This is a genomic window from Ralstonia sp. 1138, from assembly GCF_040544795.1.
Classification (GTDB): Bacteria; Pseudomonadota; Gammaproteobacteria; order Burkholderiales; family Burkholderiaceae; genus Ralstonia; species Ralstonia flatus.
Map to the genome: position 1 here is coordinate 1 of NZ_JBEPKQ010000001.1, position 113,284 is coordinate 113,284.

Genomic DNA, 113,284 nt, shown 5'->3' on the forward strand with positions numbered 1-113,284 from the left:
GAACAGGACCGTGAAACGACTCCGCGCCGATGATAGTGCGGATTCCCGTGTGAAAGTAGGTCATCGCCAGGCTCTCCATCTAAACACCCCAGCTCTCCCCAAGAGCTGGGGTGTTTGCCTTTGCGCGCTCCGATTCGATACTCAGCTCCTCCTGGCGCATCCTAGGCCCCCGGAGTCAGAGCCCAAACCTCCCTGCCAAATCCCATTTAAAAGTGATCTTTACGCCAATTTTATTGGCAAGGGAAAGACCATCACTTTTCGCGATGTTCGTTTCGAATCACCTCGATGCCAATGCTTGAGGGGGGCTATCGCTGGCTCGCGACACATTCGCAAAACTAGGCTGCGTTGAAGAAAAGTTGTGATACTGTATATTTATACAGTATTCATCGGCTTGCCTTGGCGTTTCCATGTTTGCGTTGTCCCCGTCTCTTTCCATCGCCGAAGGTGTGGCGGAATATCCCGTCGCCGCTGGGCACACGGCGCCTGCCTCTCGTCCGGCTGCACGGAAAGCTCCGGCGGTGTTATTGCCAGAAACGCTGCATCCGGCGTTGTGGAATGCAGGCCATCTGGCGCGAGGCGACGGACGTGTTCTGGCCACTGGATATGACGCGTTGGATGCTGAGCTACCTGGCGGTGGTTGGCCTCTCGGTGGATTGACCGAGCTGCTGTGCCCGCAATCCGGTATTGGTGAATGTCGATTGCTGCGCCCGGCGCTGTCTACGCTCAGCATGAACGGCCGCCGCATTGCGCTGGTCGCGCCGCCGCATCTGCCGAATGCAGTGAGGCTGGTGGGCTGGGATTTTTCTCCTGAACAAATCGTCTGGGTGCGTGCTGGCGAGTCGGCTGATCTTCTATGGGCCGCCGAGCAGCTTCTACGCAGCAAGGCTTTCGATGGCGTGCTGATCTGGTTGAGCCGGGCACGTCCAGGGGCGTTGCGCAGGCTGCAAGTGTTGGCACAGGCCGGCGAGAGCGCCATCTGGGTGTTTCGGCCGGCTCATGCGCAACGAGAGTCGTCGCCGGCGGTGCTGCGGCTGGGGCTGGAGCCGGCTGGCGCCGATGCTCTGTCCATCCTTTTTCATAAGCGGCGCGGGCCGTTGCGTGAATCTCCGTTGCTGTTGCCATTGGCGGATCCGCTCCGGGCCGGTCGCGCCTCCGTGCGTCCGTTGCCTGTTCCGCCCGTCGAACCATTCATCATGGATCCGGCCACGGCGAAATTGCTGGCCGCGCTTTCGTCTCCTTCGTCTTCTGTGGCGTTCGACGCTTTGTCGGACGTTTCCGATCCAAACACTCCCGATCATGCCGTTCTGGATCGCGGTGCATCTGCCCCGTCTCCCTCTCGACGCGCTTCGACCCCGGTGGTCTGATCTGGCCGCGCTGCCGTTGCCGGTGGTGGTGCTGGAGCAGGAGCGCGTGGTATCGGCCAACCGTTTGGCGATGCGCGAGGGCGTACACGCGGGCCTGCGTCGGGCGGGTGCCCAGGCGCTGGTGCCGCACGCTATACAGCTTGATCGTGACGTAGCGGCCGAGACGCGGTTGCTGCAATCGCTGGCGCTGGCGCTGCTGGCATTCACGCCGCATGTCACGTTGGACGTGGCGGATGAGGCGACCGTGTTGTTGGAGGTGGAAGCCAGCTTGCGCCTGTTCGGTGGACATCGCGCGCTGTGTCGGGCGGTGAAGTATTGCGCGGTTCGGTTGGGCGCCATGCCGCAGCTTGGTACCGGGCCGACGGCACGCGGCGCGGCATGGCTTGCCAGTGCGCGGCCGGCGCCGATGCGTGGCCGTCGTCGCACGGCAGGGCGTCACGGGCGCGCGAGGAGGGCGGTTCGGCAGGAGCGGCTGTCGGCGTTGCTTGATCAATTGCCGATCGATGCGGTGGCGAGACTCACGCGGCCCGATTGGCTTGAAGGCCTCGGCTGCCGCACGCTGGCCGATTTGCGGGAGTTACCACGTAGTGGCCTGCGGCGGCGCTGCGGGCCGTTGCTCGTAGATACGCTCGACGCGGCATATGGCAACGGGCACGAAAGCTTTACCTGGTTTACCGCGCCGTTGCGCTTTGATGTGCCGTTGGAATTGTCTGGCCGCATCGATAACGCGGAAGGTGTGCTGGCCGCCGCGGAGCAGTTGTTGTTGCAGCTGGTCGGTTGGCTGTCGGCGCTTCAACTGGGCGCCAAGACGTACCGACTCACGCTGGAGCACGAACGCCGGCGCGGCCGGAGCGGTGAAGATGCCGCCTCCTGCACGCCGGTGGAGATCGCGCTGGCGCAGCCGGTTCGCACGCTGGCGCACTTGTCGCGGGTGCTGCACGAGCGCGTGCATCGGCTCACGCTGATCGCTCCGGTGGTCGAACTGCGTTTGACGGTGACCGACGCTATGCCGCTCGCGCCGCCTACGGAATCGCTGTTTCCCGAGCCCGGTGGTCGCGCTGAAGACGCTGCACGCTTGATCGACACGCTGATCGCACGGCTGGGTGCCGAGAACGTACTTCATCCGCAGCCGTGTGCCGACCATCGCCCCGAGCGCGCCAACCACTGGGTCGAGGTGAATGCCGCGACCACCGCGCAGAGCCGTGCCGCCGCGCGTCAGGCATTGGCGCAATGGCATGCGCAGCAGCCGGAGCGGCCGCTGTGGCTGCTGGAGAAGCCGATCCCGCTGCTGACACGCCAGCATTATCCGTATTACCGAGGGCGGTTGCGGCTGGTGTCGATGCCTGAGCGTATTGAATCCGGCTGGTGGGACGACGATCTCATCAAGCGCGATTACTTCATCGCCGAAGGAGGAAAAGGCGAGCGTTACTGGGTGTATCGCGAGCGCGTTTCCGCAGGCGCGGCCAGCGCGGGAGATGAGGACGCCCGCTGGTATCTGCATGGTTTGTTCGGCTAAGCAGTCATGACTTCGGCCACGCCATTTCCCACGCTGCCTGCCTATGCCGAGCTGCATTGCATCAGCAATTTCACGTTCCTGACCGGCGCGTCGCATCCGCACGAACTGGTGGAGCGCGCCAAGCTTTACGGTTATGAAGCGCTGGCCCTGACCGACGAATGCTCTGTAGCCGGCACCGCGCGAGCGCTTGTTGCCTCCAAGGAGTATGAGCTGAAGCTCATCATCGGCAGCCGCTTTACGGTGCGCAATGCCGATGGCGAACCCTGGCTGCGGCTGGTGCTGCTGGCGCAGAACATCGAGGGTTACGGCAACCTGAGCGAGATCATCACGCATGCGCGGCTGGCTGCCCCCAAGGGCGAATACCGCTTGCTGGCCGACGATTTGGCCGCGCCTAAAGGGGACCTTGCCCACCTGCGCGGCGCGCCCGATTGCCTGGCGATTCTGTTGCCCGATTACGATCCTGATCCGCAGCAATTGCTGGCGCAGGCGTGGTGGTGCCAGCGCGTGTTCGGTGATCGACTATCGATTGCGCTGGAGTTGCCGCTGCGGCACGCGGATGACCGCCATCGTGGCACGGTCGCGGCGGTGTCGGAACAAATCGATGTGCCCATGGTGGCGACCGGCGGCGTGCAGATGCACACGCGTCAACGCAAGCCGCTGCACGACGTGCTGACCGCCATCCGGTTGTCCAAACCGCTTTCCGAGTGCGGTTTGGAACTTGCGCCCAGCGCTGAACAGGCGATGCGCACGCGCGTGCAACTCTCGTTTCTCTATCAAGGCGAGCGTGGGAAGAAGATTCTGCGTCGGACGGTGGAGTTGGCGGCGTTGTGCAATTTCTCTCTCGACGAGATCGAATACGAATATCCAAGCGAAGTCGTGCCGGAGGGCATGACACCGGCCGAATACCTGCATGCCGAAACGCTCGCTGGTGCCGCACGACGCTATCCAAATGGTGTGTCGGAGAGGGTGCGCGAGCAGATTCAGGAGGAACTCGGACTGATTGCCGAACTGGGTTACGAGCCGTTTTTCCTGACCGTCTATGACGTGGTGAAGTTTGCGCGCAACGAGGGGATTCTTTGCCAGGGGCGCGGCTCGGCGGCCAACTCGGCGGTGTGTTATTGCCTGGGGATTACCGAGGTGAATCCGGACAGCGGCAACACGCTGTTCGCACGCTTTCTTTCGCGGGCGCGCAATGAGCCACCCGACATCGACGTCGATTTCGAGCATCAGCGTCGCGAAGAGGTCATCCAGTACATCTACAAAAAATACGGTGTGACACGCACCGCGCTGGCAGCTGCGCTCATCACCTATCGCACGCGTAGCGCATTGCGTGACGTTGGCCGCGCGCTCGGCATCGACCTGGGCATCATCGAGCAGGTGGCCAAGGGGCAGGCGTGGTGGGACAGCCGCAAGGAATTTACGCAGCGCGCAGGCCAGCAGGGGCTGGATCCGGAATCGCCGCTGGTGCTGCGCTGGGCTCAGTTGGTGGACCAGTTGCGTGGTTTTCCGCGCCATCTGTCGCAGCACGTGGGCGGGTTCGTGATTGCGCAGGGCAAGCTTTCGCGCCTGGTGCCGATCGAGAACGCCGCGATGGAAAACCGCCGCGTCATCCAGTGGGATAAAGACGATCTCGAATCGCTGCGCCTGCTGAAGGTGGACGTGCTGGCGCTGGGCATGCTGACGGCCATTCGCCGCACGCTCGATATGGTGGATGCGTTGCCCGGACGGCGCGAGCACTACGGCGCGACGACCAAGCTCGCCATGCAGAACCTGCACGATGGCGATACCGAAACCTACGACATGATTTGCCGCGCCGAGACCATCGGCGTGTTCCAGATCGAATCGCGCGCGCAGCAATCGATGCTGCCGCGTCTGCGCCCGCGCGAGTATTACGACCTGGTGATCCAGGTGGCGATCGTGCGGCCCGGGCCGATCCAGGGCGGCATGGTGCATCCGTATCTGCAGCGGCGAGAGGCAAAGCGCAATGGCAACACCGATTGCGTGACTTACCCCGGTCCCGAGGTGAAAGCCGTGCTCGAACGCACGTTGGGTGTGCCGATCTTCCAGGAGCAGGTGATGGAGATCGCCATGAAGGCCGGAGATTTCACTCCAGATGACGCAGACCGCCTGCGCCGCGACATGGCCGCCTGGAAGCGCAAGGGCAATCTCACGCAGCATCAGGAGCGTCTGGTGCATGCGATGGTCGAGAAGAGGGGCTACGACCCTGCCTTTGTCGACGCGCTGTGCAAACAGATGGAAGGTTTTGCCGAATACGGTTTCCCCGAAAGCCACGCGGCAGGCTTTGCCAAGCTGGCTTACGTCAGCAGTTTCCTGAAATGCCACGAGCCGGCGGCGTTTTTTGCGGCGTTGCTCAACAGTCAGCCGATGGGGTTCTATTCACCCTCGCAACTGGTGCAGGAGGCGCGGCGCAGCCATGTGCGCGTGCTGCCGGCGGACGTGACGGCCAGCGTTTGGGACAGCACGCTGCATCTCCGCGCCGATGGCGAGGTCGGTGAGAATGGCCTGGTGCAGCCCGATATCCGCCTCGGGTTGAATCGCATTCGAGGCATGCGCAAGCCGGCTGCCGAGCGCATCGAAGCGGCTCGCGCCCAGGCGCCATTTACCAGTGTGGAGGATCTCGCCCATCGTGCCGCGCTCGACCGTCACGACCTGAACGTGCTGGCCGCAGCCAATGCGCTGAAGTCGCTGGCCGGCCACCGTCGTCAGGCGCTCTGGCAAACGCTCGCCCTGCAGGAGCCCGGCCACGATCACGCGCTGCTGCGGCAGGCCCGTCCGGTGGAGGCGCCGCTCGAGCTACCCGCGCCGCCCATTGGTGAAGAGGTGATGGCTGATTACGGCAGCCTTGGTTTGTCACTGCAGAGCCATCCGCTAAAGCTGCTGCGCGCACGGCTCGAACGTATGCGTTTTGCTACTGCGGCCACGCTGGCCGGTTATCGCAACGGACAATTGGCGCGCGCTTGCGGCATTGTCACGGTGCGGCAGCGACCGGGCACAGCCAACGGCACGATCTTCGTTTCCATTGAAGACGAAACAGGCGCCATCAACGTCATCCTCTGGCCCCACTTGATCGAGCGTCAGCGGCGCGAAGTGTTGAACGCCCAACTGCTGGGCGTCTACGGCAAGTGGCAATGTGAGCGCGAAACCCGTCACCTTGTCGCCCAGCATCTGGTGGATCTGACCCCACTTTTGGGACGGCTCGCCACTTCTAGCCGCGATTTCCATTAATCCGGCCCCCTCCCACAACTGCCCGTCGCATCACCTCCGGCACGGCAATTGCGTGATGAGAGGCACGCGCCGTCGCCTGACCGTGACGCAGGAGGCTCAAGCGGTTCTCTCCCGCCGAGCCCCCTCCGATTGGTGGATAGGGCAAGCGCGGATCGACGAAACGTGGTGCGGGTGCAAGGATTTGCGCTTGAGGGATCACAAAAATGGTCTGCCAAGCGAAGAAAGCGGCATCTACGAGGGAACTGACCCTCAAGCCGCCTTGTCACCATAAACATGGTGGATGAGATGCGCTTTCATCACGCGTCGATATTGGGTGCAGTCGAAATTACGTCTACTCTGTAGAAAACACATCACGGAGGCCACCCCCAAAAACGTGTGCAACGGCGTGCATAGATCAGACGCATGCCGTCGTCGCGCTGTGTATGACGGCGGATGAAGGTGCAGTTCAACCCAATCCGCATATTTTCAGCCCATCGTTCGGGTCCAGACCCGGCGGTGTTTCCCATCTCAGGTGCAGGAGCGAACAGATGGAACAGCCTTTCAAGCAGTTACACAGTCTGCGCAAGTCGCGCAAGCTCAAACAGGAAGATGTCGCCAAGATGGCCGGTATCTCTCGCGAAGCGTATCTGCGCGCGGAATCCGGTCGTGCCGATCCCCGCCTGTCGACGCTGATGGCCGTGGCCGGCGCGCTGGGGCTGGAGGTCGTTCTGGCTCCGCGCGAAGCCGTCGCCGAAATCGAGCGCGTGATCGCCAATCACCCGGCTCAGCCGACGCAAGGTGGCGGCGGGGCGGATGCCGGCCACGAGCGATCGGAGCACGGCTCGGTGGGCGGCACGGGCGGCGGTCATGGCCTGGCTGGCCAATATCGCGGGCCGGAGCGCCATCCGCAGTCGGCGTATCATCCGGGCGCCTCGCATAGCCAGGCTGGCCAGCAAGGTGCACCGCATGCCGGCGGCAGCGCAGAGGACCGCTCTCGCATGACGTCCTCGGACCGGCCAGGTGCAGGCGGTTCGTCGGGTGGCTCAGACCGTCCGGGCGGTTCGGGTTCGCGCGAATCGTAAGCGAAGTCCTTTGGTAAGCGGCCGGGCACGTGTTAGCGCGCCCGGCTCGCAATTGAGCGCAAGAGGCAGCCGCTCTACAATCGGCCTGCAAACTGCGCTCCGCTGGTTTGTGCGCGCCCGCGCCAACGTTTCCTTTTTTTTCCTCGTATGCACGGCGATCCGCCACGCAAGCACATGGCGCAAGCCGTGCCCCAACACCCGCCGTTCTGGCACAACCTCAAGCAAGACGTTTTCTTTTGGGCGCTGCTCGTCCTCTGCGGCGCGCTGACCCTCGTAGCGCCCAAGCGCATCGTTGAATATCCGTCGCTGATTGACTGGCACACCATTGCGGCCTTGGCCGGCTTGCTCATCCTGACCAAAGCGGTTGAGGCCAGCGGCATGCTGCAGTTGCTCGGCCGCCGGCTCGTCGAAGTGGTCAGCAGCCAGCGTGTGTTGGCCCTGAGCCTGGTAGCGGCTTCGGCAGCGCTGTCGACCGTGTTGACCAACGATGTGGCGTTGTTCGTGATCGTGCCGCTCACCGTGGGTTTGCGGCAGGTCGCCAGTCTGCCGGTGGCGCGGCTGGTGATATTCGAGGCGCTGGCGGTCAACGCGGGCTCGGCGCTCACGCCGATCGGCAACCCGCAGAACCTCTTCCTGTGGCATCAATCGGGGCTGTCGTTTGGTGCGTTCGTCTGGCAGATGACGCCAATGGTCGTACTGCTGATGGCCTTGCTGCTGGTTGTGACGTGGCTGGCCTTTGCCTCGCACGAAATCCACCTGCATGCCGAAACCGCTGACGTGGAATTGCACAAGCGCCTGCTGGTGCCCGCGCTCTTGCTGTACGTGCCGTTTCTGGTGCTGACCGATCTGGGTCACCCGTTGGTGGCGGCAGCCGGGTTGATCGTCCTATACCTCATCGGCGCGCGCTATGTGCTGGCGCGGGTGGACTGGGGCCTGCTGCTCGTGTTCATGCTGATGTTCATCGACCTGCGGCTGGTGGCGCAGCTTGGCATCGTGCGGCAGGCGCTGGATGCACTGGCGTTGAGCAATCCGATGCATCTGTACTGGGCGGGTATTGGCGTGTCGCAGATCATCAGCAACGTGCCGGCGGCGATCCTGCTGGCCGAGTATTCGCATGACTGGCCGATGATTGCCTTTGCGGTCAGCGTGGGCGGATTCGGCACGCTTATCGGGTCGTTGGCCAACCTCATTGCGTTGCGCATGCTGGGCGATCGCCGGGCGTGGTGGGTGTTTCACGCGTACTCGATGCCGTTTCTACTGGCTGCGGCGGGCATCGTGTACGCGTGGCTGATCTGGCTGCGTTAGGCCGGCACGGCATCCCAATCCGGCGCAAAGGCCGGTTGGACGTAACGCAGCGTCTTTGGCAAGGCGGCAATGGCGGCACGATCGGCGTCGTCCAGGCGCAGCCGCAGTGCGTCGAGGTTTGCCTGCTGGCTTTCACGCCGCTCGGCCTTGGGGATGGCGATCACATCGGGCTGGTCCAGCAACCATGCAATAGCCGCCTGTGATGCCGACGCGCCATGCTTGCGGCCAATCGCCTGCAGCGTGGCATCTTCGGCCGCGCGCCCCTGGGCCAGCGGCGCGTAGGCGGTCAGCGGAATGCCCTTGCCGCGCAGGTAGCCCAGTAGCGCCGATTGGTCCAAAAACGGGTGGTATTCCACCTGCACGCACGCCAGGGGCGCACCAATTGTGTCGATGGCGGTTTTGAGCATCGGCAGGTTGAAATTACACACGCCAATGGCCCGCACGCGGCCGCTTTCACGCAGCGCCATCATCGCTTCCATCGTTGCCGCCATGTCCATGCCGGGCGCGGGCCAGTGGACGAGATACAAGTCGACGTAATCGAGTTTCAGCTTGGCAAGGCTCTGCTCCAACGCCAGGGGAACGGCGCGCGGCGCAAGCTGGTCATGCCAGACCTTGGTGGTGACGAACACCTCTTCGCGCGGCAGGCCCGAGGCGGCCATGGCCGCGCCGACAGCGTCTTCGTTGGCATACATCGCGGCGGTGTCGATGTGTCGATAACCGAGCGCCAGCGCGCTCTCGACGGCGGGTTGGCACACGTTGCTGGCCATGCGGAATGTGCCAAGCCCCAGCCGGGGAATGGAAACACCTTGCGTCTTCAATGCATGTTGCATGCGCGGCTCCTTCGGTTGTCATGAACGATGGACGGCCATGGTGCCGATTGCCGATCTTTGAATAAAGTGTGTACCATGCAAATCATTCGTGAAAAAACTCCCGTAATAGCTACGGAAGGAAAGGAATTGCATGACGTTCGATGGGCAATTGTTCTCCGGCATTACGCTGCTGGCGGCCGTCGTGGAAAGTGGCAGCTTCGTGCGCGCGGCCGATGCGCTCGGGTTGTCCCCGTCCGGAGTGAGCCGCGCCGTCAGCCGGTTGGAAGCGCGCATCGGCGTGCGGCTGATTGAGCGGACGACGCGTTCGCTCACGCTCACCGACGAAGGCCGCCGCCTCTACGAACAGGTCAGCCCACACCTGACGGGCATCGCCGACGCTGCGGCAATGGCCTCCGGTGCGGTGGGCGCGGTGCAGGGGCGCTTGCGGGTGAATGTCGATCCGTTTTTTTCGCGGATGGCCCTCGCGACGCCGGTGGCCGGTTTTCTGGAGCGCCATCCGGACTTGTCGCTGGAACTCATCATGCGGGACGACGTCGGCGATCTGGTTGCCGACGGGTTCGATCTGGCGATTCGCTTCGGGCCGCCGCCCGTGGGTTCGTTCGTGGCGCGCAAGCTGGTCGAGACGCGCATCGTGACGGTGGCATCGCCGGATTACATCGCACGGCGCGGCAAGCCGGCGCACCCGCGCGATGTGCCCTCACACGAGCGCATCCTGTTCTACAACCCGGTGACGGGGCGCCCGTACGAATGGGAGTTCTGGCGCCAGAATGAACGCATCGAGATCCGGCCCGCCGGGCGGTTGATGGTGTCCGACGTGCGTACGATGCACGCGGCATGCGTTGCCGGCGCCGGCATCGCCCAGGTGATGGCGCTCGGTACGGAAGCGTTGCGGCGCAGCGGTCAGCTGGTCGACCTGTTCCCTGATTGGCCGGACGAGCGCTTTGCGCTGTACGCGCTGTATCCGTCGCGCCGTTACCTGCCGGCGAAGGTGCATGCGTTTATCGATTTCTGCGTAGAAAACCTGCCTGCGGGCTAACGCACAAAGCACTGCGGCCGCGCTAGGCGGCCGCAGCGGATCAAGCAAAAAAACGTCAGACCTTCTTGGCTGCCATCACGGCTTCCGACACGTTGCGCGGTGCTTCAGCGTAGTGCTTGAACTCCATCGTGTACGTCGCGCGGCCCTGGCTGAGCGACCGCAGGTTGGTGGAGTAGCCGAACATCTCCGCCAGCGGCACCTCGGCGTGCACGACCTTGCCGCCGCCGCCCGGAATGTCTTCGGTGCCTTGCACCATGCCGCGCCGCGATGACAGATCGCCGATCACGTTGCCCATGTAGTCTTCCGGCGTTTCCACTTCCACGGCCATCATCGGTTCAAGCAGGATGGGACCGGCCTTGCGCATGGCCTCTTTGAACGCCATCGAGCCAGCCATGCGGAACGCGTTTTCGTTCGAATCCACATCGTGGTACGAGCCGAAAGTCAGGCGCACCTTCACGTCCACCACCGGATAGCCCGCCAGCACGCCCGTGTTGAGCGTGTCACGAATGCCTTTGTCCACCGCCGGAATGAACTCGCGCGGGATCACGCCGCCCTTGATCTCGTCGACGAACTCGTAGCCCTTGCCCTCGTTCGGCTCCAGCGTGATGACCGCGTGGCCGTACTGGCCCCGTCCGCCCGATTGCTTGACGAATTTGCCTTCGACGTCTTCCGCGGCCTTCTTGATGGTTTCGCGGTAGGCCACCTGCGGCTTGCCGACGGTCGCTTCCACGCCAAACTCGCGCTTCATGCGGTCGACCAGGATTTCCAGGTGCAGCTCGCCCATGCCCGAAATGATGGTCTGGCCGGATTCCTCGTCCGTCTTCACGCGGAACGACGGGTCTTCCTGCGCCAGTCGGTTCAGGGCGATGCCCATCTTTTCCTGGTCGGCCTTGGTCTTGGGCTCCACAGCCTGGCTGATGACGGGCTCAGGAAATTCCATGCGCTCCAGCACGATGACGTGTTCCGGATCGCACAGCGTTTCGCCGGTCGTCACGTCCTTCAGGCCGACTGCAGCCGCGATGTCGCCGGCCAGCACTTCCTTGATCTCTTCGCGCTGGTTGGCGTGCATCTGCAGGATCCGGCCCAGGCGCTCGCGCTTGCCTTTGACCGAGTTGTAGACCGTGTCGCCCGAGTTGATCTTGCCCGAGTACACGCGGAAGAACGCGAGCTGCCCGACGAACGGGTCGGTCATGATCTTGAAGGCGAGGGCGGCGAAGGGTTCGGTGTCGCTGGCATGGCGCTCGAGGGGTTCGTCCTTCTCGCCGTGGCCCTGGATGGACGGAATGTCCACCGGAGACGGCAGGTAGTCAACCACCGCATCCAGCATCGCCTGCACGCCCTTGTTCTTGAACGCGGAGCCACAGAGCATCGGCACGATCTCGCCGGCAATGGTGCGCTGGCGCAGGGCGCGCTTGATCTCGGCCTCGGAGAGCGTCTCGCCGCCAAGATATTTGTCGAGCAGCGCTTCATCGGCCTCGGCAGCGGCTTCGACCATCTTGTCGTGCCATTCCTGCGCGGTGGCCTTCAGCTCCTCGGGAATGTCGGTGTATTCGAACTTGACGCCCTGGCTGGCGTCATCCCACACGATGGCCTTCATCTTGACGAGGTCGACCACGCCGCGGAAACCGTCTTCCGCGCCAACGGGAATCTGGATCGGTACCGGGTTGCCCTTCAGGCGATCGCGCATCTGGCGCTCGACGCGGAAGAAGTCCGCACCGATGCGGTCCATCTTGTTGACGAACGCGATGCGCGGCACCTTGTACTTGTTGGCCTGGCGCCAGACGGTCTCCGACTGCGGCTGCACGCCGCCCACGGAGTCGTAGACCATGCATGCGCCGTCGAGCACGCGCATGGAACGCTCCACCTCGATGGTGAAATCGACGTGGCCCGGGGTGTCGATGATGTTGATGCGGTATTCCGGGCGGTCCCCCGCCATGCCGCGCCACATGCAGTGCGTCGCGGCGGACGTGATGGTGATGCCGCGCTCCTGCTCCTGCTCCATCCAGTCCATCGTGGCCGCGCCGTCATGCACCTCGCCTATCTTGTGATTGACCCCGGTGTAGAACAGGATGCGCTCGGTCGTGGTGGTTTTGCCGGCGTCGATGTGCGCCGAGATGCCGATGTTGCGATAGCGCTCGATGGGGGTCTGGCGGGGCATGATGTTTCTCTTCCGTTGAAGGACACTCGCATCGCCGACTCCGCACCATGCGAAGGGCGAATGTGCGAGTGGGAACACATTATAGGATCGGTCCTAACCCATCGCATGTAGGGGTATTGGATGAAATTTCACCCCCTGCCCATCTCATATCCGAGCTGGTGGAGGCGCGCAAAGTCCAGCAGTTCGATTTCTCCGTAGGCCAGCCTGAGGATGCCGCGCGCTTCGAAATCCTTCAAAACCTGGTTCACGGTCTGACGGGACAGGGACAGCAACTGCGCAAGCTGCTCCTGTGGCACGTGCAGCACACGCCGCGTGCCGAGGCGCAGGTCGCCGTAGCCGTCGGCCATCAGTAGCAGGCGCCGCGCCACCCGCACGGGGGCGGGGAGGAGGGCGGTTTCTTCCAGCACGATGAAGGTCAGGCGCAGCTTGTGAGTCAGCAGCAGGGCAAACGCATGCAGCAGCGCCGGCGAGCCCTCCAGCAGGGCGATCAGCGCCGCCTGCGGCATATGCAGCAATATCGTAGGGCCGTCAGCGCGGGCGTCATGCGTGCGGGGCTGGCGGTCGAACACGCCGATCTCGCCAAACCAGTTGACCGGCTCCAGCACGGCGAGCAAGGCTTCGCGCCCGTCTGCGCTGGTGGCGCCGATGCGGATCGTGCCTTCGACCACGCAGTACAGACCGTCAGGCGCGTCGCCACGCTGGAAGAGAATCTCCCCGACCCCCAGGCGCCGCACGGCGGCAATGTCGATCAATGCGTCCTGCAAGGTGGCGTCGAGCGTGCCAAACCAACTGCTGGCGTGCAGGCGTTCGCGGTAGGAACGGGCGTCCAGCGTGCCGGATGGGGCGAGGGGGTGGTCCATGGGGGCGGCTGAAGGGCGCTTCGGAAACGTCGAATGTGTCGGCTACGCGACAGAGCGGCGTGCCGTTCACTGACTAGGATGAAACGATCATAACGAGCGTGCGGCTGGAGCGTCCATGCTGCAAACGCACAAAATCGGAGGCCCCCATGCGCAGCCTGTCTGACCATCTTTCCAACTACGCCGCTTACCATCAGGACGGCCGCAACATTGCCACGCACTTTGTCGGCATCCCGGCGATCGTGCTGGCGGTTGCGGTGTTGCTGTCGCGGCCTGTGCTGGCAGATCTGTCAGGCGTACCCTTGACGCCCGCGCTGATCGTGCTGGCGCTGACGACGCTGTTCTATCTGCGCTTGGACGCGATGTTCGGCGTGGTGATGTTCGCGTTGATCGCCGCGTGCGTTTGGGTAGGCAACCATGTCGCAGCGCATTCGACGGCGGCCTGGTTGTCAGTGGGCATCGGCCTGTTCGTGATCGGCTGGATCATCCAGTTCGTCGGCCACTATTACGAGGGGCGCAAGCCGGCGTTTGTCGATGATCTCGCAGGTCTGGTGATCGGCCCGCTCTTCCTCGTGGCCGAGACGGCGTTTGCCTTGGGTTTGCGCGCCAAGCTGCGTGACGAGGTGGTCAGCCGCTCGCACGCCATGCGCGCCGCGATGGGCGTCAAGCACGCCACCGCCTGAGCTGCCAGCGTCAGGCTATTTCTCATTTCTATTCAGACTTCGCGGCCGGCTGAAAAACCGGTGCGCGATTCTGCATGCCGGCCAGCACCGCCTCGCGCTGATTGGCCGTGCCGATCAGCCGGTCCTGCTCGACCGACTCGGCCAGCAGAATGGCAGCGGTGTCGCCGTCTTCCGCAATGCGCATCAAGCGCTTGCCCGCACGGATGGCGTCGGGACTCTTCTGGGCAATGTCGCGCGCCGCCGCCAGCGCCGCCGCGCGCGGATCGTCCACCACGTGCGTCGCCAAGCCCAGGGCGCACGCTTCTTCGCCGTTGACGATGCGGCCGCTGTAGATCAGCTCGCGCAGCCGATCCGGACGGACCAGCCCCCGCATCAGCGCGATGCCGCCCATGTCAGGCACCAGGCCCCATTTGATTTCCATGATCGAGAGGCGCGTGTCGGCGGTCACGTACCGCACATCCGCGCCCAGCGCGATCTGCAAGCCGCCGCCGTACGCGACACCATGCACCGCAGCCAACACCGGCACCGGCAGATCACGCCACACCGTGCAGGCGTACTGCGGCAGATTGGCCACGCCATGCGTGCGCTTGGCAAGACGGCCAGCGCTGATGTCGGAACCTGCATCGCTGCTGCCCAGGCTCGCCATGCTGCCCATGTCCAACCCCGCGCAGAAGGCACGACCCTCGCCTGACAACACCACGGCACGCACATCCGGCTCGCTCATCAGGCGTTCCCCCACGGTGACGAGCGCTTCGAACATGGCCGGGTCGATGGCGTTCATTTTCTCAGGGCGGTTGAGCCGGACTTCAGCCACGCCGGCGTCGATGCTGAGCAGGATGCGGTCAGTCATGGAGAGGTGTTCTGTGTGAGGTCAACGTCGAATCAATCGGGAGCGATGACCAATGCGTCGCGCTTGTCCTTCACCAGCGCCCAGTGCGCATGATCGGGCAGCGGCGGTTGCACCTTGGTCAGTCGGGGCCAGTCGGCGCGGCGCGAGAGCTGTGCGTTCAGCGCGATGAAGTCCTGCTGATCCGCCGGCACCTCGGCTGCGGGATAGATTGCGCCCACCGGGCATTCGGGCACGCAGATGGAGCAATCGATGCATTCATCCGGGTCGATTACCAGGAAATTGGGACCGGCGTGGAAGCAGTCCATGGGGCAGACGGCGACGCAGTCGGTGTATTTGCATCGGATGCAGGATTCGGTGACGACATATGGCATAACTACGCGGGGTGTTCAAAACCTGTTCAAAATTCATTCAAAATTATGCAGCATCGATCTGAACTCCGACAGGGCTCAGGCCCCGCGAGTTTTTTGCATAGACGGCGGTCATTTCGTCGTTGGTAGGGCCTAGGAGGGTTATCGACCAGACCCTGCTTGAGATACGTCCGCTTGCAGGGTGATCGGATACCGTGGAATGAAGGTGCATTGTCCGCCCCGATTCTTCGCGGCCCTCCTGCCACCCTCGTCATCCGCATCAAGCCAGCTGACATGCGGGCCACCGCCAAGGCGCAGCGCAATGCCAGCTACACCGGCACCACGCTGCCCGCCGAGAAAATCCTGCGCCTGGAAGGCTTCAAAGCCCAAGCCGATGGCGACTACCTGGCCGAAACCGTCACGCACATCTACGCCAACAAAAGCTGGCTGGTGAACGTGAGCCTGAACGGCGGCAACAGCGGCAAGGCCAAGGCGGGGCAGGGCAAGGCCAAGAAGGCGGCCAAGGTGACGAACCTGGTCATTCCGGCGCCGCCCAAGCAATAAGACACACGCGTTCGCAGTTTCGAGCGCATCCAAACAGCCCGGCACCCGGCGGGCTTTTTCATTTCCAAGCCATGAACAAACACACTTTCAGCAAGGCCGCAGCCTTGCCGCCGGCGCTCGCCGATCGCTGGTGGCCGCACATCGAAGCCACGTGCAAGCGCTTCGGCATCTCCACGCCCGCGCAACAGGCGGCCTTTATCGCGCAGATCGGCCATGAGTCCGGCGGCTTCACGCGCGTTACGGAATCCTTCAACTACGCCGTGGCGGCGTTGCCCGCCATGTTCTCGCGCGTCACGCCCGCATTGGCCGCCACGCTGGGCCGCCAGCCGGGCGAACGGGCAGTGCCGCTCGAGCGGCAGCAGCGCATTGCCAACATCGCCTACGCCAACCGCTACGGCAATGGCGATGCCGCCAGCGGCGACGGCTGGCGCTACCGGGGCCGCGGCCTCAAGCAAATCACCTTCCTGGCCAACTACCGCGAATGCGGCCATGCGCTGGATCTCGACCTCGTTGCGCGGCCCGAGCTGCTGGAGCGCGATGAATACGCCGCGCTCTCCGCCGGCTGGTACTGGTGGGCCTTTGGGCTCGGCAAGCTGGCCGACGCCGGCAAGTTTGACGAGATCACGCGCCGCATCAACGGCCCGGCCATGGAAGGCGCGGAGCCGCGCCGCGCCCGCTGGGCAGTCGCCAAACAAGCATTGGGAGCATAGATGGCACAGCCAACAGGTTGGGGCGCGCTGCTGCGCGTGTTGGACACGATTTTGCCGAGCGCAGCCGGTGCGCTGGTGTCGTTGCGCTTCATTCCGGGCACGCCCGTGCAACGCGTGGCTTCGCTGCTGCTGGGCGTGGTGTGCGCGCATTACCTCGGCAACGGCGTGATTGGCTTGTGGCAGGTGCCGGCGGGGCTGGTGTCGGATGCCGTCAAGTTCATCGCCGGCGTGTTCGGGCTGACCATCGTCGGCTACGCATACGGCGAGCTTCCGGCGCTGCGGCGCCTGGTGCACGACTGGCTGCAGCAGGCAGCCCAACGCTGGACAGGAGGCCGCAAGGAATGACGCTCACCCAAAACGACGTGCTGACCGCCATCGACATCGTGGCGCTCGTGGCCATCTGCGCGGGCGCCGCGTGGTCGGCCCTCACGCAGGCCATTCCGCACGGGCTGCGCGGCGCGCTGCTGCTGTGCGCCGTCGCCCTGTGCGCGCTCGGCAGCGCCGCCGCCTCGCTCCACGCCCATCGCGACATCGCCACCGTGCAACTGCATTGCGTGCTGGCGGTGGCGGGGCTGTGGGTTACGTACATCATCCGACAAGGGAAAGCCCATGAACTTCGCAATCGTCCGGCCCCTGGCAGTGGCAGCAGTGGCTGCAGCAGCTGCGTGGGGCTGGCAGGCCAACCGCTACGAAACGGCCATCGCGCAGATGCAACGCGACCACGCCATCGAGCGCCAGACCGCCGTCGATACCGTCGTGACGGCGCTGCAGGCTGCCATCGACAAACACCGGCAGCTTACCGACCAGCTCGACGCGCTCGACCGTACCCATTTCTCGGAGATGCAACGTGCCACCACTGAAAACACGCGCCTGCAGCGCGCTCTTGCTGCTGGCACTGTACGGATGTCAGTGCGCGCCCGTTGCCAGTCCGACGCCGGTGCCGGCGCAAGTGAAGATCAGCCCGGCCCCGGCCTGGGCGATGGAGCCGCCGGCCGATGTGAGCTATCTGGAGAGGATGCGGCGGATCTTGTCGATCTCTTCGCCGGGGCAGAGCGGGATGCGGAGAAATTGAGGTATTTGCAGGGGAGGGAGCGGACACTGCAAGGGGCCGGGCCTTGTATCGCTGCCGACGTGGACTCATGCGCGAGTGCAGAGGGTACATTCGGAAGCGTGGCGCCCGCTGCATCTCAGAGCCAGGCTGTTTCGATTCAGTGAGCAGGTGGCTTGACGTCGTATGCAATGCGTCCTGCCGGCAGGAAGAACAGTGCAATCACCGCGCCCCCTTTGGCTTCGGGGAAATGATGGCTTCCCGGCGCGGGGGCGGTCCAGCCTCCATAGCACCATCCGTTCGGCCCGGCGAGCGCGGCTCCTGGGTTCAGAGGCACAACGAGATTGAATTCACCATATGGGTGCGAATGGTAGTCGCCGCGGAAGGCGCCTTCAGGGTTGCCTTGCGTGTTGTCGGTACTGTCCATGAGCACGGCGGTGATGCTGAAGAAGAAAGTTTCCGCACATGGCGGAACAAGCCGCGCGCGGCGATACTTGGGGCCAGCGATTTCGACGTCGGCGGCCCACCCTTCTTCGACGCCAAGCGCGATAAGGCGTGCAAGATCTTTGTACAGATCGCTCTCGATGCCGTATTTGGCATTAAGCCATTGCTCTGCTTCTGTGCCCGCCGTCATGTCTTTTACTTCTTCGAGAAACGGGAGACAGCGCGCGATCAGCCGATCTTTGGCGGATGCAGAAGGTGACTGGGACATTTGCTTTTCCTTTGCTTGGCGGTTTGGCGCGTCGCTGGTTCAACTGTGCTTGTGTGCCGCGTCGTTACACATGCAAGCGTAGTGCGAGTCGTTCCACGGATTGCCCAGGATGATGCTGCAGAAGTTCAAGCGGCGAAATCCGGGGTCCTTCAGTGCAAGGACGTCGTCGTTTACCGTGCCAAAGGTCGAATCCGGTCGATGCTTCATGCCATCGTTGAAGGCATCGATGATCTGCTCTTTGAAGTTCTCGCCGCGAGGGTGAGCAGACACCACGAGCGTGCGCTGCTCTTCGGTGAACTCATCGTATGCGAGGCCGAGAACGTCCATTTCTACACCGGCGGTCACCAGTTGAACCACTGGCTTTTTGAATTGCGGAATGCCCGGAGTGGTATGCAGGGCGATCGCATCCCATACCAAGTCGATATCCTCCTCCGGAATGCGATGTTCTTGCAGGAAACGCCGAGCCGCATTTGCACCGTCAACCTCGAACCGGTTCTGGGACGTGCGGAACTGTGCGGTCAGGCCGATGTCATGGAACATCGCTCCGATGTAGAGAAGTTCGGGGTCGAACTTCAACCCCTTTCGCTCTCCCGTCAAAGCGCCAAAAAGAAAGACGCGGGTCGAGTGATGGAAAAGTAGGTCTGACTCTGTGTCGCGAATCAGGTCGGTGGCCGCACGTGCCATCACGCTGTCGGGAATCTTGATGCCGGCAATGGTCGTCATGTCGATCGCTCCTCAAGCAGCTTATTGCTGCTCAACAACAGCTTGTGGGGTGTTGCGGAAGCTGATTGCCATGCGGTTGTACAAGTTCATCAGACCCACGGCGATTGTCAGGTCAACCAGTTCGCGTTCAGTGAATACCGCGCGGGCTGCTTCGAAAGCTGAATCCGGCACACCCGTTTGAGCCACCAGCGTGACCGATTCGGCCCATGCGAGCGCGGCCCGCTCGCGGTCGTCAAACAGATGGCCCGCTTCTCTCCATGCCTGCACGAGCGCCAGCTTTTCGACCTTCACGCCTTTTTGCAGCAGGTCTCGCGTATGCATGTCCAGGCAGTAGGCGCAGTTATTGATCTGCGAGACGCGAAGGTAGGCCAGGTCGACAAGAATTGGCGAAAGGTCGGTCTGCATGACGTAGCCATAGACTCCGCCGAGAGCCTTGACGCCCGCGGGCGCGATCTGGATATAGTCAAGACGTTTGCTCATGGTATGACTCCTTGCCGTGATGCCTTATTTGAGGGGGGTGGTCAGAGGCTTGTCGCCGCTGTCTGCGACAAACACGGCGAGCAACTTTGCAGGCTGTGTGTCGCTGGCGTTGCGGCTTGTCCGGTGGACGGCGCCGGGCTCCTCAAAGAAGCTCTCGCCTGCGTGATAGACGCGCTTCGGGCCGTCATCCACCTGGGATTCGATGTCACCCGACACGACGTATGCATAGATGAAAGCCGACGCCGCATGCTTGTGTGCGACGGACGCTGCGCCGGGTGCGTAATCGACGACGACCGCGATCAACGATTTTCCGGGGATGTTCGGAATGACGTGCTGAAAGTTCGGCGTGACCGTTTCAGCCGTGCCATGTGCCGCAGCGGGCGTTGCGATGCCCAACGCCACTGCTGCGCAGGCAACTGCGAAGACTGATTGAATGTTCATGGTGGCTTGCTCCTGTGTGCCTATGCATTGTCGTGTCACCGGCGTGCACGAAAAAAGCACCAGGAATGAACATTCTTGATGTACCAAGCTGGAGGGCTCGGCAAGAATTGCTGAGCGGCTAGTGGCGCCCGCGAGCGATTTCCTCCAGGCGAGAACAGTTGGCCGCCAGCGTTCTCTCATTCACATTCGTCACGCCGAGGAGAAGCCCCTGCAGAGCAGGCTTGCGCGTGTACCACGGAGACAGAGGAACGGGGGCCAGCCCGAAGCTGCGAGCTCGGGCAGCGATATCGATGTCTGATACGGAGTGGGGAAGTGCGGCAACGACGGTCATGCCGGCCGCGGCGTGCACTCTGATGGAATCCGATGCCAGTTCATTCAAACGACGCACCAGCGCGTCCTGCCGAGCGCCATAAAGACGTTTCATGCGGCGGAGGTGCCGAAGAAAGTGACCGTCGTGCATAAACTCCGTCACCGCGTGCTGCACTGTTGCAGAGGGGGCGGGTGCGAGGCACGCCGCGATATCGCCGAACGTGGATGCCATCTCGGGCGGAACCACTAGAAATCCCAAGCGCAGTGCGGGGCTGATGGTCTTGCTGAACGTACCGATATGCAGCACGCGCCCGTGCTGATCGAGCGAGGCCAGCGCGGGTGCAGCCCGTCCTTTTAACTGCAGTTCACCAAGATAATCGTCTTCGATGATCCAGGCGCCTTGTTGTTGTGCCCAGTCAAGCAGCGCTAACCGTCGGGCAAGCGACATGGTCATCCCGAACGGAGCATGCTGGCCTGGGGTGACCACAGCCAGGGCAGCTTTGCGAGCGATCCGTTTCCCCGCGTCGATATCCAGGCCTTCTTCGTCCACTGGCACACCCGCCACCGTCATGCCCGCGAATTCCAGTGCCGTGCGCGCGAGGGGAAAGCCGGGATCCTCCATCCACGCTTGTTTGCCCTCAACCCGCACGCCGCGAATCGCGAGATTGAGCGCTCCCGAGAATCCGGCTGTGACGAACACCTGGGAAGGGCTGCATCGTATCCCGCGTGAGACACCTAGATAAGCGGCAATCTCCTGCCGCAGATCGGGCTCTCCCCTCGGATCGGGGTATCCGACAGGAGCGGCCGCAGCCCGCCGTGCAGCTCGCACCTGAATGCGTGACCAGAGCTTGAACGGAAAAGCATCTTGCGCGGGAACGCCCATCTGAAACACCAGGGGTGCTGTGCTGAAGTCGCTAAACAGATGTGGAAGCGGGGGCGCCTCGGGCGACCATCTTGTCGGCACCGCCACGGGGCGCGCGGCTACACGGGTTCCGGCTGCACCCAGCCCGATCGCGAACTGTTCGTCGACCAGGCGTTCATAAGCCGCCCGCACGGTGCCTCGTGACACGCCAAGCTGAGTGGCCAAGTCCGACCAGGAGGGGAGCCGGGCTCCTGCCGTGAGCTGGCCCGACTCGATCGCTTCTCGAATCGAGCTATAGATTTGCATCGACAGCGAGACGCGCGTCGTGCGATCAAGGCCAATAGAAAAGGGCTTCGCCATGGTCGGGATAGTACATCGAGATTTAGCAATCTTGGGCCTGTTCGATGCTCCATGGGAGGCGTAATTTCCTGGTGTATCGCTGCTGGTTGAACCTTTTGCTGAATGCATCTTTCAGGTCGGCCCGCCAGCAATAACGTACCGCAGGTAGCACTTGCTCTTCCCAGATGGAGTGGCCCCATGAAGCACGACAAAGCAGTGCCGACAAGACAGATTGCCCAGGTAGCAATTCCTGACAGCCAATTGGCGCGCGAGGCCGCTCAGCTGATTCGTGACACTGAAAGCGAGCTGCTGTTTAACCACTCAACTCGCGTCTTTCTATGGGGTGCAATGTTGGGCAAGCAGAGGCGCGTCGCCTTTGACCCAGAGCTGCTCTATGTTGCGGCCATGTTCCACGACATTGGCCTCACGCCGGCTTATCAAAAAAGCGAACTGAGGTTCGAAGTCGACGGCGCAAACGCAGCTCGCGATTTTCTGCGCAGTCGTCATGTGGACGAGGCGGACGTAGCCAAGGTGTGGGCTGCCGTGGCCCTCCATACAACTCCGGGCATTCCAGAGCACATGGACGGTGAAATTGCGTTGGTGCAGGCCGGGGCCGGGATGGATGTGGCAGGACGGGATTTCGATGCGCTGACGCCAGCGCAGCGCGCAGCCGTGGTCGCGGCCTATCCGCGCGGGGGCGATTTCGCCGCCCAGATGATCGATGCCTTCTATGAGGGGATGAAGCATCGACCCGGCACCACGTTTGGCACGTTCAATGACGATTTTTTGGCGCATAAAGATCCGAGCTTTCAGCGTACGAACCTCTGCACCATCATCCTGAATTCCAAGTGGGGCTGATCTCTCCGGCAGACCTCACAAGCTAAACCCCTAGATCTGTAGGATTTTCGCAATGCAAAAACGCACTTTTTTGGTCACCGGTGCCAGCAAAGGCATCGGCCGGGCGCTTTCCCATCGGCTCGCTGCCGATGGTCATCAGGTCGTTGGTCTTGCGCGCCAGGCTGACGATCCGAGCTTTCCCGGCACACTGGTTTCGGTGGATTTGACCGATCGCGATGCGACGGCGCAAACGCTCGATAAGCTGGTAGACCAGTACACCTTCGATGGCGTCGTCAACAATGTCGGATTCGTCCGGCTGGCGGCCTTGGAGGCTGTCGATCTGGACGACCTCGAAACATCGTTCAAACACAATCTCATCTCGGCCGTGCAAACAGTGAAGGCTTTGGTGCCCGGCATGCGTGAGCGAGGGTGGGGCCGGATTGTGAACCTCTCAAGTTTGGTGGTCCTCGGGGTTGCAAACCGGACGGCCTACGCTGCATCAAAAGCGGCAATGATGAGCTTTACACGCACGTGGGCGCTGGAACTCGCTCGGACTGGTATCACCGTGAATTCGGTCGCGCCCGGGCCGACCGAAACTGAACTGTTCCGGCAGAATACGCCCGTGGGTAGTGAGGCAGAAGAGCGCTTCCTGTCCTTGGTGCCAATGAAGCGGTTTGGCAAGCCTGACGAGTTGGCAGCAGCCGTGGCGTTCCTCTTGTCCGAAGACGCAGGATTCATCACCGGGCAAACCTTGTTTGTTGACGGTGGCGCGTCGATTGGTAAAGCGGCATTCTGATCGCTTGCCGTTTTCACCCAGAGCCAGCGGTGTGCGACATGGCTCTTGAGAGTCATGTCGCAGCCGCTCTGGCGCGATAAATGTCGCCAGAAAGAAAGAGGCGATCAAGCCCGCTGCGGCCGGAACGCCCGGCCCGCGATGCGAGCCCATCCCACCCCCTACACCCCCGCCTCAATCAAATCCGAAATCTGCACCGACGCGCGCGCAAAGTCAGTCAGCGCGCGGGCGCGCTTGTGCCGATAGCTGCCGGCGGAGATGACGACGGGTTCTTTGGCTTCGTCGTGCTGCAGGACGATGAGCATGCCGGTGTAGCGGTCTGCCTGGTAGATGTGTTTGTTGAGCAGTTGCAGCGCGCGCTCGACGTCGGCGGGGTAGAGGCTGGCGAGGTCGGCGGGTGTGCGGGCAGTGGCGGGCGCGTCGTCGATGCGCGGTTGTGCCGTGAACTGGCCGGTCTTGCGGATGGCCGGCAAGACGATGGACGTGACCCACTTGCGGAAGCGGTGCGGGACGGTGCCGGGTTTCACGGCGTCTCGGCAGCGCAGGACTAGGGTGTACATGCCGGATTCGCTGATGACGTTGGCCCGATCGTTTCCTCGGGACAAGCCCTGAATTGAAGTTAGGGCTTTCTCGTCAGCATCAAGAGAAAGAAGCGCCTTTGTCGGGTTGGTAAGTTGCAAGGCGCGGCACACGTCGGCCGCAACGAACCACGGCTCGTCGTCGCGCATGACAACGCGAAGGGCGTGCGATTCGAAATTGAAGGTGTTCGGGGTAGGGGCGAGCGCGGACGCGCTGCTGAGATTTCCAGTCATAGCAGATTCCTGTGGTGCGGTTGATACCGCCGCACCCCGACGCCAATCGAGGTGGTGGCGACCGAACGGGATTGGCGTACCGGACCACAGGAACCGGCGCCCCGTGAGGGGCTCCCGCCCGGCGCCACCATAGGAGATGCCAGACGTGCGCAAACAAAAAGCCGCGCGTAAAGATGCTAGGCGCGGCTATGTGCGCCTGTGGTATTCCGGGACGCCAATCCCGTGTGCCGGTGTTTCCGGCGACCGGCCGAGTATACGGTTGGTTGGGGTTGCGTGCAAACCGGCGGCTTACCGACCAGCTCGCGGCGCTCGACCGTACCCAATTCTCGGAGATCCAACGTGCCATCTGGAAACGATGGGGCGGATCTTCTAGGTCTGTTCGCCGGCGCAGAGCGGAACGCTTAGAAACGGAGGTATTTGCAGCGGAAGAAGAGGGCGCTGGAGGCAGCGGACGCTTGCATGCAGCTCTCTACAAAAGAGGCAGTATTGCCGTAACAATGCGCCTCGCTATAATCGGCTAGCGCTTTGGTGTGTCGTTGGGCGCCCCATTCAACTCGAACGAAGAAGCCGATGTCCAACCTTGAAAATCGTGCCAATGCGCTTGGAGATGTCCGGGCGGAGAATGACCATGCAATGCTCGACACCGCGTTCTTCGAGGGGCAAGACTACAAAATTCTCTTCGAATCCGACGACAGGTTCGTCGTAGTGGGGCGGCGCGGCACGGGGAAGAGTGCGCTGACGTATCGGCTCCAGAGGGAATGGAGAGAGAAGAAGTATTTTGTCGTCGTGGTCGCTCCCGATGAAGAAGACGTGTTCGGCTTGCGGGCCGTGGCGTCGAAGTTCGGAACGACGGTAACGCGAGTGCGCGCTGCCATAAAAACAGTTTGGCGATACGCAATGGCAATGGAGATTGCTCTCCAGCTCAATAACTACTATAAAACTAAAAAATCGGTTGGCGAGTCCGACATCTTGCTCCCTCTTTTGAGATGGGAAAAAAGTGGCTCCAATGTTATATCTCGGATCAAAGTCTCTCTAAAAAACAGCTTTCATGCCGAAGATTCGCCAGATGAGGCAATCTCCGAGTTGGCGAATAGACTCGATGTTAACCATGTAGTCGCCGAGGTTGACAAAATTCTCGCCAAGCTTGGCAGGAAGGCGATGGTTATTGTTGATCGTCTTGATGAGGGTTACGAGCCCGATGATATTGGTATAGGGATCGTTGATGGGATAATTTACGGTGCCGACGAACTTAGAAATAAGGCGAACAATATAAAGTCCGTTTTGTTTCTTCGGGATAATATTTTTAGAGCGATTCAGGCCTCTGATCAAGATTTCACGCGCAATGTTGAAGGGAGCGTCCTGCGGCTGCATTGGGATACCCAGGAACTTTTCTATCTCGTATGTCGGCGCTTACGCGCGGCTTTTGGTATCGACATTGAGAGCGATATCAAGCTGTGGAACAGCGTCACATCAAATGAACTGCACGGGCGTGAGGGGTTTCGAGCGTGCCTAAAGCTCACGCTGTATCGTCCGCGCGACTTAATTTCGTTGCTGAATACTGCTTTCCACAATGCAAAAAAACAAGAGCGTAAAACGCTGATTCCTGCTGACCTTCAGGCGTCTGCAACTCATATCTCTTCAATACGATATGACGATCTGCGTAAAGAATATTCGTCCGTATTTCCAGGGATTGGCGAGGTCACAAAAGCTGTTGCGCAATGCGGCCCGAAATTTTCCGTGGATCAAGGGTTACGCATACTTGACGACCTTCTGGAGCAACCCGGTCTGGCTGTGGAGACTGCCCTTCATATCAAGATCATCGGTGGGTCAATGGAGGTCTTGAAGACGCTTTACGGCATCGGGTTTGTTGGTGTCGAGGATGATGGGACCGGAAATTACATCTTCAGCCATGATGGCAAGAAGGCCGACCGGCTTTTCGACTCGAAATCGAACTTTCTTATCCATCCTTGCTATTGGAATGCGCTGGGCATCCGAGGCGAGGTTTCGGATAGTGCCAATGCCGAGGAAATTTTTGACGAGTACGAAATAACGATATCTTCCCTCGTCAAAGAACAACGGGATCAAGGTATTGGTCGAATGATTAGTGAGCTCAATCAGATTGAACTCGGCTTAGATCATGCGGCACAGTTCGAAGACTGGTGCAAGCGCGCAATAGAGCTAATCGCTGCACGTAGGCTGACCAACATACAGTTAAAGCCTAACGGGAATGCTTCGTCGCGGCGAGACATTGTCGCCACCAATAACGCCACGGAAGGATTCTGGCGGAGGGTTCGCGAGGACTATGGCTCCCGCCAAATTGTCTTCGAGGTTAAGAATTACGAGCATCTGGGGATTGACGAATATAGGCAAGCAAACTCATACCTCGTCAATGAGTACGGGCGCTTCGCCTTCATAATATGCCGCGACAAGCAGAAGGAACTTTCAAAAGGTGCGGATCTGGATGCGTTCCGGGAGTTTTACCAGCTCCACAGGTCAATGATTGTCAAGATTACTGCGAGCTTCGTGGTTGCAATGCTATCGAAGCTTCGCAGCCCGCAGAAATACGATACGGCTGACGAGCAACTGGAAAAACACCTAGACGCACACATCCGTTTGTACGCATCGGGTCAGTCCGATGTTGCCTCGCATAGGAGGCGCTCGAGGAAATCGTAGACGTAGCCTAGCGTACGCGGTCACGTTTTGGCGTCGACGCGCAAATGGCGCCGAGCAGACCGTCGGAAAAAGACAAAAAAAGGGCGACCAATCGGCCGCCCGTACTACCCATGCGCCATCAGCTCCATGGCCGCGCGAGCCAGAAGCCCGCTGCGTGTTTCATGCCGTTTCTCGGCAAACCGATCCAGCTTTCTGAGCACGAAGCGGGGGAGTGACACGTTGATGCGCTCCGGGGTGCGATCAAGCTCCTCGTCGTCGATTTCAACGATCGCCCAGATGGCACCCGCGTACTCGTCTTGCTTGGTCAGGTCTTCAATTTTCGAGCAGGTTACGTCTACGTCTTCGCCGAGCTCTGCCAGTGTCTGCAGATGACCCGCGATGGCCTCGCGCGTGTTGCGGATGGCTTCATCGACGGTATCGCCCCACGAGTGCACGCCGGGAATATCCGGCACCGTGACGCCATAGACGCTCCCCTCGTCTTTGTGAATCGCGATGGGGAATTGCATGGCTTTTCTTCCTAAGTTGTTACGCGACCGGTTTTGCACCTCTGCGAAAAACCGCCGGCCTCACTTCAGGCCGGCGGCTTTCTGGATGCTTCGAACTGTTCCGATTGGCAGATCCTTCTTCGGGTGTGGCACCGTCACAAGGCCCCGCTTTTCCGGATGTTTGTAGTGATGATGGCTGCCAGTGATGCGCACCAACTGCCAGCCGTCATCGAGGAGCATCCGGATTAACTGCCCAGACTGCATGGGGGTCTCCGGTTGTTCTGTGTGTAATTCTACACACAGACGCGATCAGGGCAAGGGGAAAATGTGTAGTTATGTGTGTCGGGGCTGCTCGGGGCACGAGGTGCGGTGGCGGTACGCTGGCGAGAGGCGCGAATGACCCTCAGTTGAACTGAGGGTCATCGTTACCATGCACCCATTGAGCGAAAATCATCGCTTTGCGACGTCTGAATTGCCTGCGATGGAAAATATGAACGACGTTCTTGGGGCATTGGCGCAGTCAGAACTGCTGAGGATCGCCGCGGCAGACGTTGTGGCGGACTACGGTAGTGACGTGCCCCCCACAGTTTTGTATGGGGGACTGGGACGACATCTTGCGCAACAGTTCAAGACAATGTCGGCGCAGGAGAAAACTCAGGCCTGTGACGCCATCGAGAAGGAAATGACTAGCGCCGATTCGAGGCGGGTGGAATTGGTTGCTACCGGCCTGCTTGAAGCGCTATTCAACGCTTCGCGCGCTCAATCTGTCTGGGAAGAAGTGGAGCAGTGGCTTGGGCCACGATCGCGACAGTACCTTTCGGACTGGGCTGAGTGGGCGTCGAGATGACAATCAAGTCACCGCATATTGAGCGCGCTGTGCGCATCGCAGTTGGGGCGGGAAACTCAGTGCGAGAGATTACGGAGGGGTGGACTAAGGTCCACCAAGTCGTACATATGCGCGATGTCTTGGTGCCGACGCTGCGCGATGACATACAGCGCGAGGTGCCCTCGTTGCGCTACTGGTCAACAGGAGGAACTCCGCACAATGCTGCCGAAGAGGGCTTTTTGTGCGACAAGTATGGAGTGGGGCTGGTGTTTCCCCGCGAACTAGACAGCGGCTGCCAATCAGGTTGTACGCAAGCGAAATCTCGCGACAAGCTTACGTGATTATGAATCCAAGAACAGTCCACGAACTGATACGCAAGCATTTCCCCACCACGGGTGAGGCGACGTTGGCCTGGGTAAATGTCGCGGACCGAAGCGGCTTACGTGAGAAAGACCTCTTGAGGTTGCTCGACGAGTACATCCCTTCGGAGCAGCTGCTTGTTGAGGCCAAACGGAACGTCGCAGCGTTTCTTCCAAAGGCGGATGTCATCCGGTTCGTCTGTGAACACCTCGGCGAGGCGAATATTCGCATTTGCGATAGGGAGTTCCGTGGCTTTGTTGCTGTGGCTATGAATGGTGTCGCGGCGGGGTGGTCGCCAAACGACAGCGAAAAGGAGTGACGCGTCATGGGGCAGAAAGCTGCCGCCCTCGAGCTAGAGCTATACAGAAGAGTAGATGAGGTTCTGCACTATGTTTGGGACCCAATTGGAGTCTCATGGTGCCCCGCCGCCCGCGACGAATACCAGAGGTATCTGCCAAAGGTGTTTGCCCTGTTGCAGGAGGACGTAGGGGCGCCGTCCGTCGCTGCGTACCTGGACGAGGTAGCGACGACGAGAATGGGGCTGGAAGCGAGGCCAGAGCATTCCCTGCGTATCGCCCAATTGCTGCTCGAATGGAAGAGTGGGATCTACTGCGGGCAGTAGTAATGCCGTGGCGGACCGCTCGTGCAGCCAGCGCCAGGCCATCGGTTATCCGCCGGTGCTTTGCGGGGTTCGAGATGGAGGCGGTGGATATCAATTACACCGTGGGCGGCGGGCAGGGGGTGGCGCGGCGGGAGGTGATTATCTACAGCTGGGATCGGGCGGCGGAGCCGGTGGGGTTGTTCTAGCGCGAGCATGCGAACGGCCTTGGGCTGTTCGTATGCCGGCCGCGCGCCGCTCAGCCGCTCAGCGTGGGTTCCAATTGACCGTGCCCAGCGCTCGTCGCGAATGCCCTTACATAATCATCGACGGTGGCCAGGGCGGCGAAGTCGACTTCCTTTCCCTGACGCGCTGCTCGTTGCGCTGCCAACTCGCCCAGCGTGTCTAATTCTTCGCTCGTGATCGACCAGACACCGATGTCGGTTCCGAACTTGTCAGTCGGACGCAACTTGTCAGCGGGCACCCGCAGCGTCTCTGCAATTTCGTTCCAGGCGGAACGAACTGCGGACTCGTCGAGATTGCGGCCAGCGTAGAACTGGCTGTAGATCTCCGCATCGGTGAGCGAGATCCGCTGCGACAAAGCGTGCAGGCCGGTGTTGCTTCGCTTCCGACGGAGCAACACTGCTCCGCCGCCAAGTGCAACGGCGAAAGCAGCGATCAGGTATAGGTTCATGAAGGCGTCCGTCGGAAGGGCAGGCGTCTGTGAAGCGGCGGTTCGCTACCGATCGTAATCTACGCAGAACAAGCCGAGCTCAGTCTCCAGCCGATTTGCCAAGTCTTTCGCCTGTCCGCGCGATGCAACTACAACGTCTTCTAAGCCGTAGAGCAGAGCGCCGGAATCGTCCGCCGGAACCACGGAGATGACCTTCAGTTTTCCGGTGAAGTTACCGAGGGGCTCCACATGCTTGCCATTAGCACGCAGGTCGACGACGTCTCCGACGCTGGGCGGCGAGGGGGCGTCAACGGTCCCGGTCACGTTGCCGTACGCGGTGGCCGGACTGTCGAAGATGCTGAAGTCGATATCAATCTGCATGGTTAGAGAACCGCTCGACGACTCGACAAAGCCACGACACCATGCTTACAAGCCCGCATCAGGCGCCGCCGAGTCGCCACCAAAATAACTATCGAAAATCTTCCCGTTCAAAACAAAGTTGACCATCCAAGAATCCTCTCCGTGTCTCTTGGGAACTATGTCATCCACTAGTTTTGCGATCCTCTTTCTGTCCAAGGGGGAGACGTCACTAACCCCATCCGTCGCCACAGAAAAAAGAACAAAGTTGAAGTCATCTTGTATTTCGTAGGAGATGGCGTCTCTTACGAACGGAGAGTTCTTCGTTATTTCCGAAATGCAGATCTCTGCGATCCCATCATCCACCAATTTGTTCTTCTCCATAAATTTCACCTTGCAGGTCTCTGGGGATTTGGCGAGGCAATCTGTCGCAACACCTCGGGCGGCACTTGGCATCCCATGACCTTGGCTTCCATGACCTTTCTCGCAAGTCCGGTCTTCAGCCCAGTAATTTGCGCATCATGCCCCAGCCACGTCCCCTTGCCGGCGATCGCGCCGCCGGGGTTCTCGGAGTAGGCGTTCTCGAAGAAATTCCATTTGTCAGCCAGTTGTTGCCTGATTTTTGTTTCAAGCTTCCCCGAGATGTCTCGGATCTGGCGCTGAAGTTCTTCGCACGGATCGCCAGTCTTGCAGGCATCTGCAATCTTGGATATTACAGAGCCGATCGTTCTCTTAGCACTATTGGCGCTCGGATCAATTTCGTCTTCAGGGTAAGGTGACGGCTTATTTGCTTGAGGCCCCACGGGCACAGGTACGGGGGGCCGATAAGTCGTCATCCCTCCGACCACAACTTCAGCATGAGCGGAAGAGATGATGCTGCTCAACTGCCGTTTGAACCATCCAACGACCCTGTTCCAAGCGTGGGCGACCATATTGCGCACGGCTTGCAAGGTCGTGGGCTGGGAAATTGCCCGTTCGCTTTGCGTGACACTGAACGGGCTGATCTGGCTGTTCTGTGTCGAGGCTTCGGGAAGCGTGACGTTGTCTAACACTTCGATGAGGCGGTGCGCAGCATCGTAGACATACCGCGTCACAAAGCTCTGCGGCCCGAGCACGGCGGTAGCCCGGCCGAAGGCGTCATATTCATACTGAATATGTTGGTCATCAAACTCGTAGTCGGTCAGCAAGCCTCGGGCGTTGTACCGAAACTTGAGGTGAACTCCATGAACGTCGGTGGCCTCAAGTACACGGCCGGCTGCATCATATTGAAGAACGCTGCCGGTCTTGCCTTCCGGGTTCGTGACAGATTGGAGGTCGCCCTGTGCGTTGTATGCGAATGTCCATGTGCCAGTGATCTCATTGTCGGTACGCTCCGTGGCCGTTAAGACGCGGCCGCCGCCGTCGTATGTCCACTCTGTACGCTCCACGGCGCCAGAAGCTGGAGCTCCGAAACCTTGGCTACCATTGGCATCGCTCGTCGGCGTAACGGTGTACGAGAGCAAATTGCCGTTCGCATCGTAGGAAAACGCCTCAATCTTGTTCGGTGCCGCGATACGGGCTGCCAAACCATGTTGGGGATCCCATTCCGTTGTAGTTGTTTTCGCGTCTGGAGTTCCCGCACCCTCGATGCGCTGGGTTTCTCGGCCGAGCCGGTCATAAGCGTATGACGTTGTTGAGCCGTCGTACCCTGTCTTGCTCGTCGGATTGTTATTGGCGTCGTAGCTCGTGCTCTGCGCGGTGCTGCCGCAAGTCGGGCAGGGGGCTGAGACGCCCGTGGGCAGCAGCACGCCGTTTTGCTGCAGGAAGGTGTATGTGCTGGTTGTACCCGACGGAAGCGTGACGATCGTCTGTCCGTTCGACGGATACTGGAACTGGTAGCGATCTGAGGAGGGTGTCACCTCGCTGCTGATGGCTCGCCCGCGGTCATCGTAGGCATACGTTGTGTAACGAACGCCGGCCTCGTCTATCACGCCGGTCAAGGCGGTCGGGAACCGCGTGTTCTCGTAAACGTATTGACGGTTGTTGTTGTCCGGCCAAGTGACAGTCGTCAGCATGCCGGAGGCGTTATAGGCGTACTTTGTGACCGCGCCATCTGGAGCGGTGACAGTTGCGACACGTCCGCTGGCGTCGTATGCGAATGTCAAAGCACGGCCACTCGGCGCTGTTACCGTCGTCAGGCGCTTGGACGTGTCATACGCCAACTGAGTAGTACGCCCGTTACGCTCCCGTACGGATTGCAAGCGACCGTCGGCATCGTATGTCTCTACAACGCCGGTTTGGCCAACCTTGTAGAGCCATCCGGTCGTGGCCCCATTTCCATCAATGACTGCCTGTAGGGTGTCACTGCTGCTGGCAGTTGACCAAACAGCGCCGTTCTTTTGGAAGTAGAGAATAGAGCCGTTATCGCGCCACGCGGAAACCTGGGGCGTCGCGAACCGGGCGATATTCGTATCCAGCGCGCGTTGCCAGTTGAAGAGCCACTTTCCCGTGCCGGCGTTAATTCCAAAGGTCACGTATGAGCGATAGGCTCGCGTCAGAGGAAGCTCCGCGCTGGCACTGTCATTCTCGACGAGGATTTTTGTTCCTGTACCGGGGATAACTGGATACGCAACGGTGCAAGCCTGGACAGGTTGGCGAGGCGTGCAAATGTTATCCGGGGTGAGCGAGCCGTCTGGGCAGGCAAGCTGGGTATACACCGGCCAGCCTCGAGTCAGAGTGCGTGGAGAACTCCACTCACTGGGCACCCTTACAACGAGGCTCAGTTCGCAACTGTTTGGGCCGGACACCTTGCTGCCAACAACGTCGTACTCGCCCCATCCGGTCGACATTGTTTTCGGTGAGTGCGCGGAACACAGATACCTTCTACCGTCTGGGACAGATAGCCGTCGTCGCCGATGAACATCGTAATGGCGTTGTCAGCTTGTGCGGGCAGTGAAGCCGCCCCCATCGCGACAGCCATGGCCAGTCGGACTGCATAGAAAATCCGGTGCAATACGCTTGTCATCAGCCTGTGATTCCCCACCATTCTCGGCTCTCATTGGTATTTTTGGTGTCGGGACTTTAAGGCATAGCGTTCGCAGATCGATTTCGACTAATTACTATCTGATCTAACGAAAACCGAACCCGTCTGACGCGTCTCTGTCACGTCGCCGTGCGATGCGCGTAATACGGCCGCAGCTTGTCCTCAAGAATCGCATCTGATGCATCGAGGTCGCGCGCTTCCGGGTTCAGCCACGCATCGATGTTCTCTGGCTTGATCGGAATCAGCACGCGGTCGTGCCCCGTCGCCGCAATCTCCGGCGGCGGATCCTCGGTGATGATGGCGAACGACAGCAGATCCTTTTCGCCCGGCTTGGTGGCGCGCCAGTGTGACCACACGCAGGCGACGAGCAGCGTCTGCGGCGGGTCGGGGCGGAATTCGAGCACGACGTTTGTGCCGTCCGGCTGCTTCACTTATTCATAGAACGCGTCGACCAGAATCAGGCCGTGCGTGTGGCCGTATTGGCCTTTCGAGAAGCCGCGCAGGTTGTCGCGGCGGGCGCAGTAGATGCCGGGATATTTCTGGACGTAGAACGCGGGCTTGCCGCCATAGCGGTCGCCAATGGCCTTCAGTTGCTCGGTGCTGAGCGCGAGGTATTCGATGCTACGGGTCAACGTAGACAATGCAGACGTGGACGGAGGCGCACCTGGGAGGCGCTGGAGCGCCTTCCGCGCGGGCACTGTCGCCGCCTCATCATCCCCATCTTTCTACGCCAGTTCGTAGATCCGCTGGGTCGGCGGTGGTCGTATTTTGCGAAGTCTACCGGCTAATTTTGGGAGGCTTGGTGAAGACCTTCCTGCTACTTGCGATCTCGGTGCGCGTGCGGACCTGAAACCAGGCGACCTTATACCGGTTGGCCACCAGATCGAGAGTCGTCCGCCTTTCAAGAATTAGCCATTGGCGAAAAATGGTCCTCTACAAATGACAACGGGATTACGTTATGGAGAACGTGGAAAACGTTGGTACGAGCTATGTCGGTCAGGTCCGGTCCTTTTTTGAACTTCTCTGCAAGAAGGATATCGACGCATGGATACAACTGTGGCATCCCGATGCGAAGATTTTGGTGTTTTATCCGCCTGAAGGATTCGGATCAAGCATTCAAGGTGCGTCAGCGATCTCCTCAGCGTTCCGCTCTCTGTTTAACAATTTCCAGAGTTTTGACGCTGTTATCTCCGACATCTATCCTGCCGCCGATTCGGACGCGGTCGTCGTCGAATACAGAAATCGAGCGATACTGCGAAACGGGTCCGAATACACGAACTCGAACATCGCAGTGTTCCGGTTCAGGCACGGTCTGATCAGCGCGTATCACGACTACTTCGACCCTCGCAGATTTCAGCAGGTAGTCGACGCTCTGCCTTGACAGACAAGGCAAGGAGAGGGGCAGGTTGCCCGCGTACCAGGCATTTTTTTTCGAGCGAGTTTGTGGCTCCGTTCATCGGCCAGGAGCACTCGACGGATGTCGTCGGAGGCGAACTTCCGGCTCTCGACATCGTGTCGGCCTAAGTGACTGGGTGCGCGAAAGGTGAGGTCACGCCGATGAAGGGGCGCACCTAGTTGCGCGTAACCTCGAATTTCGGAAGCGCTTCTGCAAAGTGCGCAGTGGGGGGCCGGTTGGATCCTTCCTCGGCATGCTCGATCTGGGCGTTGGGCGCCAGTGCGTGAATGCGAGCGAGCATCTCAAGCAGTGCATTGATAGTGTGCTCGGTCCACTCCGGCCCTTTGCGGTAGTCAAACGACACGCACTCGATGCTTTCAACGCTGATCGTCAGGTAGGGCAATTCGACGCCGGCGATTGACAGGCCAACAAGCCCATGGCGGAACAATTCGATTTCGCCATCGATGAATGCCCGTGCAGGCGCTGGGAGGGCGGAGATCGGGACATCCCTATTGTCTTTAATGTGCCAGGCTGTTGAGTTCTCGGAAGGCTGGGAGTGCGACATGACCCACTCGTACACGGCGACCGCTTGGTCTCGGGTCAGGTCTCTCACAAACAAGTCTGGCAGCGATCCGTCGTCCTTTTTGAAAAGATCATGGATACGTTGCCAACGTGCAGTCAGTTGCTGCGCGGCTGGGTCCGCGGGCTTCTAGATGTTCATACCCGGGCGCGAGAAGATGCCACCAACGTGCCTGCGCCATCGAATTCAGCGAAGTGGGATGCTGCAGGCAGGATGCGTCCGGCTTCCAACGTTGCCCCAAATACGTACCGCTTTCCTGGGGCGCCCCAGAATGCCTCATCGATATTCGCCATGCCGAACTCGACATCGCACGCGATGCAGGGCTGGTTGTCGGCGTAGAAGAAGACGAGGTGCGAATGGCCGCCCATAACAGTGCTGCGGAGCCAATCGTCCAGTTTCTCTTCTGTCAGCGTTGATAGATCGAGGCGGTTCCCGGCCAGCTGATTCCAGTCGAGACCGCCACCGCCTGGAAACCATGGCAGGCGGTTCAAATGGTCGCCGAGTTGGGCTGCGACTTCTACGGGGAGTGTCTTCGCCTTACCCGTATGGAGCCATTGCTGAACGTGCGTGCTTGTGATGTACATGTCTGGGTCTGCGCCGTGGCGGGGGCAGGAAATCAGCGTCACCGGCACGACCGCAAATTGAGCGTTAGAACGCGTTCAAGACCCTCCGCCAAGTCATTGATTCTATTGCCCCGAATGCCCGGCAATTTCATTGGGTTTCTGTGCCGAAAATCCGATCTAAGGCGTTGATTCCTATTGCAAAACAGCGCTTCGCTGGCGCCCCGCATCGGACGCAGGATTCGGTAACTACATATGGCATTGCGGGGTTGTATTCAGGAGCCGTTCGGAAATCGTCCGAAATTATGCTCCATCGCGGCGGGCAGGGGATGGCGCGGCGCGAGGTGGTGATTTACAGCTGGGATCGGGCGGCGGAGCCGGTGGGGTTGTTTTAGACGTAGCTTGACCTCCTGAATCCGCAGGCCGCCGTCGACGGCGCGCGCTACGTGACATTCAAATGCGTAATTCGCTCGTGCGCGTCGGTGAGATGGAATCCATGTTGCTCGATATCGTCCAGGCACGAGTTCACATCGACGCCACGATGCGGCTCATCCGGGTGCATGTCGAGCACCTTGAACGGGGTCCACGGGCCGTGCCGCTCGGGCAGATTGGTGCCGCGGTCATCCAACGTGAACCCGAATATGCGGCCTTGCCCTCGGAATATGTGTACTTGCATGGTGTTCTTCAGTTGGGCCATTCTCAAAAGGAGAATGCCACTTTACACTGTGTAAACTAAGCCGGAGTTTACACAGTGTCAAGTTCAGAGCCAACGACGCGCGCGCGCATCCTGCAAGCCACATTGGCGCTCATCGAGGGCGGTGCAACCGGCATCACGATGAGCCAAATTGCCAAGCAGGCGGGCCTGTCGCGCCAAGCGCTCTATCTGATTTTTGAGAGCAAGGCGGATCTGTTCGTTGCGCTGCTTCGATATGTCGACGGCAAGCGGGGAATTGTTCAGGAGCAGGCGCGCATCAGGGCGGCCGAGAACGGGGTTGCTGCACTGCTTGCCCTTGTGGACCGGCAGGCTCGGCTGTGCCCCGCGTATAAGCCGCTGGCAGATGCCTTTGAGCTTTTGCGGCGGCAGGATCCCGATGCGGAGCAGGCATGGCAAGACAGGCAAAGCGATCGCCTGGAAGGCTGCCGCGTTGTGGCGGGGCGTCTTAAGGCGGACGGCATGCTGCGCGATGGGATCACAGTTTCCGCGGCGGCAGATCTCATCTGGTCGGCCACCTCATCTGGGACTTGGGACGATCTGGTGGTCAAGCGCGGATGGAGTACTGCAGCGTATCGGCGCCACATTGGCGAAGTCTTGCGGCTGTCGCTTGTGAAATGAAGGGGCGGGGCTGCCTTTTGGCATAGGTTCGGAGTGGCGGAGTCTGCCAATCGGCTTTGCGGCAAAGCCCCTCAAAAAAAGGGGACCATCCGGCCGCCCATCCTACCCATGCGCCATCAGCTCCATGGCCGCCCGAGCCAGAAGCCCGCTGCGTGTCTCATGCCGTTTCTCGGCAAACCGTGCGCACCACTGCCGCTCAATGCGTGTTGCAGTGCGTTGTATTGGATACAACAGCAGTTTGCACGGTACAACGGGTTAACGCTACTGGCATGGCGCCGCCTTACCGGGATAGAGTTGTTTCGTTAGATACACCATTGGTGTACAGAGTAAAACTAACGAAAAAGGACCAAGCCATGCAAGCCGACACAAATCAACCGATCATCCGCGACATCGACCGCGTACCGCCGCATCTCGTTGAAGCGGCTGCGAAGTTTCAGGCCGCCATCCTCGCGGATGTGGCAGGCAGACGCGGTACCGTGCACGGCCGCGTGAAGCCGCTGTCGTCGAAGATGAAGGTGGCGGGGCCGGCGGTTACGGTCGAGGTCCGTCCGGGTGACAACCTGGCGATTCATGCCGCGTTGGCCATCGCCAAGCCGGGCGACGTCATCGTCGTGGACGGCAAGGGCGACATGACCTGCGCGCTGCTAGGCGAGATCATGGCGACGCAAGCGAAGGTCAGCGGTATCGCAGGCATCGTGATCGACGCCGCCGTGCGCGATTCGCATGAACTCGCCAACGGCGACTATCCGATTTTCTCGGCCGGTCTGAACCCGTGCGGCCCCACGAAAAGCGTGGCCGGTCGCGTCAACCATCCGATTTCCGCCGGCGGCGCAGCGGTCAATCCCGGCGATCTCGTGGTCGGCGATGCTGATGGCGTCGTCGTGATTCCGCGTGCGGATGTCCCGCGCATCGTCGAACTTGCGCAGAAGAAGCTCGACGCCGAAACGGCGCGCATTGCGGAGATCCATCAAGGCGGTCTGCGACGGGGCGGCCTCGACAAGGACCTGCGCGCGGTGGGCATGCTGGCTGAAGGGGAGGCGCTGTAACGGGCGAGTGCTTGAAAGCGTGTTTTGACGCAGCGTCGGCAAACTGCGGCGAAACCCTAAAAAAGAGCGACCAACCGTTCGCCCGTCCACGAAGCGGGAGAGTGACACGTGGATCAGCGAGTATCCCGACGGCGTAGAGCAAAGCAAAAGGCAATCAGATACTCAGATCTTCCAACAGAGCTTTCAAACGCGGTCCGACAAAATCAAGAAATGCGCGCAGCTTCAATGGCAGGATTCCCTGCCCAAGGTAGACAAGGCTGACGGGCCACGGTGCAGGTTCGAACGCCTCGAGCGCGGTCGTGACCGCACCGGCACGCACCGCCTCCGCCACTTGGTAGGAGAGCACGCGAGTCAGGCCCACGCCGGCCACCGCCGCGTCGATTGCGGCTTCGGCGGTGCTCACGACCAGCCGCGAGCGGATGGGTATCTCGACCTCTGCCTGACCCGACAGGAAGGTCCAGACTTGCTTGGATGCAATCTGTTCCATGGTGATGCATGCATGGCCGATCAGCTCCTGGGGAGTCGTCGGCGTACCATGTTCGGCGAAGTAGGCAGGGCTCGCGCAAACGACCCGACGCGTTGTGCCGATCCGCGTGGCGATGAAGCTGCTGTCGGGTAGGTCACCGATCCGAACGGCGACGTCGACCTGGTCTTCAAGAAGGTGCAGCACGCGATCGGTCAGCACCATCCGCACATCGATGTCCGGGTAAGTGGCAAGAAATTCGGCGACCACCGGCAACAACTGCAGGCGTCCGAAAACAAGGGGCGCCGTAATGACGAGTTCCCCCTTAGGCGCCGCATATTCCCCCGACGCGGCGCGCTCTGCCTCTCCCACTTCCTCCAGAATGCGCCGGCATGCGGCGACATAGGATTGTCCGGCTTCAGTCAAGGCAAGTTGCCGGGTAGAGCGATGCAGCAATCGGGTTTTCAGGTGCGACTCAAGTTCTGCAACCTTGCGACTGACCGTTGCAAGCGGTATCTCGAGCCGGCGCGCTGCTGCAGAGAAACTCCCGGCGTCGACCACCGCCACCAAGATCGACATGGATGCGAAACGGTCGGCCATTTCTCATTTTTTGGAAGGATTATTCCAAATATTGCCAGATTATCTTTCTGCGTGAAAACATCTACCATTCTGGCTTCCCGTCGGCGGCCGCGCCGAGAATTTGGAGAACGGGCTGTGTCGACACTTTCGCGTACCCATCCGCCGGCTTTGCAACGAAACGCTTCCATCAAAAATCTGCCCGTCAATTTGTTTGCGTCGGTAATGGGTATGGCTGGACTCTCCATCGCATGGCGCCAAGCCAGTCAGGAATTTGGTGTCACTCCACTGATATCGGCAGCGGCCGGTGTGCTGGCCATCGTCGTGTTCCTGGTGCTCGGCGGGGGATATCTCGCCAAGGCGATCCGACATCCGGATGCGGTCCGCGCTGAGTTCCGACATCCCATCGCAGGCAACTTCTTCGGCACGATCACCATCGCTATCCTGCTGCTCTCCGCGGTCGTTGGGCAAGTGAGCCAGCCCATTGCCGAAGTCATTTGGAGCGTCGGCACCATTGCGACGATCGCCCTATGTTTCACGATTGCGAGCCGACTGCTGCAGGGCAAGATAGACGCCGCGCACGCGGTCCCTGCGTGGTTTATCCCGGGAGTCGCCACGCTGGACATCGCTGTTGCAGGTGGGAACATGCCGATGCTGTGGGCCCATGAAGTCAACATGTTCGCGCTGGCCGTTGGAACGATGATCGCGCTGCTGTTCTTCACGATGATCATGTCGCGAATGATTCATCACGAGCCTTTGCCCGCAGGCATGGTTCCTTCGCTGCTGATTCTGATGGCACCGTTCGAAGTGGGCTTTCTTGCCTACACCAACTTTACGCAGCGCGTTGACACATTCTCTGGGTTGCTCTTCTACTTCGGCCTCTTCATATTCCTTACGCTGGCGCCCAAAGTATTTCGCAGGGGAATTCCGTTCGCGTCCGGCTGGTGGGCCATCAGCTTTCCGATGGCGGCCCTCGCAAGTGCTGCGCTGAAATATTCGATGTTCGTTCAGACCTGGCCCGTGACGCTGATTGCGATCCTCCTCCTTGCCATGCTGAGCATCGCGATCGTGGTTCTTTTCGTCAGAACACTGCACATGCTTCTCAATGGCAAGCTGCTGGCTGGTTGAAGTGGTCGCGTGAAAACAGCGGTACCCAGAGCGACTCTTCACGTTGCAGAGCGATGCGTGAAGTACAGTCGCAGCTTGTCCTCAAGAATCGCGTCTGACGCATCGAGGTCGCGCGCTTCCGGGTTCAGCCACGCATCAATGTTCTCTGGCTTGATCGGAATCAGCACGCGGTCGTGCCCCCGTCGCCGCAATCTCCGGCGGCGGATCCTCGGTGATGATGGCGAACGACAGCAGATCCTTCTCGCCAGGCTTGGTCGCGCGCCAGTGTGACCACACGCAGGCGACGAGCAGCGTCTGCGGCGGGTCGGGGCGGAATTCGAGGACAGGTATCCGCGCCCCCGATCACGATCCGGCGCTTCACTGGGTCCGCGCCGAGGCGCTCGATCTGTGCCGGGCGGCATACCCAGAGAATCCACCTGAAGATTTGAGCTGACCGCCGAGCGGCAGCAATTTCCGTATTGCCATCTTCTCAGGCTGTCGCGGAAAACAGGCTTCCCGAGCTTTTCCCTTCAGCTTGCTGCGCCTGTGCGAGTTGGCCCTGCGCAGTTTCAAGTGCTGCCGATACCGCTCTCGCTTCCGTCGACAGGGCCTGCAGTTTGGCGGCGGCCTCCTTGTCGACACTGGCTTGTTTTGATTCGGTCTCGATCTGGCGCTGCAACGCCGAAAGCCGTTGCCGCAGCGCGTTGATCTGCGCCTTCAACTGCTTGACCACGGGGCTGTCGCCGGATTCCGCGCCATCGCCCGATGATGCTTTCAAGCCAGTTGAAGAAGGGGCTCCATCTGCGGTGGGGCGAACTCTATCGCCTTTCGACGCGGATGGGGGCGTCATTGCGCTCTCGGCTGAAGCGTTGGGTGGCCGGCTCTGCGACGGGAGCGCGGCATTGATGGCGACGGACGGATCGACTCGCATAGCATTGTTTTCGTTGGGCTTTGGCAAGGCGGTCATGCGCTTGCCGCTATACATCGGAACCTCCTTCGGCATCTTCCCCCGGAACTTGAGGAGGTACGCAGTCGAAATCGACGCCGCGCCTCGTCTGGCCAAGTCATTGGTCGTGTTGCCGCCGCTCGAAAAAGCCGATCTAACTGTTTGTTCTACATGGGAAAAATCAAAATCACCGATCGGCGCTGAATATGAGGGAAGGCCGTTTCGCAAGCTCAACTCTTATATAAGATATAAGACATTTGACCGTGCGGGGTATTGCGATTAGAATCGCGCCCAAGCGGCGCCCCGGACAGCTCGGGGTGCCCTAAAAGATTCCCCTGTAACGTCATCTCAGCAGGTCTTCCATGCTTGAAAACTATCGCGCTCACGTGGCCGCTCGCGCCGCGCTCGGTATTCCCCCGTTGCCGCTGACGGCTCAACAGACCGCTGAACTGGTCGAACTGCTGACGAACCCGCCCGCTGGCGAAGAGCAGACCCTGGTCGACCTGATCACCCATCGCGTGCCTGCCGGCGTGGACGAGGCTGCTCGCGTGAAGGCCGGCTTCCTGGCCGCCGTGGCCAAGGGCGAGACCGCCTGCGCGCTGATTTCGCGTGCCCACGCCACCGAGCTGCTCGGCACGATGCTGGGCGGCTACAACATCCAGCCGCTGATCGAACTGCTGTCCGACGCCGACGTCGGCGCGACGGCCGCAGAAGCGCTGAAGAAGACGCTGCTGATGTTCGACCAGTTCCATGACGTGAAGGAACTCGCCGACAAGGGCAATGCCAACGCGCGCGCCGTGCTGCAAAGCTGGGCCGACGCCGAATGGTTCACGAGCCGTCCGGAAGTGCCGGAAAGCCTGACCATCACCGTGTTCAAGGTCACGGGCGAAACCAACACCGACGACCTGTCGCCGGCCCCGGACGCCACCACCCGCCCGGACATCCCGATGCACGCGCTGGCGATGCTGAAGAACGCACGCCCGGGCATCACGCCGGAAGAAGACGGCAAGCGCGGACCGGTCAAGTTCATTGAATCGCTGAAGGAAAAGGGTCACCTGGTCGCCTACGTGGGCGACGTGGTCGGCACCGGCTCCTCGCGCAAGTCGGCCACCAACTCGGTGCTGTGGTTCACGGGTGAGGACATCCCGTTCGTTCCGAACAAGCGCTTTGGCGGCGTGTGCCTCGGCGGCAAGATCGCCCCGATCTTCTACAACACGATGGAAGATGCCGGCGCGCTGCCGATCGAACTTGACGTGTCGCAGATGGAAATGGGCGACGTGGTCGAACTGCGCCCGTACGAAGGCAAGGCACTGAAGGACGGCAAGGTCATCGCCGAATTCCAGGTGAAGTCCGACGTGCTGTTCGACGAAGTGCGCGCCGGCGGCCGCATTCCGCTGATCATCGGCCGCGGCCTGACCGCCAAGGCGCGTGAAGCGCTGGGCCTCGCACCGTCAACGCTGTTCCGCCTGCCCCATCAGCCGGCCGACAGCGGCAAGGGCTTCTCGCTGGCGCAGAAGATGGTCGGTCGCGCGTGCGGCCTGCCGGAAGGCCAGGGCATCCGTCCGGGCACGTACTGCGAACCGAAGATGACCTCGGTCGGCTCGCAGGACACCACGGGCCCGATGACCCGCGACGAACTGAAGGACCTGGCGTGCCTGGGCTTCTCGGCCGACCTCGTCATGCAGTCGTTCTGCCACACCGCCGCGTATCCGAAGCCGGTGGACGTGAAGACGCACCAGACGCTGCCGAACTTCATCAGCACCCGTGGCGGCATCGCGCTGCGCCCGGGCGACGGCGTGATCCACTCGTGGCTGAACCGCATGCTGCTGCCCGACACCGTCGGTACCGGCGGCGATTCGCACACGCGCTTCCCGATCGGCATCAGCTTCCCGGCGGGCTCCGGCTTGGTCGCCTTCGCGGCTGCCACCGGCACGATGCCGCTGGACATGCCGGAATCGGTGCTAGTCCGCTTCAAGGGCAAGATGCAGCCGGGCGTCACGCTGCGCGACCTCGTCAACGCGATTCCGCTGTACGCGATCAAGCAAGGCATGCTGACGGTTGCCAAGCAGGGCAAGAAGAACATCTTCTCGGGCCGCATTCTCGAAATCGAAGGCCTGCCTGACCTGAAGGTCGAGCAAGCGTTCGAACTGTCGGATGCATCTGCCGAGCGTTCGGCCGCGGGTTGCACGGTGCACCTGAACAAGGAACCGATCATCGAATACCTGAACAGCAATATCACGCTGCTCAAGTGGATGATCGCGCAGGGCTACCAGGACGCCCGCAGCCTGCAGCGCCGCATCAAGGCGATGGAAGCATGGCTGGCGGATCCGCAACTGCTGCAACCGGATGCCGACGCTGAATACGCTGCCGTCATCGAGATCGACCTGGCCGACATCCACGAGCCGATCGTGGCTTGCCCGAACGACCCGGACGACGTGAAGACGCTGTCCGACGTGGCCGGCGCGACCATCGACGAAGTGTTCATCGGCTCGTGCATGACCAACATCGGTCACTTCCGTGCCGCGTCGAAGCTGCTGGAAGGCAAGCGCGACATCCCGGTCAAGCTGTGGGTGGCGCCCCCGACCAAGATGGACCAGAAGCAGCTGACCGAAGAAGGTCACTACGGCGTGTTCGGCACGGCGGGCGCACGTACCGAAATGCCGGGCTGCTCGCTGTGCATGGGCAACCAGGCACAGGTGCGCGAAGGCGCGACGGTCATGTCGACGTCCACGCGTAACTTCCCGAACCGTCTGGGCAAGAACACGAACGTGTATCTGGGCTCGGCGGAATTGGCGGCGATCTGCTCGCGTCTGGGCAAGATCCCGACCAAGGAAGAGTACATGGCCGACATGGGCGTGCTCACCGCCAACGGCGACAAGATCTACCAGTACATGAACTTCGACCAGATCGAAGACTTCAAGGAAGTCGCCGACACCGTGCAGATGTAACTGCGTTGTCGCAGCTGCGTCGGGTCGTTCCTGATGCGCAGATGTGTGATGTGAAAAAGGCGCCGTGGGTTAAATGCCCACGGCGCCTTTTTCTTTTGGATGCTTCGCTGGATTCCGCCGCTCGGGGGAACCCGAAAGGGGAGCAGGCTCCATGAGCCTGTGTGGTGTCAGTGGATGATGATCGACACCGTGGAATACGCCGGCACCGTGATCGTCTCGCTGTACGTGCCGGCCTTCGTGCCGCGCGCCACCGGGAACTGGCCGAAGCCTTGCAGCGTCGCCGGCACGGACGTCGGCATCGTGCGCTGGCTGCTGTAGCTCGGGCCATTCAGCGCCGGGATCGAGAAGCCGCTGTCCGAGCGTGCCGGATACGCGAAGCCCGACGGGCTGCCCGGCACCGGCAGCAGCGCGACCGCCGTGCCCCAGCGGCCCGTTGCATCGCCCAGGCCCGCACCACCGCCGGCCTGGATGGCGTTGTTCAGTACCGCAGTCGAATCCGTCGACGAGAAGTTCTGCAGCAGGTTCGTGTAGTACACAATGCCGTATTGGCGCAGCAGGAAGCCGCCCAGGCTGCCCGAAATCGGATACCCGGGACACGACGACGACAGCGACGGATCGAACGCCGTCAGCGAGCAGTCGTACGCGCTTTGCAGCCAGGCCGGGAAGCGGCTGTCGCGCACGTTGTTGAAGCTCGGGTCGATCTGGCTGGAGAGCACGTCTTCCATCGTCATCGCCGTCATTTCTTCCAGCCACGTGCCGTACATGTACTGCGAGCCGTGCAGCACGCCGCGCTGATAGAAGTTGGCCATGTGCGTGAACTCATGACCGAGCGTCGAGATGACGGTGTTCAACCCGTTGGTGCCGCCCAGGTAGATGGTTTCCGAATCCACGTAGAGCGACAGCGACTGGTTCGACAGCGGCTGCGAGCTGGTGGTGAAGTTGTTGCGCGCCCAGAAGTAGCCCACGCGGCCATAGGCCTGGCCATCGGGCTGGATGTTCAGCACCACGATGTCGAGCGCCTGGTTCGGATCGATCAGGCTGGCCGAGCTGGAGTAGCTGCCCCACGGCTGGCCGACCAGCGAAGTGGCCAGCGTATAGACCGACTGCGTGCCCGAAGCAAACTTGGTGATGAGCGTGTTGATGATGCCGTCGCTGATCTTGCTGGAGCCGTATTCGGTGTTTTCCACCCACAGGTTGACGATGCGGCCGTCGGTGGCGGTGGCTTGCTGGCGCAGCGTGGCCGTGCGCACCGTCGCGGTGCCGTCCGGCTGCTGGTGGTTCCACGTGCGCTGCGTGCCGACGCTGGCGACAGACTGCGGACGCAGCACCGTATCGTTGGAGGCGCCTTGCGTCTTGAGCGGGCCGGCGCCGGTGGCGTAGCCGTCCAGCGCATGGATGTTGAAATCGGAAAGCTGCCGGTCGAACGCCGCGTTCGCGTCATTGCCTGCCAAGTCGGCGGCAGTCTTGGGGACCGTCGTGCCGGTGGTGCTGAGCAGCCCCAGGCCCGAGAGGGAGACGGACGGCATCGGCTGCGCCGCCGCGCTCTGGTTGGTGTAGACGAGCGTCACGCTCTGGCCCGTCAGCCCCGCGATCGACACCGGAACCGTGCCGGCCGATCCGCCCGTATTGGTCGCTTGCCACACGCCCACGCCCGAGCCGGCGTAAGTATTGCCCAGCGCGCCGCAGTTCGCCCCGCTGCATGCCGATGCCACGGTGATATTGGCGGATGAGCTTTGCGTTGCCGCCGGGGTGGCCCCCGAACCGCCGCCACCACCGCCACCGCCACATGCGGCCAGGGCGCCTGCTGCTGCCACCATCATCGCGATGGTCCATTGTTTAGTGCCGCGTACGTTGTTGCTGCTGCGTTCCATCCACTTCTCTCCAAATCCGCAAATACCGAATGCCTGCGCGAGCGCGGCTCGTGACCGCCCAGACGCAACACGCGGACGGATTCTCAAGGCGAAGTGGCGGATTCGATCCGTGGAAATGACGGCTTCACAGCCCTCAATTCCCCCCGATGTGGGGGTGCGCAAAGTTTGCGTTGTCGAAAAGGTTGAAAAAGTCGTAGCTGCGGGATGTAGAAGCAGAAAACGGAGGAGGGCGCCCGAAGCCACTTTGGCGGCGGGGCCGCCCGCTCCATCACAGCGCCACATAGGCGCTCCATACGCCACCCGCCGATGCTCGTCGCGCAGCTCAAATCGTTCTTCATGGTCGCCCGCCTGGGCAGCATCACGCTGGCCGCCAAGCAGCTTGGCCTGTCGCAGCCGACCGTGACTTCGCAGATACGCGCCCTGGAAGAGGCCTACGGCGTCGAGCTGTTTTACAGGGGCGGGCGCCGCCTGGCCCTGTCGGACGCCGGCGTGCGGCTGATGCCGCTGGTGGACCAGCTCGTGCGCCAGGAAACCGAGATCGACTTCTTCCTGCGCAATTCCGGCGACATGGGCTCGGGCCACCTGCGCATCGGCGCGACGGCGCCCTATTACGTGCTCGACATCGTGGATCGCTTCTGCAAGAGCCATCCCGGCATCGACGTCAGCATTGAAGCCGGCAACTCGGTGCAGATGCTCGAGGCGCTGCAGGAGTACCGGGTGGACGTGGCGTCGTCGTCGCAGCGCGTGGACGACGCGCGCTTTCTGCGTATTGAACTGGCGCGCGATCCGCTGGTGCTGGTGGTGCATCGCAGCCACGCGCTGGCCGATCGGACGAGCGTGCCGGTCAGCGCGCTGTCGCAATGCCGGCTGCTGGTGCGCGAAGTCGGGTCGACCACGCGCGCCATGACCGAAACGATGATGGCCCAGGCAGGCGTGACGCCGGCTTCCACGGTGGAGATCGGCAGCAGGGAATCTATCCGCGAGGCCATCACGCGCAACCTGGGCGTGAGCGTCATCGCCCGCCAGGAAGTGCCAAGCCACGCCGATCTGCGCGTGCTGCCGTTCGAAGGCGGCGCGCCGGAACTGAGCGAATACCTGTACTGCCTGCAGGATCGGCGCGAGGCGCGGTTGATTGCCGCCTTCCTGCGCCAAGTCCGGCCAGTCGCGTCGTAGACCGAACCAAAATCCGGAAATGCGCGCATTGGCGTTTTTGGGGTAACTGCCACAAGGGGTACATGTCGGCTGGCTACAGTGGCGACCGTTTTTGCCACTGTCTGCGCCCCCGTGCCCCTACCTCAGCCTGTTTCCAATCCCGCCTCGGGTTCCGCCGCGCCGTTCCTGTCCGTGCGACACGTCTCGCGCCGCTTTGGCGTGTTCACGGCGCTCGATGGTGTGTCGCTGGATGTCGCACAGGGCGAATTCGTCTGCCTGCTGGGCCCGTCGGGCTGCGGCAAGACGACCTTGCTGCGCATCATTGCCGGGCTGGAGGCGCACGACGGCGGCCAGATCGTCGCCGGGGGCCGCGATATTTCCAACCTGCCGCCGCGCGAGCGTGACTACGGCATCGTCTTCCAGTCGTACGCGCTGTTCCCCAACCTGACGGTTGCGCAGAACGTCGGCTACGGGCTGGACACCAGCAACGGCAACCGTGCGCGCATGCAGGCGCGTGTCTCGGAGATGCTGGCGCTGGTCGGCCTGGCCGGCAGCGAGGCGAAATACCCGTCGCAGCTGTCGGGCGGCCAGCAGCAGCGCGTGGCACTGGCCCGCGCGCTGGCGCCCGCGCCGTCGCTGTTGCTGCTGGACGAGCCGATGTCGGCGCTGGACGCGCAGGTGCGCGAACACCTGCGTATCGAGCTGCGACGCCTGCAGCGCAAGCTGAACGTCACCACGTTGATGGTCACGCACGACCAGGACGAGGCCATGGCGATGGCCGATCGCATCGCGGTCATGTCCAACGGCCGCATCGAGCAGACCGGCTCGCCGGCGGAGATCTATTCGCGGCCGGCTACCGGCTTCGTCGCCGGGTTCGTCGGCCAGGCCAACTGGCTGCCGCTGGAGCGCGCCGAAGACGGCACGCCCACGCTGGCAGGCCAACCGCTGCTACTCGATCCCGCTTTCGCAGACAGTGCCTCGACGCCAGGCCGGCTCTTCTGCCGCCCCGAGGCCGTCACGCTGCACCCCGACGACGACGCCCCCAACCGCCATCTGGCCCGCGTGGTCGATCAGATCTACCTGGGCAGCCGCACGCGCGTGACGTTGTCGATCGATGGCCTGGCCGATGCGCCGCTGGTGGCAGAAGTGGCATCGAGCGCGCTGCAAGCCGGCCGCAGCGGCCTGGGCGACAGCAAGCTGTGGATCGCGCTGGAGCGCGACGGCCTGCGCGTGTATGCCTGAGGCCACGATGTCGATGCTGCCTCCCGAGACCAACGTGGTTGTGGCCACGCAATCCGAACCGGTTCGCGCTGCGAGCCGGCCATTCTGGCGTACCGATGCGCCGGTGCTGACCGGCATGAAGCTCGGCTGGTTGCTGTTGCTCACCCTCGGTCTGCTGCTGCCCACGGCGATGATGCTGTTGCAGGCTACGGGCCTCGTTGCCAGTGCCCGCAGCACGGACGAGCATGGCTTCGCGCTGGTCGCCCACGTGGTGCAGGGGCCGAATTTCCTGGCCATGGTGGGGCGTACGCTGGCGGTCTCCAGCGCCGTGGCAGCGATTGTGGTGCCGCTGGCGTTTGCCCTTGCCTATGCGGTGCAACGCACGCGCATGCCGTTGCGCGGCACGATGCGCACGCTGGCGATGCTGCCGCTGTTTGCGCCGTCGTTGCTGCCCGGCATTGCGCTGGTCTACCTGTTCGGCAACCAGGGCCTGTTCAAGGCATGGATGAACGGCAGCAACATCTATGGCTTCTGGGGCATCGTGCTGGGCGAGGTGTTCTACACCTTCCCGTATGCACTGATGTTGCTGCTGGCAACGCTCACGCTGGCGGATGGCCGCCTGTATGACGCCGCGCGTGCCATGGGGGCGAGCCCATGGCGCACGTTCCGCACGGTCACGCTGCCCGGCGCGCGCTACGGCTTGTTTGGTGCCTTTGCGCTGGTCTTCACGCTGGTGGCGACCGACTTTGGCGTGCCGACCGTGGTGGGCGGCAGCTATCAGGTGCTGGCCGTGGAGGCCTACAAGGCGGTGGTGGGGCAGCAGCAGTTTGCGCGCGGCGCCGTCATCGGCTTGATGCTGCTGCTGCCTGCGCTGCTGACCTTTGCGGTCGAGCGCCTCGTGCAGCGTCGTCAGCACGCCGCGCTGGCCAGCCGCGCACAACCCTATCACCCGCAGCCGGATCGCCTGCGTGACGGGCTTTTCCTATTGCTGAGCGCGTTGGTGGTTGGCGGGATTCTGCTGATGCTGGCCACCGCCGTAGGCGCGTCGCTGGTGAAGCTCTGGCCGTACAACCTCGAGCTGTCGCTGCGCAACTACGACTTCGACAACATGGACGGCGGCGGCTGGCTCGCGTATCGCAACAGCCTGAAGCTGGCCGCGCTTACCACTGTGTTCGGGACCGCGCTGATCTTCACCGGCGCGTGGCTGGTCGAAAAGACGCGTGCCGCAGGCTGGCTGCATTCGGCCATCCGCTTTGCGGTGCTGCTGCCGATGGCGGTGCCCGGCCTCGTGCTCGGTCTGGGCTACGTGTTCTTCTTCAACCATCCGGCCAATCCGCTCAACGGCCTGTATGGCGGCATGGCGCTGATGGTGCTCTGCACGATCATGCACTGCGCCACGGCAGCGCACCTGACGTCGGTGGCGTCGCTCGGGCAGCTCGATCCGGTGTTCGAGGCGGTGTCGGCTTCTCTCAAGGTGTCGGCGCTGCGCACGTACTGGCGCGTGACGCTGCCGATGTGCCTGCCCGCCGTCCTGTCGTGCGCGCGCTACTTGTTCGTGTCGGCCATGACGACCGTGTCGGCGGTGATCTTCCTCTACAGCCCGGACACCGTGCTGGCGTCCGTGGCCGTGTTGAACATGGACGACGCCGGCGACATCGGCCCCGCTGCGGCCATGTCCACGCTCATTCTCGTCACGTCGATCGTCGTATCGCTGCTGCTGGAGCTGGCCATGCGCGGCATCGTACGCCGCACGCAGGCCTGGCGCACGGCGGCGCATTGAATTCTTAGTCCGTCATCGCAACAGCAGAACCACAGCAGAAAGGAAGCAAGAACATGGGTGATTCCTCCCCAATCACGGCGCGCCAGGCGGGCGCAGACCGCCTCAATCCCGGCAGCACGTCGTTGCGGCTGGAAGCTGCGGTGCTCGACTGGGCCGGCACCGTGGTCGACTTTGGCTCGTTTGCGCCCACGCAGATCTTCGTGGAAGCGTTTGCGGAATTTGGCGTCGCCATCACGCTGGACGAAGCGCGCGGCCCGATGGGCCTGGGCAAGTGGGACCACATCCGCACGCTGTGCAACGACGGCGCGATTGCCGCGCGTTTCTCGCTCGCGCACGGTCGCATGCCGACCGATGACGATGTCACCGCCATCTACAACCGCTTCATGCCGCTGCAGATCGAAAAGGTCGGTGCGCATTCCGCACTGATTCCGGGCGCGCTGGACACCGTCGCCGCACTGCGCGAAGCGGGTTTGAAGATCGGCACGTGCTCGGGTTACCCGCGCGTCGTGATGGACCGCGTGGTCGATCTGGCTGCCAAGGCCGGCTACACGCCCGACTGCGTGGTCGCTTGCGACGAAGTGCCCCGCGCCCGCCCGTGGCCCGCGCAGGCCCTGCGTTGCGTGGTCGATCTTGCCATTGGCGATGTGGCTGCCTGCGTAAAGGTCGACGACACCGTGCCCGGCATCGAAGAAGGCCGCCGCGCCGGCATGTGGACCGTTGCGCTGCTGATGTCGGGCAACGCGCTGGGCCTGCCGTACGCGGAATACGCCGCGCTGTCTGCGGATGAGCGCGCGCGTCATCGCGTTGCCATCTCGGCCGGCTTTGCCGCCTGCCGACCGCACTACGAGATCGACACGATTGCCGATCTGCCTGAAGTCGTGGCCGACATCAACCGCCGCCTCGCGCGCGGTGAGCGCCCGCAGTGCATCTGAGTTTGTTGTCCTGTCTGTTGTCTTTTCCGCTGCATCACACCATACCGAGGAAACCATGACCGCACGTCTTTCCCTGCTGGCCGCTGCAATCACGTCGGCAACGATGGCGTTTGCCACGTCGGCGTTCGCCAAGACCACGCTGACCGTGTACACGGCGCTGGAAGCCGACCAAGTGAAGGCGTATCAGGATGCCTTCGAGAAGGCCAATCCGGACATCGAAATCAAATGGGTGCGTGACTCCACCGGCGTCGTCACCGCCAAGCTGCTGGCCGAGAAGAACAACCCGCGCGCCGACGTGGTGTGGGGTCTGGCTGCATCGAGCCTGGCCATCCTGGACAAGGAAGGCATGCTGACGCCGTACGCACCGGCCGATCTGGCGAAGATCGGTGCAACGTACCGCGACAAGGCCAACCCGCCGGCATGGGTCGGCATGGACGCCTGGGGCGCCGCCATCTGCTTCAACACCGTCGAAGCGCAGAAGCAGAACCTGCCGAAGCCGACGTCGTGGGCCGACCTGACCAAGCCCGTCTATGCCGGCAAGATCGTCATGCCGAACCCGGCGTCGTCGGGCACCGGCTACCTCGACGTGAGCGCCTGGCTGCAGACGATGGGCGAGCAGAAGGGCTGGGCCTACATGGACGCGCTGCACCAGAACATCGGCCAGTACACGCACTCCGGCTCCAAGCCTTGCAAGATGGCGGCGTCGGGTGAATTCCCGATCGGTATCGCGTTCGAATACCGCGCCGTGAAGTCGAAGAAGGAAGGCGCCCCGATCGATATCGTGCTGCCGTCGGAAGGACTGGGCTGGGACGTGGAAGCGACCGGCATCATGAAGGGCACCAAGAACCTGGAAGCGGCGAAAAAGCTGGCTGACTTCTCCGCAAGCCCCGCCGCGATGGCGCTGTACGAGAAGAACTTTGCCGTGGTCGCCACGCCCGGCTTCTCCAAGCCGGATCCGCTGCTGCCGGCCGACTACGAAAAGCGCTTGATCAAGAATGACTTTGCATGGGCCAGCGCCAACCGTGACCGCATCCTCGCCGAGTGGACAAAGCGTTACGACGGCAAGTCGGAGAAGAAGTAAGCGATGCAAGCTCCCGTATCTCAAGGGAGCCTGGATGCCAGCACCGACGTCGCGATCGTCGGGGCTGGCATTCTGGGCTTGGCGCACGCAGCCGCGGCCGTCAAACGCGGGCTGCGCGTGGCGGTGTTCGAGCGCAGCGACATCGCAGTCGGTGCATCCATCCGCAATTTCGGGCAGATGCTGGTGACCGGCCAGCCGCCCGGCATCATGCTGGATCTTGCGCGCGAAAGCCGCGCCCTCTATCTCGACTGGGCCGACAAGGCTGGCATCTTTGCGCGCGCGAACGGTGCCTTGCTATTTGCCCGCAATGCCGCTGAAGAAGCCGTGCTCGACGAATTCATGGCGACGCGTGCACCGGCCTTTGGCTACAACGTCAAGCTGCTGCGCAGCGCCGACCTGGCGAACCTCTACGATGGCCGCTTCCTGCGCCACCGCGCGGCGCTTCAGGGCTTCGACGATCTGCAGCTCTATTCGCGCGAAGCCATTCCGGCGTTGGCGTCGTGGCTTGCCACGCAAGGCGTGCGCTTCCATTTCGGTACGCTCGTGCGCCATGTGGAAGGCGGCCGGCTGGAGACAACGGCCGGCGTGTGCAACGCCCAGCGCGTCGTCGTCTGCAGCGGTCACGATTACCAGACGCTGTGCGCTGACCACCTTCGGGTTCTGCAACCGCAGGTGTGCCGCTTACAGATGCTGCGTGTCACGCCCGAAGATGGCTTCCGCCTGGAACATGCCGTGCTGACCGGCCTGTCATGCACACACTACGGTGCATTTGCGGACTTGCCGACCGCTCGGGCCTTGGCCATGCAGATCGAGCATCAGCGCCCCGAGCTGGCGCGTCACGGCATCCACCTGCTGGTGAGCCCGACGCCGTACGGCGACTGGATCGTTGGCGATTCGCACGACTACGGCCAGGACGCCCGCCCGTTCAATGCCGAGTCGGTCGACAACCTCATGCTGGATCTCGCCCGCGACACCTTCGGCAGCAAGCTGCGCGTAGTGGAGCGTTGGCAGGGCGTGTACGGCGCCAAGTGCCATGTGCCGGGCAGTGGCGCATTCTCCATCACCCGCGTCGACGACCGCACCACGGTCGCGCTAATGCACAGCGGCATTGGCATGAGCGTCGGACCGGCGCTGGCGCATCGGCATGTGGATGCGCTGGTCGACGGCACCGCGCTGCCGCAGTGGACGCCGCCGGCAAGCACGCCCGCAACAATGGCTGCCTGACGGAGCGTCGTTCAGCGGCAAGACGCCCGCACGGTTCACGCCGCGCGGGCGTTTTTTGTTTTTAGGCAGCAAAGAGTTCGACGATCGGCCAGCCGCGCGATTCGGCCACGGCACGCAAGGTGCTGTCGGGGCTCACGGCCACCGGGTGTGAAACCGCCTCGAGCAACGGCAGATCGTTGCGTGAATCGCTGTAGAACACGGTGCGCGAGAAGTCCGTCATGCGCTGGCCGCGCTGTGCGAGCCACTCCGTCACGCGCACGATCTTGCCCGCGCCGAACGTGGCCGTGCCGAGCGGATTGCCCGTGAAGGCGCCATCGCTGTGGCCGTTGACGGTCTCGCCCTCCACCGCCAGCAGGTGCGGCACGTTGAATGCCGCCGCGATCGGCTCGGTCAGGTAGCGGTGCGTGGCGGTGACGATGCAGCACAGGTCGCCGGCGCGCAGGTGTGTGTCGACCAGTTGCCGCGCGCTCGGCAGCATGGCCGGCGTGATGATGTCGCGCAAGAACGTGGCACGCCAGGCGTCGAGCCGGGTGCGCGGGTGCTGGGCCAGCAGGCCGAGCGAGAAGCGCGCATGTCGCGCAAAGTCCAGCGTGCCGTCGCGGTATTCCCGCATCCACCGTTCGTTGGCCTGCTCGAAGACGCTTCGATCCACCGCGCCCTGGGCGACCAGAAAGCGGCCCCATTCGTATTCGCTGTCAATGGGCAGCAGGGTGTGGTCGAGGTCGAACAGGGCAAGCGATTGCATACAGCAGGCGGGCAGGGGCGGTTGAAAAACCGCGAGGTTACGTCCCTAGCGCGTCGCGGCTGTGTCCATCGCCATAACTTTGGCGATGAACGCATCGGCCTTTTTACTGGGTGCCTGCGCAAGCTGCGGGTTCAGGCAGTCGAGGAACGCCCGCACCAGCCGTGCATCCTTGCGCTCCTTCAGGAAGTACAGATATTCGTGGATGATCGGCGCGTGGTCGGCAAACGGCAGCACGCGCACGTCGGGCCGGCGCGGTGCTTCACGGGCGGGCACGATGCTGCAGCCCAGCCCCAGGCTGATCGCCTCGTAAATGGCTTCGCGGCTGCCGATGATGCTCGTGCTGGCGGGCTCGATACCGGCCGCGGCGAACGCGTCTTCGGTAACGCGGCGCGTGACGGAACCCGGCTCGCGCATCAGCAGCTGGCAGCCGGCAATGTCGCCCAGCGTAATGCTCGGGCGCCGACCGAGCGCGTGGTCCAACGGCACGACCAGCACCATCGTGTCCTCAGCCAGCGTGATGCGATGCAGGCGTTCGTCATTCACCGCGTGAGACGACACCGCCAGGTCGATGCGCACCTCCGAAAGCGCCTCCAGCATCTGCTGCGAGTTGCCGAATTCGATGGTGATTTCGATGGTCGGATGGCGCGCGCGAAACGCCGCCACGCTGGGCAGGATGTAGTACGGGCCCGTAGCGCCCACGCGCAGGTTGCCCGTGCGCAGATCGCCGGCATTGCGCAGGAGAAAATCGACGTCGCCTTCCTGCTGCGCAAGGCGCTCCACGATGGGCATGAGGCTCACACCCAGATCGGACAGGTCCAGCCGGCTGCCGCGGCGGTGGAACAGCTCCACGCCGTACATCTCTTCGAGTTGGCGGATGCGCCCCGTCACCGTGGGTTGCGACAGACGCAGGCGCTTGGCGGCGGACGTGACGCTGCCCTGGCGCGCCACCTCGAAGAACGACATCAATAGATCGCCCAGCATGGTTGTGTTTCCCTGATATGTCTTTTTTGATCGTCAGGCGGCCCAGTCTAGGCAGCGTTTGTGACGCTACATGCAGTGAAACCTTACGGTCAGCCATGGACAGATGCGCGGGCGGGCAGCCATTGCCGCGTGCAAGTCGACGTGGCCTGTGCGCCATCGAAAAGGCGGCGCCCGCGATGACGGCGCGGGCGCACATCGTGCTACCGTGTTGACCTATGCGCGCAACAGAGGAGGGACCATGCCGGTGCTGAAGGTCGATGTCGTCACGGCAGAAGAACGGCTGTACGAAGGCAACGCCAAGTTCGTGGTGATCCCCGGCACCGAGGGTGAACTGGGCATCCTGCCCGGCCATGAGCGTCTGCTCACGCGCTTGCGCCCCGGCACCGTGCGCGTCACGCAGGAAAACGATGAAGAGGTGATCCTGTTTGTGGCCGGTGGCTTTGTCGACGTGCAACCCGAACAGGTCATCGTGCTGGCCGACACCGCTGTGCGCGCGCACGACCTGGACGAGGCCAAAGCCGAGCAGGCTCGCAAGGCGGCAGAAGAGCACATGCAAAACAGCAGCAGCAAATTCGACTACGCCCGCGCCCAGGCCGAACTGGCGGAAGCCGTTGCGCAGCTGGCCGCCATCGAGCGTTTGCGCAAGCGCCGCCGCTGAATTTGCCATCACATCCGCGCTAGGGCGTCGTCCCGTCCTCGGAGGGGGTAAAGAACCGCGCCGCGCCTCCGTTTTAAAGCAGAACTATCGAATTCCCGCTGAGCGTCCTCCAGAGACGTGATCGGTTCTGCCGGTTCTGCTGATGCCGCCCCTTGTTGTGATTGCCCGTGCGCTTGCGCCGGGTTGCCGGAGACACCCGAGTGCCAAGCGCTCATGCGCGTTGCGCTGGCAGTTGCCACGCACGCTGACCGAGCCGCAGCGAATCGCGCAAATGTTTGCTGTGGCGGGCACGTTGCTTTCCACGGGCGCGCTCGCGCAAACGGACGTGGCCGACCTGACTGCGTTGCCCATCGAGCAGCTCATGCAGGTTCAGGTCGTCACGGGCGCATCCAAGTACGCACAGGCGGCCAATGAGGCACCGGCCAACGTTTCGGTCGTCACCGCCGCAGACATCAAAGCCTATGGCTGGCGCACCCTGGCCGACATCCTCGGCAGCCTGCCGGGGCTCTACACCAACTACGATCGCAGCTACAACACGCTGGGGGCGCGCGGCTTCTTGCGTGCGGGCGATTACGACACCCGCTTCCTGCTGCTGATCGACGGCCATCGCACCAACGACCCGATCTTCGACCAGGCGGCCGTCGGCACCGAAGCCATCCTCAACGTCGACCTGATCGAGCGCGTCGAGTACGTGCCCGGAGCGGGCTCGGCGGTGTACGGATCGAACGCGCTGTTTGGCGTGATCAACATCATCACCAAGCGCGGCCGTGACATCGACGGCGTGCAGGCCAGTGCATCGACAGGCAGCGCCAATGCGCGCGACGCCCGCGTGACGTGGGGCAAGCGGGCCGAGAACGGCGCCGAGTGGCTGCTGTCGGCGAGCGTAAACGACGCCCCCGGCCGTGACCTCTACTTTCCCGAGTTCAACCAGCCGGGCGTGAGCGACGGTGTGGCCCGCGGCATGGATTTCGACCGCGCCAAGCGCCTGTTCGCCAAGGGCAGTTTCGGCGAGTTCGGGATGACGTTCGGCTACGTCGATCGCACCAAAGGCGTGCCGACGGCCCCGTACGACCAGAGCTTCAACGACCCGCGCTCGCGCGCCGTCGATACGCGGCACATGTTCAACGGCACCTGGCAGCACGCCGTGGACGACACGACCGACGTGTCGGCCCGGTTGTTCTGGGGGCGGTATACGTCGCTGGGCGACTACACGTATAACCCGCCCCCGGCCGGCATCAACCGCGATGTGTTCGATACCGCGTGGTACGGCACGGAACTGAAGCTGGTGACGCGCCGTATCGAGCGCCACACGCTGGTCATGGGCACCGAGCTGCAGCGCGACTACCGTGATGCAATGCGCAATTTCGATACGGCGCCGTACGTCAGTTACCTGGACGACCATCGCACCAACAACCGCCTGGGCGTGTACGTGCAGGACCAATTCATGCTCCATCCGGATTGGCTGCTGGATACGGGCCTGCGCTACGACCACACGAGCTTCACGCCGGGCATCTTCAGCCCGCGCGTCGGCCTGATCTGGCATGCCGCTCCCACGACCACCGTCAAGGCGATCTACGGCATGGCCTATCGCGCGCCGAACGATTACGAACTGAACTATCAGACCAGTGCACCCGGCGGCCAGCAGATCACACACGGCCTGTCGGCCGAACGCATCCGGACGTATGAAACGGTGGTCGAACAGCAGGTCGCCGCGGGCGGCAAGGCCACGTTGTCGGTGTTTCAGAGCAACGTTTCCAACCTGATCAGCCAGAGTGAAGATCCGAACACGGGGCTGCTCTTTTTCAGCAACGTGGCGCGCGTGCGCACACGGGGCGCAGAACTCGGCTACGAGCAGACCTGGCCGGGCGGCACGCGCCTGCGCACGAGCTACAGCTTCCAGCGTTCCGAAGACATGGACACCGGTCAGACGCTGGCCAATTCGCCGCGCCACATGCTCAAGCTCAACGCCACCATGCCCGTGTGGCGCGACGACTGGCGCGCCGGGGTCGAGGCGCGGTACATCAGCAATCGGCTGACGACCACGGGGCAGGTCGGCGGTTACTGGATCGCCAACCTGACCTTGCTGGCGGCGCGGCTGGCACCCAATCTGGAGATGTCGGCCAGCGTCTACAACCTGTTCGATCGACGCTACGCCGATCCGGCCGGGCCGGAGCAACCGCAGTCGTCCATCGAGCAGGATGGGCGTGCCTTTCGCCTGAAATTCACCTACACCTTCCGATGAACAGCCCGCACGGCAGCGTCCGACGCGCACGAAGCCGAGGCCCGCGCAGGTTCTGCGCGGTGCTCGGCGCCGTGCTGGCGGGCGTGGCATGCATGGGCGCCACGCAGGCGCAGATGCAGGCCAGCGAAGTGCAGGTCAAGGCGGCGTTCATCTACAACTTTGCGCTGTTCACCAACTGGCCGGCCGATGCCATGCAGGCCGACGCGCCGATGGTGGTGTGCGTCACCGCCCAGCACCCGTTGCAGGCGGCCTTGGAAAAACTGACAGGAAAACCCGTGCGCGGACACCGCCTGGAAATCCGAAAGATCAACGATGGCACCGTTGCCGGCTGCCATGTCCTGGTGTTCGACGCGCGCGCCTCGAACGGTGTGCGCGTCGATCCGGCCACGCCCGTGCTGACGGTGTCCGACAGCCCGAAGGGCCAGCGCGCCGCCGGCAACCCCGACCCGATGATCGCGTTGGCGCTGCATGACGATCGCGTGGTCTTCGATATCGATGCCGTGGCCGCACGGCAGGCGCGTCTGCAGCTCAGCTCCCAGCTGTTGCGCCTGGCGAGGAGCGTGCAATGAGCGAGTCCATCACGACCTCTCGGCCGCGGCTGGGGCACTCGGTGGTGCGGGCCAACATGGCCGGTGCCGGTGCGGCGCTGACCATCGCCGGCTTCCTGCTGATCGTCTTCCAGTTCATTGCGTTGCATGCGGCGCTGGTGCGCGACGTACACGTGCAGGCGCGCATCGTCGGGGCCAACAGCGTGGCCGCGCTGCTGTTCAACGACCGTCACGCGGCGGAAGAGACGCTGGGCGCGCTGGAGGCGTCGCCGTCGCTGCGCGCGGCCGGCATTTTCACCGCCCTGCGCAAGCCCTTGGCGCTGTATCAGCACGGCGATGCGGCTCCCGTGCTCGCCCCCGATGCCGCCATGCTGCGCGACTCGCATGTCTCCACGCTCACCACGCTCGAGGCGGTCGAGCCGGTGGAGTCGGAGCGCCGCGTGATCGGCTATGTGGTGGTGCGCTCAAGCCTGAGCGAGCTGTACATGCAACTGCTCGGCTATGCGGTGCTGACCGTATCGGTGGGCATCGGCGCAATGGGCCTCGCGTATCTGGTGATCGCACGCATGCGCCGCGCGGTACTGCAGGCGGAGGCGCATCTGGACTACCTCGCCCACATCGACTCGGTGACGGAACTGCCGAACCGACACGCCTTCAACGAACGCCTGCAAGTCTCGCTCAAGCGCGCAGGCCAGACGGGTGCGGTGGGGCTGCTTCTGCTGGATCTGGACAACTTCAAGGTCGTCAACGACACGCTGGGCCACAACAACGGCGACCGCCTGCTGCGCCAGGTTGCGCGGCGGCTGAACGACGTGATCGACCAGGCCAACCTGCGTGCCGTGTTGTGCCGCATCGGCGGCGATGAATTTGCGGTGATCGCTGAACTGTCGGGCCGTGCGCAGATTGCCCAAACGGAGGCGGCAACGCTCGCCGACGGATTGGCCAAGCGCATTCTTGCCGCGCTGGCGGCGCCGTTTGCGCTCGACCTGCACCAGATCTACGTGACGGCCAGCGTGGGCGTCAGCCTGTATCCGCATGACGCACGCGACGTGCAGGTGCTGACGCGCAACGCCGACACGGCCATGTATCACGCCAAGAACCGCGGCAAGAATGCCGCCGCCAGTTTTACGTCGGAGATGGACCAGCAGGCGCGCCGCCGCCTGCGCGTGGAAGCCGACCTGCGGCGCGCGCTGGACCGCGACGAATTGTTGCTCGCCTACCAGCCGCAGGTGCGCCTGCGCACCGAAGGCGCACACGACGCAGCGATCTCCAAAGCAAACGTCTACGGCGTGGAGGCACTCGTGCGGTGGCGACATCCGGAGATCGGGCTGATCGGCCCGGGCGAGTTCATCGCCGTGGCGGAAGAAACCGGCCTGATCGTGCCGCTCGGCCTCTGGGTGCTGCGTACCGCGTGCCAACAGGCCGTGCGCTGGATGCGCGAAGACGGCATCACGCTGCGGGTGGCCGTCAACCTGTCGGCCCGGCAGACGCGCGACCCGGCGCTCGTCGAGAACGTCATGGACGTGCTGCGCGAAACCGGCCTGCCGCCGCATCAGTTGGAACTCGAAATTACCGAGAGTGTGCTGATGGAAGACATCGAGGCCAACATCGCGCTGCTCGAATCCCTGCACGCGGCCGGCATCAGCCTGTCCATCGACGATTTCGGCACCGGCTATTCGTCGCTCGCGTATCTGCAGCGTTTCCCGATCCAGAAGCTCAAGATCGACCGCAGCTTCGTGCAGCGCATGCCCGGCGACGGCGAGGCCATTGCCGGTGCGGTGATCGCCATGGCGCACAGCCTGCGCATGCAGGTCGTGGCCGAAGGCGTGGAAGACCCCGAGCAGCTCGCGCTGCTGCGCGACGCCGGCTGCGACCTGGGGCAGGGCTACCTGTTCTCGCGCCCGCAGCAAGCCGACACGTTGCTGGCGTGGCTCAACCGGCTGGACACCGCCGAGGACGACGGCAGCGCCGTGTTTGCCGACGGCGAAGCGGCGCCGAGCGCGTCGTTGCCGTCGTCGTTGGCGGGCTAAACCGTCATGCAGGCCTTCAAGCAGCCGCCCGCCGCGCCGCGCGCGTTGCCCCGGCCGTCAGCACCACCACGGCCGCGAGGATGATGCCCGTGGCGCCCAGCGTCTGCGGCGCGACGACTTCATCCGCCAGCCATGCGCCCATCAGCAGGGCGATGGGCGGGTTCACATACACGTAGCTTGTTGCCATGACGGTGGACACGCGTTCCACCAGCGCCATGTAGGCCGTGAAGGCGATGGCCGAGCCGAACACCACAAGGTAGCCCCACGCAAGCGCAGCATGCATGCCGATGTGGCTGGGCCACGTTTCGCCGGTGAGCAGGCTGAGCACGACGAGTGCCACGCCGCCAAAGGCCATCTCCAATACGAACGCCGTCATGCCCTTGGGCATGTCGATGCGCTTGGAGAGCTGCGAGCCGAACGACCATGACGCGATGGCGGTGGTCAGCGCGAGCACGCCGACCGTGCTGGCCTGGAACTCCGCGCCACGAAACAGCACCGCAATCCCGATGCTGCCCAGCGCGATGGCGCCAATCTCATAGGCCCGCAGGCGGCCGCCGGCCAGCAGCGTCCAGAGCGTGGAGAACAGCGGCATCGACGCGATCATCACCGTGGTCGCACCCGACGAGATGGTCTGCTCGGCCACCGCCGTCATGCCCATGCCGCCCACCAGCATGAAGGCGCCGATCAATGCGCAGTTGCTGACTTGTCGCGCACTCGGCCGCTCTTCGGGCTGCTTGCGCTGTCGCAGGATGACGAGCGGGGCGAGCAGCACCGCCGCAGCCAGAAAACGCGAGCCCATCATCAGGAAGGGCGGCAGATCGGTCAGCGCAAAGCGGATGGCGAGATACGTTGTGCCCCACACCACGTAGGTGATGAGCAGGCACAGGGCGATGAAGGGGGACATGACGGAACCTCTGCGAGGAAGTCCCGATGCTACTCAACGCCGGCTTATGCGCAAAACGAGTTTTGTTATCGCTCGTTGTGAGCGGCGTTAGCAAGCAAGTGAGTGGAGGCGTATGTGGAGTTTGAGACGCCAATCATGGGGTTCCAGACCTCACGGTCGGGGTGGCGAACCTCGCGTGCGGGGTTTGGAACCCCATGCATGGGGTTCCGAACCTCAATGTTGGCGTTCGGACTACGAGATATCGAGGTTCTGAACGCCACCGGTCACGTTCCGAACGCCAACGTTGGAGTTCGGAGCCTCAAGCGCGGCGTCCGGAACCTCGAGCGTGGCGTGTTGGAACCCCAAGTGTCGGGTTCAGAACGCCAAGCGTGACGTTCCGAACCTTGGCGGCCCTTCAGATGACCCGGAACCCGTGCGTTCCGTCGCGCCGCAGCTGCTCCACCAGACCGAACTCCCAGTCGAGATAAGCCTGCATGGCGGTGCGCGGCGCGCTCGTGCCTTCATACGGGCGGCGGTAGCGGTCGATGCGGTCCGAGGCCAGGCGAGTCTCGCCGGCTTCAACGGGCAGGCCGGCGGCCACCCATGCTGCGGTGCCTCCGTCGAGCACCCACACCTCGGCCTGCGTCAGCTTGGCAAGGTCGGCGGCGGCAAAGCGGGCGAGCTGGCTGGAGCCGCACGTGAGCACGTAGCGGCGGGCTGCTGGGATGCGCGCCAGCGCTGCGGGCAAGTCGGAGCGCACGGCAAACCATGCACCCGGAATATGGCGCGCAACGTAGTTGGCGCTGCGCGTGACGTCGATGACGGCGGTGTCGCCCGCTTCCAGCCAGCCGGCCAGGGCGCGGGCGTCGACCGTGCGCACGGCCGGAGGCTGTGGGGCGGGTGTCTGCCACGTGCCGGTGACGCTGCGCTCGCTGGCGTCGACCGGATCGACGACGTAGACCTCCCAGCCCATTTGTGCGAGCCACGAGGCGGACATGTCGGCGCGCACGCCGTCGTCATCGGCCAAGACGATGCGGGCGCCGCGCACGGCGGCGGTGTGGTCCGTTTCCTGCACGAGCTGGCCGCCAGGCGCGCTGGCAAAGCCGGGCAGATGGCCGGCGGCATATTCCTCGGGCGTGCGTACGTCGAGCTTGTAGAGCGTGCGGTCCGGCGCCTCCAATTTGGCAACGTCAGCCAGCGCAATGCGCGGCACGTTGGCGCGTTCGGCCACGGCGCGTGCATCCGCCTGGGCCTGCGCGCGCGTTTCGGCAGACACGTCCTGCGGGTGACGGCGGCTGGCGCCATGGTCCAGCACCTGATCGGCCAGCAGCCAGCCGATGGTGCCATTGCGCAGTGCCGCCACCGGGTTGGGGATGCCGGCATTCACGAGCGATTGCGTGCCGATGATGCTGCGCGTGCGGCCTGCGCAATTGACGATGACCTGCGTGCTCGGGTCCGGCGCCAGCTCGCGGATGCGCAGCACCAGCTCGGCGCCCGGCACGCTCGTCGCCGTGGGGATGCTCATGGTCTGAAACTCTTCATAGCGGCGCGAATCGACGATCACCACGTCGCGCTTGGCATCAAGCAGCGCCTTGACCTCCTGCGCGCTGAGCGACGGCGTGTGGCGATGCGCCTCCACGTATTCGCCAAAGGATTTGCTCGGCACGTTCACGTCCTGGAACACTTCGCCGCCGGCTGCGCGCCAGCCATCGAGGCCGCCTTCGAGCAGGTACACGCGCGTATAGCCGAGTTCAGCCAGCTTGGCCGCCGCGCGCGGGGCGAGGTCCACGCCATCGTGCACGCCGTACAGCACGATCAACGTATCGCGGCGCGGAATGCGCGACCACGCTTCCAGCTCCAGCCGGGAGAGCGGCAGGTTGGCTGCCCACAGCGGATGCGCCTGGGCATACGGGTCTTCCTCGCGGACGTCGACCAGCGCGATCTCCTTGCGGGCCAGCAGGGCGGCGCGCACGTCGGCATACGCCAGTGTCGGCACGTGGGTTTCGGCCAGCGGTGCAGCGACCGGCGATTCGATGGCGTCGATGGTGGTGCTCATGATGCAGGCGTGTCCTTGGAACGGTCCCAGAGATTGGGCAGATGGGTATTCGAATAGCCGGAGACGAAAGGCTTGCGCTCGCCGTCTTCCGTATAGACGGAGCGGTGGATGCCGCCGATGTTGCCGCCATAGACGTGGATGCTGATCGACGTGCGATCGTCAAAGGCGTTGTGCACGCGGTGGATATCGCCCACCCGCGGCGAGACGTGTTCCACAGCGCCCGGCTCCAGGCGGATGGCCGGGCCGTCGGGTTGCGGTTTGCCTTGCGCGTCGAGCTTGAACGGCTGCGAGTATTCAGCGCCGCGCAGCATGCCGATCAGGCCCCACGTGGTGTGGTCGTGGATCGGGGTGCGCTGGCCGGGGCCCCAGACAAAGCTGACGATGGAAAAGCGCTCGCCCGAATCGGCATGCAGCAGGAACTGCTGGAAGTGCTCGGGGTGCGGCTGCGCGTATTCAGCGGGCAACCAGTCGTCGCGGGCGACAAGCGCGCCGAGCAGGGCTCCGGCGCGCGAGAGGATCTCGGCTTCGGTCGGCTGCTGATCCAGCAGGCGCGACAGCGCAGTCACGAAATCACGCAGCGGTGCGATGGACTGGATTGCGGGTGCCGCAGAGGAAACAGCAGCGGAAGCGGCAGCGAGGGCGGGCGTGCTCATCGGCGGGTTCCTGATGTGGGGTTTCGGTGCATCTTGCTGGACTTGATGGGCGACGTCCAGCTAAACCCCGAGCGCAGTGCGGCCGGCTGCCAGCAGGATGGAATCGTTCTGCGGCGTGTGGATGCGGCTGCACAGCACATCGCGATAGTGGCGCTCGAGCGGGTTGTGGCGCGACAGCCCGTGGTTGCCGGACAGCTGCAGCGCCAGCTCCACGGCGCGGATCGCGTTGGTGGTGACGGTGTACTTGAGCAGCCCGCTGTCGGTCATGGAAAGCGGCGAGCCGGCATCTGCGGCCTCAGCTGCGTGATCGAGCAGGACGCGGTTGGTGCGCAGCGCGGCGGCGATCTCGCCCGCGGCTTCCTGCATGCGCGGCAGCGTGGCCAGCGGCCCGCCCAGGTTGGCCGGCGCACGCGTGTTCAGGAACGCGACAAGCCAGTCGCGCGCGGCCTGGGCCACGGCGTCGTACAGGCTGCCGAGCAGCACGTTCATCCAGGCTTGCTGGTCGAGCTGCGCGCTGGTGTCGGCTTGTGCTGCGCCGTGTACCGGCCATTCGGCAGCAGGGCGGATGTCGACTGCGTGGTCGAGCGGAATCTCCACATCTTCGAGGATGACGTCGTGGCTGCCCGAGGCACGCAGGCCGAGGTGGTTCCAGGTTTCTTCAATGCGGATGCCCGGTGTTTCCGGCAACGGCCGCGGCACGAGAAAGATCCCCACGCGCGGCTCGGCTTCATCGGTGCGGCCCCACACGGCAAGCCAGCGCAGGGCAGGGCTGCCGGTGCTGTAGAGCTTGCGGCCCCGGATGCGCCAGTTGTTGCCCACGCGCGTCGCCACGGTGGCGGGCAAGCCACCGCGTGCGGGCGTGCCCAGGTCGGGCTCCACGCGCAGCGCGTTGATGAGGGCGCCTTCATTCAGGGCGGTGGCAAATACCTGTTGCCTGACATGCGCCGGCCAGCGTGTATCGGCACGCGCGATGGCGCGGTGCTGAAGGTACGTCATGGTCAGCACCAACGCGGTGGCTGCATCGGCATGCGCGATGGACGCAATGATCCGCCGTGCCGTCTGCAGGCCGGCGCCGCCACCGCCATGCGTTTGCGGGATGACCTGTGCAATCAGGCCCGAGGCGTGCAGCAGCGCAAAGTTGTCGTGGGGGAAGCTGCCCTGCAGATCATGCTCTGCGGCCGACGCGGCCAGCTGGGGAGCAATGGTGGCCAGCACTTCGGCAAGCCGGTCGGGCGGCGTTGGCAGGCGATGCAAGGGAGCGGGCGACATGGCGATGCAATGTGCGAAGCAGGTGACATTGGCGCACAGCGTATCCGGGTTGCCACGCGCCGCGAACGACCTATGCCGTATATGCAGCGTTGAAATTATTCGTTAGTGCAATGCTGGTGGTGACGTAACTTCATTCGCATTCATGGCGGGGCACATTGCCTCGCAAGTCTTCTAACGATATGCGGAATGGAGCCAGCATGAGCGTCGATTTCATCGGCATGATCCAAAGCCAGAAGCAGTCGGAAATTCACCCGCCCGATCCGAATGGGCCCGTGATCGACCGCGATTACGTACGTGCCTTTGCACAGGCGCACGAGCAGGCCGGCTTTGATCGCATCCTCGTGCCGCACCATTCAACGGGGCCGTCGGCCACGCTCACGATTTCGTATGCAGCCGCGTTGACGGAGCGCATCCACTTCATGCTTGCGCACCGGCCCGGATTTACCAATCCGACGCTGGCCGCGCGCCAGATCGCCACGCTGGATCAGTTCACCGGTGGCCGCCTGGGCGTGCACTTCATCTCGGGCGGCTCCGACAGCGAGCAGCGTCGCGATGGCGATTACCTCGACCACGACCAGCGGTATGCACGCACGGACGAATACCTGGGCATCCTGCGGCGCATCTGGACAGAGTCGAAGCCGTTCGACCACGAGGGCACGTTCTATCGCTTCGAGCAAGGTTTCTCTGAAGTGAAGCCCGCGCAGAAGCCCCATGTGCCGATCTACTTCGGTGGTGCTTCGGACGTGGCCGTTGAGGTGGCCGGCAAGCATGCCGACGTGTATGCGCTGTGGGGCGAATCGCTCGATCAGGTGCGCGATCTGACAACGCGCGTGCGGGCCGAAGCCGCCAAGCACGGGCGCAGCATCCGGTTTTCTGTGTCGTTCCGCCCAATCCTGGCGGAAACGGAAGACGCCGCCTGGGCACGGGCAGAGAACATCCTTGAGCGGACGCGCGCGCTGCGTGTGCAGCAGGGCTACAGCCGAGGCGGTCCGCAACAGAGCGAGGGCGCACGCCGCCTGCTCGCGGCTGCCGAACAAGGCGAGCGCGTCGACAAACGTTTGTGGACGGCCATCGCCAAGGAAACCGGCGGACGTTCCAACTCCACTGCGTTGGTCGGCACGCCGGAGCAAGTGGCCGATGCGCTGCTCGACTACTACGACCTGGGCGTCACCACCTTCCTGATCCGCGGCTTTGATCCGCTGGAAGACGTGGTGGATTACGGCCGCACGCTTATCCCGCGCGTGCGCGAGCTGGTCGCGCAGCGTGATGCGCAGCGCAAGGCCGCGTGAGGCACGGGCATGAGCGCAGTCCTTTCCATCGAGCGCCCGGCATCGTCCACGCTCAAGCTGAACAGCACGCCGCAGCAGAAGTTCTGGTTTGATCCACCCGCCACGCGGCCGACGCTCGAGGCCGAGCGGCGCCATCGGCAGGAGCGCCTTGCAGGCGCGTTCCGCCTGTTTGCGCGGCACGGCTTCGACCTCGGGCTGGCGGGGCACATCACCGCACGCGATCCGGAGTTGACGGACCACTTCTGGGTCAACCCGCTGGGGGTGCATTTCTCGCGCATCAAGGTGTCGGACCTCCTGCTCGTGAACGCGCGTGGCGAGACCGTCATCGGCAACCGGCCGCTCAACAAGGCGGCGTTTGCGATTCATGCGGCGATTCACGAAGCGCATCCGCACATCGTGGCTGCGGCGCACACCCATTCGACCTACGGGAAGGCGTGGTCGACGCTGGGCCGGCCGCTGGGTCCGCTCACGCAGGATGCATGCTCGTTCTATGAAGACCATGCGCTGTTCGACGACTTCACCGGCATGGTGGTCGATTCCAGCGAGGGCGAGCGCATCGCGCATGCGCTGACCAAGCCCGACGGCGCCACGCACAAGGGCGTGATCCTGAAGAACCACGGCATTCTCACGGCCGGCCCGACGGTGGAAGCCGCGGCATGGTGGTACATCGCGCTGGACAACGCTGCCCACACGCAACTGCTGGCCGAGGCCGCCGGCACACCGCAGCCGATCGATGCCGCCACGGCGCGCCACACGCACAGCCAGGTGGGCGGGCAGGAGGGCGCGCTGCACGCATTCGAGAGCCTGTACGCCGGCCTGGTCGCTGCCGAGCCGGACGTGCTCGATTAAGCCGGCGCCTGACAGAACAGGTCGAACACATCGAACACATCATCACGGGGAGCATTCAATGAGCGAAGAGACAGCGGGCATCTCGCGCCGCAAGCTATTGCACGCAGCGGCCGCCACGGCGCTGGCCGCACCGGCATTGATCCTGGGCCGCAAGGCCTACTCGCAACAGCGCAAGCTGACGTTTGCCTGGAACCAGAACTCGTTTTGCCTGACGCCCATCGTGGTGGCGCAGGAACGCGGCTTCTTCGAAAAGAACGGGCTGCACGTCGACCTGATCAACTACAGCGGCTCGACCGATCAACTGCTCGAATCCATCGCCACCGGCAAGGCCGATGCGGCAGTCGGCATGATTCACCGCTGGCTCAAGCCGCTGGAGGCGGGCTTCGACGTGAAGATCATCGGCAGCTCGCATGGCGGCTGTGTGCGGCTTGTCGGTTCCAAGGCGGCGGGCGTCACGAACCTGGCGGCGCTCAAGGGAAAGACCGTGGGCGTGAGCGATCTTGCCGCGCCGGGCAAGCACTTCTTCACCATCTTGCTGGCCAAGAACGGCATTGACCCGGACAAGGACATCACCTGGCGCCAGTACCCGGCCGACCTGCTGGGCGTGGCGGTGGACAAAGGCGAGATCCAGGCGATTGCCGACGGCGACCCGAACCTCTACCTCCTGGAGAAGCGCACGAACGGTGCCTATGTGGAACTGGCCACGAACCTCTCAGGTGAATACGCGCGCAAGGTCTGCTGCGTGATCGGCGCTCGCGGTGAACTGGTCCGCAATGACCGCCCGACGGCATCTGCACTGGCGCGCTCGATTGTGCAGGCCACGGATTTCGTCAACGAAAACCCGAATGAGGCCGCCAAGGTGTTTGCCAAGTATTCGCCCAAGGTGGCGCTGGACGACTTGCGCAAGCTCTACGCCACGCTCACGTACACGCATCACCCGACCGGCGTCGACCTGCGCGACGAGATCGCCTTCTACGCGGAAGACTTCCGCCGCATCGGCGTCATCAAGAAGACCACCGATCCGCAGCGCCTGGCGCAGCACGTGTACGTGAATGTGCTGGCCTGACGCACGGCGCGTGAGCACGTGAGTACATGAGGAACACATCGACATGAGCACCATCCCGCAAACACTGGAGGCGCCCGCCGCGCTCTCCAACCCATTTGCCGATGCCGTCGAGCGCGGAGGGGCATGGCGCACCGGCGCTGTGGCCGCATTGGCCTGGGCCGCCTTCGGGCTGCTGACGTGGCGCTGGCCCAACCACGTGGTCGGCTTCAGCGACTGGGCGTTCACGGCGGAGCTGGGCGTTGCCGCGTTGATTGTTGGCATTGCGCTGTTCGTGGTGGCGCTGGCGGGCGGCCATGTGGCCCCGTTGCGCCCCGTGCAGGAAGCGCTGCATCCGGCCGGGCCATGGCTGATCGCCGTGCCTGCGGTGCTGGCGTTGTGGGAGGTGCTGACGGCCAAGTCCGGTGCATTGCCTACGCCGTTCTTTGCACCGCCACAGGCATTGATCGAGGTCTATTCGGAAGACTGGCCGCGTCTGGGCGACAGCGTGTTGAATACGCTCAAGCTGCTCGGCATCGGTTATCTGCTCGGCGCGTTGACGGGCTTTCTGGTGGGCGTGTCGATCGGCTGGTCGCGCGCAGTGGGCTACTGGGTGCATCCGGTGCTGCGCATTCTGGGGCCGTTGCCGGCGACGGCGCTGTTGCCGATCACGTTCTACTTCTTTCCGTCGAGCTATTCGGCGGCGGCTTTCCTGATCGCCCTGGCTTCCGGCTTTCCGGTGGCGGTGCTCACGTGGTCCGGCGTGGCGGGCGTGAGCAAAAGCTACTACGACGTTGCCCGCACGCTGGGCGCATCCAACGCATTCCTGGTGTTGCGTGTGGCGATTCCGGCAGCGCTGCCGCAAGTGTTCGTGGGTCTGTTCATGGGGCTGGGCGCCTCGTTCACGGTGCTGGTGACGGCGGAGATGATGGGCGTGAAGTCGGGCCTCGGCTGGTACCTGACCTGGGCGCAAGGCTGGGCATCGTACGTCAACATGTATGCCGCGCTGATTGTCATGGCGCTGCTGTTCTCCAGCATCATCACGCTGCTCTTCAAGGTGCGTGACCGCGCGCTGGTCTGGCAGAAGGGGACGCTGAAATGGTAGCCGTGCTGGAACGCGAGGCACCGCCACCTGCGGCCACAGCCGGGGCACGCATCGACGTGCAGGGCGTTAGCCACTGGTTTGGCAGCCGCGCGAATCCGCTGCAGGTGCTCGACGGTGTGAGCCTGACCATACCGCCGGGCGAATTCGTTGCGCTGCTTGGGCCAAGCGGCTGCGGCAAGTCCACGCTGCTGCGCCTGATTGCGGGGCTGGAGCCGCCCACGCGCGGCCGTATCCTGCAGGACGATGCGCCCATCAACGCGCCGGACCCGTCGCGCGTGGTCGTCTTCCAGGACCCGACGCTCTACCCTTGGCGGCGCGTGTGGGACAACGTTGCGCTGGGCCTGCAAGCGCGCGGCGTGCTCAACGCAGAGCGTGACCGCGTGGACGATGCGCTGGAACGCGTGGGCCTGGGCGGCTTTCACCGGGCGTTTCCGCATGAGCTGTCGGGCGGCATGGCGCAACGCGTGGCGCTGGCGCGTGCGTTGGTCAACGATCCGCAATTGCTGGTGCTGGACGAGCCGCTGGGCAAGCTGGATTCACTCACGCGGCTGGCCATGCAGAGCGAGCTGGTGACGCTGTGGCAGCGCGCGCGCTTCTCGACCGTGCTGGTGACGCACGATGTGGAGGAGGCGCTGTTCCTGGCGCAGCGCGTGGTTATCTTCAGCCCGCGCCCGGCGCGCATCACGGCGGAACTGACGGTGGATCTGCCTTACCCGCGCCATCGCGGCGACCCGCGCTTGAGCGCGTTGCGGCACGAGGCGCTCGGTCATCTCGGCCTCGGCGAGACCTGGTAGATGGCGGCACCATCATGAGCGGACCGGAAGCGACGGTCTGGCTCAACGCGCTGCTTGGCTTTCTGCAATGGGCGCAGCACGGCGTGCTGGTGCTGCTGCACACGCTGGGGCTGACCGCCGAGGCGCACGGGCAGCCGGCATGGCCGTGGGACGTGCGCATCGCCGGCGAGACCCTGTTGATCGATCTCGGGCAAGCGCGGCAGCTTGGCCTGACGCTGATTGCCTTGATGCTGGCGTTGGTGGCCGTCATGATCGCCGTGCTCGTGCGGCGGTGGCGGCCGGTGTCATCCGGTGTCGCGGCGGGCCTGCTTGTGGTGGCGCCGTGGCCGTCGGCGGTGGTGGTGGCGCCCGCCGTGCCGACGAGCTTCCATGTGAGTCCAACGGCGTTTTCGGTGGCGTCCATCACGCAGGGCACGCGCATCTACAACGCCGCCTGCGCAAGCTGCCACGGCGCAGACGGCCGGGGCGAAGGCCCGTTGGCCGCCACGCTCACGCGCTGGCCACCTACGGTGGTCGGCCCATTGCTTGGCCGTCATGCCGATGGCGAGCTGTTCTGGCATATCGCCCACGGCATGCAGGACACGCAAGGCGCATCCACCATGCCTGCATTTGCCGATCGACTGAGCGATGCCGATATCTGGGCCGCACTCGACGCCATGAAGGTGCTGGCTGCGCGTGGCGGCGTGCGTGCCGGCGGCTGGCCACTGCCCGTGGCGCTGCCCGCGTTGTCCGTGCGCTGCGCAGACGCGCTGCCTCAATCCCTGGCGACGTGGCGCAACGGCCAGCGCGTGCGGGTGGTGGCGGTGGATGCGGCATCGCGCACCGACATCCCGCTGGAAGATCCGCGTTTCCAGACGTTGTTGATTACACCGGATGGCACGTTGCCGCCGCCAACGCGCGCTTTTGAGGCGCGTTGCGTGGCTGCAGGCGCTGACGCCTGGAACGTTTTCGCCACCATCGCCGGCGCCGAGCCCCAAGCGTTTTCCGGCACGCAGTTGCTGGCCGATCGCAACGGCTGGTTGCGTGCACGCGGCGCACCGGGCACGACGTGGTCCGATGCCGATTTCCTCTGCACCTCCGCTGCACGCGAAACCGCCCGCAGCACGAGCGGCCTCGATTCCTTGATCGCCCGCATGGACGCCGAACCGGTGCGCTATGTGAAAGGCGGCTTCATCCACTGACCCTCAACCGCATCGCTCCATCACCATGCCGCAACATCGACGACGTTTTCTGCAATCCACGCTGGCGCTCGCTGCCGCGCCTGCCTTGTCCATCGCGCAACCCCGCCTCGTGCTCAAGGCGGGAGACCAGAAGGGTGGCCTGCGCGCGCTGCTGGAAGCGGCCGACGCGCTCAAGGGCGTGCAGTACGACATCCAATGGACCGAGTTTCCGGCGGCCGCTCCGCTGGCCGAAGCGCTCAACGCGGGTGCCGTCGACCTGGGCCCGATTGGCGATGCGCCAGCCATCTTTGCCTTGGCGGCGGGTACGCGCATCAAGCTGATCGGCGCCAACCGATCAGACCCGTACGGCACGGCGGTGCTGGTGCGGCCCGATTCTCCGTTGAAGAGCGCGGCAGATCTGAAGGGCAAATCCATCGGCACCAACCGCGGGTCGATCGGGCACTTCGTCGCGCTCAAGGCGTTGGAATCGGCAGGGCTGGGTCCGGACGATGCCAGCTTCCGCTTCCTGCCGCCGGCCGATGCCAAGCTTGCGCTGGTCAACGGGTCGATCGATGCGTGGTCAACGTGGGAGCCCTACACGGCGATGGCCGAAACGGCCAAGCATGCGCGCGTGCTCGTCAGCGGGCGCGGGTTGTGGTCGGGCCTCAGCTACCTGGCAGCCACCGACGCTGCGCTGGCGGCCAAGCGCGATGCGCTGCGCGACTTTTTGCAGCGCGTGGTGCGTGCGCAGGTGTGGTCGTACCAGCATGTCGACAGCTTTTCGGCCACGCTGGCCCGCATCATCGGCATCGCGCCGGAGGCTGCGCGGCTGCAGTTCGCACGTCGACAGACGGTCTGGCGCGCCATCGATCCGCAGCTCATTGCGGAGCAGCAGCGCACGGCCGATTTCTACGTGAAGGTGGGCCTGCTCAAACAGCGGCTGGAGGTGGCCACCACGTTTGACACGGGGTTTCCGCTGATCGCCTAGCGGGCGTTGCCCGAATGGGATTCCGCGCTGGGCCGCGAGCCGCCATGCGGGCCCGCCGTACCCGGCGCTTCTGCGACGTTCTTGGGCAGGTTGGTGGCCGGCGTGACAGCGTCTGGCGCGTTGTTGCCGCCCTTGCCAAAGCGCGCCGCCAGACGGTCCTGCACTGCGGTCAGCTGCGCCTGCTCCTGCGCTTTCTGGGCGCGCTCCGTCTCGGCCTGTTGGGCGGTGGCGGCCTGCTCAGCCGGTGTGGGCGGCGGCAGTTTGCCGTGGGCGGGGTGCGACAAGGCAACCACGGTCAAGCCGATGGCCGCGGCGGCGAGCCAGATGGCGGTGCGTGGAATGGTCGGGGGTGTTTGCGGCATGGCGGTCTCCGGATCGGGATCGCCATGCCTGCAGCAAGTGCGGTGCCGTGTGAGTTCAGCGCCGCTCGGCGAGGGCGTTGTGCAGCACCGTCTTGAGCACGTTGAAGACGGGGTTGTCGTTGTCCTTGCGATAGGCCATCCAGAGTTCCACCGGCTTGGCCGGCGTCGTGCGCACCGGGCGATAGACCACGCCCTCGAAGTGCAGCATGGCCGCTGCTGCGGGGATGAGCGCCACGCCAATGCCCGCACGCACCAGCGCCAGCATCGAGTGGATCTGGCTGACGTATTCGACGATGTCGGGCAGCACCTCCGCACGCTCCAGCAGGCTGCTGACCATCTGGTGGAAATAGCGCGCCTCGTATGGCGAATACATCAGCAGTGGCTGGCCCTCGCAGTCTCGCAGGCTGGGGCGTTGCGGCCAACTGTCGGCCACCGCTTCCGGCAGGGCGATCACGAGCGCTTCCTGCGAGCACGGCACGGCAATCAGCTCGCCATGCTCCACGGGCGGGCGCAGCAGGCCGACGTCGATTTCACGCGCATCCAGCGCCGCGAGCTGCGCGCCGCTCACCATCTCCTTCAGCGTCAACCGCACGCCCGGTGAAGCGGCCCGCACGGCGCTCACCAGAGAAGGCAACTTCCCATAGCCGACCGATGCGGTAAAGCCGATCGCCAACTGCCCGGCAGCGCCCGTTGCCACGCGCCGGGCCGTGGCCGCCGCCTCGTCTGCCAAGCGCAGGATGCGCGATGCGTCGGGCAGAAAACTGCGCCCCGCCGCCGTCAGCTTGACCGAGCGGCTGTTGCGCTCCAGCAGCTCGGTACCGACCTGGTGTTCGAGCAGGCGGACCTGGCGCGACAGCGGCGGCTGCGTCATGTGCAGGCGTTCTGCCGCCCGCCCGAAATGCAGTTCTTCGGCCACGGCGACAAAGCAGCGGAGTTGGCTGAGTTCAAACATCGATTCAAAACCTGTATGGATTGAGTCAGTGCTTATCTTGAAGCGGAAAGATCGCCGGTGCAAGAATCGGCTCGCCCTTCGGCCTGAAGGGCCAATGACAACCCTCAGGAGACGAGCATGTCCATGGAAAGCGCCGAAATTGGCCGTCGCAGGTTTCTCAAGAACATGGCGGGAGTTGGCCTTGCAGCGGCCAGCGGTCTGGCCGGTGCGCAGAGGGTCGAAGGGTTCAAGCCGAACGCGCGCTACCCCGACATGGCAGTGGAAGTGCTCGACCCGAGCTTCCTGAAATACCGGCTCTACAGCAGCTCGGTCGAGCAACTGGCCACCGGGATGCGCTGGGCCGAAGGGCCCGTTTACTTTCCCGCCGGGCGCTACCTGCTGGTGAGCGACATTCCGAACAACCGCATCATGAAGTACGACGAGACGAACGGCGCGTTCAGCGTGTTCCGCGAGCCGTCGAACTACGCCAACGGCAATACGCGCGACCGGCAAGGTCGCCTCGTTACGTGCGAGCACTCCGTCACGCGCCGTGTCACGCGCACCGAATTCAACGGCAGCATTACCGTGCTGGCCGATCAATACCAGGGCAAGCGGCTGAACGCGCCCAACGACATCGTCGTCAAGTCCGACGACAGCATCTGGTTCACCGACCCGACGTTCGGCATCAACGGCAACTGGGAAGGCTTCAAGGCGCAGCCGGAGCAGGCCACCACCAACGTCTACCGAATCGATCCGAACGGCAGCCTGCGCGCGATCATTACCGACCTCGTCAACCCGAATGGGCTGGCGTTCTCGCCCGACGAGAAGAAGCTCTACGTGGTCGAGTGGAAGGGCACGCCGTCGCGCAGCATCTGGAGCTACGACATTGCGCCCGACGGCACGGCCTCCAACAAGACCAAGCTGATCGACGCCAACGGTGCGGGTGCGCTGGATGGCTTTCGCGTCGACAAGGATGGCAACCTCTGGTGTGGCTGGGGCTCGGATGGGCGTCTGGGCATCAACTCCGCCGACTACGACGGCGTGAAGATCTTCAATGCGCACGGCAAGCCGATCGGCTTCATCCACCTGCCGGAACGCTGCCCGAACCTGACCTTCGGCGGGCCGAAGAACAACCGCCTCTACATGGCGAGTTCGCACTCCCTGTATGCCCTTTACGTGGAGACCGAAGGCGCGGTGTGACACTGCGGTGACCAAGCGCGGCCGCCCCGTCACGTGCGGTCGCAGCATTGGCGTCGTTGACCTAGGGAAGACCCTGTATCAATACAAGTTCTGTATTAATCGAGTTAGTAGTTGGCTTGGACTTGAATCGATCCCGATGCAAGAATTCGCTCACCAACAACACGCATTCATCACGAGCGAGACATGTCCCGATACAGCCCTAAAGAATTCGCCCAACAGATCGGCTCCGGTCTTCTGTCCTTCCCGGTCACGCACTTCAAGGCCGCAGACCTGTCGTTCGACGAGGCAGCGTATCGCGCCAACCTGAGCTGGCTGTTCAGCCACGAAGCCGCCGGCCTGTTTGCCGCGGGCGGAACGGGTGAGTTCTTCTCGCTCACCGCGGCTGAGACCGACCGCGTGGTGCGCGCAGCCGTGGCTGAAACCGGCGGCAAGATTCCGGTGATCGCCCCGGCGGGCCGTGGCACGGCTGAATCGATCGAATACTGCAAGGCGGCTGAAGCTGCCGGCGCAGACGGCATCCTGCTACTGCCGCCGTACCTGACCGAAGCGTCTGCCGACGGCGTGGCCGCGCACGTGGAGCAGGTCTGCAAGTCGACCAAGCTGGGCGTGATCGTCTACAACCGCGCCAACCAGGTCCTCGACGAGAACCACCTGGAACGCCTGGCCGACCGCTGCCCGAACCTGGTCGGTTTCAAGGACGGTGTGGGCGACCTGGAACTGATGACCCGCATTTACGCCCGCCTGGGCGACCGTTTCACCTACGTCGGTGGCCTGCCGACGGCCGAGACGTTTGCACTGCCGTACCTGACGATGGGCGTGACGACGTATTCGTCGGCCATCTTCAACTTCGTGCCGAAGTTCGCGCTAGAGTTCTACGCCGCCGTGCGGGCTTTCGACAATGCCAAGGTCTACAAGATGCTCAACGCGTTCGTGCTGCCGTACATCCAGCTGCGCAATCGCAAGCGCGGTTACGCGGTGTCGATCGTCAAGGCCGGTATGAAGGTCATCGGCCGTGACGCGGGTCCGGTCCGTGCTCCGTTGACCGACCTGACCGACGCCGAGATGGCAGAACTGTCGGCGTTGGTGTCGCGCATTGCCGAAGTCGAAAAGCTGGCGGCCTGAGCGCAACCGAAAACACAAGGAATCCTTATGCAATTGAGCGGCGAACTGTTGTTGGGTGCTGCCCGCGTAGCGGGTGGTGCCGGCAAGGTTCGCGCCATGAACCCCGCCACCGGGGAATGGCTCGAACCTGAATTCACCCTGGCCTCCAAGGCCGAGGCCGCACGTGCCGCTGAACTGGCCGCCGCGGCTTTCGACGTTTACCGCGAGACCGCGCCGGAAGCCCGCGCAGCGTTCCTGGAAGCCATCGCCAGCCAGATCGAAGCGCTGGGCGACGCGCTGATCGAACGCGCCATGGCCGAGTCGGCACTGCCGCGTCCGCGCCTGGAAGGCGAGCGTGGCCGCACGTGCAACCAGCTGCGCCTGTTTGCAAGCGTGGTGCGTGCGGGCGATGCCGTGGGCGCCCGTCTCGATTCGGCCTTGCCGGAACGCAAGCCGCTGCCGCGCTCGGACCTGCGCATGCGCCGCATTGCACTGGGCCCGGTCGCCGTGTTTGGCGCGAGCAACTTCCCGCTGGCGTTCTCGGTGGCGGGTGGCGATACGGCATCGGCGCTGGCAGCCGGTTGCCCGGTGGTCGTGAAGGCGCATCCGGCGCATCCGGGTACGTCCGAACTGGTGGGCCGCGCCATCCAAGCCGCAGTTGCGCAGTGCGGGCTGCCGGAGGGCGTGTTCTCGCTCATCCAGGCCGACAACGATGTGGCGGGCGCACTGGTGGCGGATCCGCATATCCAGGCCGTTGGCTTTACCGGTTCGCGCGCCGGCGGTCTGGCGCTGCTGCGCATTGCGCAGGCACGCCCGCAGCCGATTCCCGTGTATGGCGAGCTGAGCGCCATCAACCCCGTGTTCCTGCTGCCCGATGCACTCGCCAAGCGTGGTGCTGCGCTGGGTCAGCAGTACGTGGCATCGCTGACGATGGGTGCGGGCCAGTTCTGTACGAACCCGGGTCTGTTGCTTGCCATCGATGGGCCGGAACTGGATGCCTTTGAAGCGGCTGCCGCTGCCGCCATGGGCGACGTGGCTGCACAGCCGATGCTCACCGCCGGCATCCACAGCGCCTACACGCGCGGCGTCGACAAGCTGGCCGCCGAGGCAAACGTGCGCTGCGTCGCGCGCGGGCAAGGCAGCGACCAGCCCAACCGCGGGCAAGCCGGCTTCTACGTGACCGATGCAAAGAGCTTCCAGGCGCAACCGACGCTGCACGACGAGATCTTCGGCGCCACCGGCCTGGTCGTGCGCTGCCGCGATGCAGAAGAGCTGCGCGCGCTGGCCGAATCGCTCGAAGGCCAGTTGACCGCCACGCTGCATCTGGACACGGGCGACACGGCGATCGCACGTTCGCTGCTGCCGATTCTGGAACGCAAGGCGGGGCGCATTCTCGCCAACGGCTGGCCGACCGGCGTCGAGGTGTGCCACGCCATGGTGCATGGCGGCCCGTGGCCGGCAACGACGGATGCACGCACGACTTCGGTCGGCACGGCAGCCATCGAGCGCTTCCTGCGCCCGGTGTGCTACCAGGATCTGCCGGCCGAACTGCTGCCCGAAGCGCTGCAAGACGCCAACCCGCTCAAGCTGCGCCGCCTGGTGGATGGAAGCTGGGCTTGAAGTCGTAACACTCGATTAGCAAAAACAACACGCCGGGCCGCACAGGACCCGGCAATTTGATCCTGCTGGCACGACGGGTGCCGGCTCAAGGAGGAGACGATGGACATCAAGGCCCCCGCAGTGGGAGCGCAGGCCGTGCCGCGCGCTGAGCGCATGAGCCGTGTGCGTTTCATGATCCTCGCGATGCTGTTTATCGTGACGACCATCAATTACGCCGATCGCGCGACCATCTCGATTGCCGGCTCGGCCATGCAGAAGGAACTCGGCATCGATGCGGTGTCGCTTGGCTATATTTTTTCGGCGTTCGGCTGGGCTTATGTGATCGCGCAGATCCCAGGCGGCTGGCTGCTCGACCGCTTCGGTTCGAAGCGCGTCTACACGTTCAGCATTCTGTTGTGGTCGCTCTTCACGCTGGCGCAGGGAGCGATCGGCTTCTTTACCGGTGCCGCGGCCATCGTGATGGTGTTCTGCCTGCGCTTTCTGGTGGGCGCGGCCGAGGCGCCGTCCTTCCCGGCGAACAGCCGCATCGTGGCGGCGTGGTTTCCGGCCAATGAGCGCGGCACCGCAGCCGCCATCTTCAACTCTGCGCAGTACGCTGCCACGGTGGTGTTTGCTCCGCTGATGGCCTGGCTGGTGCACGCGTTCGGCTGGCATCACGTGTTTATCGTGATGGGCGTGATCGGCATCGCCATGGCGATCGTGTGGAGAGCCTTCGTGCACGAACCGAAGGACCACCCGGGCGTGAACCGTGCCGAAATCGAGTACATCGAAGCCGGCGGCGGTCTGGTCAACATGGACCGCGCGGGCGTGGCCAAGAGCGAGGGTCCGAAACTCGGCTATGTGAAGCAGCTCCTGCAGAACCGCATGCTGATGGGCGTGTACATCGCGCAGTACTGCATCAATGCGCTCACCTACTTTTTCATCACGTGGTTCCCGGTGTACCTGGTGCAGGCCCGCGGCATGTCGATCCTGAAAGCGGGCTTCGTTGCGTCGATTCCGGCGGTGTGCGGCTTCCTGGGCGGCATCCTCGGCGGGATCATCTCTGATGCGCTGCTCCGGCGTGGTGCCTCGCTGTCGGTGGCGCGCAAGGTGCCCATCGTGCTGGGCATGCTGCTCTCCATGACCATGGTGATCTGCAATTACGTCGACGCGCAGGCCGTCGTGGTGGCGGTGATGGCGCTGTCGTTCTTCGGCAAGGGCCTCGGTGCGCTGGGCTGGGCGGTGAACTCCGATACGGCGCCCAAGCAGATTGCGGGCTTGTCGGGCGCGCTGATGAACACCTTCGGCAACCTGTCGAGCATCACCACGCCCATCGCGATCGGTTACATCGTCAACACCACGGGTTCGTTCAACGGTGCGCTGGTGTACGTGGGGATCCACGCGCTGGTCGCCATCGTCTGCTACCTGTTCATGGTCGGCGAGATCAAGCGTGTGGAACTCAAGCCGCTGTAAGCCACGGGAGCCAAGTCAGTGACGTTGCAATCGATCGAGTCCGGCGCACGCACGCACACACCGCGGGTGACGGAGATGCAGGTGATTCCCGTCGCGGGCCGCGACAGCATGCTGCTGAACCTGTGCGGCGCGCATGCTCCGTTCTTTACGCGCAACCTCGTCATCCTGAAGGACAACGCCGGGCGCACCGGCGTGGGCGAGGTGCCGGGCGGGGAGGGCATCCGCCAAGCGCTGGAGCGGGTGATTCCGCTGGTGGTCGGTCAATCGATCGGTCGTACCAACGGCGTGCTGAACAGCATCCGGCGGGCGCTGGCCGGTGGCGGCAATGCCGCGCATCAGGCGACCGTGCACCAGGTGACCTCAGCTTCGGAAGCCGCCGTGCTGCGCCAGCCGCACGAGATCAACCTGCGCATGGACAATGTCATCACGGCGGTGGAAGCGGCGCTGCTCGATCTGCTTGGGCAGTTTCTGGAAGTGCCGGTGGCCGAGCTGCTGGGCGCCGGTCAGCAGCGCGATAGCGCCCCGATGCTCGCCTATCTGTTCTACGTGGGCGACCGCCGCAAGACCGATCTGCCGTATCTGGATGGTGCGAATGCTGCCGACGACTGGCTGCGCCTGCGCCACGAAGCCGCCATGACACCCGCCGCCATCGCGCGCCTGGCCGAGGCGGCCACCGAGCGTTACGGTTTTGCCGATTTCAAGCTCAAGGGCGGCGTGATGCGCGGTGCGGATGAGATGGAAGCGATCGCCGCCATCAAGGCGCGCTTTCCGCACGCTCGCGTCACGCTGGACCCGAACGGCGCGTGGTCGCTCAACGAGGCGATTGCGCTGTGCAAGGGCCAAGGGCATCTGCTGGCCTATGCCGAAGACCCGTGCGGCCCCGAAGCCGGCTATTCGGGCCGCGAGGTGATGGCCGAGTTCAAGCGCGCCACCGGCATCCCGACGGCCACCAACATGATCGCGACCGACTGGCGGCAGATGGGCCACGCCGTGCAGCTGCACGCGGTCGATATTCCGCTGGCCGATCCGCATTTCTGGACCATGCAGGGCTCCGTGCGCGTGGCCCAGTTGTGCGACGAGTGGGGCCTGACGTGGGGCTCGCATTCCAACAACCACTTCGATGTGTCGCTGGCGATGTTCACGCATGTGGCCGCCGCCGCGCCCGGCAACATCACGGCCATCGATACACACTGGATCTGGCAGGAAGCCGAGGAGCGCCTGACGCGCGAGCCGTTGCGCATCCAGGGCGGCCACGTGGCCGTGCCGGAGCGCCCGGGCCTCGGCATCGAAATCGACATGGAGCGCGTCATGGCCGCCCATGCGCTGTACAAGACCCTGGGCCCTGGCGCGCGCGATGACGCCATGGCCATGCAGTACCTCGTGCCGGGCTGGACGTATGACCCGAAGCGCCCGAGCCTGGGGCGCTGAAAAGAAGCCCGTTTGAGTTTGAATCAATCACGGAGTCTGTGATGTCTGAACCGACGCTGGCCCCTGAGGCCGGCAACGCAACTGAAAAGGCGCTGACGATCCGCGTGCACGACGGTGACAACGTCGCCATCGTCGTCAACGCACGCGGCTTGCCCGCCGGCACGGCACTGGCCGATGGCACGGTGCTCGTCGAAGGCGTGCCGCAAGGCCACAAGGTGGCGCTGGTCGACTTGGCCGAAGGCGACGCGATCGTTCGCTACAACGAAGTGATCGGCTATGCCGTGAAGCCGCTGCCGCGCGGTAGCTGGGTCAACGAGCATGCGGTCAAGCTGCCGTCTGCGCCCGCGCTGGATGAATTGCCGCTGGCCACACGCCCCGATCCGAAGCTCGCCAAACTGGAGGGCTATACCTTCGAGGGCTATCGCAACGCAGACGGCACGGTGGGCACGAAGAACGTGCTGGGCATCATGACCAGCGTGCAGTGCGTGGCGGGCGTGACGGATTACGTGGTCGGCCGCATCAAGCGCGAGCTGCTGCCGCGCTTTCCCAACGTCGACGATGTGGTGGCGCTCAACCATGTGTACGGCTGCGGTGTCGCCATCAACGCACCGGCCGCCATCGTACCCATCCGCACGCTGCAGAACCTGGCGCTGAATCCGAACTTTGGCGGCGAGATCATGGTGATCGGCCTGGGCTGCGAAAAGCTCGTCCCGGAACGCCTTGTGCCGGAGAAGCTTGCGCCGGGCGGGCGCATTCCGATCGAAGTGGCCGGCACCGCAGATTCGCCGGTGCTGCGTCTGCAGGACGAAGCCTTCGACGGCTTCATCGGCATGACCGACGCCATCATGGAGATGGCCGAGCGCCGCCTGGAGCATCTCAACAAGCGCCAGCGCGAAACCTGCCCGGCCTCCGACCTCGTGGTTGGGGTGCAGTGCGGCGGCAGCGATGCGTTCTCGGGCGTGACGGCCAATCCGGCGGTCGGCTTTGCAGCGGACCTGATCGTCCGTGCAGGCGGCACCGTGATGTTCTCGGAAGTGACCGAGGTGCGCGACGCCATCCATCTGCTCACGCCGCGCGCCATCGATGAAGACGTCGGCCGTGCGCTGCTGCGCGAGATGGCGTGGTACGACAACTACCTCAGCGGCGGCCAGACTGACCGCAGCGCCAACCCGTCACCGGGTAACAAGAAGGGTGGCCTGTCTAACGTGGTGGAAAAAGCGCTGGGTTCGATCGTGAAGTCGGGCAGCACGCCCATCGTCGATGTGCTTGGCCCCGGTGAGAAAGTGCGTCGCAAGGGCCTGATCTTTGCTGCGACCCCCGCGAGCGATTTCGTGTGCGGCACGTTGCAGCTGGCGTCGGGCATGAACCTGCAGGTCTTCACGACCGGCCGTGGCACCCCGTATGGCCTGGCTATGGCGCCGGTCATCAAGGTGTCGACGCGCAAGGCGTTGTCCGAGCGCTGGCATGACCTGATCGACCTTGACGCGGGCCGCATCGCCACCGGCGAAGCGACCATTGCCGACATCGGCTGGGAACTGTTCCACCTGATTCTTGACGTGGCGAGCGGCCGCAAACAAGTCTGCGCAGACAAGCTCGGTTTGCATAACGCGCTGGCCCTGTTCAACCCCGCCCCGGTGACCTGATATGACCACTGAAATGAACGTTCAAAACGATCCGCTCGACGGTGTGACCACACGCTGCCACCGCCTGCTGCTGACTGGCGCCGCAGGCAACCTCGGCAAGGTGCTGCGTGAGCGCCTGCCCAAGTACGCCGATTCTTTGCGCTTGTCTGATATATCAAATCTGGGCGAAGCACGCACCGGCGAAGAGATCGTGCCGTGCGACCTGGCTGATGCGAAAGCCGTCGATACGCTCGTCGCCGGGATCGACGCCATCGTGCATCTGGGCGGCGTGTCGGTCGAGCGGCCGTTTGAAGAGATCCTGCCGGCCAATATCGCAGGCACGTACAACCTGTACGAAGCTGCCCGTCGTCATGGCGTGCGGCGCATCGTGTTTGCCAGCTCCAACCACACCATCGGTTTCTACAAGCAGGGCGAGGTGATCGACAGCACCGTGCCCACCAAGCCCGATGGCTACTACGGGCTCAGCAAGGTCTTCGGCGAACAGCTCGCCAGCTTCTATTTCGATCGCTACGGCATCGAGACGGTCGCCATCCGTATCGGCTCTTCGTTTGCCGAAGCGAAAGACCGCCGCATGCTCGTCACCTGGCTCGGCTACGACGACCTGGAGCAACTCATCCGCCGCGCGTTGTTCGTGCCGGGTGTGGGCTTTACGGTGGTCTACGGCATGTCGAACAACCGCGACCATTGGTGGGACAACCGCCACGCCGCGCATCTCGGCTACCAGCCTACGCAGACGAGCGAGATCTTCCGCGGGCAAGTCGAAGCGCAACCGCCGCTGCCTGCCGATGATCCGGCCGCGCTGTATCAGGGCGGCGCGTTCGTCAAAGCCGGCCCGTTCGGAGACTGAAGCAATGGCAGTCAACGTAGAACCGGTTGTCGAGCGGATTGGCAATATGCAATGCGGTGTCGGCGAAAGCCCCGTCTGGCACGCCGGTGAGCAGGCGCTGTACTGGACGGACATTCCGGACCGAAAGCTGTGGTGCTGGAATTTCTTCTCGGGCCAGACCCACAGCTGGCCGCTGCCCGAGATGGCCGGCTGTATTGCCATGGCGCCCAACGGTTGGGCGATGGCGATGGAGACGGGCATCTTCCTCGCGCCGCCGCCCAGCGCCGGCATCGCGCTTGGCACCCTGCAACGCCTCGCTACGGTGGCGCATCCTCGCCCCGACATGCGTTTCAACGACGGTCGCTGCGATCGCCAAGGCCGGTTTTGGGCCGGCACGATGGTGCTGGACACTTCGCTGGGTCTGCCGCTCGGCAAGCTGTATCGCTTTGACGCGGATGCGGCGCGCACAGGGCGCGTCGAGGCCGTCATCGACGACCTCATCGTCCCGAACGGCCTGGCCTTCAGCCCCGACGGCAAGACGATGTATCTGTCGGATTCGCACGCGAGCCGCCAGACGGTCTGGGCTTTCGATTACGACGTCGACAGCGGCACGCCGCACAACCGCCGCGTCTTCATCGACATGAACGCGCACCCCGGTCGTCCCGATGGCGCCGCCGTGGACGCCGACGGCTGCTACTGGATTTGCGGCAACGATGCGGGGTTCGTGCACCGCTTCACGCCAGACGGCCGCCTTGATCGAAGCATCGCCATTCCTACGTCCAAACCGGCCATGTGTGCGTTCGGCGGCCCCGGGCTGGACACCCTGTTCGTGACGTCGATCCGCATCGGCGACGACCCGCTCTCGGGCGCCACGTTTGCAGTGCGCCCGGGCGTGACTGGATTACCGGAACCCGTCCTGCACCTCTGAAACCGAGTACGCCCCGCACACAAGAAGAACCGGGGGCTTTAGGAGACAACACATGAAACCCATCAAAGGCTTGCGCTGGTGGATCATCGGCCTCGTCCTCAGCGGCCTGATCATGAACTACCTGGCGCGCAATGCGCTGGCGGTGGCGGCGCCTGAAGTGAACAAGGTGCTGAACATCAGCACACAGCAGTACGGCTACATCGTTGCGGCATTCCAGGCAGCCTATATGGTGATGCAGCCGGTGGCGGGCTATGTGCTCGACGTGCTGGGCACCAAGTTGGGTTTTGCGCTGTTTGCGGCGGCGTGGTCGGTGGTCTGTCTGCTGCACAGCACGGCGGGCGGTTGGCTATCGCTGGCGGCGTTCCGCGCCATGCTGGGGATGACGGAGGCGGCAGGCTTTCCATCGGCGCTGCGGGCCACGGCGGAATGGTTCCCCGCCAAGGAGCGGTCGATTGCCACCGGCTGGTTCAACATCGGCTCGTCCGTGGGCGCGGTGGTCGCGCCGCCATTGGTGGTCTGGTGCATCCTGCACGGCAACTGGCGCTTTGCCTTTGCCGTGATCGGCGGGATGGGACTGGTGTGGAGCGTGCTGTGGTTCCTGCTGTATCGCGTGCCGGCCAAGCACCATCGCTTGTCGGCCGAGGAGCGCGAGTACATCCGTGCAGGCCAGGAAACGCCCGACGACAACGCGGATGCGCCCAAGCCGTCGTGGGGCAAGATCGTCAGCGGCCGCCGCTTCTGGGGCATCGCCATCCCGCGCTTTCTCTCGGAGCCGGCTTGGCAGACGTTCAATTATTGGATTCCGCTGTACATGGCGACCGAGCGCCATATGAACCTGAAGGAGATCGCGCTGTTTGCGTGGCTGCCGTTCCTGGCGGCGGACGTTGGATGCGTGCTGGGCGGCTATCTCGCGCCGTGGTTCCAGAAGCGCTTCTCGGTGTCGCTCGTGACATCGCGCAAGCTGGTGATGGTGACGGGCTGCCTGTGCATGATCGGCCCGGCCTGCATCGGACTGGCGACGAGTCCCTACACGGCGATCGCGCTCTTCTGCGTGGGCGGTTTCGCGCATCAGACGCTCTCCGGCGCGCTGTACACGCTCACGTCCGACATGTTCGGCAAGCACGAAGTCGGCACAGCCGTCGGGCTGGCGGGCATGTCGGGCTACATGGGCGGCATGCTCTTCTCGCTGGCGGTCGGCACGCTCGCCACGACCATCGGCTACAACCCGCTGTTCGTGGCGCTGGCGGTGTTCGATATCGTGGCGGCCATCCTCGTGTGGACGATGCTCAACGACAAGCAGGCGCGCCCCGTGCCGATGCAGCCCGGTGGAACGGCACCGAGCACGGCGGCTTGATTCCGCGCCGGCAGGCGTCGATCACGCAGCCTGCTGGGCGACCTTCGGATTGAGCTTGGCCGGGCTGAGCGGATCGAAGTCGACCCATTCGCCGTTGCGCCAGCGGCCGGCGGCTTCTTCGACGTCCATGCCGCCGGCACCGGCCAGGATGCGCGCGGCTTCGGCTTCCCGGTCGGGCGTCACGCGCACCGCCAGCAGCACGCCGGAATGACGTGTGCGCAGCGTGGCATCGGGCGGTTGCGCGGGCTGGGGCGCGTCGCGTGTGGCGATCATGGCACCCGCCAGCGAGCCGATATAGGCGCCCACCCCGGCTGCCACCACCGAAAACAGCACGGCCACGTGCAGCGCAATCAGCACCACCACACCGGCAACGGCGCCAACCGCCGCGCCAATCGCCATCCCCTTGCCGGCGCCCGCATGTGCGCGGGCGGCGCCAGGGTCGGCATTGCGGTCCCCGCCAATCGGAAACGCTGCGTGCTGGCCGGACGGGTTGACGAAGAAGACGTTCACATCGTCCTCGGAAAAGCGCTGGGCAAACAGCGCACGCGCGGCGTCTTCGGCGCGTTCAAACGTGTCGAAACGGGCTGCGACGATGAGCGACATGGGGCCTCCTGAGAAACGCATTTCCCATAGCGCAAGCAAGCGGGGGGCCTGCGGCCAAAGTCGACCCGAAGTTACCTAAAGCAGGTGATTGGCTGGGCAATCACGCGTCGCCATACTTGCGTCCCAAAGGCCCGCGCGAGGCCGTTCCATTGCCAGACAGACGATAACGAAAACGTGGCCGCCCAGAGCAAAGGGCGGCCAGCCGATACCGCCCGGCAATCCGGCGGTCTTTTGGTATTACAACGGGAGGGTGTCATGTTCTACGGCTTTTCTGCGGTGCCGGGCGCGATCGTGCCCTATGCATACGACTGGCTGCTGGTGGGGCTGTCGTATCTCATCTCGGTGGCGGGGGCGTATGTGGGCTTGCGATGGTCAAGACGCGTGCGCAACAAGAACGGCACCCTCGACATGGACCGGCTGATCTGCGCCAGCGTGGCGCTCGGCGGCGGGGCGGTCTGGTCGATGCACTTCATCGGCATGGCGGCCTACCGGACGCCCGTCCGGATCGAGTTCGATCTCTTCATGACCATGGTGTCGCTGCTGGTGGTGATGGTCTTTGCCGCCGGAGGCCTCGTCATTGCATCGCGCACCACGGGCAACCGCCTGCGCAACATTGCCGAGGGCGGCGTGCTGACCGGCCTGGGCGTGGCGGTGATGCATTACACCGGCATGGCGGCCGTGCACACCAACAGCAACTTCGACTGGGACGTCTCCATCATCGGCGTCTCGGCGTTGATTGCGGTCGTGGTGTCGATGGTTGCGCTGTGGCTCGCCACAACCGTCAAGACACGCGGCCAGCAGTTCGGCGCGGCGCTCATCATGGGCGTGGCCGTCTGCGGCATGCACTACACGGGCATGACGGCCGGCACGATGATCTGCACGGGGCAGAGCTATTCACCGTCGCTGTTCGCCATTGAAGGCAGCAACATCGGCTATGCCGTGTTTGCGCTGGCGGGCACCATCCTGATGATCATCCTGCTGATCGAGGCGTCGCGCAGCGCCAGCAGCGCACGCGCCACTGCCTCGGGCACGTTGCGCTGAAACGTGTTGCCAGAACGCCCGGCCGCGTGTTTTTCGGCTGGGCGATTCTCATGGCGGTGGCGCGCCCCGCTACAATCGCGGCCTGGCATTTGTAGATGGCGTTTGAAATGGTGCTTGGCTGGTTTGGCATTTCCACCGTGTGGCTGCTGCCGCTGGTGTGGCGGTATGTGACGCGCGCGCTGGCGGGGGAGCGGGACTTCCTCAAAGGCCGGGGCACCGTGCGGCTCTGGCTGGTGACGCTCGTCGCGCTGAGCGCCAGCGCCGCGCTTGAAGCCCTGACTTCTGGCGCCGACCCGCAGGACAAGGCCGGCGGTGCTGCCGGGCGCGCATTGTCGTCGCTGTTCTCTCACATGCTGGGCTGGACGGGCGCGTTCCTCCTGATGCTCGGCGTGCTCATCTGGGTGGCCCCCATGGTGTTCGGACGATCGTGGGGCCAGGTGTTCAAGCGCCGTCGCGCCGCTGATGCCGAGGCGTCCTCCGACCCGGACACCGCCCACGACGAACCCGTTGACGACGGCTTGAAGCCGACTGCGCTCGGCCTCGGCGGGGCAGGGGAGACGCGCTGGAGCGGTCATGCCGGCGCTGCACAACCGACGGTGCGTCATCGTGGCATCGAGGCAGTTTCGGCCCGCCGCCAGCCCGCATGGCAGCCACCCCCGCGCACGCGCCCCTCGCCGCCGCAGCCGGGCGAGATCTGGCCCCTGCTTGACGCAAAGAAGGGCGCACCGGCTGAAGCGCCGGCCACTGTGAAGACGCCGCCTGCAGCTCCGACCACGCCGCCGCAGACGCCTGCGGCACGCCCAAAACCGCGTGCCACCATCGTCAGCAGCCCGTTCCATCAGCCGCAACTTGGTCTGCAAACGCAGGCTCCAGCGCCAGCCCCGGCGGCCCCGCCGCAGGCCATGCCCGCTGCTGAGCCGGTCGTGCTCGCCGAGCCGACAGCGCCGGAGTTGGCGGAGGCGAAAGTCGCCGTCGCAGAAACGCCAACGGTCGACCTCGACGCCGTACGCCAAGAAGCCGAGGCGCTCCTGGCCGAACTGCGCGGCCTGATGGCGCCCGCCGTAACGTCGCTTGCCCCGGAGGTTGCGGAGCCCATCGCGGAAGCCGAAGCCGGACCCGCCCCGATTGTCGAAGCTCTGCCCGAAGCGGAAGCGCTGTCCGCTACGCCGGCCATCGAGCCAGCCGCGCAGCCGGAAGTCGCGCCTGCCGTGCCTGCGCCCAAGCCGCGCATCGTCTTGCCGGCCGTGGTGGGGGAGGTGGTGTCACGCGCCACGCCGGCCATTGCCGCAGCGTCGGTGCCGGCGCCCGCACCAGCGTCAGCTGCGGCACCTGCCGTACCGCGCATCGTCGACTATCGCCTGCCGGGCGCCGCATTGCTGACCGCTGCAACCCCCAGCGCGGAAGCCGTCTCCGCCGAGCACCTGGAAGAGACGAGCAACCTGATCGCCCAGCGTCTGGCGGAGTTCAAGGTGCCGGTGACGGTCGTTGGCGCATCGGCCGGGCCGGTCATCACGCGGTTCGAGGTTGATCCGGCAATTGGCGTGCGCGGCGCGCAGGTTGTCGGGCTGATGAAAGACCTGGCGCGCGCGCTGGGCGTGACGTCCATCCGCGTTGTCGAAACCATCCCCGGCAAGACGTGCATGGGCCTGGAGCTGCCCAACGCCCGCCGCGAAATGATCCGCTTGTCGGAAGTCGTGAACGCAGCGGATTTCCAGTCGCATGCGTCGCACCTCGTGCTGGCCATGGGCAAAGACATCACCGGCAACCCGGTGGTGACGGATCTCGCCCGCGCCCCGCACCTGCTGGTGGCCGGCACGACGGGCTCGGGCAAGTCGGTCGCCGTCAACGCGATGATCCTGTCGATGCTGTACAAGGCCACGCCCGACGACGTGCGCATGATCATGATCGACCCGAAGATGCTGGAACTCTCGGTATACGAGGGCATTCCGCATCTGCTCGCGCCCGTGGTGACCGACATGAAGCAGGCCGCGCACGCGCTCAACTGGTGCGTGGGCGAGATGGAAAAGCGCTATCGACTGATGTCGGCGCTGGGCGTGCGCAACCTAGCCGGCTACAACCAGAAGATCCGCGCGGCAGAACAGGCCGGCCGCAAGGTGCCGAATCCGTTCTCGCTGACGCCCGATGCGCCGGAGCCCCTCTCGACGCTGCCGATGATCGTGGTCGTCATCGATGAACTGGCCGACCTGATGATGGTGGCCGGCAAGAAGATCGAAGAGCTGATCGCGCGCCTCGCGCAGAAGGCCCGTGCCGCCGGCATCCATTTGATTCTGGCGACGCAGCGGCCGTCGGTGGACGTCATCACCGGCCTGATCAAGGCGAACATTCCCACGCGCGTGGCGTTCCAGGTGTCCTCCAAGATCGACTCGCGCACGATTCTCGACCAGATGGGCGCCGAATCGCTGCTCGGCCAGGGCGACATGCTGTTCCTGCCGCCGGGCACTGGGTATCCGCAGCGCGTGCACGGCGCGTTCGTCGCCGACGAGGAAGTACACCGCGTGGTCGAACACTGGAAGCAGTTTGGCGAGCCCGAATACGACGAAGCCATCCTCGCCGGTGATCCGGGTGAAGCTGCCGCGAGCGGTGATCTGTTCGGTGGCGAAAGCAGCGATGCAGAAGCCGATCCGCTCTACGACGAGGCCGCGGCGTTTGTGCTCAACACGCGCCGCGCGTCGATTTCCTCCGTGCAGCGGCAACTGCGCATCGGCTACAACCGTGCCGCGCGGCTCATCGAACAGATGGAAGCGGCAGGACTGGTGTCGCCGATGGGGCGGAATGGGCAGCGTGAGGTGCTGGCGCCGGGTGGTGGGGAGTGATCGTGTAGGCGTCTGCGAGGCGCCCACGCGTCCACGCCGAGGGGCGGAAGCACTCAGCCTTCCGCGGTGGCATTCAACGCTTGAAGCCACTGCCCCAGCTGTTCCTCACCTTCCTCATCCAACTGCCCCGACAGCTCGCCATACCATTGAGCAATGGCTTCGATCGGCAGGTTCGCCTTGAGAATAGGCAGGCTGTTTTCCAGAAAGCTCGGGAAAAACGGGATGCCGCGCATGTACAGGAAGTGCGAATCGGTGATGCGAACGTGCGCGTAGACATCGCGCAGCCAATCCAGATACGGCAATGCCTCGGCCACGTGCCCGCTCTGCGTGAGCGACGAGATGAACTGCGTGCGAGCCGTGACGCTGGACATCTCGTGCGTCTGCTCGTTGATCTCGTCGAACTTCATCAACCACGCTTCGCCGCGCTTCAGTTCGCCGCACATGACGGACGTCGTCGCCAGCTGCAGCGCGTTATGTGCGCTGGGCTCCTGTTCGAACAGCGCAAGCCAGTAAGGAAACGCCTCGGGATAGCGGCGCATATCCGAATAGGCGAGCGCGCATAGGCGGTTGGCGTCGGCGTGGCGATCGGCGTACGGCGCAGCAGCGGCGATGGCAGCTTCGTGCCGGCCTTGCTGGTAGGCCTCGAGGGCAGGGGCGAGTTCGGGGGCGATATCGGATGAGGTGTCGTCGTCTTTCGGCGGTGGGGGCGGGTTGGCGACTTGGTCTTTGGCGTTTCGGCCGAATAGTTTTTTCAGTAGGCCCATGGTGTTTTGTTGGTGGTGCTGGAGCGGGGCGCCCGAATTGCTGGGGGCTGCAACCCACATTTCCCCAGCGTTTACAGCTTCGGATCAGATTGATCGCTATCCCACTGCCAGATCGTCGAACCGTAGTCCGATACAACCTCCGGCATCAGGGTTCCTTGCGAGAAGAACCGGCGAGAGCCTGATTTGGCTGGCGTTATCCAGTAGCCGCTCTTTGGGCAGGGGGCGCCTGCTTCACAGCGCAAATGCAAAGTAGTTGCGGGCATGGCTTGGCCAACGGGTTGCGATACGAAGTACCAGGTGGTATCGACCGCTTTTGTCTCTGTCAGCGTGATCGATCGTTCCTCTACATCATCATCGTCGGGCATCGGGAAATCCGCCCAAACGTCGAGCGGCTTTCCGCAATAAATCCGATATGTAGGTTGCATGGGATGTCCTTGGACGCAGAATGCGAGGCTGAAGTCGTTAGCGCCCTCCATCCACTGCTTGGGTACCCACACGCCCGTGCGGGGACAGGGAGTGCCGGGGCTCACATGCTCGCTGACGTCAATGGGGTGCTTCGGATATACCGGCGGAGGCGACATGATCCCGTATCCTTGGGCAAATTTAATCGCGTCAGCAGAGTCGCCTATGTGGCTGTCGTCTCGATCGAGATAGATTTGACTGCTTCCAACTGAGCCGCGGTTTAGCCAAAGCCTCCCACCTGTCTCGTTATTGCGTAACGTTTCGCTTCCCGTACCGCAGGCATAACTCAAGCGGCGGAAGGCTAGGTCCCATTGCTTACGCTGGTCCTCATTCATCCATCCCAGAGGTTGTTCGACGAGCCCGCGGTAGTCTGCTGAGGGAGCCCTCAGGAAATCAATCATCGGCATGTAGTCGCCGCCGTTCTTGATAAACCCGATACCACGTCGGATGTTCTCGGCATGCGTCAGGTAGCGAGATACCCAGTAGTCGAGGCGAGCGGCGCCATGAATCCCGTGCCCGGTAATGAGGTTGTTGTACAGCTCGGCGAATTCTTCGCAGAGGCGGGCGCACAGTTCGTAGTACGCGATCGACGTGGTTTGATAGAGAAACCACGCATCCTGGTCAAGGTTGCGTGGTACGTCGTATGGCCTCAAGTTTGCTGCACTCATTGGATATCGTCAGGTAAGGAAACAATGATTCCTTTTGCTTCTTGTTGATTCCAGTCTGCGAAGCCCCAGCCCGTTTCAAAGGGGCCTTTTACCTGAGGTTTTGCTCTTGTTGCGGCGTAGCTTTAAAGAATGCGGCAAGTCGATTGACCATTCTCGGATCTCCGCTCAAGCCCAGGGGGCGGATCCGGCCTATCCGTTTAGCGCAAACGGGCGCGCAACGAGTCGAATCCTCTGAACCTAGAGCTTCGGATCGGATTGATCGCTATCCCATTGCCAGATGGTTGCTCCGTAATCGGATGCGACTTCCGGCATGATTTCGCCTAGCTTGAAATACCGACGTGATCCGCGCTTTGCGGGCGTCATCCAATACCCCGCTCTGGGGCACGGGCTATTTGCATCGCAACGCATACCGGCTGCTGCGGTGATTGAGTCGATACCGGCGTCTGGTGCGAGCCGCTCGACCGATTTATTTGCTCGGGCCCAGTCGGCAAGATCTTTTGGGTATACCAACTGATCCCTAAAGGAGCGGTCGTCAATGTTGTGCAGTACAGAGATCGCCGCCGATTCGAAGGACCAATAGCCGTAGTAGGGTATCTGGTGCTTTGCGGCGTGCACGTGTCCATCATGCCAGGGGGCACCCTCAAAGGCTTTATACCAACCGGCCAAGTATTTCTCGATCTCTGCAGCGGACGCAGCGGGACTTTCCGGTGAGTAGAACGAATCGATCAGCGCGTCATATGGGACGACATGGAAGTACTCGGTTATATCGTGTCGAGGATCAGGCACCGCCCGCGAGACGAGTTCCTCAAACAGGATATCGTCGCTGCGGTATGGGTGCAGCCAATCGGCGATTTTGCGCAGGGCCGCACCATCCCCAAACAGGACACCAAGGCTCGCCATATCGATGGCTATTTGAAAGGCGTATAGGTCTTCAAACTCTAGCGGTGTACTGTCTTCACGGAGCTCGTCGCCCGATTCAGCAGCGAGCGCCTTAATATAGGTTCGGTAAGCTTCATGCCAGTTACCCAAGGCGTTCACGGCATCGGTATATAGCGGTAGAAGAGCGTCAATGGGCGAACCGGCTGTGTAGTGAAGCTTCAGAAGGTTCAGCTTTTCTTTGAACGTGCTTCCGGCAATCCCCGCGAAAGCCGGGTCTGACGGGCTTACGTTGTTCCGCTCTTCACTCTCGTTTTCGAGAATCAGTGTTGAGAGCCAGCTCTTGTTGAGTTCGTAGAATCGCTCCGTTAGGAACTTTTGCCGGCGATGGCTTCGAAATGTAGCTTCGGTCATAGGTACTGCCTTGCGGTATCCGTAACACAGATGGGGCGAGTATCGCTCTACTGTTGTGGCTTCCTTGGCTGCTTAGTGCCCTTGGAGCCTTTTGTTTGTTCTCCTCGAGGCGCCAAGTTTTTTGCAGCACGGGCACGATCTCGAGCTTTAACGACGGCGTCGATTGCGCTTGCTTCCCATTCTTTAGTGATCCCGTGCTCGATATGTGGGTGAACATCTTTGTCCTGCTTCCCAGCATGAATATCCACCAGGGCCTGCGCGTGATCGAGCGCCCCCTTGGACTCGAATGTCACCAGGACAGTACGTCGATGGTAGCGAGAAGCATTGATTTGACGTAAGGCTAGCTCTGACTGAGGGTCAAGCCCCTCTTTTTTGGAGCGATCCTCTACCCATTCCGTGGACATCTGTACCTTGGGCGAGACGGTTCCTCTCTTGTCGCTACTGTCACTCAACAGATAGTGGAGAAGCTCGTTTTCTGGGCTGAGTCCCGTTACAGCAGGAATCTTTCCCTCTCTTACCAAATACTTCCCAAGCCCATAAGCCGCTCCTATGCTCTCGCGGGCTTTGGCTTCCGTTACCGTATAGCCTGCTCCATGCTGCCAGACAGCATCGAGGCCCGCGTGATTCACTTTGGGCAGGTCAATCAGTCTTAGATTGACTGGCCGCTTGTCTACATTGATTTTTTTGATCGTCGCGGGCGCCCAACGCCCCTTTAACTTATCGTGAGGCCAACTGCCGCTGAGACGTTGAACCTCGTGATAGTCGACCATATGCTCGCCTACCAGCCCCTTCTCTTGACTGGCCAGGTTCGCGAATGTTTTGCGCGTGAGTTGTATGGCTGCATGTAGCCGTCCGCTATCCTTCTTTGCACTAGTACGATCACTTTCTCTCACTTTGGTCCTACCCTGCCGCTCTGGCGTGCGGCCTCTGGGATGGAGGTCCGCCTTATTGTTCCCAGACTTTGCCCGGAGCCCAGGTGTCGCTGATCCCGCCACTGCTTTCTGTCCGGCAGCCATGACGATTGCGGCTGCTTGCTCGCCCAGCAAGTCTTCAAGGAAGGCATAGATTTCATTGCTGGCGCGCTGCAACGGTCCACCAATCTGGCCTCTGAGTTTCTTGAGGGAAGGGAGAATCTCTTTGGCGAGATTTTGGACTGGGTCGGGGATCAGCCAATCTTTCCAACCGCTCGCGGTCGCAATAAACTCGGTCAGTTCAATGGCCGCGGCAAGGGCAGTATCGACTTGAGCGATAGCAGAATTTGTGCGGACGACCCACTTGCCTAGTAGTTCCTGGCGGACCCATTTGATGGCGCCCCCTTTGCCTAAGCCAAGGAGGCCTTCAATAGCTTCAAGGCCGGTATGTATTGCACCCTTGGCGGCTCGCCGCTCTTTCCAAAGTGGCTTGAAAACCGTTTTGAAAGCGCTGCCAATTTCCGGGATGGCGCCGAATGCAGCGAATCCGAGATTGACAAGCTGAGTGCTATCTGCGTACTGGAACCCGCCTCGTTTATTGATTTGGAAAAGGGTGCCGGTGATGTCGCGAGCGTCCATTACTTGATCCAGGACGGGCACCATAGAGATCAGCCCACCTACGAGTTGTGCGCTAGTGCTTTGTTCTTCTTCAAAATCACCAAGCAATAGCGTCCGAAAGAATCGCTCGATCTCGCTGCGCGTTCCGCTCATGCTTGAGCTCCAACGATGGGAGGTTCAGTTTTAAGCGCACGTTCAATCATTTCGGAGCCTTCCTGCTGAACCTCTTTTTTGTTGTATGCAGCGTCGTCCCGCGAAAGCGGTGGCGCCTTCCAATCCCGTGAGTCTTCTCCATAGTCCACTTGGTATGCGCCGGGTGGAACGCCCTTCAAGAGCTTGTATCCATCCTGATTCAATGTGCCTTCCAATACGGTGCCGTTGTCGAAGGTAACTTTGTAGGGCGCTTCCACAACCGGAGTGAGGTCGTCATAGTGATAGTGCAATTCAATTTCGCGGACGGGCTCAGCTAGCGCTCCCACCGGCAACGCCGGCAACGCCGCCGCCTGCCCCCCGGGCCCCTCAAACGGATGCCCAGCCCCCTTCACCGACAGCAACCCCGACGTCTCAAACGTCACCGCATTTCCTTCCAGCCGGATCAACGAATCCCCGCCATGCAGCACGATGTTCTGCTGCGCGAGGATCTCGACCGAATCGGCCGACGAGGTGACGGTGACGGCCTTGTCTGCCAGCACGGCCAACGCATCGGTATGCGCCTGGATGGAGACCGGCCCGCCTTCGGCAATCGCGCGGATGCCGTTGCGTTGCGCGAACAGGCTCACGCCCTTTGCCGCCGCGGCGGCGATGACATTGCCAGCGGCAAGGTGCCAGTCGGCCTGCGCGGTGCCGTGCAAATGCCGCCCCGCGTAGACGGTGGTCGTGGCCTGCGAAGCGAGCGCGATGCTGGAGGGCGATTCGGTCACCAGCAGCGGCTGGCCGAATTTATCGACGGGCTGCTGTGAATCCTGGCCATTGACGTTGCTGGGGTACTTGCCGTCCTGCGCAGGGTCGAGCGCCTTGTCGATCGGCTCGAACGCTTCGTTGGCCGCCAAGGGCAGCGCTTGCTGGCTCGCGGCGGCATCCGACAAGCGCTGTGCCGTCTTCTGCGCGGCGGTGAGCTGCCCGCGCGCTTCATGGGCGTCGAGCAGCGTGCCGACGGCTTGCGCACGCGCGGTGGTCGAAAGCAGCAGGCCTGCGCCAGCGCGGACCACCGCCCAGGCGTCGGTGCGCAGTTCGGCGCCGGTGCCGCGCCACGTGCCGCGGTCTCCGCCCGTGGCACCGTGCGAGGTGACATAGCCGAGGTTGAGCTGGCTGTTGGCGGTCGAGCTGGCCAGGCGCGTGCGCAACTGGCCGGGATGATCGTCGACGACCCACTGGTTGTAGCCGTCGCCGCCAAGACCTTGTGAATGCCAGCCGGACAGGGCTTGCCCAAGCGGCGCATCGGCAGGGGCCCACGGCAGGGCGTCCTGCGTGTTGTGCAACTGCATGGCGATCATCGGCCGGTCGATGTCGCCGTCGATGAACGTCAGCAGGACCTGCGTGCCGGCGCGCGGCAGGTGATTGCCGCCCCAGTTCGGGCCCGCGCTGGCGCTGGCCACGCGCACCCAGGCGGTGACTTGCGACCGGTCGCTGTTGGACGGATCGGAAAACGCCTTGACCTCCGGCGCGCGCAGCCACGGGAAACGCACCCGAACGCGATGGTCGCGGTCGGTTGTGAGCGGCGCACCGTCGTCGGCAATGACCACGGCAGCCTGGCCTTCAGGCGCCGTCGGGCGGCGTCGGTAGGGCGGCACGATGGGCGCCTCGGCCGGTACGGCGACGAAACGATTGCGGTAGCTGCCCGATTCGATCTCGGTGGTGGAGAGCAACCGTGCGATGTCGGCGCCGAGGTTGTTGGCGGCTTCGTGTTCCACCTGCAGCGTGACGAACTCGCTGTGCTTGCTGTCGAAATGCTGCGTGAGCGTGAAGCGCTGGCCGGCGCCCAACTGGCGCACGCTGCCTTGGCCTTCGTAGCGCAGGTACGCGCCTTCGTGTGCCTGCATGCGCAACTGCGCGGCGCGGCCGGCCTCTTGCGCATTCGAATATTGATACGAGCCCGAGGCTTCAAAGCGTTCCAGCGTGGGCAGCTCACCGCCGGGGTCGCTGGCGCTGGCTTGGGCGCTGGTCGCAGCCAGTGCCTTGTAGTCCCACGAGGCGAGCGTCACTGCATTGGTGCCCACGCTGTGCGCGTGCGAGAAACGCTCGATGGCGTCTTCGCTTTCGGTGGCGTCAACGCGATGGAAGCGGATCTGCGCCTGCGGGCAAGCCGGACGTTGCGCATCGTTGTCGAAGATGACGACGGTGTGACGCGACAGCGTGCTGCCTTGTTGTTGCTTGTCGTCGCTTTGCTCGTGCTCGATGCGGAATGACAGGCCTTCCTCGGCCAGCAACCGCATCACGAACGCGTAGTCGGTTTCGCGGTATTGGCAGCAGATCGATCGTTTGGCGCACGGCTGCGTTGTCGCAATCTTGTAATGCGCGGTGGGGTATTCGCCGAAGACATCTTCGATGATCTCGAGCGCGGTCTTGTCCTGGTAGACGAAGCAGTCGCTGCGTGTGCGCAGGCGATCCAGCCAGGGCACGACGCGCAGCCGGTAGCGTGCGAGGCCGCCGTCGCCGCCAAGCGATGCGCAATCGGCCACGTAACCGTGCCAAGCGCGTCGCTTGCCGTCGGCTTGCGCCAGGCGCAGCGTGACTTCCTGCGACGCCAGCTTGGCCGTGTCCAGATGCGCCGACGGGCTCAGGCAATCGATATGCAGGACGAATGAGGCCGACACCGCTTCGGTGGCGGTAAAGCGCTCCACGACGAGGTTGTCGGAAGCAAGCGCCGTCTCCAGCGTGATCTGGCGGGTCTGCTGCCCGAGCAGCGCGCCCAGGACGGCTTGTGGCACGGCGGCCGGCAGGTTGGACAAAGGCTTCATCGGAACAGCGTCGCGCTGGGGTTCGTGTTGCGGTTCAGCAGAAGGATGGGCGCGCGGCCCATCGGGGCCATCACGGCAGCGAAATCGTCAGGTGCGAGAAGCGCGGCCCGAGCTTGATGACCTGCGAATAGCCTTCCAGCGTTTCGTTGGTCTTGGCGTTCAGCGTGTGCGACAGGCCGAGGAAGCCCAGCAGCCCGATCAGCGCAAACACGGCGCCGAAAATCCACAGCGGCGTTTCGCGCTTGAGCATGTGCGCGACCTTGTCGGGCAGCGGCCAGTGCGGTGCAAACGCGGCGCGCTTGCCTTTGATGGCGGAAATCTCGTCGCCCAGGCGTGCGGTCAGGTAAGCCAGCTTCTCGGGCCCTTCGAGGATGTACTTGCCGCGAAAGCCCAGCAGCAGGCACATGTGGAAGACCTCCAGCGCCTGCAGGCGCGGTGCACCGTGCGCGCGCAGTTCTTCGAGCTTGACGAAGAAGGTCTCGCCGGCGAGCTGTTCGCCAAACAGGACGAGCTGCAGCGGGCGGCGTTCCCAGGCCGGGCGGATCGCAAAGTTGGACGACAGGATGGTTTCGTCCACCGCGGCGCAGAAGGCGTACTTGGCGTCGAACACGTCTTCGGCCGACACGTTCAGGCGCTTGGCACCACGGTCGAAATCGTCGAGAAAGGCGCGCACGCGCGAGAGGAAATCTTCTGCGCTGGTCGGCTGCTGGGCATTGCGCAACTGGAACAGCATGAAGAAACCGTCGTACAGCAGGTCGAGCAGCGTCCGGGCGTGCGTGTTGGATTCACGTGCATCCGCCGCAGCGGTTGCCGGTGCCGAACCGCCAAACAGCGAAGGGGTGGAGGTAGCGCTCATGAAGTCACCGCGATCAGTTCAAGTTTGAGTTCCCGGATGCCGGCCGGGGCATAGATAGTGAGGGTCTGGGCCTGCAACATGCGCTCATACAGCATGCCGCGCGCTTCCACGGCGAAGTAGCACGCGCCCGGGCGCACCGGAATGGCGGGCGGCACCTGCGGCGTATAGGTGAGCGGTACGCCGGGCATGGACGACAGCACGAGCTTTTCGACGTCGTCGGGGGCGCCGACCTTGAAGCGGGCCGGAATGGCCTCCACCAGCTCGGCGGCGGGCATGTCTGCCGACACCGACAAGTAGAAGCTGGTCTGGTCGTCGATCTTGCCGGAGTCGATGCGGCCGAGGTGGAACGACGGGCGCGTCTCTTCCAGTGCAATCGCAAAGTAGCGCGTGGAGATGACGGTATCGAGCAGCTCGCGCACGATCGTGTCGAGCTTGGCAAACACCGGGCCCGGGTTGTCGTGGTCGTAGGCGGGCAGGTCGGCCAGCGTGTAGCTCTTGGTGAACGTCATGAGCGCGCCGGCCAGGCGCAGCATTTCCTGGAACAGGCGCTCCGGGTGCAGGTCTGGGTGGTGATACAGATGCGACAGCGCCGCAAACGCCGCATTGGCCGTATGCAGCAGCCAGAACGAGGCAATGTCGCCGGAGCGAAATTCGATGATGTTCTTGGTCGGCTCGCGGTGGAAGCCATACAGCGCGTTGACCTTGGCCTGCAGCGCGTCGAGCAGCCGGCGCAGGCGCTGATACAGCACGGCCGAGGCGTTGATTGCCATGCTGGGCGCGACAAAGTTTTCGTCCAGCTCAAAACCGCCGGTGCCGGTGCGCCGCACGCGCACCACGGGCAGGGAGATGAACTGCTCGCGCGGTTCCGTCTCGGCAATCAGCTTGACCGACTTCTTCAGGTACGTGATGGCGGCGGGCTCGGCCTCTGTATACAGGTCTGCCGTTTCCTCTTCCGTGCCGACAAAGCGCGATACCGATGCGCCTTCGATCTGCTCGCGGTAGTTGCCGCCATTGTCTTGCAGCGGATACAGCGCGATATGGAAGGTCAGCTCCGATACGCCGGCAGGGATGGCATCAAGCACCAGCGGAGGGGGCAGCGCATCGGCCTGCGGTGCGAAGTACAGCTCGCCGTCGGGAAAGAACAGCGACAGCTCGATCACGCGCAGCACGCCGCTGGCCAGCGCATCGGTATCGAAGCGCGCATGGCGGATGCCCCACGCATACGGCTGGATGACTTGCGCAGTCGCATGCAGGCGCGACTCGTGATACGCGTCCTGGCGTTGGAAGTGCTGCGGGCGCAGGAACAGCCCTTCGCCCCAGAGAATCTTTGCGGAGTAACTCACGTTGGCCCTTGTTGTTCAGCTACCGCAAACCGCGGGGGAGAGCAGGTTGAGATCGGTCAGTGGTGTGGCGCCAGCCGGTGTGGTCAGCGTGCCGGACGTCACCGTCATGGCGCAGGCGTGCAGCCCGATCACGATGCCCGACTTCTCGTTCTTCTCGGTGTTGAAGGCAAACTTCCAGCGCTGCGACGCGGGGCTGCGGAACAGCGCCACGACGCCGAGCGTGGTGGCTTCGCGCGAGACCTTCTCGGTGAAGTCGTAACGCTGGCCCGGGATCAGCGTCATCTCACGCACGTTGACGAGATCGGCGCCCAGCGTCTGCTTCTCGCGCGCCGGGTCGATGAAGGTGTCATACGGCGCCTGCAGGAAGCTGGTCGGGTCCTTCAATGAATACAGCCGCACCACCACCGCCACCGGGCGACGGTCATTGGCGGCGTTCAGGTTGTTGCCCGCCGTCATCTTGAGCGGCACTTCGCGCGGCGGCTTCTGCGCATCGGGCACGTTCGACGATTTGAGCCCCATCGCTTCCAGCGCGCCGTTGGCCGCACCGGCCAGCACGCTTGCGCCGGTGGAGCAGGCTGCCAGCGCGACCACGCTCACGCTCACCAGCATCAGCTTGAGCGCCCCCGCGAGATGGTGCTTCAGAGACCGCTTCAGAAGGCGGCCGCAGCCCGGCTGCCTCGCCGCTTGCTCCCAAGCGGCATCGAATTTCATCATCTTCATGCCTGATTTCTGAATTACTTAATTCTCTTTGTTTGACTGCCGCTGTGCCCGTTCAGCTAAAGGAAACCGGTGAATTGTTTCGATTCCTTAATAAAGCAAATCGGAAGAATGTTTCGGTTTCTTAATAATCGAAGATCGTTGCCGGATGCGGATCTAAGGTACTGAATACAAAGGATGTTTCGGTTCCTTAATAATCCGTTTTTGGTTGTCAACGGCAACGAGCGGAGTGTACTATTTCGCGCCAGTCGAGACCAACATTTAAGTCGCCAATTCCGGCGAATTTGATTGGGTATCGACACACCGCTTTGAAACTTTGAAGAGTCTCGCCGTGGCCAAATCCTCGTCTATTTCCGTTCTCCGTTCCTTCATCGTGCTGTCTGCTGCCGCCGCGCTGTTTGCAGGCTGCTCGACCACCAACCCCGGACCCCAAACCGACGAGGCCTTCGGCCAGAGCATGTCGGAGGCGGAAGCTGCGGCCAAGGGCGGCCAGCAGGACAAGGCGATTGATCTGTACCAGCAGATCGCCAAGCAGAACCCGACGCGCGACGAGCCGTGGGTGCGCATTGCACAGCTCCAGTTCGGCGCAGAGAAATATCCGCAGGCCATCCTGGCTGCAGAAGAAGCCCTGCAGCGTGACAACGCCGATCGTCAGGCAAAGAGCATCCTGGCTGTGAGCGGCCTGCGCGTGGCGCGCCGTTCGCTGCAGGAGCTGCGTGCCGACAGCGCGCTGGCCGGCGACGTCAAGACCGACGCGCAGGTGCTTGCCAAGATGCTGCGCGACACGCTCGGCGAACAGGTCCTGTTCCCGGGCGAGCAGACGGCCAAGCAGCCGGTGCGCCGCCCCGCGCGTGTTGTCCGCCGTGCAGCGCCGGCCGCCGAGCACGGCACCACTGCAGCGCCGGCAGCTGCTACCGGTGCTACCAGCGGCAGCGCAGACCCGTTCGGCGCACTGCGTTAAGCACAGCGCTGGTTCGCATTCCTGGAGGAACGTGATGGCCAAGAAAGAAAGCGTACAGAAGCGTCTGCAGAAGGTGCGTCCGCCGCGCGTGCAGCTGACGTATGACGTCGAAATCGGCGACGCAATCGAGACGAAGGAACTGCCATTCGTGGTGGGCGTGGTGGCTGACCTGTCGGGCCAATCCGAAGTGCAGCAGCCCAAGCTGCGCGACCGCAAGTTCGTCAACATCGACCGCGACAACTTTGACGAAGTGATGAAGGGCGTGGAGCCGCGCGCGGCGTTCCAGGTGCCGAACACGCTGACGGAAGACGGTGGCCGCTTTGGCGTCGACCTGAAGTTCCGTTCGCTTGAGGATTTCAGCCCCGAAGCCGTTGTCGAGCAGGTCGAGCCGCTGCGCAAGCTGCTCGAGGCGCGCTCCAAGCTGGCTGACCTGCGCAACAAGATGGCCGGTAACGACAAGCTGGAAGACCTGCTGTCTGAAGTGCTGAAGAACACCGAAAACGCGAAGAAGCTGGGCGCCAAGCAAAACGGGGGCGAGGATGCTTGAGAACCAATCCGCTGCGCAAGGCGCCTCGGTTGCGGAAGAGGTGAGCCTGCTCGACAGCATCGTCGAGCAAAGCCGCGTCGCCAAGTCCGACTCCGAGCGTGAACGCGCAAAAGACATCATCGGCGAGCTGGCAAGCCAGGTGCTGAGCGGCACCGTGGTGGTGTCCGACAACCTGTCGGCCACGCTCGACGCACGTGTGGCCGAGCTGGACCGCCTGATCTCGCAGCAGCTGAGCGCGATCATGCACGCGCCGGAATTCCAGAAGCTGGAATCCACCTGGCGCGGGCTGCACTACCTCGTCAAGGAAACGAGCACCGGCCAGACGATCAAGATCAAGGCGCTCAACGCGACCAAGCGCGATCTGACGAAGGACTTCAAGACCGCCATCGAGTTTGACCAGAGCGCGCTGTTCAAGAAGGTCTACGAAGAAGAATTCGGCACCTTCGGCGGGGCCCCGTTCGGCGCGCTGATCGGCGACTACGAAATCACGCGTCAGCCCGAAGACATGTACTTCATCGAGCAGATGGCGCACGTGGCTGCGGCTTCGCATGCACCGTTCATCGCCTCGTCGTCGCCGGAGCTGCTGGGCCTGGAATCGTTTGCCGACCTGGGCAAGCCGCGCGACCTGGCCAAGGTGTTCGACACGGTCGAATACGCCAAGTGGAAGTCGTTCCGTGATTCGGAAGATTCGCGCTACGTCGGTCTGACGCTGCCGCGCTTCCTGGGCCGTCTGCCGTACAACCCGAAGGACGGCACCGTGGTCGAGAGCTTCAACTTTGTTGAAGACGTCGACGGCACCGATCACAGCAAGTACCTGTGGTGCAACGCCGCCTGGGCGTTCGGCGCGCGCCTGACCGCGGCGTTTGACGACTTCGGCTGGTGCGCTGCCATCCGCGGTGTGGAAGGTGGTGGCCTGGTCGAAGACCTGCCGACGCACACCTTCAAGACCGACGACGGCGAGATCGCACTGAAGTGCCCGACCGAAATCGCCATCACCGACCGCCGCGAGAAGGAACTGAGCGACCTTGGCTTCATCCCGCTCGTGCATTGCAAGAACACGGATTACGCCGCGTTCTTCGCTGCACAGTCGGCGCAGAAGGCGAAGAAGTACGACTCCGACAGCGCAAACGCCAATGCGGTGCTGTCTGCGCAGCTGCAGTACATCTTCTCGGTATCGCGCGTGGCGCATTACCTGAAGGCGATGATGCGCGACAAGATCGGCAGCTTTGCCTCGGCCAAGAACGTTGAGACGTTCCTGAACCGCTGGATCTCGCAGTACGTGCTGCTGGACGACAACGCCACGCAAGAACAGAAGGCGCAATTCCCGCTGCGCGAGGCGTCGATCCAGGTGGCGGAAGTGCCGGGCAAGCCGGGCACGTATCGCTCGGTGGCGTTCCTGCGGCCGCACTTCCAGCTCGATGAACTGTCGATCTCGCTGCGCCTCGTGGCGGATCTTCCCAAGTCGGCCAACTCGTAATTCCTGACCGGACTCTCCCCGGGGGGGAATGTTCGGGCATAACCACCCGTTACGCTCGTTACCCGTTGCAGTACCAACAACCAATCTATTGAAGAGGGTCTCTGTATGAAGGATATCTACGTCAAGTTCGACAGCCCGGCAATCAAGGGGGAGTCGCAAGACAAGGATCACAAGGACTGGATCGAAATCAACAGCTGGTCGCAGGCCATCAGCCAACCGCGTTCGGCCACGGCTTCGACCGCCGGCGGCCACACGGCTGAGCGTTGCGAGCACCGCGACATGGTCTTCACGAAGGATCTGGACGTCGTCAGCCCGCTGCTGTACCAGCACGCTTCGGGCGGCACGACCTTCGGTGAAGTGACCATCGAATTCTTCCGCGCAGATGGCGAAGGCAACCGCGTGAAGTACCTCGAAGTCAAGCTGAAGAACGCCATCCTGAGCGAAGTCGATTCGCAAGTGGTCGCCCAGGGCATCCCGACCGACACGTTCAGCCTGCGCTACGCCGCTGTGCAGTGGAAGTACACGCAGCAAAAGAGCGCCGGCGGCCAAGGTGGCAACTCGCAAGGCGCCTGGAGCCTCACCAAGAACGACAAGACCTACTCGGTTTAACGTTTGGTGTTCTCCTGATGACAAGAGCCGCAGCCGCCGTGCTGCGGCATCTTGTTTTCTAGCAGCATATGAAAGGCTTCGAACCCAGCCTGCTCGACAAGCTCTTCGACGACGAGCCGCACGCGCCCATGCCCACGGCATTGCGCCAGCTCTCGCTGGAAGAACTCAAGAGCACCGTGGCACGCGATATTGAATCCTTGCTCAACACGCGCATCGTGTTGGAAGAAGAGGATTTGCACGGCTTGCCCGAATGCAAGCGGTCGCTGCTCACGTATGGTCTGAACGATTTTTCCGGCCTGAGCCTGGCCAGTTTCTACGACCGCAACTACATCTGCCAGTCGCTCACCAAGGCGATCGAGCGGCATGAGCCGCGACTGCAGCATGTGAATGTGTCGCTGGAGATCAATGAACGCGCGACCAATGCCTTGTGCTTTGGGATCAGCGCAGTGCTGCTGGTGGGGCCCGCACGCGAGCCCGTGAGTTTTGACGCCATGCTGCAACCGTCGACGCTGCGGTATTCCGTGTCACGCGGACGCGGCTGAGACTGCACGGACCTGCACAACGCACCACCCGCAACACGCTGAAGCACCCGCAGGACCGCCACCGGACCGCCACGAAGAATGGAAGAGCTGCTGCCTTATTACGAACGAGAACTGGCCTTCCTGCGCCGGTACTCGCGCGACTTCGCCGAGCGGTATCCGAAGATCGCCGGCCGCCTCGCCATGTCGGGCGACGGCTGCGACGATCCGCATGTCGAACGGATGATCGAATCGTTTGCCTTCCTGACCGCACGTGTCAGCAAGAAGCTCGACGACGACTACCCCGAATTTACCGAGGCGCTGCTGGAGGTGCTGTATCCGCACTACCTGCGGCCCTTTCCGTCGTGTTCTGTAGCGCATTTCGACGTGCGCGGAGTAGCTGCGCAACTGAGCGCGCCGGTCACGATTGCGCGCGGCACGTTCCTCACCACACGGATGGTGCGCAAGGTCGAATGCCGCTTCCGCACCGCATACGACGTCACGTTTGCGCCGGTGCGCGTGGCCGGCGCGACGTTCGAGCGCGCAGTGTCGGCGCCGGCCGCCGTGCAATTGCCCAAAGGCGCGACAGGCGCCATTGCCATCACGCTCGAATACGTGGGCGAGCGCGGCGGTTTTGAATCGCTGTCGATCGACAAGCTGCGCGTCTACATGGACGGCGAGCCGTCCTTCGTGGCGGCGCTGGGCGATGCGCTGTTCCTGCACACCGCAGCCGGATACGTGGAAGCCGAGCGCGCCGGCGTCTGGAAGCGCCTGATTTCCGTGCCCTTGCACGAAGTCGGCTTTAGCGAAGACGAATCCCTGATCGATTGCCCGGCACGCTCGCACCCGGCCTATCGGTTGCTGACCGAGCACTTCAGCTTTGCCGAGAAGTTCAACTTCTTCGACATCGACCTGGCCGCATTGCGACGCGGCCTGACGCCGGGTGTGCCGGTGCGCCGCCTGACGCTGCATCTGGTGCTGAAGGACGTGCGCAGCGATTCGCACGCCGCGCGCCTGCTCGAGAACCTGCAGCCGGAGCACCTGCGCCTGCATTGCACGCCCGTGGTCAATCTGTTCCAACAGAAGGCCGACCCAATCCGCATCGAACATACGGCCAGCGCTTATCCGGTCGTGGCCGACAGCCGGCGCGCGCACGGCTTTGATATCTACTCCATCGACAACGTGCAGCTGGTGCGTGAAACCACGGCACACGAGAAGGTGACGGAGTTCCGGCCGTTCTACTCGCTGCATCACGGCGAGGAACCCGGCCGGGCGGGGCATTACTGGCTGGCACGCCGCAACGAGCTGATCGCGCAGCGCAGCCCGGGTTTCGAAACGGAAATTTCCATCGTTGATACGCAGTTCGACCCCGCCAGCCCGCAGACGGACACGCTCAGCCTGACCGTCACCTGTACGAACCGGGACTTGCCTTCGACACTGGCGTTTGGTCAGCCCGATGGCGATCTGTCGATGGAAGGCAGTTCCATCGCTCGCAACATCACTTTCCTGCGCAAGCCCACGCCGTCGATGCGGTTTGGCGGCGGGCGCGCTGCGCAATGGCGATTGATCTCGCTGCTGGCGCTGAACCATCTGTCGCTCGTGCAGAACGGGTTGCCGACGTTGAAAGAGATGCTGCGTCTGCACGATCTGCCGCGCAACGCGATCTCGGCGCGGCAGATCGAAGGCATCGTCGCGCTTGATTACCAACCGGCGACGCAGTGGTTGGCCGGCAAGCCGTTCGCCACCTTCGTGCGCGGCCTGGAGGTGCGGCTCACGCTGGATGAAGACGCCTTTGTGGGCACCGGCATGCACCGGTTCATCCGTGTGCTGGACCACTTCTTCGGCCTGTACGTCCACATGAACAGCTTTGTGCAGTTGATTGCGGTCTCGCGCCGCACCGGCAAGGAATTGGTCAAATGCGCACCCCGCAGCGGCGAATCGATCCTGGTGTGATCCGGCGGCTGCTCCAGCAGCCGCACCGGTACCAGTTCTTCCAGGCCGTGCGCCTGCTGGAGCAACTGTTCGCGCGCGAAGGCGGCATGGCGCCCGAGCAGGCGCTGGCCACGCGCCTGAGCTTTCGCAACACGCTGTCACTGTCGTTTCCGCCCAGCGAACTGCAGCACATCGAGGCCGAAGGCATTACCGCCGAGATGCTCGAAACCGACGCTGCGTTCATTGCCGCGCTGGAAGAGGGCGCGCTCGATTCGCTGGCGATCACGCCCACGTTTTTCGGCATGCTGGGCGGGCAGGGCGCCTTGCCCTTGCGCTACACCGAAATCGTGGCCGAACGCGAAAGCCTCTGGCGCGACCGCGCTGCACGTGCGTTCTTCGACATCTTCTCGAACCGGGCAACGGCGCTGTTCTACCTGGCGTGGAAGAAATACCGCCTGCCGTTCCAGTACGAAGTCGACAGCAACAAGCATTACCTGCCGCTGCTGCTATCGCTGGCGGGGGCGGCAGACAAGACGCTGCGCCGCGATCTCTCCACCACGCCGGGGCCGATCCTCGACGAAGCGCTGGCCGGTTATGCCACGGCGATCCGGCATCGGCCGGTGTCTGCGGCGTACCTGCAGCGCGTGCTGTCGGATTACTTCCAGGCGCCGATGCGGGTGGAGCAGTTTGTCGGCGGGTGGTATCGCGTGCCGGCGTCGCAGTACACGCGGCTGGGCAGCACCAACAACGTGCTGGGCGCCACGGCGCTGGCCGGCGCGCGGGTGTGGCAGCGCGACCTGCGCGTGCGCTTGTGGGTCGGGCCGCTCAAGCGTGCGCAATACCGCAATTTCCTGCCGGGTGCCTCCGGCGCGCTGGCGCTGCGCAAGATGCTGACCATCCTGTGCGGCACCACGCTGGAGTTCGAAATCAAGCTGATCCTGCGCCAGCAGGACGTGACCGGCAGCACGCTGGACAACAGCAACGACGGGCGCCTGGGCTGGGACACCTTCCTGTGTTCCCGCCCCGCGCAGCAGGACCGCAGCGATGCGCAATACACCCTCGCGCCGCTGCATTGATACCGACACATTCATCGATTCTTCCGGAGCGCTGCCGCCATGGCCATCCCACTCAAAACGCTGATCACCAAGCTGAATGCGACGAGCCGGCAAGCCGCCGAGCGTGCCGCGTCGCTGTGCATGGCGCGCGGCAATTACGAGGTCGATCTCGAACACCTGTTCCTGGCGTTGCTGGAAAACCGCCGCAGCGACTTTGCCGTGGCGGCCCGCGCCAGCGGCATCGACCTGGTCGCGCTGCAACGTGACCTGGAGGCCGAGATCGGCCGCTTCCAGACCGGCAATACGCGCACGCCGGCGTTCTCGCCGTACCTGCCGAAGCTGTTCGAGCACGGTTGGCTGATTGCCTCGCTCGATTCGCAAATCACGCGCATCCGCTCGGGCCATCTGCTGCTGGCGCTGCTGACGGAGCCGAGCCTGTCGGCGCTCGCGCAACGGGGCTCGCGCCTGTTCGGGCAGATTGAAGCCGACCGCCTGAAGCACGACTTCGATCGGCTGACCGCCGGTTCCGACGAGCAAGAGCAGGCCGTGGACATTGCCGACGACGGCGCAGACGCTACGCAAGGCGAAGGCGGCAAGCCCGCCGCGGCGCTGACGTCCACACCCGCGCTGGACCAGTTCACGGTAGACCTGACCCAGTCCGCGCGCGATGGCCGCATCGACCCTGTCATCGGCCGCGATGCCGAGATCCGCCAGGTGATCGACATCCTGATGCGTCGTCGCCAGAACAACCCGATCCTCACCGGCGAAGCGGGCGTAGGCAAGACCGCCGTGGTGGAGGGCCTGGCCCTGCGCGTGGCCGCCAACGATGTGCCGCCGCCGCTGCAGGGCGTGACGCTGCGCACGCTCGACATGGGGCTCCTGCAGGCGGGCGCCAGCGTCAAGGGCGAATTCGAGAACCGCCTGAAGAACGTGATCGACGAGGTGAAGAAGAGCCCGAAGCCGATCATCCTGTTCATTGACGAGGCGCACACCATCATTGGCGCAGGCGGGCAGGCAGGGCAGAACGATGCGGCCAACCTGCTCAAGCCTGCGCTTGCGCGCGGCGAACTGCGCACGATCGCGGCCACCACGTGGAGCGAATACAAGAAATACTTTGAAAAAGATGCCGCACTGGCGCGCCGCTTCCAGGTCGTGAAGGTGGACGAGCCGAGCGAGCCGCTGGCGGCCGCCATGCTGCGCGGCATGGCCGGGCTGATGGAGCGGCATTTCGGCGTGCGTGTTCTGGACGAGGCGATTACCGAGGCCGTGCGCTTGTCGCATCGCTATATCAGCGGCCGCCAGCTGCCGGACAAGGCTGTCAGCGTGCTAGACACGGCTTGCGCCAAGGTGGCGCTGGGCCAGAGCGCCACGCCCGGCGCGATTGAAGACGACCAGAAAACGCTCGAACGCCTGCAAGGCGAGATCAACGCGCTGGAGCGCGAGCAAAGCGCCGGTGCCGAGCACGACGCGCGCCTGAAGGCGCTGAACGAGCAGCGCACGGAGCTGGAGCAACGCGTCGCGCAGAACACCGAACGTCTGGCGCAGGAACGCGCGCTGGTCGCCCGCATTCAGGCGCTGCGCGAGGCGCGGGAAAGCGGTACCGCCCAAGCCGGCGAGGAAGACGCATTGCCCGTGGCCGCCAACAGCGACGTCGTGTCGATCCCCAAGCGCAAGCGTGCAGCCGACAAGGCGGACGAGCAGGACGAGCTGGCCAAGCTGCTCGCCGAGCTGCGCGCGCTGCAAGGCGAATCGCCCATGGTCCCGTTGCAGGTGGATGGCCATGTCGTGTCGGAAATCGTCTCGGCCTGGACGGGCATTCCGCTGGGCCGCATGGTCAAGGACGAGCTGCGCACGGTGCTGAACCTCAAGCCGCTGCTGGCCGCCCGCGTGATCGGACAGGACCACGCGCTGGATGCCATCGCGCAGCGCGTGCGCACCGCCACTGCCAATCTGGAAGACCCGAACAAGCCGCGCGGCGTGTTTCTGTTTGCCGGCCCGTCCGGCGTCGGTAAAACGGAAACCGCGCTGGCACTGGCCGACATTCTCTACGGCGGCGAGCGCAAGCTCATCACCATCAACATGAGCGAGTACCAGGAGGCGCACAGCGTGTCGGGCCTCAAGGGCTCGCCGCCGGGTTATGTCGGTTATGGCGAAGGCGGCGTGCTGACCGAAGCCGTGCGTCGCAACCCGTACAGCGTCGTGCTGCTCGATGAAGTCGAAAAGGCCCACCCGGACGTGCTGGAGATGTTCTTCCAGGTCTTCGACAAGGGTGAAATGGACGACGCCGAAGGCCGCCCGATCGATTTCCGCAACACCATCATCATCCTCACGTCGAATGTCGGCTCGCAGGCCATCATGCAGGCCTGCCTGAACAAGCCGGTTGAAGAACTGCCCGACGCCGATGCGCTGGCAGAGCTGCTGCGCCCGACGCTCTACAAGGCGTTCAAGCCCGCATTCCTGGGGCGCATGAAGGTGGTGCCGTATTACCCGATTTCCGACGATGTGCTGGCCGAGATCATCACGCTCAAGCTGGGCCGTATCCGCGATCGCGTGGCCATCAACCACAAGGCGACGTTCCAGTGGGACAACGCGCTGGTTGAATCGGTGCTCGCACGCTGCACGGAAGTCGATGCCGGCGCCCGCGCGGTCGATCACATCCTCAACGGCACGCTGCTGCCGCAGATTGCCGAGTCGGTGCTGACGCGCATGGCGGAGGGCGGCAGCGTCGAGAAGATCAAGGTCGGCGTCGGCAAGAACGGCGAGTTCAAGTACCGCATCAACTAAGTCGCTTCGCTGGAGCACATCATGGTCTCTCCGACCGAGTTGGCAAACCTGCTACGTGCATCGTTCTCCCAGGCCGACCGGCTGCTGCGCCTGGAAACGCCGCTGGGTCCGAACGTCCTGCTGCCCGAACAGGCGGATGCAGCCGAGCACATCGACGCAGGCGGCTTCCGGCTGGAACTCACGGCGTTGTCCGACAACGCTGACATCGATTCGGCCAAGCTGCTCGGCCAGCCCGTGCGGCTGGATCTGCTGACACAGCAGAGCCGGAGCGCGCTGCGGCCGTTTCATGGCCACGTCACGCGCTTCGAGCAGGTGGGGGCCAACGGCGGCCTGGTGCGCTATCGGCTGGTGATCGAACCTTGGCTGGCGTTCCTGCGCCATCGGCAAGACAGTTTCCTGTTCCAGGACATGTCGGTCATCGAGGTGATCGACAGCCTGTTTGGCGACTACCAGGGCCAAGGCCGCCTCGTGCCCGCCTGGCGCTGGGCTTTGCGCGACAGCTCGGTCTGCACGCGCCGCAGCGTCATCACGCAATACGACGAAAGCGACTTTGATTTCGTCACGCGGCTGCTGGCCGAAGAAGGGCTGTTCTATTTCTTCGAGCACGAAGCCAAGGACGGCGATGCGCTGGGCGTACACCGCATGGTCATTGCAGATTCCAATGACGTCTTTGCCGACAACAAACAGGCCAGCATTCGTTTTGGCCGCGCAGATGCCGCGGCCACAGAGGACGTGATCGACCGCTGGCAAGGCGCCCGCCGTTGGCAGACCAATGCCGTATCGATCGCCAGTTGGGACTACCGCGCCAACGCCAAGCGCACGGCGCAACTCGGGGCGCAGCAGCAAAGCAACGACGGCCCGCAGCTGACGTTGCAAGACACCGATTACCCTGGTCAGTACTGGTTTGAAGACAACAACCAGGCGCAGCGCGTCGCGCGGCTGATGATGGAAGCGCTGGAGCTGCGCGACAAGCAGTTCGACGGCGAAGGTACGGCCCGCACCTTGGCGACCGGCACGCGCTTCCAGTTGCTCGATCACTTCGATCACGACGATGGCGAGCAGCGCTTTGCCGTGTTGGCCGTGACGCACCAGGCGCGCAACAATTTCAACGACCGCTTCGGCCAGGTGCTGACAGAGACGCTGGGCATGCTGCGTGGCAGCGATGTGCTCGCTGCAGGCAGCAACCACGGCACGGGTGACGACGCGCCGTTCTATCGCAACCACTTCACCGTCGTGCGCGACAACGTGCCCGTGCGCCCGCAGCAGAGCGATGAGCAGGGCCGTGCGCTGCATCCACGCCCGACCGTCAACGGCAGCCAGACTGCGCTGGTGGTGGGTGCGGAAGGGCCCGTGCATACCGACCGGGACCATCGCATCAAGGTGCAATTTCATTGGCAACGCGGCGCTCGGTCGGCCAGCCGCCAATCGCATCCGGCTGGCGACGATAACGCGCGTGCCAGCGCCGGCCTTGGTGCATGGGTGCGCGTGACCGCGCCCGTGGCCGGTCCGAACTGGGGCGGCGTGGCACTGCCGCGCGTCGGCCAGGAGGTGCTGGTCGAGTTCCTGCAAGGCGACATCGATCGGCCCGTCGTGGTGGGCGCCGCGTACAACGGCAGCGGCCAGACCGACGCGCAATACAACCAGAACCAGGCTGGCGCAGCCGGCGCCACTGGCAACGCGCCGGCCTGGTTTGCCGGCGACAGCAAGAGCCAGGGCGCCTACGCCCACAACGCCGTGCTGTCCGGCATCAAGACGCAGGCGCTGGCCGGCAGCCAGTCGGGCTCGTCGGGTTACAACCAGCTCGTCTTTGATGATTCCGCAGGACAAGGCCGCACGCAGCTCAGCACCACGCAGGCGGCGACCGGCCTCGTGCTCGGCCATCACAAGGAACAGATCGACAGCGCGCGGCAGGCCGATCTAGGCCACGGAGCAGCGCTCGCCACCGACGACAGCGGCGCCGTGCGCGCCGGCGCCGGCCTGCTGCTCACCGCCCACAGTGCCGGCACCAGCGCGTCTCTGCAGGACAGCGAAGCCGCCGCCAGCCAGATCGAAGCCGTGAGCGACCTCGCCGAATCCCTCGCCGACGCGGCACAGAAGCAGAAAGCCGGCCTGGCCGATGAACCTGCCGCCAAGGAACTCCCCGCGCTCAAGCAACTGCGCCACACCACCGAAGTGCTGCGCCACGCCGAAAGCGCCGGTGAAGGCGCGCAGGCCGTTGCCTACAGCGAGCCGCATCTGCAAGTCTCGGCGCCCAAAGGCATCGTCAGCACGACGCCGGCCGATGCGGTGCTGGTTGCCGGCACGCAAGCCACGTTGATCGCCAAGCAAGACACCAACGTCGCCGCGGGCGGCAATCTCTCAGTGGCGGTCGCCGAGGGGTTGAGCCTCTACGCGCACGGCAAGTCGCTCGGGCAAGCCGGGGATGCCACACCGGGCATTGCAATGCATGCCGCAAGCGGCAAGGTCGGGCTTTCGAGCCTCAAGGGCGAGACTCATCTCGTGGCCGAGAAAGCCGTGACGGTCGCCTCCACGCAAGGCAACGTGACGGCGGAGGCGAAGCAGCACGTGCTCGTTAATGCGGCCGGTGCGCAGATCAAGGTGACGAACGGCACGATTGAACTGCATGCGCCGGGGATGGTGACGTTCAAGGGGGCGGGGCATCGGTTTGTGGGGCCGGGGGGCGCGGGAGTGGATAACAAGCTGGCTAGCGGCAATCTGAAAGGATGCGGCATGCAGGAAAGCAGCGCTGCGGCGAGTGGCACGGGTTCGATCTCGCGTTGAGCCTTTAGAGCGACAGCATGACAAATCGCATATTGGCGGACTTGGAAGCATCGCTATTGACGTCAGCAAGCGCAGACCCAAGCATGCCACACCCCGATGCGGTGGCACGGAGCAAGGAGTTGGCCGCTGGCTACCACGCCTTGCAACGCCAACAGAAGCCGGGAGACCGCCCCCTACGCGCCTACCTGCTGCTGAACGCATGGGAAGGTAACCAGTTGGCCGCTTCCATTGCTCTAGCATGGCCCGAAGCCGCCGCCGCACGCGCAGCCGTGCCCGACGACTTCTACGCCGGCCGGGAAGACCAAGCCCCCTGCGTGGTTCCGGTG

General features: G+C 63.5%; 99 protein-coding genes and 2 pseudogenes (1 of these 101 cut by a window edge). 59 read left to right on the forward strand and 42 right to left on the reverse strand.

Annotation, left to right across the window (positions count from 1 at the left end; all coding sequences use genetic code 11):
• The first annotated feature begins 407 nt into the window (after positions 1-407).
• The 5 genes from imuA (at position 408) to ABIC76_RS00025 (ending at position 8,492) form a co-directional block, all read left to right on the forward strand.
• Positions 408-1,364 (forward strand): translesion DNA synthesis-associated protein ImuA, encoded by a 957-nt coding sequence (gene imuA, locus ABIC76_RS00005; RefSeq protein WP_354532522.1) that lies wholly within the window; start codon positions 408-410, stop codon positions 1,362-1,364.
• Complete coding sequence (locus tag ABIC76_RS00010; RefSeq protein WP_354532523.1) at positions 1,297-2,880, forward strand: Y-family DNA polymerase; 1,584 nt, start codon at positions 1,297-1,299, stop codon at positions 2,878-2,880. Before imuA ends, ABIC76_RS00010 begins: the two co-directional genes overlap by 68 nt.
• Before the next feature lie 6 nt (positions 2,881-2,886).
• Positions 2,887-6,126, forward strand: coding sequence for an error-prone DNA polymerase (locus ABIC76_RS00015; RefSeq protein WP_354532524.1), 3,240 nt, complete (start codon positions 2,887-2,889; stop codon positions 6,124-6,126).
• Between the two features lie 527 nt (positions 6,127-6,653).
• Positions 6,654-7,187 carry a helix-turn-helix domain-containing protein gene (locus ABIC76_RS00020; RefSeq protein WP_027678870.1) on the forward strand — a complete coding sequence of 178 codons (534 nt, stop codon included), beginning with the start codon at positions 6,654-6,656 and terminating at the stop codon, positions 7,185-7,187.
• 147 nt (positions 7,188-7,334) lie between these two features.
• Positions 7,335-8,492 carry an SLC13 family permease gene (locus ABIC76_RS00025; RefSeq protein WP_354532525.1) on the forward strand — a complete coding sequence of 386 codons (1,158 nt, stop codon included), beginning with the start codon at positions 7,335-7,337 and terminating at the stop codon, positions 8,490-8,492.
• On the opposite strand, the gene ABIC76_RS00030 is transcribed toward ABIC76_RS00025, so the two are convergent.
• A complete protein-coding gene (locus tag ABIC76_RS00030; protein WP_354532526.1) occupies positions 8,489-9,322 on the reverse strand; it encodes an aldo/keto reductase in 834 nt (277 codons plus the stop codon). The two genes, ABIC76_RS00025 and ABIC76_RS00030, sit on opposite strands and share 4 nt — an antisense overlap.
• 130 nt (positions 9,323-9,452) lie before the next feature.
• Here ABIC76_RS00030 and ABIC76_RS00035 point away from each other — a divergent pair, with 130 nt between their 5' ends.
• Positions 9,453-10,358, forward strand: a complete 906-nt coding sequence (locus ABIC76_RS00035) for a LysR family transcriptional regulator (RefSeq protein WP_354532527.1) — start codon at positions 9,453-9,455, stop codon at positions 10,356-10,358.
• Positions 10,359-10,413: 55 nt separating this feature from the next.
• On the opposite strand, the gene fusA is transcribed toward ABIC76_RS00035, so the two are convergent.
• Both fusA and ABIC76_RS00045 read right to left on the reverse strand, forming a co-directional pair.
• On the reverse strand, positions 10,414-12,516 hold the full coding sequence (gene fusA / locus ABIC76_RS00040; RefSeq protein WP_354532528.1) for an elongation factor G: 2,103 nt from the start codon (positions 12,514-12,516) through the stop codon (positions 10,414-10,416).
• A 128-nt stretch (positions 12,517-12,644) separates the two neighbouring features.
• Complete coding sequence (locus ABIC76_RS00045; protein ID WP_354532529.1) at positions 12,645-13,376, reverse strand: Crp/Fnr family transcriptional regulator; 732 nt, start codon at positions 13,374-13,376, stop codon at positions 12,645-12,647.
• 146 nt (positions 13,377-13,522) lie between these two features.
• Between ABIC76_RS00045 and ABIC76_RS00050 the strand changes: the two genes are divergently transcribed.
• Positions 13,523-14,056 carry an Mpo1 family 2-hydroxy fatty acid dioxygenase gene (locus ABIC76_RS00050; protein ID WP_354532530.1) on the forward strand — a complete coding sequence of 178 codons (534 nt, stop codon included), beginning with the start codon at positions 13,523-13,525 and terminating at the stop codon, positions 14,054-14,056.
• A 28-nt stretch (positions 14,057-14,084) separates the two neighbouring features.
• Here ABIC76_RS00050 and ABIC76_RS00055 read toward each other — a convergent pair whose 3' ends face one another.
• A complete protein-coding gene (locus tag ABIC76_RS00055) occupies positions 14,085-14,906 on the reverse strand; it encodes a crotonase/enoyl-CoA hydratase family protein (protein ID WP_354532531.1) in 822 nt (273 codons plus the stop codon).
• Between the two features lie 32 nt (positions 14,907-14,938).
• On the reverse strand, positions 14,939-15,277 hold the full coding sequence (gene fdxA / locus ABIC76_RS00060; RefSeq protein ID WP_354532532.1) for a ferredoxin FdxA: 339 nt from the start codon (positions 15,275-15,277) through the stop codon (positions 14,939-14,941).
• A 207-nt stretch (positions 15,278-15,484) separates the two neighbouring features.
• On the opposite strand from fdxA, the gene ABIC76_RS00065 reads away from it, so the two are divergent.
• The 4 genes from ABIC76_RS00065 to ABIC76_RS00080 all read left to right on the forward strand — a co-directional run bounded on the left by ABIC76_RS00065 (position 15,485) and on the right by ABIC76_RS00080 (position 17,742).
• Complete coding sequence (locus tag ABIC76_RS00065) at positions 15,485-15,817, forward strand: hypothetical protein (protein WP_354532533.1); 333 nt, start codon at positions 15,485-15,487, stop codon at positions 15,815-15,817.
• Between the two features lie 71 nt (positions 15,818-15,888).
• A complete protein-coding gene (locus ABIC76_RS00070; protein WP_354532534.1) occupies positions 15,889-16,527 on the forward strand; it encodes a glycoside hydrolase family 19 protein in 639 nt (212 codons plus the stop codon).
• Positions 16,528-16,872, forward strand: a complete 345-nt coding sequence (locus ABIC76_RS00075) for a hypothetical protein (RefSeq protein WP_147213663.1) — start codon at positions 16,528-16,530, stop codon at positions 16,870-16,872. It begins immediately after the preceding gene.
• A gap of 264 nt (positions 16,873-17,136) precedes the next feature.
• Positions 17,137-17,742 carry a lysis system i-spanin subunit Rz gene (locus ABIC76_RS00080; protein WP_354532535.1) on the forward strand — a complete coding sequence of 202 codons (606 nt, stop codon included), beginning with the start codon at positions 17,137-17,139 and terminating at the stop codon, positions 17,740-17,742.
• Here the strand turns inward: ABIC76_RS00080 and ABIC76_RS00085 are convergent.
• The 5 genes from ABIC76_RS00085 to pdxR form a co-directional block, all read right to left on the reverse strand.
• Positions 17,736-18,287: a 4-hydroxylaminobenzoate lyase gene (locus ABIC76_RS00085; protein ID WP_354532536.1), complete on the reverse strand. Its 552-nt coding sequence runs from the start codon at positions 18,285-18,287 to the stop codon at positions 17,736-17,738. The two genes, ABIC76_RS00080 and ABIC76_RS00085, sit on opposite strands and share 7 nt — an antisense overlap.
• A 39-nt stretch (positions 18,288-18,326) precedes the next feature.
• Positions 18,327-19,010: an HD domain-containing protein gene (locus tag ABIC76_RS00090; protein WP_354532537.1), complete on the reverse strand. Its 684-nt coding sequence runs from the start codon at positions 19,008-19,010 to the stop codon at positions 18,327-18,329.
• A 21-nt stretch (positions 19,011-19,031) separates the two neighbouring features.
• Positions 19,032-19,490, reverse strand: a complete 459-nt coding sequence (locus ABIC76_RS00095) for a carboxymuconolactone decarboxylase family protein (RefSeq protein ID WP_354532538.1) — start codon at positions 19,488-19,490, stop codon at positions 19,032-19,034.
• Between the two features lie 24 nt (positions 19,491-19,514).
• Complete coding sequence (locus ABIC76_RS00100; RefSeq protein WP_322016586.1) at positions 19,515-19,931, reverse strand: cupin domain-containing protein; 417 nt, start codon at positions 19,929-19,931, stop codon at positions 19,515-19,517.
• A 118-nt stretch (positions 19,932-20,049) separates the two neighbouring features.
• A complete protein-coding gene (pdxR, locus tag ABIC76_RS00105; RefSeq protein WP_322016587.1) occupies positions 20,050-21,462 on the reverse strand; it encodes a MocR-like pyridoxine biosynthesis transcription factor PdxR in 1,413 nt (470 codons plus the stop codon).
• A 177-nt stretch (positions 21,463-21,639) separates the two neighbouring features.
• Between pdxR and ABIC76_RS00110 the strand changes: the two genes are divergently transcribed.
• Both ABIC76_RS00110 and ABIC76_RS00115 read left to right on the forward strand, forming a co-directional pair.
• Positions 21,640-22,299: an HD domain-containing protein gene (locus ABIC76_RS00110; protein ID WP_354532539.1), complete on the forward strand. Its 660-nt coding sequence runs from the start codon at positions 21,640-21,642 to the stop codon at positions 22,297-22,299.
• A 52-nt stretch (positions 22,300-22,351) separates the two neighbouring features.
• A complete protein-coding gene (locus ABIC76_RS00115) occupies positions 22,352-23,074 on the forward strand; it encodes an SDR family oxidoreductase (RefSeq protein WP_354532540.1) in 723 nt (240 codons plus the stop codon).
• Positions 23,075-23,232: 158 nt separating this feature from the next.
• Here the strand turns inward: ABIC76_RS00115 and ABIC76_RS00120 are convergent, their stop codons facing one another.
• Positions 23,233-23,799, reverse strand: coding sequence for a BRO-N domain-containing protein (locus ABIC76_RS00120; RefSeq protein WP_354532541.1), 567 nt, complete (start codon positions 23,797-23,799; stop codon positions 23,233-23,235).
• 654 nt (positions 23,800-24,453) lie between these two features.
• Between ABIC76_RS00120 and ABIC76_RS00125 the strand changes: the two genes are divergently transcribed.
• On the forward strand, positions 24,454-26,556 hold the full coding sequence (locus ABIC76_RS00125) for a P-loop ATPase, Sll1717 family (protein ID WP_354532542.1): 2,103 nt from the start codon (positions 24,454-24,456) through the stop codon (positions 26,554-26,556).
• Positions 26,557-26,660: 104 nt separating this feature from the next.
• Here the strand turns inward: ABIC76_RS00125 and ABIC76_RS00130 are convergent, their stop codons facing one another.
• Both ABIC76_RS00130 and ABIC76_RS00135 read right to left on the reverse strand, forming a co-directional pair.
• Entirely contained in the window at positions 26,661-27,062 is a 402-nt protein-coding gene (locus tag ABIC76_RS00130) for a type II toxin-antitoxin system HicB family antitoxin (RefSeq protein ID WP_354532543.1), read from the reverse strand.
• Positions 27,063-27,122: 60 nt separating this feature from the next.
• Complete coding sequence (locus ABIC76_RS00135; RefSeq protein ID WP_102066951.1) at positions 27,123-27,305, reverse strand: type II toxin-antitoxin system HicA family toxin; 183 nt, start codon at positions 27,303-27,305, stop codon at positions 27,123-27,125.
• A 175-nt stretch (positions 27,306-27,480) separates the two neighbouring features.
• Between ABIC76_RS00135 and ABIC76_RS00140 the strand changes: the two genes are divergently transcribed.
• The gene (locus ABIC76_RS00140) at positions 27,481-27,888 is read left to right on the forward strand and encodes a hypothetical protein (RefSeq protein ID WP_354532544.1); all 408 of its coding nucleotides are present in this window, start codon (positions 27,481-27,483) and stop codon (positions 27,886-27,888) included.
• 322 nt (positions 27,889-28,210) lie between these two features.
• Positions 28,211-28,546: a hypothetical protein gene (locus tag ABIC76_RS00145; RefSeq protein ID WP_354533517.1), complete on the forward strand. Its 336-nt coding sequence runs from the start codon at positions 28,211-28,213 to the stop codon at positions 28,544-28,546.
• Between the two features lie 538 nt (positions 28,547-29,084).
• On the opposite strand, the gene ABIC76_RS00155 is transcribed toward ABIC76_RS00145, so the two are convergent.
• The 5 genes and pseudogenes from ABIC76_RS00155 to ABIC76_RS00175 form a co-directional block, all read right to left on the reverse strand.
• Positions 29,085-29,519, reverse strand: coding sequence for a hypothetical protein (locus tag ABIC76_RS00155; protein ID WP_354532545.1), 435 nt, complete (start codon positions 29,517-29,519; stop codon positions 29,085-29,087).
• A gap of 45 nt (positions 29,520-29,564) precedes the next feature.
• The gene (locus tag ABIC76_RS00160) at positions 29,565-29,879 is read right to left on the reverse strand and encodes a hypothetical protein (protein WP_354532546.1); all 315 of its coding nucleotides are present in this window, start codon (positions 29,877-29,879) and stop codon (positions 29,565-29,567) included.
• 45 nt (positions 29,880-29,924) lie between these two features.
• On the reverse strand, positions 29,925-30,239 hold the full coding sequence (locus ABIC76_RS00165; protein ID WP_354532547.1) for a hypothetical protein: 315 nt from the start codon (positions 30,237-30,239) through the stop codon (positions 29,925-29,927).
• 5 nt (positions 30,240-30,244) lie between these two features.
• Positions 30,245-32,551 (reverse strand): RHS repeat domain-containing protein, encoded by a 2,307-nt coding sequence (locus ABIC76_RS00170; RefSeq protein ID WP_354532548.1) that lies wholly within the window; start codon positions 32,549-32,551, stop codon positions 30,245-30,247.
• A gap of 445 nt (positions 32,552-32,996) precedes the next feature.
• Positions 32,997-33,449: pseudogene (locus ABIC76_RS00175) on the reverse strand (SOS response-associated peptidase family protein); the annotation flags it as partial.
• Positions 33,450-33,835: 386 nt separating this feature from the next.
• On the opposite strand from ABIC76_RS00175, the gene ABIC76_RS00180 reads away from it, so the two are divergent.
• The gene (locus tag ABIC76_RS00180) at positions 33,836-34,258 is read left to right on the forward strand and encodes a nuclear transport factor 2 family protein (RefSeq protein ID WP_354532549.1); all 423 of its coding nucleotides are present in this window, start codon (positions 33,836-33,838) and stop codon (positions 34,256-34,258) included.
• Between the two features lie 190 nt (positions 34,259-34,448).
• On the opposite strand, the gene ABIC76_RS00185 is transcribed toward ABIC76_RS00180, so the two are convergent.
• From ABIC76_RS00185 to ABIC76_RS00195, 3 genes are all read right to left on the reverse strand, one after another.
• Entirely contained in the window at positions 34,449-34,838 is a 390-nt protein-coding gene (locus tag ABIC76_RS00185; RefSeq protein ID WP_354532550.1) for a hypothetical protein, read from the reverse strand.
• A 152-nt stretch (positions 34,839-34,990) separates the two neighbouring features.
• The gene (locus ABIC76_RS00190) at positions 34,991-35,437 is read right to left on the reverse strand and encodes a hypothetical protein (RefSeq protein WP_354532551.1); all 447 of its coding nucleotides are present in this window, start codon (positions 35,435-35,437) and stop codon (positions 34,991-34,993) included.
• A 418-nt stretch (positions 35,438-35,855) separates the two neighbouring features.
• Positions 35,856-36,089 (reverse strand): hypothetical protein, encoded by a 234-nt coding sequence (locus tag ABIC76_RS00195; RefSeq protein ID WP_354532552.1) that lies wholly within the window; start codon positions 36,087-36,089, stop codon positions 35,856-35,858.
• Positions 36,090-36,164: 75 nt separating this feature from the next.
• Between ABIC76_RS00195 and ABIC76_RS00200 the strand changes: the two genes are divergently transcribed.
• Positions 36,165-36,746, forward strand: coding sequence for a TetR/AcrR family transcriptional regulator (locus ABIC76_RS00200; RefSeq protein ID WP_354532553.1), 582 nt, complete (start codon positions 36,165-36,167; stop codon positions 36,744-36,746).
• A 353-nt stretch (positions 36,747-37,099) separates the two neighbouring features.
• Positions 37,100-37,792, forward strand: a complete 693-nt coding sequence (locus tag ABIC76_RS00205) for an RraA family protein (RefSeq protein ID WP_354532554.1) — start codon at positions 37,100-37,102, stop codon at positions 37,790-37,792.
• 154 nt (positions 37,793-37,946) lie between these two features.
• On the opposite strand, the gene ABIC76_RS00210 is transcribed toward ABIC76_RS00205, so the two are convergent.
• Positions 37,947-38,855 carry a LysR family transcriptional regulator gene (locus ABIC76_RS00210; RefSeq protein ID WP_354532555.1) on the reverse strand — a complete coding sequence of 303 codons (909 nt, stop codon included), beginning with the start codon at positions 38,853-38,855 and terminating at the stop codon, positions 37,947-37,949.
• A gap of 114 nt (positions 38,856-38,969) precedes the next feature.
• On the opposite strand from ABIC76_RS00210, the gene ABIC76_RS00215 reads away from it, so the two are divergent.
• The gene (locus ABIC76_RS00215) at positions 38,970-39,959 is read left to right on the forward strand and encodes an SLAC1 anion channel family protein (protein ID WP_354532556.1); all 990 of its coding nucleotides are present in this window, start codon (positions 38,970-38,972) and stop codon (positions 39,957-39,959) included.
• Positions 39,960-39,997: 38 nt separating this feature from the next.
• Here the strand turns inward: ABIC76_RS00215 and ABIC76_RS00220 are convergent.
• Together ABIC76_RS00220 and ABIC76_RS00225 are read right to left on the reverse strand one after the other, a co-directional pair.
• Positions 39,998-40,283 (reverse strand): annotated as a pseudogene (locus ABIC76_RS00220) (SOS response-associated peptidase family protein); the annotation flags it as partial.
• Positions 40,284-40,428: 145 nt separating this feature from the next.
• Positions 40,429-41,112, reverse strand: a complete 684-nt coding sequence (locus ABIC76_RS00225) for a hypothetical protein (protein ID WP_354532557.1) — start codon at positions 41,110-41,112, stop codon at positions 40,429-40,431.
• A 134-nt stretch (positions 41,113-41,246) separates the two neighbouring features.
• On the opposite strand from ABIC76_RS00225, the gene acnB reads away from it, so the two are divergent.
• On the forward strand, positions 41,247-43,832 hold the full coding sequence (acnB, locus tag ABIC76_RS00230; protein WP_102067722.1) for a bifunctional aconitate hydratase 2/2-methylisocitrate dehydratase: 2,586 nt from the start codon (positions 41,247-41,249) through the stop codon (positions 43,830-43,832).
• Positions 43,833-43,999: 167 nt separating this feature from the next.
• On the opposite strand, the gene ABIC76_RS00235 is transcribed toward acnB, so the two are convergent.
• The gene (locus tag ABIC76_RS00235) at positions 44,000-45,703 is read right to left on the reverse strand and encodes a M30 family zinc metallopeptidase (protein WP_354532558.1); all 1,704 of its coding nucleotides are present in this window, start codon (positions 45,701-45,703) and stop codon (positions 44,000-44,002) included.
• 306 nt (positions 45,704-46,009) lie between these two features.
• Here ABIC76_RS00235 and ABIC76_RS00240 point away from each other — a divergent pair, with 306 nt between their 5' ends.
• The 6 genes from ABIC76_RS00240 to ABIC76_RS00265 all read left to right on the forward strand — a co-directional run bounded on the left by ABIC76_RS00240 (position 46,010) and on the right by ABIC76_RS00265 (position 53,093).
• Complete coding sequence (locus ABIC76_RS00240; protein WP_354532559.1) at positions 46,010-46,876, forward strand: LysR family transcriptional regulator; 867 nt, start codon at positions 46,010-46,012, stop codon at positions 46,874-46,876.
• 78 nt (positions 46,877-46,954) lie between these two features.
• A complete protein-coding gene (locus ABIC76_RS00245; protein WP_354532560.1) occupies positions 46,955-48,097 on the forward strand; it encodes a putative 2-aminoethylphosphonate ABC transporter ATP-binding protein in 1,143 nt (380 codons plus the stop codon).
• 7 nt (positions 48,098-48,104) lie between these two features.
• A complete protein-coding gene (locus tag ABIC76_RS00250) occupies positions 48,105-49,856 on the forward strand; it encodes a putative 2-aminoethylphosphonate ABC transporter permease subunit (RefSeq protein ID WP_354532561.1) in 1,752 nt (583 codons plus the stop codon).
• A 53-nt stretch (positions 49,857-49,909) separates the two neighbouring features.
• The gene (gene phnX / locus ABIC76_RS00255) at positions 49,910-50,788 is read left to right on the forward strand and encodes a phosphonoacetaldehyde hydrolase (RefSeq protein WP_354532562.1); all 879 of its coding nucleotides are present in this window, start codon (positions 49,910-49,912) and stop codon (positions 50,786-50,788) included.
• A 55-nt stretch (positions 50,789-50,843) separates the two neighbouring features.
• Entirely contained in the window at positions 50,844-51,869 is a 1,026-nt protein-coding gene (locus ABIC76_RS00260) for a putative 2-aminoethylphosphonate ABC transporter substrate-binding protein (RefSeq protein ID WP_102067717.1), read from the forward strand.
• 3 nt (positions 51,870-51,872) lie between these two features.
• Positions 51,873-53,093 carry a TIGR03364 family FAD-dependent oxidoreductase gene (locus ABIC76_RS00265; RefSeq protein WP_354532563.1) on the forward strand — a complete coding sequence of 407 codons (1,221 nt, stop codon included), beginning with the start codon at positions 51,873-51,875 and terminating at the stop codon, positions 53,091-53,093.
• A 61-nt stretch (positions 53,094-53,154) separates the two neighbouring features.
• Here ABIC76_RS00265 and ABIC76_RS00270 read toward each other — a convergent pair whose 3' ends face one another.
• Both ABIC76_RS00270 and ABIC76_RS00275 read right to left on the reverse strand, forming a co-directional pair.
• Positions 53,155-53,838: an HAD family hydrolase gene (locus tag ABIC76_RS00270; RefSeq protein ID WP_354532564.1), complete on the reverse strand. Its 684-nt coding sequence runs from the start codon at positions 53,836-53,838 to the stop codon at positions 53,155-53,157.
• 45 nt (positions 53,839-53,883) lie between these two features.
• Positions 53,884-54,819 carry a LysR substrate-binding domain-containing protein gene (locus tag ABIC76_RS00275; protein WP_354532565.1) on the reverse strand — a complete coding sequence of 312 codons (936 nt, stop codon included), beginning with the start codon at positions 54,817-54,819 and terminating at the stop codon, positions 53,884-53,886.
• A 238-nt stretch (positions 54,820-55,057) separates the two neighbouring features.
• Between ABIC76_RS00275 and ABIC76_RS00280 the strand changes: the two genes are divergently transcribed.
• The 4 genes from ABIC76_RS00280 to ABIC76_RS00295 all read left to right on the forward strand — a co-directional run bounded on the left by ABIC76_RS00280 (position 55,058) and on the right by ABIC76_RS00295 (position 60,297).
• Entirely contained in the window at positions 55,058-55,477 is a 420-nt protein-coding gene (locus ABIC76_RS00280) for a F0F1 ATP synthase subunit epsilon (RefSeq protein ID WP_027678890.1), read from the forward strand.
• A gap of 271 nt (positions 55,478-55,748) precedes the next feature.
• The gene (locus tag ABIC76_RS00285) at positions 55,749-57,719 is read left to right on the forward strand and encodes a TonB-dependent receptor plug domain-containing protein (RefSeq protein WP_354533518.1); all 1,971 of its coding nucleotides are present in this window, start codon (positions 55,749-55,751) and stop codon (positions 57,717-57,719) included.
• Positions 57,716-58,288 carry a YfiR family protein gene (locus tag ABIC76_RS00290; RefSeq protein ID WP_354532566.1) on the forward strand — a complete coding sequence of 191 codons (573 nt, stop codon included), beginning with the start codon at positions 57,716-57,718 and terminating at the stop codon, positions 58,286-58,288. The genes ABIC76_RS00285 and ABIC76_RS00290 overlap by 4 nt, the downstream gene beginning before the upstream one ends.
• On the forward strand, positions 58,285-60,297 hold the full coding sequence (locus ABIC76_RS00295; protein WP_354532567.1) for a putative bifunctional diguanylate cyclase/phosphodiesterase: 2,013 nt from the start codon (positions 58,285-58,287) through the stop codon (positions 60,295-60,297). Before ABIC76_RS00290 ends, ABIC76_RS00295 begins: the two co-directional genes overlap by 4 nt.
• 16 nt (positions 60,298-60,313) lie before the next feature.
• Here the strand turns inward: ABIC76_RS00295 and ABIC76_RS00300 are convergent, their stop codons facing one another.
• From ABIC76_RS00300 to ABIC76_RS00315, 4 genes are all read right to left on the reverse strand, one after another.
• Complete coding sequence (locus ABIC76_RS00300; RefSeq protein ID WP_354532568.1) at positions 60,314-61,201, reverse strand: EamA family transporter; 888 nt, start codon at positions 61,199-61,201, stop codon at positions 60,314-60,316.
• Positions 61,202-61,595: 394 nt separating this feature from the next.
• A complete protein-coding gene (locus tag ABIC76_RS00305; RefSeq protein ID WP_354532569.1) occupies positions 61,596-63,236 on the reverse strand; it encodes a rhodanese-related sulfurtransferase in 1,641 nt (546 codons plus the stop codon).
• Complete coding sequence (locus ABIC76_RS00310) at positions 63,233-63,889, reverse strand: cysteine dioxygenase family protein (protein ID WP_102067709.1); 657 nt, start codon at positions 63,887-63,889, stop codon at positions 63,233-63,235. Before ABIC76_RS00310 ends, ABIC76_RS00305 begins: the two co-directional genes overlap by 4 nt.
• A gap of 60 nt (positions 63,890-63,949) precedes the next feature.
• Positions 63,950-65,158 (reverse strand): acyl-CoA dehydrogenase family protein, encoded by a 1,209-nt coding sequence (locus ABIC76_RS00315; protein WP_354532570.1) that lies wholly within the window; start codon positions 65,156-65,158, stop codon positions 63,950-63,952.
• A 197-nt stretch (positions 65,159-65,355) separates the two neighbouring features.
• Between ABIC76_RS00315 and ABIC76_RS00320 the strand changes: the two genes are divergently transcribed.
• From ABIC76_RS00320 to ABIC76_RS00350, 7 genes are read left to right on the forward strand one after another with little or no spacing between them, the layout of a single operon-like run.
• Positions 65,356-66,447 (forward strand): LLM class flavin-dependent oxidoreductase, encoded by a 1,092-nt coding sequence (locus ABIC76_RS00320; RefSeq protein WP_102067707.1) that lies wholly within the window; start codon positions 65,356-65,358, stop codon positions 66,445-66,447.
• 9 nt (positions 66,448-66,456) lie between these two features.
• Positions 66,457-67,296: a class II aldolase/adducin family protein gene (locus tag ABIC76_RS00325; RefSeq protein ID WP_102067706.1), complete on the forward strand. Its 840-nt coding sequence runs from the start codon at positions 66,457-66,459 to the stop codon at positions 67,294-67,296.
• 58 nt (positions 67,297-67,354) lie between these two features.
• Positions 67,355-68,362 (forward strand): ABC transporter substrate-binding protein, encoded by a 1,008-nt coding sequence (locus ABIC76_RS00330; protein WP_102067705.1) that lies wholly within the window; start codon positions 67,355-67,357, stop codon positions 68,360-68,362.
• A 43-nt stretch (positions 68,363-68,405) separates the two neighbouring features.
• On the forward strand, positions 68,406-69,443 hold the full coding sequence (locus tag ABIC76_RS00335) for an ABC transporter permease (protein ID WP_102067704.1): 1,038 nt from the start codon (positions 68,406-68,408) through the stop codon (positions 69,441-69,443).
• Complete coding sequence (locus ABIC76_RS00340) at positions 69,437-70,237, forward strand: ABC transporter ATP-binding protein (protein ID WP_102067703.1); 801 nt, start codon at positions 69,437-69,439, stop codon at positions 70,235-70,237. The genes ABIC76_RS00335 and ABIC76_RS00340 overlap by 7 nt, the downstream gene beginning before the upstream one ends.
• Before the next feature lie 14 nt (positions 70,238-70,251).
• Positions 70,252-71,418: a c-type cytochrome gene (locus tag ABIC76_RS00345; RefSeq protein WP_354532571.1), complete on the forward strand. Its 1,167-nt coding sequence runs from the start codon at positions 70,252-70,254 to the stop codon at positions 71,416-71,418.
• 25 nt (positions 71,419-71,443) lie between these two features.
• Entirely contained in the window at positions 71,444-72,385 is a 942-nt protein-coding gene (locus tag ABIC76_RS00350) for an ABC transporter substrate-binding protein (RefSeq protein WP_354532572.1), read from the forward strand.
• Here the strand turns inward: ABIC76_RS00350 and ABIC76_RS00355 are convergent.
• Both ABIC76_RS00355 and ABIC76_RS00360 read right to left on the reverse strand, forming a co-directional pair.
• Positions 72,382-72,747, reverse strand: a complete 366-nt coding sequence (locus ABIC76_RS00355; protein WP_354532573.1) for a hypothetical protein — start codon at positions 72,745-72,747, stop codon at positions 72,382-72,384. The genes ABIC76_RS00350 and ABIC76_RS00355 overlap by 4 nt on opposite strands.
• Positions 72,748-72,802: 55 nt before the next feature.
• Entirely contained in the window at positions 72,803-73,699 is an 897-nt protein-coding gene (locus tag ABIC76_RS00360; RefSeq protein ID WP_027678907.1) for a LysR family transcriptional regulator, read from the reverse strand.
• A gap of 117 nt (positions 73,700-73,816) precedes the next feature.
• Here ABIC76_RS00360 and ABIC76_RS00365 point away from each other — a divergent pair, with 117 nt between their 5' ends.
• From ABIC76_RS00365 to ABIC76_RS00405, 9 genes are all read left to right on the forward strand, one after another.
• Positions 73,817-74,878, forward strand: a complete 1,062-nt coding sequence (locus tag ABIC76_RS00365) for an SMP-30/gluconolactonase/LRE family protein (protein WP_354532574.1) — start codon at positions 73,817-73,819, stop codon at positions 74,876-74,878.
• A gap of 183 nt (positions 74,879-75,061) precedes the next feature.
• Complete coding sequence (gene kdgD / locus ABIC76_RS00370) at positions 75,062-76,000, forward strand: 5-dehydro-4-deoxyglucarate dehydratase (protein WP_354532575.1); 939 nt, start codon at positions 75,062-75,064, stop codon at positions 75,998-76,000.
• A 27-nt stretch (positions 76,001-76,027) separates the two neighbouring features.
• Positions 76,028-77,599 carry an aldehyde dehydrogenase (NADP(+)) gene (locus tag ABIC76_RS00375; RefSeq protein ID WP_354532576.1) on the forward strand — a complete coding sequence of 524 codons (1,572 nt, stop codon included), beginning with the start codon at positions 76,028-76,030 and terminating at the stop codon, positions 77,597-77,599.
• A 99-nt stretch (positions 77,600-77,698) separates the two neighbouring features.
• Entirely contained in the window at positions 77,699-79,051 is a 1,353-nt protein-coding gene (locus tag ABIC76_RS00380) for an MFS transporter (RefSeq protein WP_354532577.1), read from the forward strand.
• An 18-nt stretch (positions 79,052-79,069) separates the two neighbouring features.
• On the forward strand, positions 79,070-80,479 hold the full coding sequence (locus tag ABIC76_RS00385) for an enolase C-terminal domain-like protein (RefSeq protein WP_102067695.1): 1,410 nt from the start codon (positions 79,070-79,072) through the stop codon (positions 80,477-80,479).
• Positions 80,480-80,520: 41 nt separating this feature from the next.
• Positions 80,521-82,122: a galactarate dehydratase gene (gene garD / locus ABIC76_RS00390; RefSeq protein WP_102067694.1), complete on the forward strand. Its 1,602-nt coding sequence runs from the start codon at positions 80,521-80,523 to the stop codon at positions 82,120-82,122.
• A gap of 1 nt (position 82,123) precedes the next feature.
• Positions 82,124-82,969, forward strand: coding sequence for an NAD-dependent epimerase/dehydratase family protein (locus ABIC76_RS00395; RefSeq protein ID WP_102067693.1), 846 nt, complete (start codon positions 82,124-82,126; stop codon positions 82,967-82,969).
• 4 nt (positions 82,970-82,973) lie between these two features.
• On the forward strand, positions 82,974-83,876 hold the full coding sequence (locus ABIC76_RS00400; RefSeq protein WP_354532578.1) for an SMP-30/gluconolactonase/LRE family protein: 903 nt from the start codon (positions 82,974-82,976) through the stop codon (positions 83,874-83,876).
• A 52-nt stretch (positions 83,877-83,928) separates the two neighbouring features.
• On the forward strand, positions 83,929-85,230 hold the full coding sequence (locus ABIC76_RS00405) for an MFS transporter (protein ID WP_102067691.1): 1,302 nt from the start codon (positions 83,929-83,931) through the stop codon (positions 85,228-85,230).
• Positions 85,231-85,251: 21 nt separating this feature from the next.
• On the opposite strand, the gene ABIC76_RS00410 is transcribed toward ABIC76_RS00405, so the two are convergent.
• Positions 85,252-85,833: a hypothetical protein gene (locus ABIC76_RS00410; protein WP_354532579.1), complete on the reverse strand. Its 582-nt coding sequence runs from the start codon at positions 85,831-85,833 to the stop codon at positions 85,252-85,254.
• A 255-nt stretch (positions 85,834-86,088) separates the two neighbouring features.
• Here ABIC76_RS00410 and ABIC76_RS00415 point away from each other — a divergent pair, with 255 nt between their 5' ends.
• Together ABIC76_RS00415 and ABIC76_RS00420 are read left to right on the forward strand one after the other, a co-directional pair.
• Entirely contained in the window at positions 86,089-86,874 is a 786-nt protein-coding gene (locus tag ABIC76_RS00415) for an MHYT domain-containing protein (protein WP_354532580.1), read from the forward strand.
• Positions 86,875-86,969: 95 nt separating this feature from the next.
• Positions 86,970-89,708 carry an FtsK/SpoIIIE family DNA translocase gene (locus ABIC76_RS00420; protein ID WP_354532581.1) on the forward strand — a complete coding sequence of 913 codons (2,739 nt, stop codon included), beginning with the start codon at positions 86,970-86,972 and terminating at the stop codon, positions 89,706-89,708.
• Positions 89,709-89,761: 53 nt separating this feature from the next.
• On the opposite strand, the gene ABIC76_RS00425 is transcribed toward ABIC76_RS00420, so the two are convergent.
• The 8 genes from ABIC76_RS00425 to tssJ form a co-directional block, all read right to left on the reverse strand.
• A complete protein-coding gene (locus ABIC76_RS00425; protein ID WP_354532582.1) occupies positions 89,762-90,472 on the reverse strand; it encodes a hypothetical protein in 711 nt (236 codons plus the stop codon).
• A 71-nt stretch (positions 90,473-90,543) separates the two neighbouring features.
• Positions 90,544-91,602, reverse strand: a complete 1,059-nt coding sequence (locus ABIC76_RS00430; RefSeq protein WP_354532583.1) for a hypothetical protein — start codon at positions 91,600-91,602, stop codon at positions 90,544-90,546.
• A gap of 237 nt (positions 91,603-91,839) precedes the next feature.
• On the reverse strand, positions 91,840-92,892 hold the full coding sequence (locus ABIC76_RS00435; RefSeq protein ID WP_354532584.1) for a PoNe immunity protein domain-containing protein: 1,053 nt from the start codon (positions 92,890-92,892) through the stop codon (positions 91,840-91,842).
• Between the two features lie 47 nt (positions 92,893-92,939).
• Positions 92,940-94,574, reverse strand: coding sequence for a hypothetical protein (locus tag ABIC76_RS00440; RefSeq protein WP_354532585.1), 1,635 nt, complete (start codon positions 94,572-94,574; stop codon positions 92,940-92,942).
• Entirely contained in the window at positions 94,571-97,378 is a 2,808-nt protein-coding gene (locus ABIC76_RS00445) for a type VI secretion system Vgr family protein (protein WP_354532586.1), read from the reverse strand. The genes ABIC76_RS00440 and ABIC76_RS00445 overlap by 4 nt, the downstream gene beginning before the upstream one ends.
• Positions 97,379-97,448: 70 nt before the next feature.
• Entirely contained in the window at positions 97,449-98,234 is a 786-nt protein-coding gene (gene icmH, locus ABIC76_RS00450; RefSeq protein WP_027678922.1) for a type IVB secretion system protein IcmH/DotU, read from the reverse strand.
• Positions 98,231-99,577 (reverse strand): type VI secretion system baseplate subunit TssK, encoded by a 1,347-nt coding sequence (gene tssK / locus ABIC76_RS00455; protein ID WP_027678923.1) that lies wholly within the window; start codon positions 99,575-99,577, stop codon positions 98,231-98,233. The genes icmH and tssK overlap by 4 nt, the downstream gene beginning before the upstream one ends.
• A gap of 15 nt (positions 99,578-99,592) precedes the next feature.
• Positions 99,593-100,186, reverse strand: coding sequence for a type VI secretion system lipoprotein TssJ (tssJ, locus tag ABIC76_RS00460; protein ID WP_231479625.1), 594 nt, complete (start codon positions 100,184-100,186; stop codon positions 99,593-99,595).
• Positions 100,187-100,625: 439 nt separating this feature from the next.
• On the opposite strand from tssJ, the gene ABIC76_RS00465 reads away from it, so the two are divergent.
• The 10 genes from ABIC76_RS00465 to ABIC76_RS00510 form a co-directional block, all read left to right on the forward strand.
• On the forward strand, positions 100,626-101,255 hold the full coding sequence (locus ABIC76_RS00465; RefSeq protein WP_354532587.1) for an outer membrane protein assembly factor BamD: 630 nt from the start codon (positions 100,626-100,628) through the stop codon (positions 101,253-101,255).
• 34 nt (positions 101,256-101,289) lie between these two features.
• Entirely contained in the window at positions 101,290-101,802 is a 513-nt protein-coding gene (gene tssB, locus ABIC76_RS00470; protein ID WP_009241817.1) for a type VI secretion system contractile sheath small subunit, read from the forward strand.
• Positions 101,795-103,279, forward strand: a complete 1,485-nt coding sequence (gene tssC, locus ABIC76_RS00475) for a type VI secretion system contractile sheath large subunit (RefSeq protein WP_027678926.1) — start codon at positions 101,795-101,797, stop codon at positions 103,277-103,279. The genes tssB and tssC overlap by 8 nt, the downstream gene beginning before the upstream one ends.
• Before the next feature lie 105 nt (positions 103,280-103,384).
• Positions 103,385-103,888, forward strand: coding sequence for an Hcp family type VI secretion system effector (locus ABIC76_RS00480; RefSeq protein ID WP_009241815.1), 504 nt, complete (start codon positions 103,385-103,387; stop codon positions 103,886-103,888).
• A gap of 68 nt (positions 103,889-103,956) precedes the next feature.
• Positions 103,957-104,430: a type VI secretion system baseplate subunit TssE gene (tssE, locus tag ABIC76_RS00485; RefSeq protein WP_009241814.1), complete on the forward strand. Its 474-nt coding sequence runs from the start codon at positions 103,957-103,959 to the stop codon at positions 104,428-104,430.
• A gap of 78 nt (positions 104,431-104,508) precedes the next feature.
• A complete protein-coding gene (gene tssF, locus ABIC76_RS00490) occupies positions 104,509-106,359 on the forward strand; it encodes a type VI secretion system baseplate subunit TssF (protein ID WP_354532588.1) in 1,851 nt (616 codons plus the stop codon).
• Entirely contained in the window at positions 106,323-107,414 is a 1,092-nt protein-coding gene (tssG, locus tag ABIC76_RS00495; protein ID WP_354532589.1) for a type VI secretion system baseplate subunit TssG, read from the forward strand. The genes tssF and tssG overlap by 37 nt, the downstream gene beginning before the upstream one ends.
• Positions 107,415-107,453: 39 nt before the next feature.
• Positions 107,454-110,177, forward strand: coding sequence for a type VI secretion system ATPase TssH (gene tssH, locus ABIC76_RS00500; protein ID WP_354532590.1), 2,724 nt, complete (start codon positions 107,454-107,456; stop codon positions 110,175-110,177).
• Between the two features lie 21 nt (positions 110,178-110,198).
• Positions 110,199-112,958, forward strand: a complete 2,760-nt coding sequence (locus ABIC76_RS00505) for a type VI secretion system Vgr family protein (protein ID WP_354532591.1) — start codon at positions 110,199-110,201, stop codon at positions 112,956-112,958.
• Positions 112,959-113,041: 83 nt separating this feature from the next.
• Positions 113,042-113,284, forward strand: partial view of a DUF4123 domain-containing protein gene (locus ABIC76_RS00510; protein WP_354532592.1) — the 5' end (the start) only. It continues 825 nt past the right edge of the window; 243 of the gene's 1,068 nt are visible here — the first part of the coding sequence; it begins with the start codon at positions 113,042-113,044; the stop codon falls past the right edge of the window.

What these genes read in the sequence shown, in the direction of transcription:
- ABIC76_RS00435 (WP_354532584.1), bottom strand. Translation starts at nt 92,892, where the DNA reads ATGACCGAAGCTACATTTCGAAGCCATCGCCGGCAAAAGTTCCTAACG.
- ABIC76_RS00010 (WP_354532523.1), top strand. Translation starts at nt 1,297, where the DNA reads ATGCCGTTCTGGATCGCGGTGCATCTGCCCCGTCTCCCTCTCGACGCG.
- ABIC76_RS00045 (WP_354532529.1), bottom strand. Translation starts at nt 13,376, where the DNA reads ATGGACCACCCCCTCGCCCCATCCGGCACGCTGGACGCCCGTTCCTAC.
- ABIC76_RS00025 (WP_354532525.1), top strand. Translation starts at nt 7,335, where the DNA reads ATGCACGGCGATCCGCCACGCAAGCACATGGCGCAAGCCGTGCCCCAA.
- ABIC76_RS00280 (WP_027678890.1), top strand. Translation starts at nt 55,058, where the DNA reads ATGCCGGTGCTGAAGGTCGATGTCGTCACGGCAGAAGAACGGCTGTAC.
- ABIC76_RS00330 (WP_102067705.1), top strand. Translation starts at nt 67,355, where the DNA reads ATGAGCGAAGAGACAGCGGGCATCTCGCGCCGCAAGCTATTGCACGCA.
- ABIC76_RS00340 (WP_102067703.1), top strand. Translation starts at nt 69,437, where the DNA reads ATGGTAGCCGTGCTGGAACGCGAGGCACCGCCACCTGCGGCCACAGCC.
- ABIC76_RS00210 (WP_354532555.1), bottom strand. Translation starts at nt 38,855, where the DNA reads ATGGCCGACCGTTTCGCATCCATGTCGATCTTGGTGGCGGTGGTCGAC.
- tssC (WP_027678926.1), top strand. Translation starts at nt 101,795, where the DNA reads ATGCTTGAGAACCAATCCGCTGCGCAAGGCGCCTCGGTTGCGGAAGAG.
- ABIC76_RS00290 (WP_354532566.1), top strand. Translation starts at nt 57,716, where the DNA reads ATGAACAGCCCGCACGGCAGCGTCCGACGCGCACGAAGCCGAGGCCCG.
- pdxR (WP_322016587.1), bottom strand. Translation starts at nt 21,462, where the DNA reads ATGGCGAAGCCCTTTTCTATTGGCCTTGATCGCACGACGCGCGTCTCG.
- ABIC76_RS00135 (WP_102066951.1), bottom strand. Translation starts at nt 27,305, where the DNA reads ATGCAGTCTGGGCAGTTAATCCGGATGCTCCTCGATGACGGCTGGCAG.
- ABIC76_RS00505 (WP_354532591.1), top strand. Translation starts at nt 110,199, where the DNA reads ATGGTCTCTCCGACCGAGTTGGCAAACCTGCTACGTGCATCGTTCTCC.
- ABIC76_RS00415 (WP_354532580.1), top strand. Translation starts at nt 86,089, where the DNA reads ATGTTCTACGGCTTTTCTGCGGTGCCGGGCGCGATCGTGCCCTATGCA.
- tssE (WP_009241814.1), top strand. Translation starts at nt 103,957, where the DNA reads ATGAAAGGCTTCGAACCCAGCCTGCTCGACAAGCTCTTCGACGACGAG.
- ABIC76_RS00445 (WP_354532586.1), bottom strand. Translation starts at nt 97,378, where the DNA reads ATGAAGCCTTTGTCCAACCTGCCGGCCGCCGTGCCACAAGCCGTCCTG.
- ABIC76_RS00030 (WP_354532526.1), bottom strand. Translation starts at nt 9,322, where the DNA reads ATGCAACATGCATTGAAGACGCAAGGTGTTTCCATTCCCCGGCTGGGG.
- ABIC76_RS00325 (WP_102067706.1), top strand. Translation starts at nt 66,457, where the DNA reads ATGAGCGCAGTCCTTTCCATCGAGCGCCCGGCATCGTCCACGCTCAAG.
- ABIC76_RS00285 (WP_354533518.1), top strand. Translation starts at nt 55,749, where the DNA reads ATGTTTGCTGTGGCGGGCACGTTGCTTTCCACGGGCGCGCTCGCGCAA.
- ABIC76_RS00430 (WP_354532583.1), bottom strand. Translation starts at nt 91,602, where the DNA reads ATGAGTGCAGCAAACTTGAGGCCATACGACGTACCACGCAACCTTGAC.
- ABIC76_RS00355 (WP_354532573.1), bottom strand. Translation starts at nt 72,747, where the DNA reads ATGCCGCAAACACCCCCGACCATTCCACGCACCGCCATCTGGCTCGCC.
- ABIC76_RS00195 (WP_354532552.1), bottom strand. Translation starts at nt 36,089, where the DNA reads ATGCAAGTACACATATTCCGAGGGCAAGGCCGCATATTCGGGTTCACG.
- ABIC76_RS00075 (WP_147213663.1), top strand. Translation starts at nt 16,528, where the DNA reads ATGGCACAGCCAACAGGTTGGGGCGCGCTGCTGCGCGTGTTGGACACG.
- ABIC76_RS00110 (WP_354532539.1), top strand. Translation starts at nt 21,640, where the DNA reads ATGAAGCACGACAAAGCAGTGCCGACAAGACAGATTGCCCAGGTAGCA.
- ABIC76_RS00130 (WP_354532543.1), bottom strand. Translation starts at nt 27,062, where the DNA reads ATGCAATTCCCCATCGCGATTCACAAAGACGAGGGGAGCGTCTATGGC.
- ABIC76_RS00320 (WP_102067707.1), top strand. Translation starts at nt 65,356, where the DNA reads ATGAGCGTCGATTTCATCGGCATGATCCAAAGCCAGAAGCAGTCGGAA.
- ABIC76_RS00155 (WP_354532545.1), bottom strand. Translation starts at nt 29,519, where the DNA reads ATGAACCTATACCTGATCGCTGCTTTCGCCGTTGCACTTGGCGGCGGA.
- ABIC76_RS00035 (WP_354532527.1), top strand. Translation starts at nt 9,453, where the DNA reads ATGACGTTCGATGGGCAATTGTTCTCCGGCATTACGCTGCTGGCGGCC.
- tssB (WP_009241817.1), top strand. Translation starts at nt 101,290, where the DNA reads ATGGCCAAGAAAGAAAGCGTACAGAAGCGTCTGCAGAAGGTGCGTCCG.
- ABIC76_RS00405 (WP_102067691.1), top strand. Translation starts at nt 83,929, where the DNA reads ATGAAACCCATCAAAGGCTTGCGCTGGTGGATCATCGGCCTCGTCCTC.
- ABIC76_RS00145 (WP_354533517.1), top strand. Translation starts at nt 28,211, where the DNA reads ATGAATCCAAGAACAGTCCACGAACTGATACGCAAGCATTTCCCCACC.
- ABIC76_RS00250 (WP_354532561.1), top strand. Translation starts at nt 48,105, where the DNA reads ATGTCGATGCTGCCTCCCGAGACCAACGTGGTTGTGGCCACGCAATCC.
- ABIC76_RS00090 (WP_354532537.1), bottom strand. Translation starts at nt 19,010, where the DNA reads ATGACGACCATTGCCGGCATCAAGATTCCCGACAGCGTGATGGCACGT.
- ABIC76_RS00265 (WP_354532563.1), top strand. Translation starts at nt 51,873, where the DNA reads ATGCAAGCTCCCGTATCTCAAGGGAGCCTGGATGCCAGCACCGACGTC.
- ABIC76_RS00270 (WP_354532564.1), bottom strand. Translation starts at nt 53,838, where the DNA reads ATGCAATCGCTTGCCCTGTTCGACCTCGACCACACCCTGCTGCCCATT.
- ABIC76_RS00115 (WP_354532540.1), top strand. Translation starts at nt 22,352, where the DNA reads ATGCAAAAACGCACTTTTTTGGTCACCGGTGCCAGCAAAGGCATCGGC.
- ABIC76_RS00180 (WP_354532549.1), top strand. Translation starts at nt 33,836, where the DNA reads ATGGAGAACGTGGAAAACGTTGGTACGAGCTATGTCGGTCAGGTCCGG.
- ABIC76_RS00160 (WP_354532546.1), bottom strand. Translation starts at nt 29,879, where the DNA reads ATGCAGATTGATATCGACTTCAGCATCTTCGACAGTCCGGCCACCGCG.
- ABIC76_RS00350 (WP_354532572.1), top strand. Translation starts at nt 71,444, where the DNA reads ATGCCGCAACATCGACGACGTTTTCTGCAATCCACGCTGGCGCTCGCT.
- icmH (WP_027678922.1), bottom strand. Translation starts at nt 98,234, where the DNA reads ATGAGCGCTACCTCCACCCCTTCGCTGTTTGGCGGTTCGGCACCGGCA.
- ABIC76_RS00125 (WP_354532542.1), top strand. Translation starts at nt 24,454, where the DNA reads ATGTCCAACCTTGAAAATCGTGCCAATGCGCTTGGAGATGTCCGGGCG.
- ABIC76_RS00080 (WP_354532535.1), top strand. Translation starts at nt 17,137, where the DNA reads ATGAACTTCGCAATCGTCCGGCCCCTGGCAGTGGCAGCAGTGGCTGCA.
- ABIC76_RS00335 (WP_102067704.1), top strand. Translation starts at nt 68,406, where the DNA reads ATGAGCACCATCCCGCAAACACTGGAGGCGCCCGCCGCGCTCTCCAAC.
- tssF (WP_354532588.1), top strand. Translation starts at nt 104,509, where the DNA reads ATGGAAGAGCTGCTGCCTTATTACGAACGAGAACTGGCCTTCCTGCGC.
- ABIC76_RS00310 (WP_102067709.1), bottom strand. Translation starts at nt 63,889, where the DNA reads ATGAGCACGCCCGCCCTCGCTGCCGCTTCCGCTGCTGTTTCCTCTGCG.
- ABIC76_RS00190 (WP_354532551.1), bottom strand. Translation starts at nt 35,437, where the DNA reads ATGTACATCACAAGCACGCACGTTCAGCAATGGCTCCATACGGGTAAG.
- ABIC76_RS00085 (WP_354532536.1), bottom strand. Translation starts at nt 18,287, where the DNA reads ATGTCCCAGTCACCTTCTGCATCCGCCAAAGATCGGCTGATCGCGCGC.
- ABIC76_RS00020 (WP_027678870.1), top strand. Translation starts at nt 6,654, where the DNA reads ATGGAACAGCCTTTCAAGCAGTTACACAGTCTGCGCAAGTCGCGCAAG.
- ABIC76_RS00100 (WP_322016586.1), bottom strand. Translation starts at nt 19,931, where the DNA reads ATGAACATTCAATCAGTCTTCGCAGTTGCCTGCGCAGCAGTGGCGTTG.
- ABIC76_RS00260 (WP_102067717.1), top strand. Translation starts at nt 50,844, where the DNA reads ATGACCGCACGTCTTTCCCTGCTGGCCGCTGCAATCACGTCGGCAACG.
- tssG (WP_354532589.1), top strand. Translation starts at nt 106,323, where the DNA reads ATGCGCACCCCGCAGCGGCGAATCGATCCTGGTGTGATCCGGCGGCTG.
- ABIC76_RS00360 (WP_027678907.1), bottom strand. Translation starts at nt 73,699, where the DNA reads ATGTTTGAACTCAGCCAACTCCGCTGCTTTGTCGCCGTGGCCGAAGAA.
- ABIC76_RS00205 (WP_354532554.1), top strand. Translation starts at nt 37,100, where the DNA reads ATGCAAGCCGACACAAATCAACCGATCATCCGCGACATCGACCGCGTA.
- imuA (WP_354532522.1), top strand. Translation starts at nt 408, where the DNA reads ATGTTTGCGTTGTCCCCGTCTCTTTCCATCGCCGAAGGTGTGGCGGAA.
- ABIC76_RS00235 (WP_354532558.1), bottom strand. Translation starts at nt 45,703, where the DNA reads ATGGAACGCAGCAGCAACAACGTACGCGGCACTAAACAATGGACCATC.
- ABIC76_RS00120 (WP_354532541.1), bottom strand. Translation starts at nt 23,799, where the DNA reads ATGCGCGACGACGAGCCGTGGTTCGTTGCGGCCGACGTGTGCCGCGCC.
- ABIC76_RS00395 (WP_102067693.1), top strand. Translation starts at nt 82,124, where the DNA reads ATGACCACTGAAATGAACGTTCAAAACGATCCGCTCGACGGTGTGACC.
- fdxA (WP_354532532.1), bottom strand. Translation starts at nt 15,277, where the DNA reads ATGCCATATGTCGTCACCGAATCCTGCATCCGATGCAAATACACCGAC.
- ABIC76_RS00410 (WP_354532579.1), bottom strand. Translation starts at nt 85,833, where the DNA reads ATGTCGCTCATCGTCGCAGCCCGTTTCGACACGTTTGAACGCGCCGAA.
- ABIC76_RS00305 (WP_354532569.1), bottom strand. Translation starts at nt 63,236, where the DNA reads ATGAGCACCACCATCGACGCCATCGAATCGCCGGTCGCTGCACCGCTG.
- fusA (WP_354532528.1), bottom strand. Translation starts at nt 12,516, where the DNA reads ATGCCCCGCCAGACCCCCATCGAGCGCTATCGCAACATCGGCATCTCG.
- garD (WP_102067694.1), top strand. Translation starts at nt 80,521, where the DNA reads ATGTCTGAACCGACGCTGGCCCCTGAGGCCGGCAACGCAACTGAAAAG.
- ABIC76_RS00185 (WP_354532550.1), bottom strand. Translation starts at nt 34,838, where the DNA reads ATGTCGCACTCCCAGCCTTCCGAGAACTCAACAGCCTGGCACATTAAA.
- ABIC76_RS00375 (WP_354532576.1), top strand. Translation starts at nt 76,028, where the DNA reads ATGCAATTGAGCGGCGAACTGTTGTTGGGTGCTGCCCGCGTAGCGGGT.
- tssH (WP_354532590.1), top strand. Translation starts at nt 107,454, where the DNA reads ATGGCCATCCCACTCAAAACGCTGATCACCAAGCTGAATGCGACGAGC.
- phnX (WP_354532562.1), top strand. Translation starts at nt 49,910, where the DNA reads ATGGGTGATTCCTCCCCAATCACGGCGCGCCAGGCGGGCGCAGACCGC.
- ABIC76_RS00295 (WP_354532567.1), top strand. Translation starts at nt 58,285, where the DNA reads ATGAGCGAGTCCATCACGACCTCTCGGCCGCGGCTGGGGCACTCGGTG.
- ABIC76_RS00300 (WP_354532568.1), bottom strand. Translation starts at nt 61,201, where the DNA reads ATGTCCCCCTTCATCGCCCTGTGCCTGCTCATCACCTACGTGGTGTGG.
- ABIC76_RS00440 (WP_354532585.1), bottom strand. Translation starts at nt 94,574, where the DNA reads ATGAGCGGAACGCGCAGCGAGATCGAGCGATTCTTTCGGACGCTATTG.
- ABIC76_RS00240 (WP_354532559.1), top strand. Translation starts at nt 46,010, where the DNA reads ATGCTCGTCGCGCAGCTCAAATCGTTCTTCATGGTCGCCCGCCTGGGC.
- ABIC76_RS00420 (WP_354532581.1), top strand. Translation starts at nt 86,970, where the DNA reads ATGGCGTTTGAAATGGTGCTTGGCTGGTTTGGCATTTCCACCGTGTGG.
- ABIC76_RS00095 (WP_354532538.1), bottom strand. Translation starts at nt 19,490, where the DNA reads ATGAGCAAACGTCTTGACTATATCCAGATCGCGCCCGCGGGCGTCAAG.
- ABIC76_RS00275 (WP_354532565.1), bottom strand. Translation starts at nt 54,819, where the DNA reads ATGCTGGGCGATCTATTGATGTCGTTCTTCGAGGTGGCGCGCCAGGGC.
- ABIC76_RS00315 (WP_354532570.1), bottom strand. Translation starts at nt 65,158, where the DNA reads ATGTCGCCCGCTCCCTTGCATCGCCTGCCAACGCCGCCCGACCGGCTT.
- ABIC76_RS00070 (WP_354532534.1), top strand. Translation starts at nt 15,889, where the DNA reads ATGAACAAACACACTTTCAGCAAGGCCGCAGCCTTGCCGCCGGCGCTC.
- ABIC76_RS00480 (WP_009241815.1), top strand. Translation starts at nt 103,385, where the DNA reads ATGAAGGATATCTACGTCAAGTTCGACAGCCCGGCAATCAAGGGGGAG.
- ABIC76_RS00365 (WP_354532574.1), top strand. Translation starts at nt 73,817, where the DNA reads ATGTCCATGGAAAGCGCCGAAATTGGCCGTCGCAGGTTTCTCAAGAAC.
- ABIC76_RS00055 (WP_354532531.1), bottom strand. Translation starts at nt 14,906, where the DNA reads ATGACTGACCGCATCCTGCTCAGCATCGACGCCGGCGTGGCTGAAGTC.
- ABIC76_RS00400 (WP_354532578.1), top strand. Translation starts at nt 82,974, where the DNA reads ATGGCAGTCAACGTAGAACCGGTTGTCGAGCGGATTGGCAATATGCAA.
- kdgD (WP_354532575.1), top strand. Translation starts at nt 75,062, where the DNA reads ATGTCCCGATACAGCCCTAAAGAATTCGCCCAACAGATCGGCTCCGGT.
- ABIC76_RS00345 (WP_354532571.1), top strand. Translation starts at nt 70,252, where the DNA reads ATGAGCGGACCGGAAGCGACGGTCTGGCTCAACGCGCTGCTTGGCTTT.
- ABIC76_RS00425 (WP_354532582.1), bottom strand. Translation starts at nt 90,472, where the DNA reads ATGGGCCTACTGAAAAAACTATTCGGCCGAAACGCCAAAGACCAAGTC.
- ABIC76_RS00015 (WP_354532524.1), top strand. Translation starts at nt 2,887, where the DNA reads ATGACTTCGGCCACGCCATTTCCCACGCTGCCTGCCTATGCCGAGCTG.
- acnB (WP_102067722.1), top strand. Translation starts at nt 41,247, where the DNA reads ATGCTTGAAAACTATCGCGCTCACGTGGCCGCTCGCGCCGCGCTCGGT.
- ABIC76_RS00380 (WP_354532577.1), top strand. Translation starts at nt 77,699, where the DNA reads ATGGACATCAAGGCCCCCGCAGTGGGAGCGCAGGCCGTGCCGCGCGCT.
- ABIC76_RS00165 (WP_354532547.1), bottom strand. Translation starts at nt 30,239, where the DNA reads ATGGAGAAGAACAAATTGGTGGATGATGGGATCGCAGAGATCTGCATT.
- ABIC76_RS00050 (WP_354532530.1), top strand. Translation starts at nt 13,523, where the DNA reads ATGCGCAGCCTGTCTGACCATCTTTCCAACTACGCCGCTTACCATCAG.
- tssJ (WP_231479625.1), bottom strand. Translation starts at nt 100,186, where the DNA reads ATGCTGGTGAGCGTGAGCGTGGTCGCGCTGGCAGCCTGCTCCACCGGC.